Source organism: Paenibacillus sp. Marseille-P2973, assembly GCF_018101095.1.
Classification (GTDB): Bacteria; Bacillota; Bacilli; order Paenibacillales; family Paenibacillaceae; genus Fontibacillus; species Fontibacillus vini.
Map to the genome: position 1 here is coordinate 1 of NZ_JAGQEH010000005.1, position 115343 is coordinate 115343.

The window sequence follows — 115343 nt, forward strand, 5'->3', positions numbered from 1 at the left end:
ATATTACAACCATCACAGGTATCAATGGGGATTAAAAAAGATGACCCCTGTTCAGTACAGGAATCATCTATTGTCTGTTGCCTAAGCCTTCTCTTTTTTAAGTGTCCTTGACAAGGGTACCAGTTTACATCGGCAAGGTCTCTTTTTCATCTATCCATGATGGCTAACGGACATAGGAGCCGTTATTCGCCTCATTTTCGGCCATTTCGGATTTTAACGGTCACAGCGGCTCTTATCCGGTATAGAAACCAGCCATTCATATCGTTTCCGGCTGGATAAGGTCCATGGTGTCCGTTACATTTGGAAATGGCGTATTTTCGCCTAGATAACGGCGCTGGTGTCCGTTACGACGTTACGACAGCTTTTCATGCTCCATGAAGAGTTATCCTTTTCTTCTGACCGGGATCCAGACCTCGCTCTTGGAATCCACTTGCCGTTTGTCCAGCCAATAATATTTTTCGATGCACGGTCCTTCTACCTGCTCAAAATTAGCTGAAGGGAACCATTCGGCATAAATGCGACGCCATACTTCCTGAATTCCTGTTCCGATTTCGATATCTTCGGTAATCGCCTCGTAACCCTCAAATACAACATACGTTTGCTGCGGCGGAAGCTCCAATACAGTCAGATCGGAAGGAGCTTCGCGATCACCGGGCAACTCACAGCCCATCATATAACGTTTGCTTCCGTCCTCGGCGAAATCATAATGGTAGCCAAAAAGCAGCGAACCCGCTTCCCTGCCGGCAGCCTCATTGATCGCGTCATGCGTGCCGTCCTTCCAGATTTGCTCCACAAACCTCGGCACCTCGTCATTAGGATCGCTTTGGACGATAACCTCCTTGCCGATGACGGTATAACCCTTTTCCTCCACAATACGATAGTTCATTTCCGTTACCCCTCTAATTTGAATTTGAAAAGAGAGCGGCGGAAACGACTTCAGCTTCACGTCTTTCTTTCGGGCCGTGGAAGGCGATACGCCATGCAGCCGGATAAATGCCTTGGTAAACGCCTCCGGGCTGTCATAACCATACTTCAACGCGGTATCGATCACCTTACAGTAACCTCCGGCCAACTCCTCCGCAGCCAGCGTCAGCCGCCGGTTCCGGATGTACTCGGTTACGGTAAAGCCCGTCAGGGCATGAAACATGCGCTGAAAATGAAACTTCGAAGACAACGCCGCCTTAGCCACATCGTCGATCACGATTTCCGTTTGCAAATGCGCCTCGATATAATCGATGGCGTCGCGTAACAACCTCAGCGTTTCCATTCGCCTCATCTCCTTTCAAACCCAGTGTACCGGGGAATAAACATTTCTACCTGTCCGTTAATGCGCCATGTTGTCCGAAACCAATGGCATCGTGATCCCGGCGCGCAGTGCTTGGTCACACGGATCAAAATTGTGTACTGTGCTCTCTCCCTATCAGCGGTGCCCAGATCTGCCTAACTCCTGTTGCAAAAATGAATAGACCTTGGCGACCGCCAGGGTCAAAGGTGCTTCCGGCCCCCTGCTTAATAGGCCGAGGCTCATATCGATCGGCACATTCAAGGGTCGCGTCACGGTTCCGGCAGGTATCGGATTTAGCCCGATTTCCGGGACGAGCGCGATGCCGAGACCGGCTTCAACATAATGTTGAAGCGCCGTCATACCGCCGATTTCCATCGTATCCAGCGGAGTAGCTCCCGCTTCCTTAAGCACCATCTCCAGCTTTCTGCGGTACGGGCAAGTGGCCGATGTGATAAGCAAGCGATGACCCTGAAAATCGGCCGGAGCCAAGGTTGACCGGTTGGTCAGAACATGGTTCTCGGGCAGAAGGACAACGAACTTTTCGTGAAACAGCGGCTCGAAATATAGACCGGTTGTCAGATCCGGGGCCGAACAAAGGGCGAATTCCAATTCCCCTTTACGAATCTGCTCGCTCATATTCAGACTGCTGCCAATATCAACGGACAGCTTAATTTTCGGATACATGGCTTGGAATCGGCCTAACAATCTGGGCAAACGGTAGCTGGCCGTCGGCTCTGTTACGCCGAGGCGGACATGCCCCGCTTCTCCTGACTGAATATCCGCCAGATTACTTTGCAATTGCTCCAGCCTGTTCTTGATTTGCAGGCTCTGCTCGTAAAACAGTCGCCCCGCCTCCGTTAGCACGATGGTTTTGCCTCGTTCGAGCAGTTCCACGCCCAGTTCGGATTCAAGCCTCTGCATCTGCATCGTTACCGTAGATTGCGCATAATTCATTTCTTCGGCGGCCCGTATAAAGCTTCCGTATTTTACGATCAAGTGAAATGTCTTCAGATTTTTCATATCCATGGTTTGCTCACCGAATTTCCAATTCAATATTTTTGAACTTTCCAATCATTTAATTCAATTATACAAATAACTGAAGCGGAGATAAAATACGTTGTATCACATCAATCACGGGGAGGCTTAACCATGAACCTGAACAATAAAATAGCGCTCGTCACCGGGGGCGGAACGGGCATCGGCCGGGCGATTAGTTTGGCGTTAGCAGAACGAGGTGCGATCGTAGGGATCAATTATTCCCGCTCAAAGGACGAGGCGGAAGCCACGGTTCAGGAAATTACTAGCCTGGGAGGCCGCGCTGTCGCCATCCAGGCTAATGTTGCGAGCGAGGCGGAAGTCCGGAAGATGGCAGATCAATTGGCCGCACAATTCGGCTCGATCGATTTGCTGGTGAATAACGCCGGAATTACGAAGCATATCCCGCTGGACGATCTGGAAGCGGCCAATGAAGCCGTATGGGACGAACTGTACGCGGTGAATGTAAAAGGGATGTTTTTCTGTGCACGTGCGGTGTCTCCCTGGATGAAGAAAAACAAGGCCGGAGCCATCGTCAACCTTGGGAGCATAGCAGGCCAAACGGGATCAGGCTCCTCGCTTCCCTATGCCGTTTCCAAAGCCGCAGTTCACGGCTTGACCAAATCGCTGGCCCGGGCATTGGCCCCGGATATCACGGTCAACTGCATCGTGCCCGGTGCGGTGGCCACCCGATGGTGGGAGGGCAAAGAGGAACAAATGCGTCAGCTTGCCCCGAATCTGCTTCTTCAGCGCATCGCTGAGCCCGAGGATATCGCCCGCATGGTATGCGCTGCCCTGGAGCAAGAGGCGATGACCGGCCAAATCATCACCGTGGATAGCGGACAAACGTTGTAAACGTTGGGCGGTGATGATCGCTGAGCTTGCCACTTTCCTGCATCTTTCCGAAATAAGCTAAAAAACCTCCAGCTATTCAAACGATTTTAGGCACATAAGTCCTCTAATCCCTGAATTAACTGGAGGTTTTCCAAGCGTCACATCATATTTACAGTGTTCTTCTTCTACGTATTCATGCTGATGTCATTCCAGGCTTCATCCCGGTGGCCGATCATCCAGAATAAGGCCCGGCGGCGCTCAAGCACGACGCTTTCGATCAAGCCGGCCGGGGCTTCTTCGCCCTTAATCCGCGCGTTGACGCAGGCCCAGTGGAGACGGTAGATTTTATCCGCTTCATCCAACATTTCCTCCGGGCGCCGGATAGACGTTTTATTCAAAAACTCGTCGAAAGAATCGCAGCTGGACACCACATTAATCGCATAATCGCAATCACAAGTTTCATCCGGGAAATCCAGCTCTTCCAACAGGCCAAGCCCCCATAACAAGCCCCAGTAGGCTTCATATTGCCAGACCAGATTGATGGCATCCTGCCGATCCGGCTCCGATTGCTCCAGCAGATCCCGTTCAAATTCAGTCAGCTCTTCAGTAACTCCGAATTTGTCCAGCATATTCTTCACGAACGCCTTCGATTCACTCAAGTCCTCATCCTGATTCACATCGCAGGCATATTGTATGACGATCAGCAGGGCAACGGCTCTTCGGGCGATTTGCTCCCGCGACTTCACGGCAAGCTCCTCCAGAGGAGGAAGCTCCGGTAAAGTTTCCAGATACGGAACTCCGTGCTCCTTCAGGTACTCGATACTTCTCTGTTTTCTTTCCCCGCCCTCCGCAGAGGATTTGTCTTCTCCCCGGATCTTTCTCGTGCAGGCAAAGGGTCTGAAATCGGAAGGACCGGATTTGCCGTCACCCGTTACGATCACCTTACCCTCCCCGTCCAACAGCATGCCGTCCGGAAGAAAACCGATGCCATTCAATTTTCCGGCCAGATCAGCAAATAATTTCAGATAGTCCTGGCCGTATTCCTTCTCGGTCTCGATCGCCAGCATCGTATTGATGACGGAAATCTGCGTCAAAACCCGGTATTGCAGGTCTTCGTCCTCGAACGGAATGCGTTGATAGAATCCCATCATCCCCGGGATATTGTTCTCAAAATAATCCGGATCGCTATCCTCGGAGGCTACCCGGATCGTGATTTTGTTTTTGTTAAACCAGCCTTTCGGTTGAATGACCCATTCAGGCGATGATCCTCCCACCTTGAACACGCCGCTAAAAGTCTCATGAATAAGTGCATCGATATCCCTGGTATCGTTTCGCGATGCAAAGATCGTGAAGTATGGCATGCATTTTCCTCCTAGATATAAAGTAGATATAATTTCATCTCATCAATCATTTACGCGCTAAAATAAAAAAGCGATGCTCCCGGCTAGCTACATATCCATTTTGATTCAAACTTTTCTGCAGCTTGCAGAGCTGTCCGTAACAACGGTCCACCGAAAATCCGGGGAACTCCCATTCGATGATTTTGGCAAAGTACACCAATGCACCGATATCCAAAAACCGCACCTCAGGAAAAGCCTCCCGTTGTTCCAACACCGTAAAACCGGCTTGTTTCAACTCTCGAACACTATGATCCAAATCGAATTCCGCATCGGTGATCATCACATCCCCGCCCAGCAACAACTGCGACAGCTCGCGATTGTTCATTCCGCCTACTTGCTGGGTTATAAATATTCCACCCGGCTTCAAAATCCGGTAAACTTCCTCTACGTTGAACGCCTCATGCCGATTGATTACGAGGTCAAACATACCGCTCTCCAACGGCAAATCCGCATCATCCTCCACCAGTCTAACCTCTATGCCGTAAGAGGGCAGCTTGGCACAACACAGCTCATAGTTGGGGAGGTAAGCTTCCGTCGCATACGTCCTGCCGGACGGTGACGACAGGGATAACAGAAATTCACCGCCACCGGTGCCCATATCGAGCATAACGGTATGTTCACTCATGTATTTTGATACAGTTTCTTTATAGTCCCAAGGCAATGGCTCCTCCGCCATGCGGCCGTTCAAATGGGAAAAATCCCAACCCTCGAAGCCCTTCGCCTCTTCCGATTTCCAATAAGCTTTCAATTTCTTTTCATTCATAGACCGGTACCCCTCTTCTTTTTTTGTTTGCAAAAGATAGAGCAGGTGCAGCCGCCTGATAACGCCAATCTTCAGCCCGGTACATTCGGTTATCAGCAAAATTGCAGCTGCACCGGGCAGTTACCGTATTGAATCACCTGTAACTTTAAAATCATCATGATCTCATCCCCCCATGCTTTCGAAAAGTTCTTTGATTTTCAGCTTTAACTCCTCATTGTGTATGTAATAATGACCGTTCGTGCTGCTTGGAGTAAATGACAGCTTCGCTTCCTCATGCTCGTATAAAGTGACCGCATACAAGTAACCCACTCGGTCCTCCTGATTAGGATCAGGGATAAACTCAAAGTGACGTACTTCGCTTACCCAATCTCTGATCACTGCTTGATCTTTGATTCTCACCAGCTCTCCGGTTGAACCGTCACGAATTTCGATATAGTCAACGTTGTCGATATCGCCAGGATATAATTCATGAAGCTCTTGGGTCGTCAGCTCCGGCTCCGGCTCGCGTTTGCCGCATCCGTTTAGAATGACCAACAACGAGAGGAGCAGAATCGCCACAACTACCAACACCGGTATTCCCTTTTTCCGTGATGATTTTCGGTTCATTTTACCCGCCCTCCCGTTATTCTTGCTCTTCTTGCTCTTCTTGCCTTACTATTCCAACAGCTCTCGCAGCATTTTGTCGCGGTGGTTCATGAATTCTTTCATGATTATGAAATGATCTGTCTCCTCCAAATTTACCGTGCGGACCCCCTCGGGCGACAGTTGGTAAATCACGCTGTCCGGGTAAGCCATCAAAATGGGGGAGTGCGTCGATATGATGAATTGGGAATGTTGACCCACCAGTTCATGAATGCGCGCCAGCATCGCCATTTGCCGGAACGGGGATAGCGCCGCCTCCGGTTCGTCCAGAATGTACAACCCTTTTCCGCCGAAACGGTTCATGAATGTGGCAAAAAAAGATTCCCCGTGCGACATCATATGCAAGGATTTCCCGCCGTAGGAGTTGATGATCGGCGGCCCGAAGCTGGGCTGCCGATCCAGTTCATCGATCTCCGTAGCCAGATTATAGTAGCTCTCCGCCCGAAAGAAGAATCCGTCCCTGGGCTTCTGGAGCCCCCGGATCGGCCGGAGATAACGGTAAAGCTCCGAATGCGTAGCCGCCGTGGAAAAGGTGAAGTTCAGCGTACCTCCCTCCGGATTAAACCCGAGGGCCACGGCGACCGCCTCCAGCAGCGTCGATTTGCCCATCCCATTTTCGCCGACAATATATGTTACCTTGGGATGGAAATCGAGCCGATCCATCGAAGCGACGGCAGGCAGCTCAAACGGATAACTTGCAAATGAGGGAACCTCTTCCCGCTGCAAAACCATGCTTCGTAAATAAGCCTGTTTTTCGAACAAGTCCATTGCGCTTACCCTCCGTTCCCAGGTTCCGCTTCAGCTTCAGGGTCTTCGATTTGACCATTATGCAATTGGCTGTAAAAGCCTCCTTGCCGTAGCAGCGATTCATGGGTCCCTTGCTCGATCAGCCGGCCTTCCTTGAGCACCAGAATTTTATCGGCCTGGCGGACCGTGCCCAGCCGATGGGCGATGACGAAGCTGGTTCGGCCTTGCATCAGGCGCTGCAGCCCGTCCTGAATTTTAATCTCCGTTACGGTATCGATGCTGCTCGTCGCTTCATCCAGAACAAGAATAGAGGGATCGGCCAAAATCGCCCGCGCTATCGCCAGCAGTTGCTTCTGGCCCTGGCTGATCCCTTCCCCGCCCACGCCAAGCATTTTATCGTAACCGCCCTCCAAGCGGACGATAAAGGAGTGGGCATTCGCCAGCTTGGCCGCCTCCTCCACTTCGGCATCACTCGCGGACAGTCTGCCGAAGCGGATATTTTCCCGGATCGTCCCTTGGAACAGGAATGAATCCTGCAGTACAAACGCCATATGGCTGCGCAGACTATCCCGGGTAATCCCGGTAATATCGCGGCCATCCAGCGTAATCGTCCCTTTGTCCGGATCATAGAACCTAGACAGAAGCTGGATGAGCGTTGTTTTCCCCGCCCCGGTCGGCCCGACAAGGGCAATCATGTCCCCGGGCTCGGCCGTGAAGCTGATCCCCTCCAGCGTGTCCGCTTCCCCTTCATCTTCTTTTCCATATGAAAAGGTAACTCCCTTGAAGGATACGGCTCCCTTAACCTCTTTCAAAGTCGCCGCCTCCCGCTCATCCCGGGATTCCTCTTCCTCGTCCAGCACTTCAAACACGCGTTCCGCCCCGGCCATTGCCGAGAGCAGCGTGTTCCACTGGTTCGCGAGATCATTGAGCGGCCGCGTAAATTGTCTGGCGTACTCGACGAATACGATAATAACCCCGACCGTCACCGTTCCCCGGATGGCCAGAATGCCGCCAACCCCGGCGACGAGAGCAAAGCTGAGGTTGTTGAGCGCATTCATCAGCTTCGGGATGAAGCCCGAGATCGTTTGCGCCCAGAAACCGGACTGGCGGATCGCCTTGTTTCGCTCCCGGAATTCCCGGATCACTCGCTCCTCCTGAGAAAATGCCTTGATAATCCGCTGCCCGGACAGCGTCTCTTCGATATAGCCGTTCAAGTTGCCAAGATCGCGCTGCCGCTGTTTGTACAACGGCCCCGTCCGCCGGGTAATCCAGCGCATGCCAATCGCCATCAAAGGCACGATAAGAAAAGTCAGCAGAGTTAACAGCGGGCTAAGCAGCAGCATCACGGTTACCGTTCCCACCAGCGTCAGGACACTGGAAAAGATCTGGATCGCCGAGCTGTTCAGCGTCGAGCTGACATTCTCGATGTCATTGGTAACCCGGCTCATGATTTCGCCCTGCTGCCTTTTGCCGTAATAAGGAATCGGCAGGCGATGAAGCTTGGCAAACAGTTCGCTTCGCATGCGGTACACCGTCTCTTGAGCGACTTCGATCATCCATATATTTTGCAGCCAGCCGATCAGCGAGGAGCCCGCATAAACAAGCCCGAGCCCGGTCAAAAATAGCGCCCAAGGCCGTCCGCCACTTCCTTCGAGATAATTGTCGACGGCTACGCCCAGCAGATAAGGACCCAGCAGCGATAGTCCCGAGCTGAACACAACCATCAGCAGCACCAGCATAAGCTTGCCTTTTCGCCGCGCTAGATAATGCCAGAGCCGGCCCAGCGTGCCGGACCAGTTCTTGGCTTTCGCCTTTGGCTTCCGTCCCGCGCTTCCTCCCTGCTTGATCAACGACTCGGGAAACTCATGCCGGAACGGCTCAACGAATGCCTTGAACATGTTTATCCCCCTCCTCTTGCTGCGACTCCACAATCCGCCGGTATAACGGGGAATCCGCCAGGAGTCTCTCATGCTTGCCGCTGCCGATAAGGCGCCCGTCGTCGAGCAGCAGAATCAGATCCGCGGAAGCGGCCCCCCGGATCTTCTGCGTAATCAAGAACGTCGTGCAGGACAGAGTGTCCAGCTCTTTAAGCAGCGCGGCCTCGGTCCGCGTATCCAGCGCGCTCGTGCTGTCATCCAGGATCAGGATCGACGGCCTCCGGACAAGAGCCCGGGCGATCGAGAGCCGCTGCTTCTGGCCTCCCGACAGATTGACGCCGCGCTGACCCAGCATCGTTTCGTAGCCGTGCGGCAGCGACTCGATCGTATCGTGAATCTGCGCTTGCCGCGCCGCTTCCTGAATTTCCGCCAGCGTTGCATCCTCCCGTCCCCAGGCGATATTTTCCCGTACCGTACCCGAGAACAGGATGACTTCCTGCGGCACATAGCCGATCGATTCCAGCAGCAGAGTGCTGTCCATCTCACGGATATTCCTGCCGTCCATATACACGGCTCCATCCGTCGGCTCCTGTAAACGGAGAATCAACTGAACGAGCGAAGATTTCCCGGACCCGGTCGATCCCAAAATCGCTACCCGTTGCCCCGGCTGAACCGTGAAGCTAATATCCTCCAGAACGGCTAATTCGCTGCCCGGATACCGGAAACCGACTTTGTTAAATTCGACCTTGCCCGTTACGGATCCCTCATTACGGCGCACATCCAGTCCGCTTTGTTCCGTATCCGTATTGCGATCCTCTGTGTTCAGCACCTCACTAACCCGCTGACCCGAAGCCGCGGCCCGGGAGTAGGAAGTCATGATCCAGGACAACGCCGATAAGGCGTGGATGATCCGCAAAGAATAGTTGGCTACCGCCACCACCGCACCAACCGTTGCTCCTCCGGAGGCGATGTCGATCCGTCCGAACCACAAGATGGCCAAAATGCCCGCATTCATAATGAACAACGCAAACGGCATTGTCGTTTCCGCTAACCGGAGTGCCGACACCGTCCCGTCCATCAATTCCTTGCTCTGCCGCTCGAAACGGGCATTCTCATGATCCCGGCGCACAAACACCCGGATCAGCCGCATGCCGACCAGATTCTCTTGAACGACTCCGTTCACGCTGTCCAGCCGTTGTTGAACCTTTCGGAACCAGACCGATGTCCGCTTGATCATCCAGAACACAAAAGCCAACAAGAGCGGAACCAACACCGTCAGCATCAGTCCCAGCTTCACGTTCACGATCATACCCATAATCATGCTGCCGAGCAGAACCAGCGGCACGCGCGTTGCAAACCGCAGACTCATAAACACCATATCCTGAAGCTGGGTTACATCCCCCGTCAATCGCGTAATCAACGAGGAGGACGCAAACCTGCTAAACACGGGATACGAGAATTTCTCCACTTTTTCATACAGCTTGTCCCGCAGGTCGTAGCCGAACCCCTGACTTGCATGGGAAGCAAAAAACGAACTGGAAATTCCGGCCGCAAATGCTACCGCCGCACTGACCAGCAGTACGCCTCCCCACAGCCACACTACCGAAAGCTGATGCTTGCTGATGCCGTCGTCGATGATTTTGGAAATGAGCAGCGGTTGAGTCAGTTCCACCGCGAGCTCGATCAGCATCATACAGAACGCTGACATGGCGGCAACCCGGTACTTTTTTAGAAATGAAAAAATAAAAGCCATGAGTATCCCTCCTGTTGCGCAAGCACGGTCCCCTTCGCCCCAAATCCGCGATCCGAGCCGCTTGTTCATCAATGGCAAAGCCATGACTGCCCTGTAAACGTTTGGTAAACCACATTATTTTATTATAGAACAGATAGACTGCGATTTGTATGCCTTTACATAAAGGAGATGACTTTCGAATTTAAACTTGAGCGGCGTCAAGGTAATAGGAAGAATCGCGCTCTATACTTTAACCAGAAACATCAACCATCCATCAAACAAGGAGGAACTAAAAATGAAGAAGCTCGTATTTGGCCTTGAACCGTTGTCCTGTCCTTCATGTATTAAGAAGATTGAGACCGCGTTGAATCATACATCCGGTGTGGAGGATGCCAAGGTCTTGTTCCATTCCGGCAAAGTGCGAATTCAATTTGATGAAGCCATCGTTCAGCCTGAAGCTCTGAAACAAATCATTACCCGGCTTGGCTATCCTGTGATCTCGGAAAAATCATCCTGAAGCGAGGTGGCGACATGAATGCCAGACAGACATCTTTCCTTACCCTGATTTCCGGGTTATTGCTCTTGAGTGCCGCATTACTGCATGGGGCCGGCTGGCCTGAAGGGCAGCAAATCTCGCTGCTGATTGCCACGGCTGTCGCAGGAGCTCCTATTGCATTCAAGGCATACAGGGCGATTCTCGGAAAAGCGTTCAGCATTGAACTGCTCGTCACGATCGCTGTGATCGGAGCTCTGTATCTCGGAGAATATGTGGAGTCGGCAGCGGTCACCTTTCTATTTTTGTTTGGAGCCTTTCTGGAATCCCGAACACTGGAGAAGACCCGCTCTTCCCTAAAATCCTTGATCGACATGTCCCCGCTCGAAGCCATCATTCTTCGCAAAGGGGTGGAGACACGGGTGCCGGTTGAGGAATTGGCCGAAGGAGATCACGTGGTGATCCGCTCCGGGGAGCGTGTTGCAGTAGACGGAACCGTAATGAAGGGCCGTGCTGCCGTGAATGAATCTCCTCTAACCGGTGAAGCCGTCCCAGTCAATAAGACGATAGGCGACTCCCTTTTTAGCGGTACAATGATAGATAATGGATACGTTGAGGTTCTGGCGAAAAAAGTCGGAGAAGACACGGTCTTTGCCCGGATGATCGAATTGGTCGAGGAAGCCCAGGAGTCGAAATCGAAAACCCAGAAATTCCTGGACCGCTTTGCCCGGATTTACACCCCTTCCGCCGTGTTATTATCCATTCTCGTATTTCTGGTGACCGGAAAGCTGGACATGGCGATCACTTTTCTGGTCATTGCCTGTCCGGGCGCCCTGGTTATCGGAGCACCGGTATCCATCGTGTCGGGAATAGGAAACGGGGCAAGGCATGGAGTATTAATCAAGGGCGGGGAAGTTATGGAGAACCTTTCCCGTGTGGATACCGTCGTCTTTGACAAGACGGGGACGCTTACGCTCGGCCGGCCTGCCTTGAGGGAAATCTCTTCATTCAACATGGATAGCAATGAATTGTTACGCCTGGCCGCTGAGGCGGAGACGGTCTCGGAGCATCATCTGGGGCTTACCATCGTCAAAGAGGCGGCGCGAAGAAATCTGCCGCTTTCCGGCAAACCGGATCAGGCAGAAATCATAAAAGGCAGCGGAATCCGGGTGGCTACCGGCGGAATATCGGTTGCTGTCGGAAACCGCAGCCTGATGGAATCGGAAGGGATTGCCGTGAGCACCTCAGCGGAGGAGGATGCATCCCGCCTCGAAAAACTCGGAAACACCGTAGTGTTCGTGGCGGTTGATGGAAAACTGGAAGGTCTGCTCGCGATTGCCGATGAAATCCGGCCGGAAGCCGGGCAAGCGATACGAAAGCTGCGTGAAGCCGGTGTGAACAGGTTCATTATGCTTACTGGCGATAATCGCCATACGGCGGAGCTTGTCGGCCGCAAGCTGGGGATAGATGAAGTGCACGCCGGGATGCTGCCCGATGGAAAAGCCGACTTCATCGGCAAGCTAAAGGAACAAGGATACCGGGTTGCCATGGCCGGAGATGGAATCAATGATGCTCCCGCGATCGCGACGGCCGACATCGGTTTGGCTATGGGCGAAGGCGGGACCGACATTGCCATGGAAACCGCGGATGTCGTGCTGATGGCCGATCGCCTGGATCAATTTGCCCACGCCTACTCGCTTGCCAAGACCACGGTACGGAACATGAAACAAAACACCTTTTTCGCGGTCGGAACCGTTGCTCTCCTATTATTCGGCGTGCTGACCGGGCAAGTATTCCTTGCTTCCGGTATGTTCATTCATGAATTAAGCGTCCTACTCGTCATCCTGAATGCCGTCCGGCTCGGACGATTTAATGCGAAATCATTAGCAAAGAAAGGCGTTGATGAAAACCATGTCAGAGGAAATAAGCAGCTGCAATCATAAAGACCATGACAAGAACAGCTATTGCGTTTCGATCGTTCCTATCTTCAATCATTTGGAGGCTGCCGAATTGAAGGAAATCGTCTCGACCGCCCGATCGGTATCCCATCCCCGCGGCCAAATGATCTACCGCCCCGGGGAGCCTTCCGAAGGCATTTATATCGTGCATAAAGGAAGTATGAGGATCTTTCGCGAATCAAGCGGAGGAAAGGAACAGCTCGTTCGAATACTTGGACCCGGGGAATTCAGCGGGGAATTGGCGCTGTTCAACGAATCGGTGCATGACGCCTACGCCGAAGCCCTGGAGCCATTGGAAATATGCATGATAAGTCGGGAAAGCTTACAGACCTTTTTGCTGAAATACCCGCAGATTGCACTAAAGATGCTGGCCGAGTTCTCCTCGCGTCTGGCAACCAGCGAAGAACAGGCGGCACGAATCGCCATGGAAACCGTAGAAACCCGGATTGCCATGTATCTCGCCGGCCAGGTGGAAGCGTGGAAGAACGCCCGCATCAAGCTGCCGATGCGCCGCAAGGATCTCGCCTCCCACCTCGGTACCACGCCGGAAACGATCAGCCGCAAGCTGGCTGACTTTGAAGCTGCCGGCTGGATTCGTCAGACCGGGCAACGCGACATTGAAGTCATTGATTTGGAGGCGCTATTGCTTGTTTAATGGACTAGGGCTAGCGCATGGGGCGATCGCTGCTGCTTGCGTTCCATGCAAAAAAACCGCTGGAGCCATGCTCCAGCGGTTGAATTTCAATTCAGGCTCAATTCGCCGTCATTTCACCGAGATTATCCTCTGGCCAAGGATTGCTGACTGATTGCCCGGTTCCTTCCTATTCCCCGGCAACGAACCGATACACGTTCTCCGCCTTTTCTTCCGTCAGCTCACCGCTATTGTCGAACACGTACACAGAAGATTCGGGGATATCCCAGTTGATTTCCGGTACGAACTGGACGCGGTGCTTGAAGTCATCCCAATGCTCCAATTTCCAGGTGTCACGCTCGGTTTGTCTGTCGATGATGCGCTCTTTTTGCGTCTCCATATCCTTCAGGGCGACCACCACTACCTTAACGTCGACATCCTGTTTGGATTTTCCGGCCGCTGCCAGCACTTCTTCGATCCATGCCTTGTTTTTTAATTCCGCTGTAAAGGGCGAAATCATAAACACGTTTTGGCCGGCCGCCAGGTTCTCGATGCAAATATCCTTCGTGGTGTCGTATTCCAGATCCCGCAGATGCTTCTTATAAAAATCGGAGTCGCGGTCGTTGACATCCAGGCCGTTCATTTCCAGAATCTTCTCCACAAAGCGTCCGCCGACCGTATCCCGGTCCAGAAAGGCAGCTTGCATGCGTTCCGCCAATTTACGGGCCACCGTGGTTTTGCCGGTCCCGGCCACTCCTACAAAGAACACTAATTTTTGCATATCTCTCGTGAATCCCCCTTTAATTTAACTTTCAGCTTTCTTCATTGTACTACCCGCATCGCTTCATTCCAACCGTCTGTACAATAATCCGTGCCACAGCCAGATCTTGTTGCCGTTTCAGGAAACGGCGTAATAAAAAGGCAGGCTATTCAGGACGCATAATCCCGAACAGCCCGCCTAGCCTAGCGTCATGGTCAGCTTATTTATTTGGCCAAATCCGCGGAAGCGATCCGCCGGCGAGTTTCCTCGGCCAGTTCCTTGATGTTCTCTTCCAGTCTCCCTTTCAACTCTTCCGCGATATCGAATCCGCCTTGCTCTGTCCGGGCTACCTGAGAATCGACCGTATATACCCCTCCTAGAATATGGCGTGCGCCAAGCGCTGCCAACACCGGCTTCAATGAATAGTCAATCGACAGTAGATGCGCAAGACTTCCTCCGATAAATAACGGCAGGATGATTTTTCCGGCCAATCCTTTTTGCGGGATCAGATCCAAAAAGGTTTTGAGCACGCCCGTGTAGGAAGCCTTGTATACCGGGCTGGCTACAATTACAGCGTCCGCTTCGGCAACCAGTGCATTGGCTTTGACGATGTCTTCACTCTCAAATTTCGTATGTATCAGATCCTCGGGAGGCAGCTCGCCTACATTCACATGCTGCACTTCAAAACCTTCCTTGGCGAGCAGATCCTCCGCTAGGGAAACTATCGCGGTCAGCCGGGATCCCGGCGTCGGCGTTCCGTTGATGATCGTTACTTTTGCCATGCGGGTAACACTCCCTTATCTCAAATTCAATTCCGATTAAATCAGTATACTTTAAAATGATGCTATCAATATTTTTACAAAAAGTCAATCGAGGCATAACGGGGATACAAGCTGCTTGGTGACCGCTGCGGTCACCTTTCTCTGGGCGAACGCATAGAATGATTCATAACGATAGCCAGTGGACATTGTCCAGGGAGGAGCTTGAAAAATCATATGATTCCCGTATACCCTTATGTCGGTAAGGAAACGGTATGCCGCGAGCAGCCCATCGCCTTTCCGCCGCAGCATCAGCCGGTACAGCCCGGTCTTGAGAGCCTGATGAACCCCAGACCGATTTCCGAAAATCCGGAGTACCGCGGCAGCGGCAAACTAAAAGGCAAGGTGGCGATTATTACCGGAGGTGACAGCGGCATCGGCCGGGCGGCGGCGATTGCTTTTGCCAAGGAGGGCGCTGACCTCGTCATTCCGTATTTGTGGGAAACCACGGACGCGATGGACACCAAACGGCGGATCGAGGAACTGGGGCAGCGCTGCCTGCCGATCAAAATAGATCTCCGCCACAAATGCAACTGCGAGTTTGTCGTTCAGGAAACCATCCGCTGCTTCGGGCAGCTTGATGTCCTCGTAAACAACCATGGCGTCCAGTATCCGCAAAAAAGCATCGCCGATATTTCAGAAGCCCAGTTATATCAAACTTTCCAAACGAACATCTTTCCTTTTTTCTATATGGTCCAGGCGGCGCTTCCTCATCTGAAATGCGGCAGCTCGATCATTAACACCGCCTCCATCACCGCATACCAAGGCCACAAAACGCTGATCGACTACTCGTCGACCAAAGGAGCGATCGTCTCCTTCACGCGTTCGCTTGCGCTCTCGCTGATCGACTGCGGCATCCGCGTCAATGCCGTCGCTCCGGGCTCCATCTGGACTCCGCTGATCCCGTCCAGCTTCTCTGCGGAGGAAGTGGCCGTTTTCGGCACGGACGCCCCGATCAAACGCGCAGGCCAGCCGTTCGAGCTTGCTCCCGCCTACGTCTATCTCGCAAGCAGCGACTCTTCCTTCGCCACCGGCGAAGTGGTGCACGTAAACGGCGGTGCTATGGTCACGACGTAGTCGGGGCAGGTAGGTTTGAGGGGGCGGGTTATGGATAGCCTAGATGCTGGCCCGAGGGGCAACGAGATCCCCTCATTGGAATAAATCCAACCATTTAATACCATGGGTTAAAAATGAGCCTCCTCATTGGATAATATCCAATCATTTCCCGCCAAATGGACTCCTTTCGCTCAAAAACCGTCTCTTCATTGGATTTTATCCAACCACCTGGCTCTTAAAGTAACTATGATGGTCTTTTCGTTGGAAATTTTCCAATCCACGATAGGCGGGTGTGGGCTTCTGCCGGTTTCTTGCGGGATTCTGCTCGCTCTTACGGTATCTGCCCGCTCTTACGGTATCTGCCCGCTCTCACGATAATTACACTCATTCTTACGTTAATTCTGCTCACTTCTACGACGTGCTTAGACATCACTGCAAGCTCCGCAACCCGGTGGCGCACAACATATTACTATTACCTTCCCTAACTGCAACTTATGCGATTTAATCCGCCTTAATGTTGGAAAGCTGCATCCTCAATGTGTTATGAATTCAATAAAGAACCCGGACGTGTAGTCCGGGTTCTTTATTTTGCTATGCAACTCTTAGATCAACTTGGTTCCTTTTACCCGGATAATTACAGCGCCTCGATGATGTCACCGGCCAGCAGAGAGGCGGGGTTGGCGCGGCGGGCGGCGGCCTGTTCCCCTGCCAGGCCGTGCAGATACACGCCGAGCGCGGCCGCCTGGACCGCGTCCAAGTCCTGGGCCAGCAGCCCGGCGATCAGACCGGTCAGGACGTCGCCGGAGCCGCCCGTCGCCATGCCGGGATGGCCGGTGACGTTCACGAAGACGCGGCCGTCCGGGGCCGCGATCACGGTGCGCGAGCCCTTCAGGACGAGCGTCACCTCGTGTTTGGCGGCGAACTCGCGGGCGACGCCGACCCGGTCCCGCTGGACCTCGGCCGTCTGCAGGCCGGTCAAGCGGGCCATTTCGCCGGGATGCGGCGTAAGCACGGTCGGCGCATCCCGGCGCGGCCACGCCGCAAGGCCTCCGGCCGCGGCGAGGATGTTCAGGGCGTCCGCGTCCACGATCAAGGGACGCGAAGCGCCCTCCCACAAGGCGCGCATAAATGCCGCCTCGCCCGGGAACCGGCCCAGCCCCGGGCCGACGGCGAGCACATCGCGCGCCTCCAGCAGCCGCAGCACTTCGTCCGCTGCGGCTTCATTCCATGCGCCGGCCCCGCCGTCCTCGGCCGGCGTCAGCATCAGCTCGGGCACCGCTCCGAGCATCCGCGGCAGCAGCGCTGCCGGCAGCGCCCACGTGGCCAGCCCGCAGCCCGCGCGAAGCGCGGCTTTGGCGGCCAACAGGCCGGCGCCGCTCATGGGCAAGCTGCCTGCGGCGAGCAGCACGTGCCCGTAAGTGCCCTTGTGCCCGTCCGCTTCACGCGGCCGGCCAGGGTCGACGCCGAGCTCCGCCCGCAGCGTCTCCTCCGTCAACACCGCGCCCGCCGCCGCCATTCCTGGCGGCAAAGCGCGGGGAATGCCGATATAGCGCACGACCACTTCCCCTGCCGCTCCGGCTCCCGGATACTGCGTCAGCCCCGCCTTCAGGAAGGCGAGACTGACCGTAATCCGAGCCTGGATGCAGGGGTCGTGAAGAGCGCCCGTATCGGCGTCCAAACCGCTGGGGATGTCTGCCGCAACAATCGGCAGACCGCTTGCGTTCGCTTCCCGGATGAGGGAAGCGTAAACCCCGCGCGGCGCCCCCTTCGTCCCGGTGCCGAGCAGCGCGTCAACGAGGCCGGTCGCCTGCCGGCCCCGTGCCTCATCGCTTCCCCGCAGTCCGGGGATCCCCCCGGTTTCGGGGTCGTACACCATTCCCGGCAGCCCGAGCGCCTTCGCGATCTCGTACTGGGCCGCCGCCTCGCCGCGCAACAGGTCCGGCGACTCCGCGTAAACCAGGCTCACCGCCATGCCCGCATCCGCCAAATGGCGGGCGCAGATCAGACCGTCGCCCCCGTTATTTCCCTTGCCGACGAGAATAATCCAATGTTCGGCGGACATTCCATCCGATTGCGGATTCGATACCAGTTCTAACAATCCCGGAGATCTGTTCCCTGTCTCAGAACTGCGGGAACGGCAAAACCGCAGCACTTCCTCGGCAATCGCTCGTCCCGCATTTTCCATAAGCGACATCGCGGGGATGCCCAGCTCTTCTATCGTATATCGGTCCACTTCCCTCATTTGCTCCGATGTCACGAATTTCATTTTACATCCCCCCATGGCACCCTATCTGCAGCTTTCTTGAGTTTCCGCTTAATAGGCTACCGTAAACCGGGCCTGTACGAACTGTGGATCCTCTGCTTCATCCAGTAGTGCTACAGCGTAGTCCTCTATCGAAATCCGGCTTTGATCCCGCTCATCGGTAACGAGCTGGTTCATCCCGATCCGGAACTGACCTGTCCGTTTTCCAGGCTCAATTATCGCAGCAGGACTCAGTACCGTCCAAACGATGTCAGAATCTTTGTAAATGTTGAACGCATCCTCGTGAGCTCGCGCCAACGGCCGTAATTCCTCAGGAAACTCCGGCGAGTCCAGCAATCGGACACCCGGTGCCACTTCAAGACCTCCTGCCCCGCCAACGGCAATCAATCGGCGTGCTCCACCGCTCCGAGCACCCTCGATCAAGGATCGGGTTGCCTCGGACAGCTCGTTCTCCGCGCCAAACTGTGGACCGTATGCGCTGATTATCAGATCGGAGCCTTCCACTACACCGGCTACCGAATCCGGCATCAAAATATCCCCGGTCACCACATGCAAGTTTTCTCTTCCCGCCTGGCCGCTTAACTTATTAATATCCCGGACTACGGCCGTAACTTCGTGCCCCCTCCGCAACGCTTCCTCCAAAATGGCCTTGCCGATCATTCCCGTACTACCGAAAATTGCGATTTTCATAGTTTTGTCCCCTTTCTTCCGATTCCAAGTCGAAATCTATCCAAGTAGTATGCACCAATGGTGCGCTAAATTTCCTCTTTCACTTTATTACCCTATTCCGCAAACACATTCCTCCGCAAGGAGCTGGATTGACTTCTCCTTCATCTAATAACGCGGCTCCCGAAAAGAGCTATTCTTATATTTCAAAATGTATAACCCATCCCCTTGCTTCCATTCCGCATAGGCGACATCCTTCGGATCTTTGCAGCCCTGCTGCGTCAACTCCTCGCGAAGCCAGGTCTCTTTTTTGCCGATCAGATTTAAATGCTCTTGGTTTATCTCTCCATCCTCAATCAGACTGTAGGACAAATGCGCGGATTTGGTCTCAAGACCGAGATCCTGACGCGTTACCGTTTCTTCATCCGGTTTCTTCATGACACTGAGCGAACCGTTAGCTTCAAATATAGCATAAGCAACCTCCCGAATGAAAAATACGTCGTGCTGTCTAAGCAGCATTCGCAGCTGATCGAAATCAAGGCTGTTCTTCTTCAACTCATTCAGATCGACTTCCCCGTCCCGGATCAGAATAGAGGGTTTCCCGTCCAATACCCCTCGCGCCCGCTTCGCATACTGGGTCACTTTTTCAAACAAATAGGATAACACACCCCACAAGAGTAGCGAGAAAAGCAAATGGCTAAACTTAACGTCCTCCTGATACACCGTGTTCCCGACCAGTTCGCTTAACATGAGGGAAGACACAAAATCAAAGGGAGTCAGTTGGGAAATCTCCTTTTTGCCTAGAAAGCGGGTAAGCAGCCACAGCCCAACAAAACCGACGATCAGCTTGAACGCAATTTGTTCGAAATCCATAGCTATTCCTCCTGCAGTGTAATGCCATCTATATACCCACTTTTGCTAGGGCGTGAAAAAAGAACCGTTTTAGCGGGAAGCGCTTGAAATGCGCCATGAACGTGTGCAATAGTGGAGAGAGGAATATCGAAAGGGTGATGGTCGTTGTCACTGTCGGAATGGATAACCTGGCTTCAGCAGCACAATTCCGCCTCCTTGGTCGCCTTTTTAGCGCTTATACTTTTCCTGAGCCTATACGGAGCAACCGAGTGGAGAACTGCGCGTAACATAAACTCCCGGCTTCGGCGGTTCGACTCCAGCTTGCAGCTTTATGCCGCTGCGGAGAGTCCGCTGATTCAAGCGGCCGGGCGCCCAGAGCTTTCAAGCGAGGAAGAACTGCTGGTTGCTGAGCGGCTGCTGGCCTGCCGGGCGGCGCCTTACATCACCGCAGATGTGCTTGCACAAATTTCCGCCTATGCAGGCGATCGGGACACAGCCCGACTGCCGTTGCTTATTAAGACTCTGGAGCGGGAGAGCGAGCGTCTATGCGCGGAAAGGGACAAGCTTCTCCGCCAATCGGAAAGCCCTGGCTGGGGTTATGCACTATGGAAACAAATACGATCGGCTTTGCCTTTTCTGTTCGCAGCCGCATTGTTATATCTGATCGTTTGGCTAGTTCGAATGCTAAGCGGGGAAATCCCTATGGATGGACATCGTTTTGAGGAATATTTGAACCATTGGGCTTGGTTCGCTTCGGCGATATTCTCTCTTCTGCTTCTTTATCCGGCGCTTATGGGAGGGAACCGTCCCAACGCAGGAGCCGTGCTGCTGCGGATTTGGTCGGTGTTCATTGCGGGATTGTATTTGCTTCACCTGCTCGGTCCGACTTTTGCTCCATACATACTGACCGTCCAAATTATGTTGTTCATTGCCGGTTTTCGCTTCACCGGAAACAAGCCCCGGAAATCCCGTCCGTTTGTCGGACATTACAGCGACGAGGAGGAACTTGAACCGGTTGAGACCGCAGAGGGGGCTTCGGGAGCCCAGGAAGTCAGCTACGGACAGCCACAGTCACAGATCCAGCCCCAGCAGCCGCAAAACAATCCAGATGAAAAATAAAAAGCTCTGCAAATAAAGACGCCTCCATCTCCGCTTTTTAGCGGGTTGGAGGCGTCTTTTTCATCTAACGGGATTCGGTTTTTCGCAGAGGCTTGGCTGCATGGCGGGGAGCGCCAGCCGATTTCACCGGTGAAGCGGCGCCTAGTTCATACCGTTTTCGTTCCGTCCGTTCCACTTGGACGATCTGTCCTTCATGAACAACAATGTTTAACGAGCCGAACTCCATTTCATTCAATAGCCCTGCGATTCGTTCCAACCAGACACCATCTACCTTTAACGGTTTTGCCATATGCAGCCCTCCTGTTCTTAATCCTTCTTCCTCATATCTCCAAGTTATCTCTTTAAGCCATCCTATTGTTGATGTTGGCTCTTTCTCGTAAACCAGCTCTTGAGCAGCAATGTAACCAGCGCAAGCAATAGAAGCAAGGATGCCACGGCAAACGAGGCGGAAAATTGATACTCGTTATACAAAATTTCAACGTGCAGCGGCAGCGTATTCGTTTCCCCCCGGATATGCCCGGATACGACGGATACCGCACCGAACTCTCCCATCGCTCTCGCATTACACAAAATAATTCCGTACAACAGACCCCATTTGATATTGGGCAGCGTTACTTTCCAGAAAATCCGGAATCCGCGGGCTCCCAGCGTTACCGCCGCTTCTTCCTCCTGCTGTCCCTGGTCCTCCATCAACGGGATCAACTCCCTCGCGACGAAAGGAAATGTAACGAACAAAGTAGCCAATACTATTCCCGGTAAAGCGAAAATCACTTTCAGGTCATGCTCCTGCAGCCAAGGGCCGAACCAACCGTGAGCCCCGTATACAAGCACATAGATAAGTCCCCCGATGACCGGCGATACGGCAAACGGTAAATCAATCAGCGTTACCAAAACCTGCTTGCCGCGGAACTTAAATTTGGTGATGGCCCAGGCCGCCGCTACACCGAATATGGTATTCAGCGGCACCGTGACGGCTGCCACGAGCAAAGTCAGCTTCAAGGCGGACATAGCGTCGGGATCGCGGATCGCGTCCACGTAGACGCCTAGCCCTTTCTTCAAAGATTCAATAATGACAACGGCCAGCGGCAAAACGATTAGCCAAAGCAGCACAAGCACTGCCGCGCCGATCAAAACCCATTTTGCGACTCCGGACGAACGCGTCGTCCGATTTCTGGCCGTTGGAGTTTTAGCGGATGCTAAAGGAACGGAACCTGCCATTTGCTCTACCCCTCTCTCCGGTATTCTTTCCGGTTCTGAATTCGCGCAAGATTATCCCTACACTAACGCGCTGTTTTACGAACCCTGCGCTGCAGCGAATTTATGAGCAGCATCAGAACGAACGATATCAGCAACAGCAGCAACGCGACCGCCGTCGCACCGGCGTAATCGAACTGCTCCAGTTTCGACATAATGAGAAGCGGAGCGATCTCTGTCTTCATCGGCATATTGCCGGAAATAAAGACGACCGATCCGTACTCTCCGATGCCGCGGGAAAAAGCAAGCGCAAAACCGGTCAACAGAGGCGGCAGCAATTCCGGAAGGACCACCTTGCGGAAGGTGCGGAATCGGCTCGCTCCCAGCGTAGCCGCCGCTTCCTCTACCTCCGCATCCAGATCCTGCAGCACCGGCTGCACCGTTCTGACTACAAAAGGAATACCGATAAACATTAGGGCAAGCGTAATGCCGATGGGTGAGAATGCCAGGCGGATGCCGAGCGGTTCAAACAGTGAGCCGATCCAGCCGTTTTGGGAGTAGATCGCCGTCAGCGACACCCCGGCTACCGCAGTAGGAAGCGCGAACGGAAGATCGATCATCGCATCGAACAATCTTTTTCCGGGAAAATCATATCTGACCAGAACCCAGGCCAGCAGCAGTCCCAGAACGGTATCGATGAGTCCGGCCGCCGCCGCGGTCAAAAAGCTGATTTTGTAGGAAGCCAATACCCGCGGATCGGTGGCTACATCCCAGAACTTCGCCCAGGTTAGTCCAGTCGAATTCAGCAGCAGCGCCGATAACGGAATCAACACTACAAGACTGAGATAAAGCACACTATAGCCCATGGTGAGCCCAAAGCCGGGCAGCACCCCGCGCTTGGAAGCGCTAGTTTGCATGAACCTTCATCCTTTCTTCCCGCGTCCCGCCACGGACAAACCTAACTGTAGCGGAACGCGCCTCCGTTGGTTACGGTCGGTCATTTAGGCGTGTAAATCTGGCTGAATATTCCTCCGTCATTAAAATGCTTCGGCTGTGCTTCATCCCAGCCTCCGAATACTTCATCGATTGTAAATAGCTTGATTTCCGGGAATTGATCGGCGAATTTCGTCTTCACGCTATCCAACGTAGGACGGTAATAGTTCTCCGCCGCGATCGTCTGCCCTTCCTCGGAGTACAAATATTCCAAGTAGGCCTCCGCCACTTCACGGGTACCGTGTTTGTCGACGTTTTTATCGACTACGGCTACCGGTGGCTCCGCCAAAATACTTTCGGACGGATAGACGATATCGAATTTATCCGGGCCAAGCTCTTTTACGGACAACCAGGCTTCGTTTTCCCAAGCGAGCAGTACGTCACCGAGTCCGCGTTCTACAAATGTCGTTGTCGCTCCGCGGGCCCCGCTATCCAATACAGGAACATGCTGGAACAACTCTTTGACAAACTCTTGTGCCTTGGCTTCATCGTTGTTGTTTTGATGCAGGGCATAACCCCAGGCCGCCAGGTAATTCCACCGGGCACCGCCGGACGTTTGCGGATTCGGCGTAATCACTTCCACGCCGTCTTTGATCAGATCGTCCCAGTCCTGGATCCCTTTCGGATTTCCTTTCCGCACCAGGAACACAATCGTCGAAGTGTATGGCGAGCTGTTCAATTCATATTTTTTCTGCCAATCCTCCGCGATCAGTCCGCTATCTTTAATGGCATCGATGTCGTATCCCAGCGCCAGCGTGACCACATCGGCTTCCAGTCCGTCGATGACCGCCCGCCCTTGCTTGCCTGAGCCGCCATGGGATTGCTTGATCGTCACCTTTTGTCCTTTTTCTTGTTCCCAGTAAGCTGCAAACGCCTTATTATAATTCTCGTATAATTCCCGTGTCGGATCGTAGGATACGTTCAGCAGTTCTACACTTTTCTTGCCCCCGTCATTCTTAGCACCGTTCTTTGCATCGGTTTCCGATCCGCAGGCCGCGAGCACCGCCACCATGGTCAGAGCCAACCCGATTAGAACCCCTTTTTTCATTCTTTTGCTCATCCGTATCACTCCTATCTCTTCTTGTTTTTTGTCATGCCGAGCAGGATTTTCTCTCCTTCGCCAAACCGTTAAAAAAACGGAGAAACGCTCCTGCCCGATCGGTCAGACCGAGCTGCTACCCGTGTCTGCCATGGCAAGTAGAGCGTTCCTCCGTCCGTACGGCTAGAACCATTTAAGATTATTCCTACCTGTTTAGTATGTTATGTAGTTATTCTAAATGCCCGGGTGTTGGTTGTCAAACCTTTTTTTGAAAAAATGTCCTTTTAACACTACACTTTGAGCATCATTCCATTCCATAAAGTCAATTCCCATCGTTTTCATTGGAAATATCCACTTAAACAAGCGAAAAGATGCGACCTACGGGCTTTCCATTGGATAATTCCAATGGAAAGACGGCAAACTTCCTCTTTTGGGGTCAATCGGGTACATTCCATTGGAAATATCCAGTGACTTAATCGGAATTAAACTAATCTCGGGAAACTCATTGGATAAATCCAATGAAGGGATCGTTATGCGCTCCTTCCTGCATACCACTCTGACTATTATCGAAACGCGCTACTTTTACCACTCGATATCCGGGCAATCCAACGCCCTTCCATGCTCCTTCATACTCTTTTTTTCTCTTCCGCACCCCTATATCCTCCGCGCTCCCCAGCGATCTCCCTCCTCTACACTCTTCCTTTTTACTCTCCGATCCCTCCATCCCCTTCGTACTCCACCATGCACACTTGGACTTCTACATACGCTGCTTTTACTCTTCCGTAACCCCTATGCCCTCCCTGCTCCCCATCGTCCTCCCTCCTCCACACTCCTCCTCACCTGCTCTCTTATGCCTCTCATTGGATAAAATCCAACGAAACACTCATACTGAGGCTGTTTTTGGTATTTCATTGGATAAAATCCAATGAAACAAACGTGATTCGCCGAAGTCGGCTAATTACTTGGATTTTGATTGGATGTTATCCAATCAAAACCGAAGTCCGGCTTAAATAACGGTGTTTGGTTGGAAAATTTCCAACGAGCGATTATTCGATTATCCCAACCAGTAGCGATTACCCCTTCAACGAGTTAGTTAGTTCAAACAATTAGAACAAGCCACATACGCATAAGTGAAAATCAGCAGCAAAAAACCGCGGAGCCCCAGGCCCCGCGGTCATTCACATCCAAGTTTACTTAAACTTATCATTTCCTACTTCCAATTCACCAGCTTACTTTACACTTACCTTCATCTACTTCCAATCCACCAGTTTACTTCTCACCACTATCGCTTACTTCCCGTTCCCTTAGGCTTACTTAGCTTACCCAGCTTACTTCGTACTCCGAACCGGCTCTACGCAGGACGGCTGCTTGATGGCCAGCTCCATACCGGTCTCCGTCAGGCTTCCGGTGGCCGGGTCCCTACGGAACAGGACCACATTGTCGGTGAACTGGTTCGCAACGATTGCGAAGTCTTCCAATACGGCGAAGTTGCGCGGCCATTTGCCTCCGGTTCCGGTCCATTCCGGTTGGCTGAGGGTTCCGGCGGCCGGATCGACGGCAAACCGGACGATGCTGTCATGCCCCCGATTGGAGCCGTACAAGTACCGGCCATCGGCGCTAAGATGCACGTCAGCGGGATAGCTTTCACCCGCGAAATCTTCCGGAATTGTTGCAATATGCTGCAAAATCTCCAAATGTCCCTGAACCGGATTATACGCATAGACGGTAATCGTGTTGTTCAATTCATTGATTCCATAGGCATGCTGCCCGTTGGGATGAATCACAAAGTGACGCGGCCCGGCGCCCGGAGGAAGCTTCACTTCTCCCTGCGTCGTCAGCTTGCCGTCCTCCACCCGATAGTACACGATCTGATCGAGTCCGAGATCCGACACATACACAAATTTCCCGTCTTCACCCGGCACTACGCTATGCGCATGAGCCGCTTCCTGCCGGTCCTGGCGGAACCCTTGCCCAATATGCTGCACAAGCGCGGTCGTATCACTCAAAGCACCTTGCTCATCAAGCGCAAAGCGGCCCACATGTCCACTGGAGTAGTTGGCTGCCAGGAGGCTGCCGTCCGATGACAAGGAGAGATGGCAAGGATCCGCTCCCTGGGTCGGCAATGAATTCAATTGCTTCAATTTCCCACTCTCTGGTTCCACTTCATAACTGACAACCGCTCCTTCCGACTGCTCGCTAGCGGCATACAGTCTGGAAGCATCCTGATTCAGCACCAGGAAGGAAGGGTTTTTGATTCCTGACGTTCCGTGGATCAGACGCAGCGTTCCCGTCTTCGGATCCAATCCGCAAAGCCGGATTCCCTCGTCCTCCTCCGACGCATAAGTTCCTACATAAAACAACAGTTCCTCATTCCCGATCGATGCACTCATTTTATACCCCTCTCCCTTTCCGTACCCCGTCTTCCGTATCGCATTTTTTCAGCAGACGGTGGTTATCGGATAGCTTAATTTCATCAAAATAGGCAACAAGCCTGGGCTATTCATTTACTTTCCCCTTTAAGCGGCATTTTTGAAACAGCTCATGATACAGCAGGCTTAAGATTTTTTGCGCCGCAAGGATATGGTATAATGTTCTCGCTCGTCTATTAAAAGAATACAGCGTGAAAGGATCATCCGATTATGAATTTGATAGATACTTCTTATATGAAATGGATCGTTACGATCGGAGCCGCTTTGATGGCGATATCCGTGCTGATCGTCCGGCTGAAAGCCAGCCGTAGACCCGTGACGGTCAAAAAGATCATCATCCCGCCGCTCGGCATGGCAACGGGATTCGCCATGTTCATCGCGCCTGAGATGCACATTCCGCTTCTCTGGGCACTGATTGCCTTTGTCGTAGGATGGCTGCTATTCTCTTACCCGCTGATCAAGACTACGCATTTCGAAATCGTCGGCGAAGAGGTGTTTGCCAAGCGCTCTCCCGGCTTCGCCTTCATCCTCATCGGACTTCTGGTGCTCCGGCTCGCGCTGCATGAAGTGGTTGAGCAATATATCTCCGTGTTGCAGACAGGCTCCGTATTTTTCCTGCTGGCCTTTGGGATGATCTTACGCTGGAGACTGTTCATGCTGAAAGAATATCGGGCCATCACCGGCCTCACTAATCCGCCAGCCGGGGCTTAACCCCGGCTGTTTCGGGCTCTTTAACCCATCCCGTAACGACGCAGCGATTACGCCCCCCGTTCTTCGCTTCATATAAGCAATGGTCCGCCAAAGAAATGAACTCGTCCTCATCGATTCTTTGAAATGGCGGCAAACAGTATCCTCCGACACTAACCGTCACTTCCCGGGAAGCAGTAGAACCGACATGTTCGATCCCAAGGCCGGCTATCGTCAGCCTGATCCCTTCCGCCACTTCGTATGTACCGCGGGCATCCAGCCCGGACAAAAGGATGGCAAACTCCTCTCCTCCATATCTGGCAGCAAAACCGAAAAACGGCTTTACCTCACGAGAAATGCTCTGAGCGATCGTCTTCAGTACATAATCACCGCCCAAGTGCCCGTAATGGTCGTTATACGCTTTGAAACAGTCCACATCCAGAATCAATAACGAAAGCGGCGTGTGTCTCTCTTCGGGAGCTACGAGTTCCCAAGATATGATCTCATCCAATCGCCTTCGGTTTGAAATCTCCGTCAGCCCGTCGAGACTGGATAAACGCACAAGCTCCTCATTCGCCCTCTCCAATTGCTTCCCGGATTCCAACAGCTGTTTATGCTGGTCGGACAACCGGATAAATAGCCGGTTCACTTCGTTGACTACCGAGCACAGCACCACTGTTGCGGCGATGACCGAATTAATTCTGGCCAGATACCATCCCAAGCTGTAGCGCGTTCCCGCAAACAACGTCAGAAGAATGTCAAACAGAAGAGCCAGTAAGGCCACGGAAATCCAAAGATGCAGAACGCCGCGAGCCCGAAAACGAACCATGACCATAACAAGAGCCATTAAATTAACCACACCCACAGCAGGACCGACGCCGGTTTCAAGCACCCTCCAGTACCCTCTAGGTTCGATTAATGATGGGAACAGATGATTCCAACCCGTAGACAACTTGAACAATAAATAAACAACGGCAATAGTAAGAATAAGTCCTATCCCCGCATACATCGATATTTCGCTTTTCGAGGTCAGGGGTTTTGGATGTCGTTTCCCTACAAATAAATATAACAAAATCCCGGCCGGAAAGCCTCCGTGCCAATAAATCCACAGCCAGGCAGCCGTCTGACTGTCTGCGCCGAGCATGCCTTCCGCCGAAAAAATTCCCGGGAAGGTCAGAATGTGCAATGCAGTAATTAATCCCGTAAATAAATAAGTGCAAGACATAACGAGAAGGGACGGGACCCCGGAAGCCCTGTATTGGTTAAAAAGGATAAAGGCCGTAAGCAGATCGCCGAAAATAAACCAGGATATGAAGATCGGCAGAAAGGGCCCGAAGGCGGGAAGGTTTTTCATTCCGAATGGGAGCGCTGCCAGAGATATGACGATTATAAGCAGGGCAAGCAGCAGAGCGAATCTTCTCTGCCCCCGGTTGGAAGGAATGTCGAGAATCTGGGATCCCACCTTAAAATTACTATGCACGGGGATATCCCTCCTCTTGGTTGCAGTAGCATCGTTGTCCATATTAGTTCCAAGATATTAGATTTCACCCCTTGTTGCAATCCTTTTCTCCAAGTTAAATTCATACATTCTTTATTCAAAAAAAACAAAAAGGCTATCCGCCGACCCTTAAGCCTGCAGATAACCTTAAATTCAATACCTATACGGGAAAAAAATCAACTCACCTGAGTCTCGGCAGGCCGGAGAATCGACGAACCGATCGCCAGTAGAATTAATGCCATTAATCCCAGAATGGCCAGCGGCAGCGTCACACTGCCCATCCCCCCGCCAGCCGAGAGCTTCTCTACGGCTTCAATCGTCCATTTTTGCGGAACGAAGTTCGCGGCCTTCTGCATAAATTCGGGCATAAACGAAACCGGCCAGAAACAGCCCCCAAGCATACAGGTCGGCGTAATGATGAGACTGTTAAGCATGCCTGCATTTTGCGGATTCCGGATCAGACCCGCGACCGCGCTTGCGAGGCCCATTGCCACGAGCATAAAGGCACCCAGCACGATAAAATGCTGCAGTAACGGCACATCGTAATCATAACGCAGGACATAACCGCTGAATAATAGAACCAGCAAAATTTGCGTAATTCCTACGGCAAAGCTCCCGAGGAAATTGCCCAGCGTAATCTCCCAGGCCCGAACCGGGGCGCTGAATACCCGGGCCATCGTTCTGCGCCGGCGGTCCTCCAGTATTTTGCTTACCGAGCTGTTGACGAGCCCCATCAAGAACATAAGCGTAAAACCGGTCACGATATTCAATCCCGGTTTGGGATAAATCTGCATATCGTGCTTGACCGAGCTTACGGCATGCTTTCTCGTCTGCTCCAGCATCGTACCGAAAACCGCTTTGTCCCCGGCCAGCCCTGCGGTTGAAGCCATCCCCTGGGACAACTGCTGGAGCGTCAACCGGAGCGTGATCGACGCTTCGCTCATTTTCAGCTCATACATGCGTACAACCTTGGAGTTGCCGGACAAGATGCCATCCGTAAACCCGGACGGGATCACAAAACCGGCTTCGCCTTTGCTCCCGGTAATCTCCTTTTTCATAGCCTCTTCGGTTTCTATCTCTTTCAGCATGTAGTCCGGCTTCGCCCTCAATTCATCCAGCAAATGCGTGCTTGCTGTCCCGCCATCCTCATTCACGTATAGAATCCGTGCTTTACTGGACTCTTGCTGCCCCATCAAGGCAACCGCCAGGGTGATTACCACGCAAGGGAGCAGAATATGAAGGAGTGCCCCCTTTTTCGTGCCGGCGATCTGCCGGATCATATTCCAGGCAATCGTCAAACTATTCATATTGATATCCCGCCTTCCGGTACGAAATCATGCCAATCAGCAGTAGTACGCCACCGACGATGCTCAGCATCAGAATATGGTGTAAAATTTCTGACGGAGCCGCGTCCAGCATAATGCGCAATATCCCCTGCAGCGCCCAGTGATTTACGGTTCCTTCGCTCAGCTTCTGAATCAGATCTACCGGAATCGGCTGGAAGCCTCCGCTTAGGAAAGTCATCAGAATGATAATAAACTGCACGATCGCGTTCGCCGTGGTCTGAGACTTGCTTAAAAGAGAGACGGTAACGGCAAGCATCATAGAGCACAATACGACCAATACGCAAATCGCAAGCAGATACCCCGGATGGGCTCCCCATTTAACCCCGTACAACCAGGAGGTCCCAAAAATAATGACCGCGGCCTGCAGAAGCGTAACGATGCTGTTTCCGAATATTTTCCCTACAAAAATCTGCAGTGGACTAATCGGCATCGAACCCAACCGATATAACGTCTTTCCTTCGATTTCGCTGTTCAGGCTCTCGTTGACCATCAACCCGGAATAAAGCAGGAACATGATCAGCATGGAAGCCGCGTAATATTGAAAAGCCGAATACGAATCGCCCTTTTCGTTCAATGAAGCATTCTCGACATATGAAAAGGCTGCGTTGTTCTCCGCATCCGCCTGAGCCGGGATCGCCTTTTCCGGTCCTAATACGATAGCCGATGCCTGTATCCGGTTCACTTCGTCCAGGTAAGCGTCGAAAGTCATGGTGGCAACATGGTTTTTCAGATGGTCTTTCCCTAATATATATTCCCAGTGGGCAGGCTGCCCCATGTTGACATTGGCTTCGAAGCCTTCAGGGATTACTACGGCAAAGTCGATTTTTCCCGAGCGCAGGTCAGCTTCCGCTTGTTCCCGGCTAACCCCGCTGCGGGCTTCAATCGAAGATTTGATCTCCGGGCTATCTAGGAATTCCTGCAATCCGAAATCTCCAGCCGCTTCCCCCGCCGGCTTCACCAAGGTGACCACGGATTTATCCAGCTTGATATCCTCTCCGGAGTCAAACACGGCGGATAAGGCATTCCCCAAGATAAAGATTAGCAGGAGCGGGAGTAAAAACAGATTTAGCAACACTACCCTCGCCCGGATTAGCTTGCGGATTTCAAACCACAAAATCGTCCATAATTTCATCGTACCGTCCCCCTAATCCCGCAGCGTGCGCCCGGTCAGATTCAAGAAGAGCGTTTCCAGCGTAGGCTGCTCGCACACGACGGAATGGATGATGGCGTCATGCTTGGCGCAGATGTAGAGAATGTCCTGCAGATCGTTTTGGGACGAAGGCGTATACAGCTCCACATCGTTGCCCTCCTGCATAACCCGAGAGATCCGCGGATGCATCCGCAGTTCACCGATAACCTGATCGTTAATCCCAGTAGCCTTGATTTTGATTTTCTCCTCGTCGGCCACGCGTTCCCGCAGCTCTCCTTGGGTTCCGCACGCGATCACATGCCCCTGATCGACGATCGCCACCCGGTCGCAAATGGCGGACACTTCCTCCATATAATGACTTGTATAAATCACGGTGGACCCCAACCGGTTCAATTCCCGGACCGACTCCAGGATGTGATTACGGGACTGCGGGTCAATGCCAACAGTCGGTTCGTCCATAATGATCAGCTTGGGACGATGCATAATCGCGCAAGCGATATTCAGCCTTCGCTTCATGCCGCCGGAGAATGTCTTTGGCAATTCCTTTCCCCGATCCGCCAAGCCGACGAAGGCCAGCGATTCAGCGACGCGTTCCTTTAACTGCCGGCCTCGCAAGCCGTACAGCTTCCCGAAAAAGGCAACATTGTCGGCCACCGGCATTCCTTCGTATAACGCCAGATCCTGCGGCACAAGTCCGATTCTCCGCTTGACCTCGAGCACCTGCTCTTTAACGGAAATGCCGTCAACCCGAATTTCTCCCTGATCCATCCGCAGCAGCCCGACGATCATGTTGATCGCGGTGCTTTTGCCGGCCCCGTTCGGACCGAGCAGCCCGAAGATCTCCCCTTCTTCAATGGACAGATTCAAATGATCCACGGACAGTTTATCCCCATAACGTTTAATCACATCTTTCATCTCTACAAGAGCCATCGTTCTTCCCCGCCTTCCGTCTTCTTTTCCCAATTCCTGTATTCATTCTATCAAGATCCCTCCGCTTCCGAAGGTAGAGATGGTCATAACTTGCGGGTGACCATAGTCACCTCTTCTTGAAGAAAGGACTTTTACCGAAACGGTGTTGTGCTATAATGAATCCAGCTTTGCAGTACATAAGAAAAAAGGTTGGGGAATATGCCTAAACGAACCCTGCTGTCGCTGGCTTACGGAATCGCCCTGATTACCTGCTTCCTTCAGATTTACGAGCTCTCGCAACCCGGATACGGGCTGTATTTAATTCGGGTCTTATGCCTGTTGGGCCTCCTTGTGGCGGGCCAGATTTTTGTATTCGAAGCTCCGCTTGCGGTCCTTTCGGTCGTACAAATCATGTATATGGCCTGGTTCTGCAAGACTTATGGCGAATTGACCGATTTCGCTGCCGTCACTCCGGTGTTTCTATATATGCGGCTGCCGCACCCCTATTCCCGCTGGGTCTTATTCGGCTTTCACGTTGCCGCGCTTAACTATGCCGTTTACGGTCAGCCTCTCCCGTGGATTGCGGCCAGCAATCTTTTCCTTTTGATCACAGGGCTCCTTCTCGCTCTTCTCCGGAACTTCGCCACAAATAAACAATCGGCCGATACCCGGTACGACGATCTCCGCAAAAAGCATTACGAGCTGGATGAAACGAGAAACCGGCTGCTGCTTTTCACCAAGCAAGTGGAAGGAGCAGCGCAGGCGGAGGAACGAAACCGTATCTCCCGCCAGCTCCACGATGATGTAGGTCACCGTCTGATCCGGGCTAAAATGATGATGGAAGCGGCGCTTCAGATTATCCCGAAGGATCAGGACAAGGGAATGACTATGCTGCTGCAAATTCGCGATCAATTGACTTCCGGGCTGGACGAGATGAGAGCGGCGGTTCGGCGCATGAAGCTTCCCGAGGAAGTTTCGGGAATTCACGCCCTGGGACGCATGCTGGAAGAGGTCGGTCGGGAGACCGGGCTGCGGACCAATTTGACGGTGGAGGGAAATCCTTATGCCCTGTATCCGAGCCAGGAACTGATCCTGTACAAAAACGCCCGGGAAGCTGTCACCAATGCGCTGAAGCACGGACATCCCGAGTCCGTGAACATCGTCATCTCCTACAAAGATCGTGAAGTCTGCATGGCGGTTAGCAATGACGGCGCCCTGCCGGAGACGATGCCATCCGAGACGAAAGGCCTCGGGCTGACAGGTATGAAAGAGCGTTGCGCTTTGGCGGGCGGTCAGTTGGATATCTCTCTGAGCCCGTTCTTTACGATAACAACAAGACTGCCGGTTGTGCGGCATGAAGAGATAATATAATTCTCAATGGGGAGATCGGAGTGAAACGCCTTATGACGACAACGAATCTGACGGTTTTTATTGTGGACGACGACCCTTTCATCCGGGAGAGCCTGACCTTGTTGATCGGTCTGGATCCTGAAATCGAGGTGGCCGGTTCGGCCTCCAACGGAGCTGAGGCTGCTGAGATCATCGGGCGCGGGCCTTATCCGGATGTGGTGCTGATGGATATCCGCATGCCCGTCTGCGACGGGGTTGAAGGAACGAAGAAGATCAAAGCGTTGTCTGACGGCATTTCAGTACTGATACTGACGACCTTTGACGATGATGAATTTATTATTGAAGCGTTGCGGAATGGGGCCAGCGGATATTTACTCAAAAACATCCCTCCCGACCGGATCATTCAAGGTATCAAAACGGTACATAGCGGAAGCATGCTCATTCACCCGGATGTGGCGCGGAAATTGACGGGACTGTTGCGCCCCGCTCCTCCAGCTCCATCCGATGTCAAGCTGACCGAGGCGGGATTAACGACTGCGGAGCAAAATGTGGTTAGGCTGATTGCCGACGGCATGTCCAACAAGGAGATCGCCGGACAGTTGTTTTTAAGCGAGGGAACGGTCAAAAATTACGTCACCGATATTCTCGGCAAGCTCGGCGTCCGCGACCGGACGCAACTGGCCATCCTGTACTGGAAAACCAAGAGCGGGTCTTGATATTAGCGCTTAAAATTACATAAGAGTTCTATAAATTCAAAAAAGCTGCCCCCCTGTATTCCCCGGAGGCAGCTTTATTATGATTCATAGGCAAATCCGGACCGGTTTAACGGTCCACTTTCATGGAGTTGGTGTTGATAAGTTGCGGAAGCATCTTCGTTCCCTTCACCATTTCAGAGGAACACAGCGGACATACCGGAACATAGTCAAACGCAAAGTTATCCCTCATCCATCCGTTGCAATCCTCGCTCATGCAAGACCATACCGGCGTGTTCTCTTCAGGAATTTCTTCAATCGTTTTTTTACGGTAGTTCATGATTACCTCCTATAAAGTTCTTTTGCCCAAGCACCTCTATGAGTAACTAACCCCGGAAACCATCAACCGTATGCTTAAAAAAAACAAAAACTGCCCTTAACGCACGCGTTAAGAGCAGTTATGCCTGCATTACAGTTTTACGACGTTCTCGGCTTGCGGTCCGCGGTTGCCTTGAACAACGTTAAATTGTACACGTTGGCCTTCATCAAGCGTTTTGAAGCCTTCGCCTGTGATAGCGCTGAAATGAACGAATACGTCATTTCCGCCTTCAACTTCGATAAAGCCGAAGCCTTTCTCAGCGTTGAACCATTTTACTGTTCCTGTTTCCATGAAAGATTACCTCCTGTTTAAAGATTAACATGATCCTTTTTTACATAAAAAAATTCACATATTGAAAAAAGTTCATTTTAAAAATTGACACTCTTTTCAATATCTGAATATCACTTCTTAAAACTTCAATTGTTTTCATTATACTCTGCCGGAATGTAAAAAGCAAATCAAAACCAAGTTTGCTGGACAGAAAGTTGATGCCGGACTATAATGACTAGTGTAATCCGCAGTTTATAGTTCAGGGGAGCTGGAAATTGGCCGGCTGAGATTGTGTCCTCAAGACACTGACCCTTTAACCTGATCTGGGTAATGCCAGCGTAGGAAGAATGTTTAGCATGGAGCTTGTTTTTTCGTAGCCATGAACCTACGCGTCCCGATCCGGGGCGCTTTTTTTGTATCCGGATCCCAGAGGACGCTGCCGCCAACAGAGTGTTTTCAGGAATGCATTGAACGAGAAACTGCGGAAATTCCACATCCGAAAAGGAGAGAATTTCTGTGAAGCAAACAAAATGGACGCTGCTGATGCTGTGCGGACTTCTGATCGCGGCCTTGACGGCCTGCGGCCAAAGCGACGGCAAGGCAAACAAAGCGGCCGGAAACGAAGCAGCCTCATCCGGCAAGGAACCATCCAAATCCATGCAGGACGTTAAGATCGTCCTCGACTGGAGTCCCAACACGAACCACACCGGTCTTTATGTAGCCAAAGAACAGGGCTTTTATGAAGAAGAAGGACTGAACGTCGATATTCTCTTGCCAGGATCCGGCGGCGCAGACGCCATGGTAGCTTCCGGCGAAGTTCCCTTCGGCATCAGCTACCAGGAGGGCGTGACCCAGGGCCGCACTCAAGGCGTTCCGCTCGTTTCGATCGCCGCAGTCATTCAGCATAATACCTCGGGCTTTGCGGCTCCGGTAGACCGGGGCATCAAAACTCCTAAAGATTATGAAGGCAAAACCTATGGCGGCTGGGGCTCCCCTGTCGAGGAAGCGATCTTGAAATCGATTATGGACCAGACCGGGGCCGATGTCGGCAAAGTAAAATTCGTCAATATGGGCGAAGCCGATTATTTTACGGCGGTAAAACGGGATATCGATTTTGCCTGGATCTTTTATGCGTGGACGGGAATTGAAGCCGAATTGCGCGGCGAGCCGCTGGACATGCAATATGTTAAGGATTATACGGATAAACTGGATTATTATACCCCGGTTATCGTAACGAATGAAAAAACGGCCGCAAACGACCCTGAGCTGGTGAAGGCCTTTATGCGGGCCACTTCCAAGGGCTATGAGTACGCGATCGAGCATCCGGAGGAAGCCGCGGACATTCTGCTTAAGGCGGTTCCGGATTTGGACAAGGAACTGGTCCTGGCAAGCCAAAAATGGCTGAGCCCGAAATACCAGGATGACGCGGCCCGTTGGGGAGAACAGAAACGCGAAGTATGGCAGAACTACTCCGATTGGATGCATGAGCGGGGCTTGATCGAGAAAGAACTGGATACCGACAAGGCTTTTACCAACGAATTTCTGCCTGAGTAATATAAGAGGTTACTTTGAACTCGCACTATAAATGCCCTATTTTAAATAAAAGTCTGGAGGATGAACAATTATGCCAAACGCACTTCTCAGCATTCAAATCATTCCTAAAACACCGAACGGTGAAGACGTAATCCCTTATGTCGACCGCGCTATCGAGGTTATTCAAGCATCCGGCGTCAAGTATCAGGTCAATCCGCTGGAAACGACAATGGAAGGCGATCTGGAAGAACTTCTGGCCATCGTCAAGCAAATGAATGAAGCGGTAACGGAATTCGGCAGCAAGGGGATCATCTCGCAAATTAAAATCTCTTACAATCCGCAAGGCGTCAGCATGGACAAGCTGACCGAGAAATATCGTCCATGAAGCTCCGCCGACTCTGGAACAGCATATGGCCGCCCTTAGTGGCGGTCATCTTGCTTTTGGCCGTTTGGCAGGCGGCAACCTCCATTTTTCAAATTGAAAAATGGATCCTCCCCAGCCCCTCCGATATCGTCAGGGAGGCCACGGGCGGCGCGGCCGGCCTCTGGAAGCATACGATGGCTACGCTGCGGCTTATGCTGTTAGGCTTCGCCATCGGTACCGGAACCGGGCTTCTGGTAGCTTTTTCGCTTCATTATATTCCGTTCCTGAAATCGTCGCTTTATCCGTTGATCATCCTTAGTCAGAATATACCTACGATCGCGCTCGCTCCTCTGCTCATGATCTGGTTCGGATTCGGCATTCTTCCGAAGATTATCGTGATCACCCTGGTCTGCTTTTTTCCGGTGGCCGTCGCGGCCATGGACGGGCTGACCCGTACCGACCGCGTCATGCTGGATTATATGAGAATGGCGGGCGCGTCCAAAGGCCAGATATTCCGTAAACTTGAGGTGCCCCATGCTCTCCCTTCCATCCTATCCGGCGTCAAAATTGCAGCCACATACAGTGTCATGGGGGCCGTGATCGCCGAATGGATCGGAGCGGATAAAGGCATCGGATATTACATGATGCTGCAGAAATCATCTTTTCGCACGGACAAAATATTCGTGGCCATCACCATCATAGTAACCATCAGCCTTGCCATGTTTGCGCTGATCGCCCTGTTGGAAAAATGGCTGGTCCGTTATAAACCTCTGAAGGAAGACAAATAAAAAGGGGGCTTTCGCCAATGATGAATACCGAAAAATCCGCCTCCGTCTCGGGTACCGATACCGCCGCGCTGGAGATTCAGGGAATCAGCCTTGCTTTTCGTAAACGGCGCCAGCAGCTGCCGGTGCTGAACGACATTTCTTTGACCGTGCCAGTTGGAAAATTCGTTTCTATCATCGGTCCCTCCGGCTGCGGAAAGAGCACGCTATTCCATGTGATCGGGGGCCTGCTGGAGCCGGACCAAGGGGTCGTGCGCATGGGCGGGCGGGAAGTAACGGGTCAGCGCGGGCTTATCAGCTATGTACCGCAAAAACCGGCCCTGTTCCCTTGGCGGAATACGCTGGACAATGTACTGCTCGCCCGGGAAATTTCGGGTGACGCCAACGAAGCGGCCCGTGCGGAAGCCCGGGAGTGGCTGGTCCGGGCTGGTCTCGGCGGCTTCGAGAAGTCCTACCCGCACATGCTGTCGGGCGGCATGCAGCAGCGGGCTTCCTTCCTGCGCGGACTGCTCGCTCCGCAGGAAGTGATATGCCTCGACGAGCCGTTCAGCTCCCTGGACGAGCTGACGCGCAGCGATATGCAGCGCTGGCTGCTCGATCTGTGGGAAACAAGCCGGCGGTCCGTGCTTCTGATCACGCACAGTGTAGATGAAGCGCTGTTGCTATCCGATACGATCTATTTATTCTCCGGCCGTCCGGCTTCCGTGCTCCACCGGGTGGATGTGCCATTTGCCCGGCCCCGGAGTGAAGGCGTTATGGAGGACCCCGGATTCCTGGAGCTTAAACGCGAAATAAGCGCGCGAATGAAGGAAGAACAAAGTAACAAGCCAATCTGAGAGACGGTTTCCTCCGCCTCTTCGGATTGGCTTGTTACTTAAGCGTTCTCATTTTTACAAGGAGTAAATCTCCAACGTTTCTTCGGATAAGCCCATCATCGCATGAACGACATCCGGATCAAACTGGGTGCCTGCATGCCGGATTAGTTCCAGCCTGGCTTCGCTCAGCTTAAGTCTCCGGCGGTAGAGCTGGTTCGACGTCATCGAATCGAACGCGTCAATGACAGCACAGATACGTGCTCCCAGCGGAATTTCCTCTCCGGCAAGCCCGTCAGGATACCCTCTTCCGTCCCAGCGTTCATGGTGGTGCTTTACGATTTGCACAATTTCCGGACCGAATCCCGGATTGCTCTCCGCCATCGCTGCACCGATCACAGGATGCTGCTTAAGCGCTTCCCATTGAGCATGAGTCAACGGCTCACGCTGGGTAATCACTTCCCTCGGAATGAAGGTCTTCCCGATGTCGTGCAGGAAGCAACCTCTGACCAACTGCCCGGTCTCCCGTTCCGGCAATTTCAGCGGTACCGCTATCTTCTCAGCCAACATGGCGACTCTTGTCGAGTGGTAATAAATTTCCGGATGTTTGTCCAGCAGCGCCTTTAGCCATTTTCCGGCGTCCGGGTCCTGGTCCAATTTCAGTTGTTCTATGTATATAGTTGAAGCAGCCACCGGTCCTACCCCCTAATGCCCAAGTCTGACTTGTTTAGCTCTGTAATTCCAAAAATGTGGTAGTTTTGTAATGGAACTCTTTAACATTATAGGCCAAAAGTTAGAATTATGCATAGGTAAAAGTGACGAATTTTGATGAAAAAAGTAAAATAACCGAACTATCATCTTCCAGCATAGGAGTGAAATTAATTAATGGATTCTTTATTTTACGCCGCATCGGGGCCCCGCTCCGATGATCGCTTCCCTTTTATCGACGCTCATATCCATCTTGACCTTTACGAGGAGGCTGTCCAACATCGGCTTATTAAAGAAGCAGCCGAACTGGGAGCTGCGGCTTTGATAGGCGTGTCCATGGATCTGGCCTCTTCCCGGAAAAACCTCGAGCTCTCCGAACAATATCCGGGGCTTGTGATCCCCGCCTTCGGCTATCATCCGGAACAACCGGTCCCGTCGCCTACTGAAACGGAGGCTTTGTTGTCATGGATCGAGGAGAACGCCTCAAGCATGGCTGCCGTAGGTGAAATCGGCTTGCCTTATTACTCGCGATTGGAAGCGGAGGAACGGGGCGAAGCATTTGACCTTTCCCCGTATATCGAGTTACTCGAGCAGCTTCTACAGCTTGCGGGCAGACTTGGCAAACCCGTTGTGCTTCATGCCGTCTACGACGATGCGGACCTGGTGTGCGATCTACTGGATCGCCATGGGATTGAGAAGGCACACTTTCATTGGTTCAAGGGCCCGGAACATACAGTGCGCCGCATGGCTGAGCGCGGATATTTCGTCTCGTTCACGCCGGATTTGCTGTACGAGCCGGAGATCATGGATTTGGCGCGATATTACCCCGCCGAGCTCGTCATGGCGGAGACCGACGGTCCCTGGCCGTTCGAAGGACCGTTTACCGGTCAGCCTACGCACCCCGGCATGGTTCGTGAGGTGGCCGCGGCATGGGCTCGTCTGCATGGGATAACGGAGGCAGAGGGATCCCGTATCCTGTTTAATAACACACGGCGATTCTACGGGATATAGTGGCAGCTACGCTGCCGCAGTTTGTTGAAGGTTTAAAAAAGTGGGGGTTGGCCATTCTTGGGAATCGCTTCTTCTTCGGGGCCCTTAGTTTGTTTTAACGGACACAGCGGACCTTAACAGCTAAAAATCGGGGATTTTGATCGGCTAACGGACATGAGAGACGCTATTCTCCTTATTTAGGCTGCAATGTGCCAGATTTGGCCTAATTAAGGTCTCTGGTGTCCGTTAGAATTAAAATTAATGAAATTATGGCCAATTAAGGTCCCTCATGTCCGTTAGAGTTCGGCGGCTTAGCACACTTGGGGCACTTGGAGCACTTGGAGCACTTGGAGCACTTGGGGCACTTGGGGCACACAGCACACTTAGCTCACTGGGCTTACTTACCGCACTTACCGCACTCACCTCACTTACCTCACTTACCTCACTTACCTCACTTACCACACTTACCGCACTTACTGCTCTTACCACACTTACCACACTTACCACACTTACCGCACTTACCATACTTACCACATTTACCACACTTACCACATTTACCGCTCTTACCTCACTTACCTCACTTATCTCACTTGCCACGAATAGCCCACTTCGATCAAACTCTCGATTAAGCACCGCCATGCCGGAAATGGCAACCTTCCTATCAACAAATTAGCGTTCCCCTTCCCCCGACAGATCCTATTGACAACGAACTTCGCTCATGAAATAATTTGGTAACCATCTAATTAGTCTGTTATCAAATTTCAATATAAGGAGGGACCTCCCCATGCAGCTTGATAAAATCGTCCAGTTTCATAAAACAATCGGCGACGTCACCCGCATCCGGATCATCGCTTTGCTCAAGAACGGCCCGCTTCACGGCCAAGCGCTGGCCGGGAAACTGGGCGTCTCGCCTCCAACGATCACCCACCACATGGCGAAACTGCGCGAGACCGACCTGATTTACGAACGCCGGGACAAAAACACGATCTACTTTTATCTGAATGAAAAGAGTCTTGCCCTGCAAGCTCAAGCCATATTGAACATCGGAGTTAACAACGAGTCGGAGCCCGGTAATGATAATCTTGCGGCGAGTGAGAAAGCCTTGGAGAAAATGACGGTCATCCGTAACTTTTTCACCAAGGACGGCATGCTGAAGCACTTGCCTGCACAGCTCAAGAAAAAACGGTTTGTCCTCGAGCATCTAGTGCAAGGTTTGGAGCCGCATAAGAAATACACCGAGAAGGAAATCAACGAGTACATTAAAAAATACCACGAGGATTTTGCCACGATCCGCCGCGAATTCATTATGCATCATTATATGTACCGGGAAAACGGGATCTATGAATTAAATCCGCCGGAGCTGTGGGGCCGGTCCTGATCGCCCGTGAGTGCTGAGGCAACGGAAACAGGGTGTCCGTCATTATTTACGACGAAAAGGATCACAGAGCGGAGTAGCAAGCTCTTCGTGATCCTCCTCCTAATGTATTTTTCTATAACTTAGTGTACCTCGTAATTATGACCGTAGTTATTATCCCTATACGTTTGCCCGCCAGTTGTATAGGAAATTGCATATTTAACATTCCAAGCTCCCGGAACGTCGAAACTATATTTCCAGCCTTCCACACTATTCAAATTATTCAAGCGGCCGACATATGTGGCGTAGCCTTCATGAATCGTTGCCCAGTTATCCGTGGTATAAACAATCTTTACTGTTTTCGCCGGATTCAGGTTTTTCACATAGATATTGCCGCTGAATGTTCCATTATTCAGATTACTATCGGCGTTAAGCACATTTGGTTTCCCCAAAATGATGGATGTTAGAGGGTATGAATTATTCACTTCATTGTAATAATTCTCTGACCCGTTGTTATCCCAATAGGTCTGGTTATTCACTTCATATTTAATAGCGAATTTTATGAATTTCAGATTCTTCAACTCGGAATGATCTGCAGTAGAACCATTTGTGGAAATGCTGAAATGCCATTTCTCATGGCTTGCATCCGTCGGCCCGACATAATAAGCACTCGCATCATACCAGGTTGTGTTATCTGTTGTGTAGTGGACAGTCACTGTCTTTACGGGTCCCAGATTCGCCACCTCGATATTGCCGCTGAATCCGACATATCCAGGTTTATAAATAACACTGATGTCCGAATCGATAAGCTTGACCTCATCACTGCCGGCAAATGCCGATTCTGCAAAAGATACACCAAAAATCAGAGTAAACATCATTAATCCAGCAAATAGTTTCTTCATTGCTTTCACAGTTTTCTCTCCTCTAATTTAGTTTTTTGCACCGCGGTCAAACGATATACAAACATAGATAGATAAATCCTATGCTTTATTTTTCTCCTATCCTCCCTTCCTTGAACTCTTTCGGAAAATAAATGTAATTTCACGTATGTAAATTATTTCCTTATAATACAATAAACCCCTCGTCCATCCGGATAAATAGTTAAGAAGTAGCATTTATTAATTTTGGTTAAGCGGTTTACAGGTAGGGGTCTTATCGCTTCCCCTGTTCGGCCTAGCCGGTGGATTGCCGCTACTTAATGGGAATGGAATTCACTGCTTGTTATCCTGCAACCAACTTCAAGACGCGGGGTTGCGAAGAATACCCGGCAGCACCACAAAAAAAGGCTACCGTATAGGCAGCCTTCCTTTGTTCTTAACCTTGATCTTGACAGCAACTAAATTATTTCAATCCGAACCCGCGCCGCTGCAAAAACTCCCGCATATGAAGCCGGGCCGGCTGGGCTAGCTTCTCCGCCATCAGCACGGACCAAGGCGTATCCTTCGCCCCGCCGGTCCGCTCCCGCAAGTATTTCACCATGGTGTCATCGTATTGCTCCACGCCGCGTTCCGAGCGTTCACGGTCATACTCGTTCCAATGCAGCACCGCTTCCTGCGGCAGCCGCGGCCGTAGGCCCGGCTCCTGATCGGGATAGCCGACGCACATCCCGAACACGGGATACGCCAGTTCAGGGAGGGCGAGCAGTTCGGCGACTTCCTCGCACCGGTTGCGGATCCCGCCAATGTATACGATGCCTAGCCCGAGCGACTCTGCGGCAACCGCCGCATTCTGAGCGGCCAAAGCTGCATCGACTGTAGCGACGATGAAATTCTCCGTCGTATCCTCATAGGTCTCCCGCTCCGGCAAATGCCGTCCGGCTGCGGATTTTAGCCGGGATAAATCCCCGCACCAGACCAGGAATACGGGACATTCCGCGATGTAGCTCTGATGGCCGCACAGCTCCTCCAACTTGTCCTTCCGTGCCTGATCAGTTACCGCGATCACACTGTACGCCTGAACATTGCTTGAGCTGGATGCTGCTTGGGCGGCCCCAACGATGGCTTCTATCTGCTCCCGGGTGACCGGCTGTGCGTTGTATTTTCGGATGGAGCGGTGATTCTTAAGCTGATTAATGACCTCATTCATTCCGACTTCACTCCCAAACCCCATAATTTGCTTGCATCGCTTGTTTAACATAGGTTTCCAAAAAGCCCTTCCGGATATCCCTATACCTCTGACATCCCTACGTTATTCAACGAATCCCTTAATATAAGTAACCTATTATTAGTATGAAACCTTCAACATCGGTACGCAAGGCCGTATGATTACTACAAAGCTAAGGGGTTTAGGCGGTTAGCAAATTCTTATTAGATGGCACTTATGTCATACATTCGGCCGGCAACACTTAATTACGAACTCCAAACGGTTCCTTTAAGCAACATAAATATCGCCATCACCCATACGACAACTGCTGAAACCTGATTCATCCGCCTCAAAAGTACTCCGCTGCGGCTCACTCGGCCAACGATTCTCCCGGCTAGCGAGAGTGCGAAGAACCAAATCCACGATGTGAGGATGACCGCCAGCGTAAATCCCGTCTTGTCATTCCCTTCATAGCTCAAAGAGCTTGCCCCGATTACTCCAATGGTGTCCATAATGGCGTGCGGGTTCAACAAAGAGACCGACATGGCGAACATAACCTGTTTTTTGGCCGTAAGGCCCGCCGTTTCCTCCATGCCTTTCACCGGAGTGCTTTTCCAAATCGACCATCCCATGTAAATCATAAAACCCGCTCCAGCGGTGAAAAGAATCAACTTGAGCCATTCCAACGTGAATACAATGACCGATACACCCAGTACCGCCAGCAGAATAAGAACGGTATCGCATAGAGCCGCCGTAATGACGGCTGGCCAGGCACGGGTCCATTTCCCTCCGGCCGCCCCTTGATTTAAAATAAATATATTTTGTACGCCGAGCGGCAATATTAATCCGAAGGCCAATACCAAGCCGTGAATAAAAGCAATTCCCATCATCTCTTTTTCTCCTCTTTCTCTCATCAATAAAAGTTTTATAGCCTGATCAGAATTCTATTTTAACGTCAAGTTGCAAACTTGGCTCCATCCATTTGGCTGGATATAAAACCAACCAAACAAATCATTTGATATATAATGCTAAGAGACAAGTCTTAACACTTCCCAAGGAGAACTATACCGTGGAAAAACCATTGTGGCGGCCCGACCGCAACTCACCGATACCCTTGCATCTGCAAATCACCGAATACCTCCGGGACAAAATCGCCGGCGGTGAATGGACGGTCGGCACGCGCCTTCCTTCCCAGCGCAGTCTGGCTGAGAGCTTCGGCGTAAACCGAAGCACCGTTGTTGCTGCCCTTGGAGAACTCGCCGCGGCCGGCATGATCGAAGGCGGGCGAGGCGGCGGCACCAAAGTCGTGAATCACACCTGGGGCGTATTGGCCTCCACCCCTCCGCCCGACTGGAACGCTTATGTCAGTGCCGGGATACATTATCCCAATTTGCCGGCCGTCCAGGAAATCAACCGATCCGAGTTCCACCCAGGCTTGCTGCGCCTGGGAACTGGAGAACTTTCTCCGGAGCTGCTTCCCCGGGAGGAAATGAGCCGGCTCCTGCGTCGCATGGCCGACCATGTCCCCGATTTGGGCTACGGGGAACCGAATGGCGACCTCTTCCTGCGCGAATTACTTGCTTCCCGGATGAATAGCCAAGGTATTAAGGCCTCACCGGAATGTATTCTGATCGTGTCCGGCGCGCTTCAGGCGCTCCAACTGATCTCAGTCGGACTGCTGCAGCGGGGATCGACCGTACTCTTGGAACGGCCGTCCTATCTATATTCGGTACCTGTATTTCAATCGGCCGGAATGAAGCTCCAAGGAGTACCGATGGACGAAGAAGGGCTGCGTCCCGAGCTCGTAGGCCCTTATGCCAAGCAATACGGAGGCGCGCTGCTTTACACGATTCCCACCTTTCACAACCCGACCGGTATCGTCATGAGCCAGCAACGCCGTAATCGGCTCCTTGAGGTGTGTCAAAAGGCTGGATTACCTATCCTTGAAGATGACGTTTACCGGGATCTATGGCTTGACGAACCCCCACCCGCTCCTCTGAAGGCAGGGGACTCCAGCGGTGTTGTGCTATACATGAGCAGCCTGTCCAAAACGTTAAGCCCGGGGCTTCGTATCGGCTGGATTACCGGACCGCAGCCCGTCATCGAGCGACTGGCCGACATCAAGATGCAAAGCGATTACGGTTCCAGCGCTTTCTCGCAGCGGTTGGCAGCGGAGTGTCTGTCAAGCGGCATGTACGAGGCCCATATGGAAAGCCTGCGGACAAAGCTGCGACTACGGAGACAAGCTGCGTTGGACTCTCTGCAAAGACATTTCGGCGAGGGTTTGGCCGAATGGAGCATTCCCAATGGGGGGTTCTATATCTGGCTAAAGCTGAATCGGACCGCTGCACCAAGAAAGCTGTTCGATGCCGCACTGAAACAGGGAATCCTGATCAATCCGGGCCATCTATATGACCCGGAAGCAGGCAACCGGATAAGAATTTCTTATGCCTATGCTTCCTTGGATGAATTGGAATCCGGCCTCGCCCGTATGGCGGAGATTGTCGCTTCATTGTAGGATTTGGCGTTAATGCCTGCCATCGGCCGATTTTTCCGGGAATAAAGTCTTATTTTGGGCTCCTTTCGCCCTGGTTTGGCGGCTGCGGGGAAACTTATGCTTTTTCCGTAACGTCTATATGCTTGAAAGGGGGTTATCTCATGAGGGTCAAACCAATCGCGGTAGTTCTGCTAGCTTCATCCCTTCTGCTGATGAGCGCTTGCGGCAGCGATAATGACGGCGGATCCGCCACGCATGCCGAATCCGGAAACACCGCGCTAACAAACGGCCAGGAGATAATCAACAAAGAGAATTTCACCGACGTGTCCGTCAATCCGGACGAGTCTCAAGAGCAGCCGGACGGGACGGCCGGACAGCTGTACAGCCTCGCTTTTCAGGCCATGTTTTCCTTTGATGAAGGTTTGAACGGAAATATGGAATACATCGCTTTGGACTTAAGCGAGCTGACGCAACTCACGGATCAGGACAAGTCGTATATCCTCGATTCCTTTGCGGACTATGAAGTGACGGTGCGGGATGCGACTTTCGAGGAGCTGGCGCAGGAAGAGGAGAACTTCGAGGATAGCATGTCGCTGTCCGGCGTACTCCTTCAGGTCAAAAAGGTCGATGTCGGCGAGGATTCCGCCGTGATCGAAGGCTCAAAGTACCGGTCCGGTAAAGGAGCAGTAGGAACTAAAATTACATTGAAACTGGAAGACGGAACATGGAACGTGACCGATTCAAGTATGACGTGGATCAGTTAAAGCCGATTCAGTAAAGGCATAAAAAAAGGAAGCACGCGGACTTAAGATCATCGGTCTGCCTGCTTCTTTTTTATTTCGTTGTGTTTCGCTGCCGCAATTCATTCAAGTTAGTTTACAATATATTGCAAAAGTGATATCATATAAATATCAAATTAATATTCCTTACGAAGGAGTGCTTAGGCATGATCAAAGAAAAAGAACTTACGTATATGAACGGCTTTGTGGCCCTGCTATTCATTCTGGCGATTACGGGGGCCGGCGTGTACCTCATTACGCTTGAGGACGTCCTCCCGCTTATCGCAGGCATAGCGGCTTGTATTGTAGCCTTCGTGCTGCTCACCGGATTAACGATCGTGCAGCCGAATCAGTCTAATGTCGTTACTTTCTTCGGGCGTTATGTCGGCGTCATCCGCAAGAGCGGGTTCTACCTCGCAGTCCCTTTTTCCACCCGCAGAAGAGTGTCCCTGCGCGTTCGCAACTTCAACAGCGCCAAGCTGAAGGTAAATGATGTCGGCGGGAATCCGATCGAGATCGCTGCTGTCGTTGTTTTCTCGGTGGTCGATTCGGCCAAAGCACTGTTCGAAGTGGATGAGTACGAAACGTTCGTTGAAATTCAAAGCGAGACCGCTTTGCGCCATGTAGCAAGCAAATATCCGTACGATCAACCGGACACCACCGGCTTCTCGCTTCGCGCCAATACGGAAGAGATCGCATTGGAACTGACTGAAGAATTGCAGAAGCGCCTTGAGATTGCAGGCGTCAAAGTTATAGAATCCCGCCTGACCCATTTGGCTTACTCGACCGAAATCGCCAGCGCAATGCTGCAGCGCCAGCAGGCCGAAGCCATCATTGCCGCCCGGGAGAAAATCGTCGACGGCGCGGTTACCATGGTTCAAATGGCGATTGCCCGTCTGCAAAACGACAATGTGCTTGAACTGGATGACGAACGGAAAGCTGCCATGATTAACAACCTGCTCGTTGCCGTCGTATCCGACCGTTCCGCCCAGCCGGTCATTAATACGAGCAGCTTGTATTAAGGGGCCTCATTTATATGGCCGGAAAAAAGAGCTTTCCGCTGCGCCTGGACCCGACCCTTTACGCCGCTTTGGAGCGCTGGGCAGCTGATGAGTTCCGAAGCGTAAACGGTCATATTGAATTTCTGCTCCGGGAAGCTTTACGTAAAGAGGGCCGTCTCCCTTCTCCAAGCAAGATGGCCGTCAAGGAGGATAAGAACGATGCAGACCACTAAGAAGATCCGCAAGCCATGGTGGGTATCGAAATCGACCGCCCTTCTGCAGGAGTTCGCGCATACTTCAAAAGGAGCCTACGCTCCATCGTCATTCAAAGGCTGGAAATACACGGGTCAGCATGTAACAATTCCATTGGCTCAAGGATTGGGAACGATTGTAGTTACTGTTACGGATTCCAACTCTGATTCGTCGGGCCAGTTAGCTGTCAGTATGAAATTCAGCTATTCTCCCCGGCGTAAATTGGAATTCCATTTGCGCAAGGTGAAACGGCCTCTCTTTCTGCCTTTTCATCCGCAACTTCGTCCCGTCACCTTGCCCAATTCGGCCATGAATAAGGCGTTCCATGCCAAAGCCTCCCATCCGAGTCTGCTTCGTTCCCTTCTTAAACAGGATGGATTGTATGAGGCGCTTGAAAGTCAGCCTGGCTCCTATATAAGGCTTCAGCTTAAGGATCATAAAGCGGTTCTACGATTATCCGAAGACAGCAAAAAACTGGACACCCACTCCTTGGAAAGAGGCGTCAAGCTGATGAAGCATTTTATCGCCGGGCTTCACGAACAAGGCTTTATCCGTGAGAAAATATAAAATAAAAAACAGGGGCCGGTTCCATAACCGGCCCCTGTTTCTCTATACATACTAGGGGTATATTTAAGACGACAGAATGCATCTGACTTAGACTACATCATACCCCTGATCTTCGATCGCTTCTTTAATAGCATCCACAGTCAGTTTACTTTCGTCGTAGGACACCTCAACACTTTTTGCCGAAAGATCCACTTTGGCCGATGCGCCAAGTTCCTTCATAGCTCCCTCGATCGAATTAACACAATGATTGCACGACATACCTTCCACTTGCAAAGTCACATTAGACATTCTATATTCCTCCTAATAAATTTATTTATTGGGTAATTTATTTATTTCATTAATTTATTCACCGTGATCAGCAGTTCGTCTACGACTTCCATTTCGCCCGCCTGAATACGTTCAATAACGCAGCTCTTCATATGTCCTTCCAGAAGCAGCTTGCCTACGCTGTTCAATGCCGATTGGACCGCCGCGATCTGATTCAGGACATCATCACAGTAAGTATCCTTCTCAATCATGCCTTTGATTCCGCGAATTTGCCCTTCGATCCGGTTAAGCCGACTTGTCAGATTGCCCTTGACCGCTGCCGAGTGATGACTGTGTCGCCCGTGAGCGTCACTCTCGCAACAGTTGTCCGCAGCATCGTGATTCGTATTCTTAGGCTCAAGTTCAGCAGCCATTCTTCTCCTCCTCTCACCCGCCTGCAATCCACAGACCGGCGTCCATTGGTTTACCTTACAAGTCCATTATATTATACCCCTAAGGGGTATGTAAAGTACTTTTAGAACTTTTTGCTCCAGTCTAGCATTGGCTCTGGTTCCAGGTAATTATTCATCCTATAGGGAGTCATGGCAATCTCTTTAACTTTTAAAGAATCCATAATACAAAAAAGCCGCAGCCTCCTTATAAAGAGACTACGGCTTTAATTATATTCCTACATCCCTTAACGGGCCTTTTCTTACTGGTAACCCCAGATCATCGTGAACAGTGTACCGAATACGGTCACCAGGCCGACGAACAATGCGTAAGCGATATTCGTATACAACGCCTTTTTGGAGCCATCCTCACCGATGTGCATAAACAGGATAAGCTGTACTCCCATTTGGATGACCGCACTTACGAGGAGAATACTCATTCCAGCAGCTACCGACAAATCGAAGAAAACAACGGATAAGGCAACAATGGACAGGATCAATGAGAACAAATATCCCATGACGTGTTTAACAGGGAATAGTTTTTTCATATCACATCAGTCCTTTCAGATAGACGAAGCTGAAGATGAAGATCCAGACTACGTCCAGGAAGTGCCAATACAGCGAGAAAATAAACGACTTGTTCGCCGTGTCGAGCGTGAAGCCTTCACGCCCGATCTGAATCATCAGTCCGATGCCCCACAGCAGACCCAACGTTACGTGGGCACCGTGTGTTCCGAGCAGAACGAACAAGCTGGACAGGAACGCGCTCGTTTGCAGCGTCGCCCCCTCATTTACATAAGTTACAAACTCCATGATTTCGACACCGAGGAACACGGCGCCTAGCAGCAATGTGATGAAAAAGAATACCATCGCCGGCTTTTTCAAGCCCTGCCGCATACTGTTGATAAACAGGCCGATCGTAAAGCTGCTTGTAAGCAGCACGAACGTTTCGATCATAACCGGCCCGATTTCGAAAATCTCATGCCCCGACGGCCCGCTGCCCGTACGATTCCAAAGCGTAAGGTAGACGGCAAACAGGGTCGAGAACAGAACAATCTCGGCTCCGAGGAACAGCCAGAATCCGAAAATACGGTTGCTGTTCTCTTCGGAACGATACTCCAGCGGTAACGTATGATCTAATTTCATGCCTGTTCACCCCCCAATCTTGCTTCCGTCTCCAGAATTTCTTTTACCGGGATATGCCGACCATGGTCACGTTCGAACGAGCGCACCGCCAGCATAACCACTACGCCGATGCCTGCGATAATCGCAGGAACCCACCAGCTGAATACCATGAAGAATCCAAAGAAGAAGAATATAATTCCCAAAATGAACGGCTGTCCACTGTTATTCGGCATATGAATTTCTTCAATCTTGCCTTCGTAAAGCTGATGTCCGCCTTTTTTGGATTCCCAGAACGGATCCAAGCCTTTAACTGTAGGCTCGATCGCAAAGTTGTATTCTGGAACCGGACTGTGCGTGCTCCACTCGAGCGTCCGTGCATTCCATGGGTCGCCCGTCGTATCTCTCGGAGCGTAACGGAAGCTCCAGTAAATATTGTAAACCAACAGAATGAAGCCGATGGCAAGACCGACAGAGCCGATCGAAGCAAGTAAATTCAGCGGGCCAAAGCCCGTACTTTCCGAATAAGTGTACATCCGGCGCGTCATCCCTTTAAGTCCAAGGAAGAACAGCGGGAAGAACGTCACATTAAAGCTGATAATGATCCACCAAAAGGCGCGTTTGCCCTGGCGTTCATCGAGCCGGAACCCGAACAATTTCGGGAACCAGTAGTAGAAGCCGGCGATGACGGCGAACACGGTACCCGGAATAAGCACGTAGTGGAAGTGGGCTACCAGGAACATCGTGTTGTGGTACTGGTAGTCGGCACTCGCCATCGCGAGCATAACGCCGGTTACGCCGCCGATCGTGAAGATCGGAATAAAGGCGAGCGAGTACAGCATCGGTGTAGTGAACTCGATTCGGCCTTTCTGCATCGTAAAGAGCCAGTTGAATATTTTGACCCCGGTCGGTATGGCAATCGCCATCGTCGTCACCGAGAACACGCCATTGACCATCACGCCGTGACCCATTGTATAGAAGTGGTGAGCCCATACAAGGAAGGACAGCAACGAAATGACGACCATACTCCAAACCATGGATTTATAGCCGTACAAGTTTTTCCGCGAGAACGTGGAAATAATTTCACTGTAAATCCCGAACGCAGGCAAGATAACGATATATACCTCAGGATGGCCCCAAACCCAGAACAGGTTGGCCCAGAGCATATCCATCCCGCCATTGGCCATCGTAAAGAACTGTGACCCGAATAAGCGGTCGAACATCATCAGCGCCAGTGCCACAGTCAATACCGGGAAGGCGAACAGGATAATAACGCAAGTAATGAGTACCGACCAGGTAAACATCGGCATCTTCATCAGGGTCATGCCTTTAGCACGCATTTTCAGAATCGTCGCGATAAAGTTGACGCCGGTCATCAGCGTACCGATACCTGCGATCTGAATCGCGATCGAATAATAGTTATTCCCTACCGTCGGGCTGAATTCCAGACTTGCCAGCGGGAAGTATGCCGTCCAGCCAGCATCCGGCGATCCGCCGATGACGAAGGAAATGTTGAACAGCATCGCTCCGGCGAAGAACAGCCAGAAGCTGACCGCATTAAGCCGAGGAAACGCTACGTCGCGCGCCCCGATTTGCAGCGGAACTACGACGTTCATCAAGCCGATAATAAACGGCATCGCCATGAACAAAATCATGATGACCCCGTGGGTCGTAAAAATTTCGTTATAGTGTTGCCCGTCAAGCAGCCCGTTTTCCGGCATTGCCAGCTGGGCACGCATCAAGAGGGCGTCAACGCCGCCGCGGAACAACATCAGCAGCGCGGAGATGATATACATAATCCCGATCCGCTTATGGTCGACGGTAGTCAACCATTCACGCCACAAGTAGCCCCATTTTTTAAAATAAGTCAGGCCGATAAGAATGGCTAACGATGCGACGACGATGCTGACCATCGCGCCATAGATCATCGGTTCGCCAGTGACGAAAAATTCGTCCCATTTCATGTCTAGCTAACTCCCTTCCGTTCTATTAGTTGCCGTGCGAGCTATGATCCGCCGCTCCAGCGTCGTCTGTGCCTGTCGAATCCATATTCATTTCGGAGTGGTCCATTTCTCCGGACTCTGAATTCATATCCATTTCTTCCGAACCACCATGGTTGTGGCCGGCATTTTCACCTTCTGGAGCAGGTCTGAACTCAAGGTGTGTTGAAGAATAAGATTTTCTGCCGACATGACTCTCTTTAAGCAATGAGTCGAATTCCTGCTCCGTCAGTTTCGGAGCCGTTGTTTTGACTTCATCAAGCCATTCTTCATAATCCTTCGACGTCATGGCCAGCGCCTCGAACTCCATGTGCGCGAAGCCTTCACCGGAGAAGTTGGAGTTTTTCCCCATGTAAGATCCGGCGTGCTCAGCTACAAGGTTAAGCTTGTTGACCATGTCGCTCATCGCATACTTCTGTCCGCCAAGCTGCGGGATCCAGAAGCTTGAGATTGGCCCATAGGCATACAATCTGAACTCTACCGGACGATTCGTCGGGAAGTTGACGTAGTTGACCGTCTCAATCCCTTCCTCCGGATAGCTGAAATGCCATTTCCAGTTGGAAGACGCCGCATAAATCACGAGCGGTTTTTGGTCTTCGTAGCCTTCCGGCACCTTCTCTACTGCGGCAGTACTCCGAATTGTAACGACCGACAAAATGGTAACAATAATGACCGGAATCGTAATCCAGGTGATCTCCAACCATTTGTTCCCCTCCATATGAGGCGGCTCATAGTCAGGAGCGGCTTTAGAAGCGCGGTATTTGGTAAGCATGTAAACGTAAAGAATATAAACAACCAGCAGAACTAGCGCCATTACCAGGATCGAGAAGATAATGACATTAGATTGTGTCTTGGCCACCGGACCTTTCGGGTTTAGTACAGCTAAATTGTTGCATCCGGTCAGAAGGACAAGAAACGCTGAAAAGACAGCGAGCAGCAATCCCTTCCTTTTCATAGGATTCCGATACCCCTTTCTAAATTGTGAACCTCATCACGATGAGCGAGATGAATTCTTGATTATCAGTTAAGTTTTATGTTAGGGAAGCCTTGAACTAATGACAATTCATAGAGAAAGGAATAAATGCAATAAATTTACATTTATATCATTAACGGTCCTCTGGTTTGATCACCCCAATTCCGATTACAGACGATTAGAGCTCAAATTCAGCCGTATTCGGCGATTTTGATAATTGTTCACATTGCATTCCAAGGAGTGCCGAGTTCGCAAAATTGTCATAATGATACCCCTGTTAGTGATATTAATCACTTACTTATTCTGGACACTCCAGCAATTGATGCATGAATAACTTTAGGAACAATCAAAAAAAGTTGCCCGGCCATCCGGCCAAGCAACCCTTATTTATCCTTATTATTCCGTTTTTGTTACAGCAGTTCTTTACGAAGCTGCTCCGGCGATTTCGGCGACAACAAACCAAACGGAATGTCGAAGACTGTTTTCGCGCCGGTTTGTCCGGACTGGGACAGCTTGTACACTGCGCGGGCATATGCGACCAACACGCTGGCCGTAAATTCCGGATTGCTGTCCAGCTTCAGGCTGAATTCAATAATTTGCGTATTGTTCTCCCCTGTCCGTCCGCTGCGAAGCACGTTGCCTCCATGCGGCATGGCGGAATGATTTTGCTTCAATTCTTCTTCGCTGATAAAGTTGACGGTCGTCAAATAATCGGAGAAGTAATTCGGCATTTCTTTGATTTCGCGTTCAATCTTCGCCAAATCGGCGCCTTCCTCAGCGACGACATAACACTCGCGAAGGTGCTTTTCTTTCGTCGACAATTCCGGGTTTTCTCCGTTACGCACACGTTCCACGGCGGATTCGATCGGAATGGTGTATTGTACACCGTTTTTCACGCCCGGTACGCGACGGATCGCATCGGAATGCCCCTGGCTTACGCCTTTGCCCCAAAAGGTATACTCTTTCCCTTCCGGCAAAACGGCCTGCGCTAACAAGCGGTTCAAGGAAAACAACCCTGGATCCCAGCCCGTGGAAATTACGCTGACGTTCCCGCCTTTTTGCGCCGCAGCGTTGACTTGCTCAAAATAATCGGGAATTTTCGCATGCGTGTCAAAGCTGTCAACCGTATTAAACAAAGCCGCAAGCTCCGGCCCTTGTTCAGGAAGGTCTGTGGCCGAACCGCCGCAAAGGATAAGAACATCGATCTTGCCTTTATAGTTCTCTACCTCAGAAATATGCACGACGCCGTTTGCCGCCGCAACCTCATTCGGATGTCTTCTTGAAAAAATAGCGCTGAGCTCAATGTCGGGGTTTTGCTTGATCGCTTTTTCGACGCCGCGACCCAAATTACCGTATCCTACGATACCCACCTTGATGTTCGATGCCACTGAGGTTTCCTCCTTTAATAAAAATATGCATACTTATTATTTTAACGCACGCCAGCAGATTTTGAAATCGCCAACATACAAAGAGTGCAAATAAACTGCTTATTCGTACAAACAATAAAAAGTCCAACATTCACACTTTAGACATACCACCGGGCATAATTGGAAAGGTGTGGAAGTTTTGACTATACTCATCCGGTAATAATAGTTGTAAAATAAGATAAATGTGTAACATATGTCATTGCAATTGTAAGGTGGTGCGTTTTGCGTCTGAAAAAATACAAACCGTACGTGATAGTTCTTATTCTAGTTTTAGCATGTTGGGCCGGTGTTATTCCGGAACACGCCTCCGCACATGCTTATGTCGTATCTTCCTCGCCCTCTTCAGGGGAAGTGCTGGAGAAATCACCCGAATCCATATTCATTCAATTTGATGAAGAGATCGAACCCGCCTTTTATTCGTTGCAGGTACTAAGCCCCTCCGGGGAACGCCTTGACAAGAAGGATGCCGCTATCGATCCGAGCCGTCCCGACAGACTTGTCGCCGGGCTAACTCCCGGATTAGAGGACGGAATTTATACGATTAAATGGAAAGTTGTCTCCAGTGACGGTCACCCGGTTTCGGGAACCCTAGCATTTCAAATCGGCAACCAGGGAGCCGGAAGCGGTCCGATCGTAACGTCAGATAATCAGGTTCCTTTCCCGGAATGGAGTCTGCTGTTGATCCGCTGGCTTTGGTATGCTGGGATGACTTTGACCACCGGCACGCTGCTATTCCAACTGTTCTTGCTGCCTCGCAGCGCACGGATTAACGGGATACCGTTCACAACGAAGCGCAGCAAGCTCCTGCTCAATTTAGGCATTGTGCTGGCCGCCGCGGGCATTATCGCAAGCCTGCCGCAGCAAACCGCCAGTAATGCAGGCGTGTCATGGACAAGCGCTTTGAACGCCGACCTAATAAGTGAGACCTTGCAATATACCGGCTTCGGCACGATATGGAAAATACAGCTGGCGCTGCTGGCGTTGCTGGCCTTTGCCTCCCTGCTCTGGATGAGGATCGGAAACATCCGGCATCCGCGCGAAACAGACATCCGCCTTTCTGTGTGGGCAACTTGGGCTGCTATGGCCTTCAGCCAAGGACTTATGCTCTCCAAGGCTTTTATCGGCCATGCGGCCGCCGCGGAGGGCAAGGCGCTTGCTGTTACGGCGGATTATCTGCATTTATCCGCCGCATCGATTTGGCTCGGGGGCCTGCTGGCCATTGTCTTTCTGCTGCCGGAGGCATTTGAGAAGGTGGCTCCCCCTGAGGAGGGTGTCCCAGGGCAACGTCCGCTTGCTTATTGGCAGGCCGTAAGCCGCTTCTCAGCGCTCGCCTCCGCAAGCGTGGCCGTTCTGTTGATATCCGGGATCTACGGTACTGTCATCCATATTCCATCACTGAGTGCACTATTTCAAACCGGTTATGGCCTGGCGCTTCTAGCGAAAATTGCCGTATTCCTGTTCATGCTTGGCCTCGCCTTTACAGGATTCCTGCGCGGACGGCGGCGCTCCCGGCCTCTTGGACGGGGCGTGTGGGTCGAACTGGCCCTTGGATTTATCGTGCTTGCGCTCGCCGCCGTCTTGGCTAACCAGCCGCCGCCATCAACCGCCGCAGGGCTGCCGGACCGGCTGGAGGCGACCGTTCAGGGACACAAAATCACCCTGGAAGTTACGCCCCGAACGATCGGCAAGAATCATTTTGCAATCAAGCTGCAGGATCCGGACGGCAAACCTATGGAACAGGTGGAGCAAGTTACCCTGTCCCTGACATCCTTGGAGATGGACATGGGCGTGATTGAAGTCGTTATGCCCGGCGGTTCTTCAGAGCTCGAGGCTGATGGGATTATTACCATGGGCGGGGACTGGAACGTGCAGGTCCATATTTTGCTCAAATCGCTGGAATCATTGGATCATGACTTTACTCTCCATGTGGACAGCAACTAGTAATATTAATCTTTTGCAAAAAAGAAAGGGGAAACTATGATTAAGAAATTTATTTTCCGTATAACAGCCTTATGCACTTCGGCAGCGGCAGGACTCCTGTTGTTTTCCGGCCTGGCAAGCGCACACGTTACTGTACAACCGGGATTATCTTCTCCTGGCGCCTGGGAAACCTACAGCCTGAAAGTTCCAGTGGAAAAAGACATTCCGACGGTTAAAGTATCGCTTAAAATACCGGACGAGCTCGATTTCAAACAGTATCGCCCCGTACCCGACTGGACGGTGGAGCTCACCAAGAACGAATCCGGCAAGGTGACGGTCGTTACTTGGGCCTCCGAAGCTGACGGAATCGGACCGGGCGAATTCCAGCAATTCGAATTCGTCGGAAAGAACCCCGCCGATGACACTTCCCTGGCTTGGGACGCCTTCCAGTATTACAGCGACGGATCGATCGTCGAGTGGAGCGGCGAGGAAGGCTCGGACAAGCCGCATTCGATCACCACAGTGACCGCGGATGCGGCAGTTGGAGCGGCTGACGGTCACGCCGCTGATCAAGGTCACGACACCGGCGTTGAAGCCGGCGATGCAGCGGACGGGAATGCCGCCGGGGCCGAAGGCGGGAACGCGAACGCAGTAGCGGATAAAACTGCTGGCGACGACACCAACAGCAAGGCTGGCGATGCCGGGGCTGCCAACGCAGCAGCCGGCGCGGCTGCGAGCGACGCGGGGCAAAGCAAGGACGGCGGTGCCTCTGGTGTAGAGATAGCAACGATGGTGGTATCTTCCGCCGCCCTGCTTGTCTCCCTTGCGGCCCTTTGGGCAGCTATCCGCTCCCGGACGAAAACGTCCTAAAGAAGCGTCTGAGTTCGGGGCTACGTCTGGCCGGATCTGTTACCGATTCTGCGACCGCACTAAATATAGCTGGAAAACCTACAGTTATTTTTATCTCAAACTACCGTTTACAGAATTTAGCGGGAAATCCTACAGTTAATTTGCCCTTATGAACAAAAATCAGGCCATATCGGCGAAATTAGATGCAGATTTTCCAGTTAATGCGTCTAAAAGCTGAAATATCATGAAAATAACTGTAGAAAATACAGCTATTTCTGTGATTACCCCATCCAACAAAAAGACCTCCGGGAGCAAGCCGTCTAATGGCCATTCCCGGAGGTTTTGCATGTAACCTAATCCACCATGATCGGCGTGTTGTCCAACGGTCCTTTCCCTGCGGGTCTCTCTTCCGAGGAAGCCCCTAGCAGACAGCCAAGCGCCAGGAGCAGTCCTACAGAGGCGCTGATGAACAATGCCGGATAGCCAAACACGTCGATGACCCAGCCGAGGAGCGGCGGAGACACGATCGCTGCAAGCGAAGACACGAAGTAGTAGATCCCTGTCCGCGTGCCGATGCTCTCTTCCCGTCCGGTCGAAATGACCCAGGGATAGGAGTTGATGTTGATGCAGGCCCAGAAAATACCGCCGACGATCAGCACCAGTCTGAGCAGAAGTACGGAATCTACGAACACAACGGAACCGAACACGAGGAACAGGCCCGCTACGCCGATCATGATGATTTTTTTCTTGCCGAATTTGGCTCCCAGCCAACCGCTCGGCAGGGCGAACAAGAGAAACGCCAACGAGAAGAACGTAAGCGAGAACGAAGCCTCCCCGTCGCTCATTCCGACATGCTTCGTGCCGTATAGCGTGAACAGCGCCTCGACACCTTGATAAGCTACGAACCAGAAGAAAATCGCGCCTAAAATGAACAATGTCGTTCTGTCGAGCTGATCCTTGATCCGCACCGGCGGCCTGCTCGGCTTGGCGTCGGGGTGGCTTTCCAGAAGGATCGGTTCTTTAATTACTCTTTTTAGAATAAACATGGAACCCAGCATCACTATGCCGGCAAACAAAAACGGTACGAATGAGCCGATTCCGTATAAAATCGATCCGATGCCAAATGCCAACACAGAGCCGATCCCGCCCATAAAGTTAATGATGCCGTTGGCTCGTGTCCGGTCCTTTTCCGGAGTGATATCCGGCATTAACGCCACCGTGGGGGCCCGGAACAAGCTCATGGACAAATTCATTAACATCATGAACAATACCAGGGTGATTAGACCCGTATGTAAAGGAATCATCGTGGCAAACACAGCCCCCAGCGGCATCCCGATGAGTAAGTAAGGCATCCGTCTGCCATACTTTGTAGTCGTTTTATCGCTCCGATGACCGATCCATGGCTGCAGGAACATCGCGAAATAGTTATCGATCGTCATCATGAACCCGATCAATGCCGCGCTTTTCAGGTAATCGTCCAAAAATAGCGGTACGAAAGCGTTATACAACGCCCAGGTCAAGCTGATGCTGAAAAAACCGAGTCCCAGCAGCCATGTTTTTTTCATCCGGTCACGCTCCTTGATCGGACAGCAGTTCAGCCAACCGGTCAGGGTAATCGGTAATGATGCCGGCCACCCCCGCCTTGATCAACCCTGCCATCTCGTGTTTTTCATTTACTGTAAAGGGATTATAAACTACTCCCTGCTCGGCGGCAGCGGCAACAAACTCCGGCCGGACTGCGTAATGGAAGGCGTGCAACGCTTCGGCGCCGATGTTCTTCGCATATTCCCACGGCTCATACAATCCTTCCCCATACAAAATGCCGGTCCGGACTTCCGGTGCAATCTTTTTGCAATCCACCAAAGAGTAATGATTGAAGCTCGAAATAATCGTGCGCTCCGCCAATCCATACGCTCTTACCATATCGATGACCTTGCGCTCCAGTTCAGGATACTGCACAAACCCGTTTTTCAGTTCCAGATTAACGATGGTGTCCGTGCCCTTTACGAGCTCCAACAACTCTTCCAGCGTCGGGATCTTTTCCCCTCTATAATCCTCATGGTACCAGGATCCGGCTTCATGGGAGCGAACTTCCTCTAGCGTCAAATCCTTAACCCAGTCCGGCGTTCCCGCCGTCCGTTTCAAAGTTTCGTCATGAATCAGCACCAGGTGCCCGTCTTTAGTCATCTGTACGTCGGTTTCAATACCGGTTGCGCCAAGCTCCAGGGCATAGGCGAATGAGGCAATCGTATTTTCCGGACGGTGTCCGGCCGCTCCGCGGTGCGCAAAGTTAATGAGTTTAGCCAATGGATGGTCCTCCTTGGATGTTAAGTCATTTTTATTCTTCAATTTTAAATATTATCCATCTCCCTATTATAATCCTGCAATATTAATGCAATATAAAAAGATAATAACGAGAACATCCGACATCGGCATCGGCACGAAAAAACCCGAGGCATTCGCCCCGGGTATGTTATCTCAATATCTCAACCGCTCATCATCCCGTGAAATTCTCCCGCCATTTCAGCAGCCGTTTCTCCAGCCACCGGACCAGTGAATCCGATAATTTGCCGACCGCGGCAAAAATGGCAATCCCCACAAACACAATCGTGATGACCGAAAATTGCCTTGCATCCTGAATCAGATAGCCGACCCCGGAGCTAGAGCCCATCATTTCCGCTACGACCAGGCCCAGCCAGGATACGCCCAGTGACAGCCGGACACCGAGCAGCACATTCGGCAACGCCCCCGGCAAAATCACCAGGCGAATTTGCTGCCAGCGGCTGAACTCCAGCACCCGTGCCACTTCGACCAGCTTCCGGTCTACACCCCGGATCCCGAGAAAGGTGTTGACATAGAGCGGAAAAAAAGCGCCCAGCGCGATCAGCAAAATTTTCGAAGTCTCGCCGATCCCGAACCAGAGAATGAACAGAGGCGTGATCGCAAGATGCGGAATGGTCCGCAGCATTTGCAGCATCGGATCAAGCGCCTGCTCGGCCGGCCGAAGAAACCCTACCGCCAGGCCGGACGCAAGGCCGATGGAGCCGCCGACCAGAAATCCCGACGCCGCGCGGGCGACGCTGATCCCCAAATGGTGGAGCAGTTCTCCGGTAACTAGCAGCTCATATCCCTGTACCGCAATGGCATAAGGCGATGGGAGCAATGTCCCGGGAATCCAGCCTGCCGAGCTCGCATATTGCCATATCGCAAGTATTAAAAGTGGCAGAATACTTCCCCTAATCCAGCTGTAACGCCATATTTTTAGCACAAAGCTTCTTATTGGCCGCCGAATTGCCTTAGTACGTTGAACGGAGGATGGGACTTTGACGGTTGCGGTTGATTCTTCGATTAATGACATGATTATCACCTCGTTATGCGGATCACATAATCACTTGCCTTGGAACGCTTCTTCAACAAACCGGTTCTCGACGACCTTACTGACATCAATCTGCTTGCGGATTCCGCCGGTTTCAAATAGAAGGTCCGCCGTCTCCTGCTGCGCCTTTATATAATCCTCGCTAACCGGCTCCACGGAATAACGCGATTTGCTCAGAAGGAGCTGAATCAGATCGGCATCGACCTTTTTCTTTTCGGTAAAAAACTTCGCGGTTTCCTCAGGATGCTCGCTGCTCCAAGTAATGATCCTATCCAGCTCCTTCAGAAATATGGTGACGAGTTCCGGATGCTCCTCGGCGAATTTCCCCCTTGCGATCGCAAAGCTCGGGCTAGCCAGATTCAGCTTCTCCCCATCCGCGATCCCCACGGCTCCCTGGTTGGTAGCCAAAGTAACATAAGGCTCCCAGACGGCCCAAGCGTCGACGGCCTTGGATTGAAAAGCGGGCTGGGCTTCATCCGGCTGGAGTTGAATCAACTCGATGTCGGAAGGTTTTAAGCCCTGCTGTACCGCTGCTCTGTAGACGAAGGCATAAGCGGAGCTTCCTTTGGCTACGGCAACCTTTTTCCCCTTCAAATCGGCTACGTCCTTAATTCCCGAGCCCTCATGAACAAGAATGGTATCCCCCCGCTTGCCGTCGGAGATGACCGCAATTTCCTTGAAATCGATATCCCCGGCCTGACCGGCGATCACCGGACCGTTCCCGACAAGACCGAAATCGAGATGTCCCGCCGCGATGGCCTCAAAGTGAGGCGGACCGCTTGGAAAATCGGTAAACTTGATTTCGGCGCCGGCCGCGGCAAACGCCTCATCGATCCAGCCCTTTTCATGCGAGAGCGACAGCAGGCTGATTCCCTGGGTTCCTATATTGACGACTACGGTTCCTTTGTCCTTGGCCTTCACGTCGGCCGCTGCGGCAGCCTCGTCTCCGGACTGACCCGAATTGTTGCTTGCCTTGGAGGAGCAGCCCGCCAGCACTAAAGCGAGACCGAGCACGGCAACGGCGTTTTTCAACAACAGCTTTCTCATGGTTTCTCCATCTCCCTCTCTTGTCTGTCTATCTATACCGTTTGACCGATACGGGCCTCCCATTTGGCCTTGAATAGCGGAAGCAATTTGTCTCCGGCAATTTGAGCTTCTTCAACATGCGGATATCCGGATAGTACAAACGTGCTGATTCCCGCATCAACAAATTCAAGCAGACGGTCCGATACCTGATCAGGCGTTCCCACAAATGCTACCGCACCGCCCCCGCGAATGCGCGACAAGCCTGCCCAAAGATTGGGGCCAATCACGTAATCGTTATCCTGCGATTTCTTCCACAGTTCGGTCTGACGCTGTTGATTTATAGCATCGGTCTTAGATTGAACCTGATCGACCACATTCAACAATTCCGGATGGGCGAGGCTTGTAATTTCACGGGCGGCCGCCCATGCCTCCTCCTCCGTATCTCTCACAACTAACTGGGCACGTAAGCCGTACCGCAGCGTTCGGTTAATGCCTTTCGTGTTGCGCTGCTCGCTCAAATAAGACTCGACTTCTTCAATCTGTTCCTTGATCTGTTGAATCGTCTCCGCCCAGAGCAGATACACGTCCGCCGTTTCCGCGGCAACCCGTTTTCCGGCAGGTGAGCTTCCACCGAAATAGAGCGGCGGGTGTGGCTTTTGTACGGGAGCCGGTTGCGATACCCCGCCTTCAATCTGATAGTACTCCCCTTCAAAATGTACTCCGGCGCGTCCCCCGCTGCGCAAAAATCCCTCAACGGAAAAATCATGCGATTCGGTCCAAACCTGCTTGACGATGTTCAGAAACTCCCGTGTCCGGTCGTATCTGGCGTCATGATCGTGATACAGCGGATCCCCAGTAACCCGCAAATCATCCGGGTAACCACCGCTAACCACATTAATCAGGGCTCTCCCACCGGAGATCCGGTCCAGAGATGCTCCCATTCTCGCTGCCAGTACCGGAGCGATCAATCCGGGACGCATGGCTACCAGCGGCTTCAGCGTCCTCGTTTGCGCTGCAAGCGCCGAGCCGACGATCCAGGCATCGATGCAGCTGTTGCCCGTAGGGATCAGCGCAAATTCAAATCCCGCTTGTTCCGCGGTTTGCGCCACCTGGATCATATACTCCAGCGTAGATTCCCGCTCGGGCTTCACCCCGATATGCTTGCCATCCCCCGTTGTCGGAATAAACCATCCAAATTCCACTCGATCAACTGCTGCCATGTTCTCCTACCTCCCTGATTAAAATAAAAACCGGAGACCCCCGCAGCCTGAACAGGCCGCAACAAGTCTCCGGTTTGACCGGTAGAATATTATTCTATTCCAATCGGTTAAGTGTGATTTAAATCATATACGGTTATCCAATTACTGTCAACCCCGATTTTTGCAATTCTGCATTAAGCCATTTAGCCTCCTGGATCGCCCGTTTGTCATTCCAAATGTCTCCCGGCTTGCTTGCTTTGGCAATAATATGCCCCTCCAGCGGCATTCCTACGTAATCGAAAGTATATTTTAGTTGCTGTATAAGCGGCATGGCTTTAATCCGGGGATTGTCCCCGCCAACAACTAGGACGTACGCCTTTTTCTGCGCCATCTCCGCTTTGAAATCAAAGCGTGAATCCCGAAGACTTTGGGACCAGCGATCAATAAAATTCTTCATTATTCCAGATACGGTGTACCAGTAGACCGGAGTGGCGAACACGAGCGTATCATGCTGCAGCACTTCTCGAATGACGTAGTCGTAATCATCATCGACCGGATCGAACCCGCCCTCCGTATGCCGCTGATCATGAATCGGCAGAATTTGTTTGTCCCGCAATAAAATTTCCTTATGCTGAACTCCCTCCAACACCAGCCTGCTCAACTGCTCGGTATTTCCTTCGTCTCTTGTGCTTCCCTGCAAAACCAGGATACTCATTCAGGCACTCCCTTTCCATCGTAATCGACTTTTTCCGCAAATTGCGGCTCTTTACTGTTATACTGCGTTCCCGCAGATTTATGCCGTTTCCGCCTCCTGGCGAGGATTCAGCCCGACCAAGGTCCAGTTCAGAAACCGTCTCAAGCCTGTTATGCCGCATTAGGAATCGCGGTAGAATTAAGACATCAACAACGGACTTAAATAATAATCCAATCTGACATAAAAAAGAAAGCGAGTGTTCAATCATGAAAAAATTGTATCGTTCGGCAACCGACAAACAGATCAGCGGCCTTTGCGGCGGTATCGCCCGTTGGTTCGGAATCGACACTACCGTGGTCCGGCTGATCGCCGTGGTAGCGGCGCTGTGCAGTTTCGGCACCGTAGTCGCCCTGTATCTCATCGCCAGCGTGATCGTTCCGAAAGAGCCGATCGGCAACTTCGGATTCGACGACCATTACACACATTATTAATGAAACACGGTAATCCTGTTCGTTTAGCTAAAGTATAAACTACTATCCAACCAAAGGAGAGAATTACAAATGAGTCTATTTAATCGAATTGCTAACATTACTAAAGCTAGCCTGCATGAAGTTTTAAACAAACTGGAAAATCCGGTAGTTATGACGGGGCAGTATTTGCGCAACCTGGAGGACGATATTCGTATTGCCGAAAATATGCTGAAAGAACAGCAGATGAACGCGAACATCCGCCTGCGGAAGAGCGAAGACGCCGCCAAAGCAGCGAAGGAAAGCGAGCTTCGCGCGCTGGCCGCACTTGAAGCTGGAGATGAAGCCGGTGCTAAAGTAGCCGCTACGGCCAAAATCCATTACGAGGAGCAGGCGCAGCAATACGCGGCGGAAGCGAAAGAAGCCCTGGATCGCGTGGCTGAGCTGGAATACCGCTTGAAGGAAGGCAAAGAAGAACATGCCCGCCTGAAAGAAAAGCGCAACGAATTGGCCGCACGGGCCCGCAAAGTGGAAGAGCACGAGCAAATGGAGCGGCCGAACTTCAGCCGCGGCATGGATTACGGCGCAGCCGCACGCGGCTTCGAACGCATGGAAGAAAAAATCCTCGAATGGGAAGCCGGAACCCAGCTTTCCGGTCAATCCTATGCAGGAAGCGGCGGAACTGGTTCGCCAGTGAATGCAACCGAGAATGCTGCCGTTGCCGAAGAACTGCAACGCATGAAGGATCAATTGGCTTCCCGCAAAAATTAATTAGTCAAAAGGTTGGACTTGGAACTATCCTTGTCCAACCTTTTTTTTGTTGGGCCTTCGGTAGTTTTTGTTGTACCTTCGGTAGTCCTGCTCGAAGAAGCCCCCTCATCCTTCTCCCCATTTCCGAATAAATTAACTGTATTTTCTCCAGTTAATTGTTACAGATTGGTGCTTCCACGTAAATTAACTGCAATTTATACAGTTAATTTGGCCAATACGGCCATCTCAGCGCCGAATCCGTCAAATTAGCAGCAGGTTTTCCAGTTAATTATTGATTTTGAGGGGATTTGGACAAATTAACTGTAGGTTTTCCATCTAATTTAATTTTCTCGAACTTGGCAGTAACTTTGAAAACTCCGGCTCATCGAAACCCGCCATGCTATGCTTTATAGTCCCCTTGCTTTACTCTATCCTCACTTTATCCTTACTTATTTTCACTTTATCCGTACTATCTCTTCACTATATCCTTTCCCCATCATCGACGCGCATCTTCACCTGCCTCCATCCGAATCTAAATTCTCTATCTACTCACAAATCTGAAATTCATATCTAGTTACCGCGCAATTCTAACACAACGTTATCGCAAACTGCTATGAGGCCAACATTCTTCCTCGCAGCAAAAAAAGTCCCCGGTAACCAACAAGTACATTGGTTCCGGAGACTTTCTTTAAACTTAACTTTATTTGCCTTCTTTGCCGGCTTTGAAGATTTCGCCCATAGCGCCAAGGCTACCCAACGTTTCGATGGCATTCGAAGGGATAAATATTTTGTTGGCTGGTCCCTTCGCCACTTCCTTGAGAGCTTCGAAGGATTGGTAAGCCAATACTTGTTCGTTGAGTGCGGCGTTACGCAGCATTTCGATCCGGGCTTGCTCGGCCTGAGCAACCGCCTCGATCGCTTTCGCTTCCCCGATAGCTTCCAGCTCCTGCGCCTGGCGCAAGCCTTCTGCTTCGCGGATACGAGCCTCCTTATCACCTTCCGCCTTGAGGATCTTACTTTGCTTATCCCCTTCAGCGCGCAGGATCATATCCTGCTTAGCCGCTTCGGCTTCCAGAACGATCGCCCGTTTGTTCCGCTCGGCTTTCATTTGCTTATCCATTGCTTCTTGAATATCGAGCGGCGGTTTAATGTCAATAACTTCAACGCGCTCAATCCGTACGCCCCATTTTTCGGTTGCTTCGTCAAGCGCAATCCGGATATCCGTCGAAATCTTTTCCCGTCCGGACAAGGTTTCGTCGAGCTCCATCTTACCGATGATTTGACGCATCGTCGCGGTCGAAATATTCCGAACCCCGTATACATAATCGGAGATACCGTACGTAGCCTGTTCAGGACCGACAACTTGATAGAAAATGATCGTATCGATTTGAACCTGAACGTTATCCTTTGTAATAACGGTTTGCGGAGGCACATTAGCCTGTTGGATCCGCAGGTCGTGATAAGTACGAACCTGATCGATCACCGGAATCAGAATATTCAGCCCCGGGTTCATCAACCGGTTGAATCTACCGAGCCGCTCCACAACGCCGACCCGCTGTTGAGGTACGATTTTGACCGTGAGTGAGATAAAAACAACGACTACTACGACAATGACGGCAATAATTGCCCATTCCATTAAATAAATTCCTCCCATCTTTCTACTTCAATAATCGTACTGCTTCGTTTCAGCACCCGTACCAGCTCATCTTTTGCCAGAGTTTGAGCCGACGTGGCGCTCCAGGTGTCTCCTCCGACTTTAACGATGCCATATTGCCCCTCTTCAATCGGTTCGACAACGACTCCCTGTCTCCCTACCAGTTCGGTACCGGTATCTTCAAATCCTTTGGCAGCGCGAAATTTTCTGGAGAGCGGTTTCGTGAAAACCGTCAAAATTAACGCTACCACGCATCCTGCAACGACTTGAAACAGATACGCATCCGGCGCAAACCATGCCACCAGCGCCGCTACCAAGGTTCCAATACATAACCATAGCATGTAAAATGTCAGCGTAAACATTTCAAGAACCAGAATAATTCCTGCGGCTATAAGCCATAGCACCCATGCATCCATCCTGACAGATGCACCACCTTTCCGCATTATAGTTATATATACGGGACTCCGGGCAAAAAGTATCAAGAAAAGTAAGTTTTCGCAAAAATACTGAATAGTTCCCATGTGGCGAGAGACTGCCCCCGCCTATGGGTAACAGTCTCCCGCTATTTTTTCAATATTAAACTAAGGATTGTTCGGAGCCCGATAGAAGGTGGAAATAGAGATCGAGACTGCCTTTTCCAAGCCCTCGTTCCCTTCTCCGAAACTGAAGGACTGGACAACGTAAAGCCGTTCCGCTTGCTGCAAACTTGCAGCAAACTGCTTCGCTTGAGGAAGCGACGCACTGAGCCGGACTTCCGCCCGTACCGGGGACAGCCCGACAGCTAACAAGTTGGCCCGGTCCATCATACCGCTGAGCGCAAGGCTCAAAGCCATCTCAGCCGGTTTACCAGACGCGGCCAAATCCTCGGCAGCACTGGTTCCGGTAGCCGATTCTCCCCCTGCCGCATCCGTACCGAACGAGATCTCCTTGATCATGGCTCCAGACGCTTGACGCGCCGTCTCCAAATCACGTAGGATCCCTTCCTGATCGAGCGATTCCGGCACTACCTTCTTGTTGGCCGTCTCATTGCCGGCCGAATTCTTAACTTCATCGCGCTTATTCTTAACGATCGATTCCGTCGCTTGCAGAAATTTCAGCTTTTCATTGCTCTCTGCAAGCAATGTTTTTGATTCCGATAAAGCAGGACGATACCAAAACATATAGAACAATCCGGTCAACAAGATGATTAGGAACGCGATAGCCAGGACACTTACGAACCTTTTATCGGCAAAACCTTGCTTCATTCGGCATTCCCCGCTTTCATAGGAGTCTGCCCGGGCGTCAGTTGAAACGATCCGATAAATTGAGTCCCTTGCTCTCTAAGAGATTGGATAAAGACGGCTCCCGCCCCTGATCTTTTTTGGATCGCAACGGAGTAGGCTCCCGCCTCGGTCAGACCCGGAAACGAACAGGTCCAGGCTAAACTGCCGTCCTCATTCAGCTTCACTGTTTCTAACGTGCTGCCGGACGACAGGGGCGATTCCAGTTCGGTCAGTAAAGCATCCAGGTCGGGGCGAAGCTTCCTGAGCGCTTCAATCATATCCCCGGCATTTCCATGCAGGCCTTCGCTTTGCCCCAAGGTTTGAAGCTCACTCTGCAGTTCGCTTTGCTTCTGTTCTGTCGCTGCCAGCTGTTGTCGGGACGACTCCGCCGAGTCGAGCGAATCTACATACCCTACAATAAGAAAAGCGGCTAGCCCGAGCCCCACTACGATCAGAGCCAGGGGAACAATCAATAACGAAAGGGTCGAGCGTTCTTTTGGGGGAAGCAGGTTAATTTCGATCATGATTTCCCCACCCCTTTCAGGGCCAAGCCAAGAGCCACTGCATAGCTGTCCCGATTGTCCAATTCCGCATTGGCGAAGTATGGAGACAAATCGACTTCGGACACCCGAATCTGTTCAAAAGATTCGACTAACCTGTTCAATATAACCGGCTTATCCGGCGCATTCCCGGTAATGACGATATCCTGAACCCGCTCGTTGCCTTCATGCAGCGTATTTTCATAAAAGTTGATGATTCTGGCGACCGAAGAGACAATTTCGCTATAACGCCATGTATTCAAACTATCCTCGGACACCGTCTCCAATGGAAAAGTGCGGACGAAGTCCGGAATTCCCCGGTTATATAAATAAACTTCCGCTTCCTTCGGTTTGAAATTAATCGCCATGATGTTGTCTTTTTTCAGCATATCCGAGCGGCTCATCACCCGCATTAACGATAAGGTCTCCAGATCAACGGAGATCACTCGAAGACCCGCCTGCTCAAGTACGGCAACCATATCCGCGATCATCGGACGCGGCACCGCGGCGACAAAAGCCTGCATAGTTCCTTCGGGCTCCTCACCGTCATCCGTCCAATGATAATCAATGATCGGATCGTCGAAGGGAAGTCGAATACTGCTCTCCACTTCCAATTCGGTTACACGGCGAAGCTGCTTGCGCTTCACTTTCGGCACCCGGATTAACCGGATGAAGGATTGTGACGTTGGAGCCGCAAGATGAACCTTGCTGCCGGACAGACCATTTTGTTCTACCCATGGCTTAATCATTTCCGAATAACGGCTCAATTCCGGAACTCCGTCTTCATCGATTACATAATCAAGCGGAAGCATCCCCGCCCCTTCAGCCAAACCCAGCTTCGGGTTATAGCGAACGAATCTGATACCGTCTTCATCGACCGTTATCCCGACAGCTGTCTTGGATGTGCGTCTTTTCATTAATGCTGTATTAGATTTGTCAGATACCAATCGATGATCTCCTTTCCGTACATGTATACGATTAGGGAACCGAAGGCCAGATAGGGCCCGAACGGAATAGTCTTCCTTTTCTTGTTCCCTCCGGACGCTTGTTGAAGCAGCCCTGCCAGCAAACCGATGATACTTCCGAAAAACAAGGCTATCAACACACCTGGGATGCCCAGTACCCACCCTAAAACGGCCAGCAGCTTTACATCCCCCATTCCCATGCCGCGCCCTGAAGTCAGGATCGCCAGCAAAAGGAGAATACCACTACCGGAGACTGCGCCGAGGAGGTGCAGCCACAACGGCTCAGAGCTAGCAAAGGGCACCGCTGCCAGCAGTAAGACGCCGAAAACGAGCAATGCGCCGTTTGGGATAATTCTGGCAGCCAGGTCGGTGATCGTGATGAGGACGCACAGCGCCGTCAGTAATGCGCCTACCGCCCACTCGCCCGAGAAGCCGAAGCGCAGGTGCATAAAGGCGAACAGCGCCGCCGTCAATAAAGCGGCGGCGCTGTCGGCAGCTAGACGCCGGCGGGACGGCCCGGCGTACCAAGCCGGCGCTGCGGCCTTGGCGCCGCCGGCCTCAGGCGGCTCGCCTGCGGACGCTGGCGCGGCTGCGACTTGCGGCGGTGCCAGCAAGCCGCGCCGGGCGAGCAGCACGCGAGCCAAGTAGGCGAGCGCGTAGCCGGCGGCTAGGCCTACAAAGAAAGTGATAAGTGTTGGCATTACTTAATCTTATTTTCCTCCCTCTGTACCTTCAGCAGGAGTTCCGGTACCTGCTTTACCTTTTTTACCTGATTTTAATTGTTCTGTAGTATAAGTTTCTGTTGATTTATCATCAAAAGCCAGAGTTACTACAACAGCATCCTCAACTCCATAATTAGTCAAGTTTACTGTTGTTCCAGATGCCAGCGCTTTCCCATCCTTTGGATCTGTAATGTTACCTTGGAGATAGTTATTACTCGTAAGCGTTAATAGAGTAACCTCACCGGTAACTTCTCCATTGTTATTTGCAATCGAATACAACTTGGCTGCCTCAAGAATCTGATTTGCAGTCGCAGTCCGCGCATTGTCCTTCGTGTTATTAATCAAACCGGTAATCAACGGTACTGCAATTGCAGCAATAACCCCAATAATAACGATAACGGCAAGCAACTCGATCAATGTTAGGCCTTTTTCTTCTTTTCTTAATCTTTGAATAAGTGCAGTCATTTAGATAACCTCCCAATTGTATTTAGCTTATATTTCCATAAAGGGTCAGCATCGGGATCATAATGGAAGCCATGATGAAGCCCACGACGCCTGCCAAAAGGACGATCATAATCGGTTCGATCAACTGTTTGAGCTTGTCCACGCTGTTCTCGACATCGCGTTCGTAGAAGTCGGCGATTTTGCCAAGCATGGTGTCGATGGAACCGGTCTCCTCCCCGACCACGATCATTTGCGTGACCAGCGGAGGAAAAATCCACGATTTGCGAAAAGGCTCGGATAACGGGCGCCCCTGACGCAACGAGTTCTGGGACTCGTGAATAGTCGCCCCTATTACACGATTACCCACGATTTTCTCCACAATCGCAAGCGATTGGAGAACCGGAACGGCGCTGGCATACAGAGAAGACAAAGTGCGCGTCATTTGGGCGATAGCGCTCTTGCGGTTCAGCAAGCCGAACACCGGAACCTTTAGCTTGAAATAGTCCCAGGCATAAGCTCCTTTCTCCCAGCGGAGAAGAAGATAGACGCCCGCCGCGATCGCCATTGCGACCAGAATCCACATATACCAATGCGTTTCCAGGCTTCGGCTCATGGCTAATGTCATTTTCGTAATGGCCGGAAGCTCGCCGCCCAGCTGCGTGAACATCGACTGGAATCGCGGAATGATGAACTTGAGCAAAAATATGACCACCGCCACGGCCATCACAGCCACGATGAGCGGATACGTCATCGCCGACTTTACCTTTTCCCGGGTATAGTGGGCTTTTTCAAAATATACGGCCAGCCGCTCCAGTGTATCCTCCATACTCCCCGACTCTTCCCCCGCCCGAATCATATGGACGAAGATGGACGGGAAAATCCGGGGATAGGCCGAGATCGCCCCCGAAAAGGTACTTCCCTTCCGAAGCTCGGATGTTACCTCGCTGAGCGTCTTCTTCAGAGCCTTGCTCTCGGATTGCTCGGCCAAGACGGCCGTAGCGTCAACGATCGAGATTCCCGCCCGGATCATCGTTGCAAACTGTCGGCAGAAGACGACAAAATGTTCATTTTTGACCGGACTGCCGATATAAAAGTCTTTATTCCAAACGTTCTCCCGCTTCTCCTGAAGCTTGGTTACGATAAATTGCTGCCGCTTCAGTTCCGCAAGGGCGCTTCCACGGTCAGCTGCCTGAATGACGCCCTTTCGGGTCCGCCCCGCGGGATCTCTGCCCTGATATATAAATTGTGCCATATCACATCTGTCCTTCCGACAAATACTCCCTCGCCGCAGATTCATCTACCGTGCCTTGACGAAGCATTTCCCTGATGTCCATTTCCAAGGTGTGCATGCCGAGCTGAACATTTGTCTGCATGACGCTCTTAATTTGATGCACCTTCTCCGTGCGGATCAGATTGCTTACCGCCGGCGTATTCAGCAGTACCTCAGTAGCGACAAGTCTTCCTTTACCCATCCGGGCCGGAAGCAACCGCTGAGACAATACGATAATCAGCACCGACGCGAGCTGTATCCGTATTTGGCCCTGCTGTTCCGGAGGAAATGCGTCGATAATCCGATCGATCGTTTGCGGGGCATCTGCGGTATGAAGCGTTGCAAAAACCAGATGGCCTGTCTCCGCAGCCGTGATGGCGGTCCGAATCGTTTCCGGATCCCGCATCTCCCCCACCATAATGATATCGGGGTCCTGACGCAGCGCCGCCCGTAGTCCATTGCCGAAAGAGTGGGTATCGAGACCGACCTCACGCTGATTGACAATGGACCGCCCGTGGCGGTGCAAATATTCTATCGGATCTTCAAGCGTAACAATGTGCTTGCTCTGCGTCTTGTTGACATAGTCAATCAAAGAAGCAAGCGTTGTTGATTTACCGCTCCCTGTCGGGCCCGTTACAAGGAAAAGGCCCTGCGGCTTCTGCGCAAGTTTAAGCAACACCGGCGGCAGTTTCAGCGTCTCAAAGGGAGGCACCGTGGGAGATATGACTCGGGCAGCGATACACATCGAGCCTCTTTGCCGGTACACATTAATACGGAATCTGGATATGCCGGGAACCCCATAAGAGAAGTCCACCTCGCCGTTATCCAAAAACTTATTGTACTGGAACTCATTCATAATCGCCCGCGCATACTCCTCCAGCATGGCCGGGGATGCTGCATCCCTGTTCATACGATGCAGCACCCCGTCGATCCGCAATACCGGAGGCGAGTTGACGGTCATATGCAAATCCGATGCCCCTGATTCCTGCGCCTCTGTAAGCAATGAGGCAAAATATTGTTCAGCGTCGCTCATTGCCTCACCTCCTCTTCATCACCGGCTTCACGAAGAATTTCCTGCAGGGTGGTGTGCCCTGCGATCATTTTTTCGATGCCGTCTTCGAACAAGGTTCGCATACCCAGCTTCGCTGCATGTTTGCGAAGTTCCGTAATCGGGGTTCCATTCACGATCGAATCGCGCAATTCATCGTCGATCCAAAGAACCTCGTGAATGGCCATCCGCCCCCGGTACCCGCTTTTGCCGCATGTGCCGCAGCCCTTGCCATGGTGCAGCTTGTCCACCGTGATCCCCAAGCGTTCCAGATAGATCCGCTCCTTGACATCCGGAACGTATGCTGCGGCGCAATCCGGACAAATTCGGCGAACGAGGCGCTGGGCAACCACGCCGATCAGCGAAGAAGAAATAAGATAAGGCTCAACCCCCATGTCCCTTAGACGGACAATGGTGCTGACCGCGTCATTCGTATGAAGCGTCGAAAAGACCAAATGCCCCGTAAGGGAGGCCCGGATCGAGATTTCCGCGGTTTCATAGTCACGAATTTCGCCCACCATGATAATATTCGGATCCTGTCTGAGAATGGAGCGAAGCCCTTTGGCAAAAGTCAGGCCGGCTGCGGGATGAACCTGCATCTGGTTCACGCCCTCCAGCATATACTCCACCGGGTCCTCTATCGTAATGATATTGTTCTGTTCCCGGTTCAAGTGCTGCAGCGCGGAGTACAGCGTGGTCGTTTTACCGCTGCCGGTTGGCCCCGTAAGCAGCACGATCCCATGCTGTTTTTCGATCATTCGCCGAAACAATCCCTGGTTGTGCTCGGTCATTCCGAGCTTGTCCAAGGCCTTAACTCCCGTAGCAAGATCGAGCAGCCGCATGACGACCTTCTCTCCGTGTACCGTCGGCAACGAAGAAATCCGGATATCGATCTGCTTGCCGTCGATCATCATCTTGATTCGCCCGTCCTGGGGAAGCCGGCGCTCGGCGATATTCAGATTCCCCAAAATTTTCAGCCGGGCCGTGATAACGCCTTGCATCGTTTTGGGAATCGACCGTTCGCTCCGCAGCATCCCGTCGATCCGGTACCGGATCGCCACTTGGGTATCCATCGGATCAACGTGAATATCACTCGCTCCCAGCCGAACGGCCTGCTCGATCATCTGATGGACAAGCCTTACGACCGGGGACTCCTCGTCCGTAATGACGGACTGCTCCACTTCAATCGGTCCATCTCCGGACCCCAGATCCTTGATCATTTCATTCATGGAGTCCTGCAGACCATACAAACGCGCAATTCCACGCTGCAGCTCGCCGCGAGAGATGATCGCCGGCTCAATCGTAAACCCGGTGCTCATCCGTAAATCATCAATGACGAACAAATCCAAAGGGTCTGCCATAGCAACCATCAACTTCCGGCCATCTACGCGGATCGGCATCACCTGATATCGTTTGGCCATCGTTTCAGGAATAATTTGGCTTAGTTTAGGGTCGATTTGAAACCTTGACAATGTAACATGCGGAATGCCAAGCTGGAATTCCAGCACTTCGATCAATTGATGCTCTGTAAGAACTCCCTGTGACAGCAAAACGTCACCGAGCTTTTTTTTGGTGCTTCGTTGCTCTTCGAGTGCGGTTTGTAATTGCGCTTCCGTAATTATCCCGGATTCAAGAAGAAGTTCACCCAGACGTTTTTTGATCGTGTACATGTTTCACACCCTCTTATTTGAGTAGAAATATCTAGTAATTACAGGCGGAGACTGAATCGTAGTCAGAAATGATTAACAAGATTACGTAGGGTACTATAATTGAGGAAAATAATAGTAAACAGCATTTGTAATGATTATATACCTTTTGACTTATTGATGCTATTATAAAATAGTACATTTTACCTATTTTTCTAACAATTCTCCTTCTGATGAATCAAGTTTCGACACTACATCTATGAACACCGATGAGAGCGAGGAATTGTAATGAATAAGTTACATCTGCGCACAAAAAAATCCCTAGGATCCACGATCGCTAAGGAGGATGGCTTGACGCTGATTGAAGTAGCGATAGCGTTAGTTATAATCTCGATCGTCAGTTTATATTTTCTATCCTATTTTACGAACAGCGAGGCTCAGAGCAAACTGACCAACCAAAAGCTGTCGGCCACCCATCTCGCCAATGCCGAGCTGCACAAAGTCCAGGCAATGCCCTTTAACGATCTGGAGGGGCGACTAACCGCTTCCAACTGTACGCAGCTTCCCGAGCAAACCAGTAATGAAATTTATGTCATTGACACGCAAATATGCCGAAACCATCCTAAATATACCTCAAACCCTGATGTTTTGTACATTACTATTACAACTTCTTGGGCTCCAGATAAAGACCAGCCAGGACAATACAAGCACAAAGTCTCGATCGTCGGCGCAGCCAAAAAGAACTATGCGATTGACGGGGGGAAATAAACTATGAACAGCCGGACCTTTAACTTCCGCAAAGAAGACGGACTCACCCTGGTTGAATTGCTCGCCGCTCTATCCTTGGCGGGGCTGCTTTTGATACTTATCTCTACCATTCTATCAACCTCGCTTCTCGCTTATGGAAGAGTCAATCACGAAACCGAGCTCAGAAACAAGGCTATCACTCTGAGCGCCGCACTACAGGCCAAGCTAAAGAATACTGTCTCCGTCTCATCTCCGGATATGTCATCTATCAATGCTGAGGTCATAACAGATGTGATGAGTGATAGTAGTTCACCAGTGTCCTTAACCTTAAAAGACGGTGGCTTGTATGACAAAAACGGAAAGCTTTTTAGCGATAGTGAGCTTGATTTGACGGGCTCTTATTTTATCAAAGCTAATAAAGAATTACAGATTCATCTATGGTGCCGCCTCGCCGGCGAGAGCAAGATGGAACCCCTTTATTTGTTCGTCTCGATCAAATTAATTTCGTGAGGTGATAGAAATGAAGCTGAAGAGCGGCAAAAACGAACAAGGCTACGCCCTCATATCCGCCCTATTTCTTATCGTCATACTGGTCGTCATCGGCACGCTTGTCATGCGCAACGTAACGAACTCCCAAGGGATGGTCAACGTTTCCTCCGACCTGATGGCTGCACAAGCCGATGCAGAGACCAAGCTTCTTGTGAAACTTGCTGAAGTCCGGGGCGCTGTAATGACCTTGAAAGAAGAAGAGAAAATAACTCTTAAAATGGTTGGAAATAAAGTTCAAGAGGCAGCCTCACCCTATCTGGATGAGCGGACTATTAATTTGGATGAAGAGAAATTGAAATACTCCGCTGTCATCACTATGGAAGGAAGATCGGGAAAAATCACCCAAACCGCAAGTAAAAAGATTGAAATTACGTTGTCTTACGTGCCGAAGGATCCTCCTACAGGCGGTGGAAACGGCGGATATGCCGTAGTGAGCCAAGGGGCGGTGATGCTGAACGGCGGCATTATCGAAGGTAATGTTTATGTGGCTGGAGGGTTTCATAATAATAATTCCACGATCAAAGGGCAGGTCCTTACGTCGACTTCTTCCGTGCAAGGAATTACTCTACCGGAGAGAGTCGAGGTCACTAGCCTTATTGCCAAAGTGGACCAAGAGGCTAGTAAAATTAAAGGTTCTTTACCGGCCCAACCTTCCGAGCCTGATAATGAAGTTAAACAGAGTATGAATTACTCTACTTCAAAGTCATTAAAATCTTTTAAATTGATGCAAAAGACTTCAATAACTGTTGACGGGGATCTGCTTATCACCGGTGAGCTTACGATGGAATCCGGCTCCACGATCACGGCAACCGGCAATATAATTATCGAAGGAAACCTCCTCGTGAACGGAGGAGAAGTTCATCTCAATGCCGGCTCCGGTAAATTTATCAGGGTAAAAGGAACGACCAATTTCAACAGCGATCCGAAGGTGATTATCTCGGGAACTCTGTATACGAATCACATCAATCTGCACGGAACCCTGCTGGCCGGGAATGTTTATGTCGGAGGCTCCACTACAGGTACGTTATCCGGTTATAATCAGTTCGCTTTATATGACGCCGGCGCGCTCGTTATGGGTGGTAAAAACAAAGCCGAGTTAACAGGCCTTCTGTACTCCAACGGTTCGATTACCCTCAACGGAAATAGTGATCTTACTATCCACGGCGGAGGTTCCAGCTCCACTCCGGAACCAAGCGAACCTCAAGAAATATATTTTGACGAAAAAAACATGGTTATTGAATAGGTATCCCAACCAGTATTTCCAACCACATCATCAGGCTTCTCCATCGCAAATAAATAAACAGCCCGGAGCACTCTGCTCCGGGCTGTTTATTATATTTATTAAGCCTGCACGACATCCAGATCCACGTTCCGCTTGAACACGTCCTGATCGTTCTCGCCGAGTACCTTGCCGGTGATGACGCCGGCCGTAATCGAGTCGTTGACGTTGAGCGCCGTACGGCCCATGTCGATCAATGGTTCAACGGAGATCAGCAAGCCTGCAAGAGCTACCGGCAGGTTCATCGTGGACAACACGATCAGCGAGGCGAAGGTTGCGCCGCCGCCCACGCCGGCTACTCCGAAGGAGCTGACTGTGACGACCAGGATCAGCGTCAGGATGAAATCCCAGCTGAGCGGGTCAATGCCGACGGTCGGTGCGATCATGACGGCCAGCATGGCCGGGTAGATACCGGCGCAGCCGTTCTGGCCGATCGTTGCCCCGAACGAGGCTGACAGGTTGGCGATGCCTTCCGGCACGCCCAGACGCTTAGTCTGCGTTTCCACATTCAGTGGAATAGTCGCGGCGCTGGAACGCGATGTAAAGGCAAATACGAGCGTTGGCAGTACTTTTCTCACGTATTGTACCGGATTGTATCCGAACAGTGCCAACAGAATCAAATGAATGATGAACATTACGATCAAGGCGACGTACGAAGCGCCCACGAACTTGATCAGCTTCAGAATTTCTTCCGGATTCGTCGTAGCGACCGTGTTGGTGATCAGCGCCAGAATCCCGTAAGGCGTCAGCCTGAGCACCAGCGTTACGATTCGCATAACGACCGCGTAAACCGCGTCTACTATTTTACGGAAGGTGTCCGCTTGTTCCGGTTTCTTTTTATCCAAGCCCAGAACGGCTACTCCAATAAATGCTGAGAAAATAACGACCGCAAGCGTCGAAGTGCTGCGCGCTCCCGTCATATCCGCGAAAGGATTGGTTGGGATGAAATCCAGTATTTGCTGAGGAATCGTTTTATCGGCTACATCTCCCACGCGTTCCTCAAGCTTCGCTCCACGAGCTTGTTCCTTCTCGCCGGCTTCGATTTCGATCGCTTTCAGATCAAAGCTCAAGCTGGTTACGATACTAACTGTTGCGGCAATTGCCGTCGTTATCAAAAGCACCGCGATGATGAGACCGGTCATTTTACCGAGGTTTTGCTTTCCCTTCAGCTTCATGATCGCCGAGATAATCGATACCATAATCAGAGGTACAACGATCATTTGCAGCAGTCCGACATATCCGCGTCCCACCAGGTTGAACCAGTCCGTAGACTTGGCCAGCACTTCTGAATCCGCCTGGTAGATCAACTGAAGGATAACTCCGAAGACCAAGCCGAGGCCCAGACCGGTAAACACCCGCTTTGTAAAAGATATATGCTTCTTCTGCATCCACAGAAGAACGCCTAGCAGCACGAGCATAACGGCCACGTTAATGATAATTCTCAATGTTTCCATCTTCCGATTCCCCCTATAGAACCTATGAATGTTGATGACTGCAGTATGACTGATCAGTTTCACAGACGTATCATAACACATATACAAGTAATTTTATAGGATTAATTTATTTAGAAAATTTCCTGCTAATTATTACCCATAAATTAGGTGATAAATACATAGCGGTAATCGTTTGGTATACTATCTATATTGGAAAATTCCGATCCGAAATAGGAGAAAAAGTATGAGTATGATCCAAGTTTACGGCGTTAAACTGACTCAGGAGCCTGATCCGCTGCTGGAGCACAAACTCCTTGAGGCGTTGCCAATTGAGAAACAGGAGAAAATCCGCAGGTTCTTTCACCGGGCTGACGCTTTGCGCTGTATGACGGCCGACATTCTGTCCCGGTATATGATATGCCGGACTCTCGCTATTAAAAACAGCGAAATCCAACTACATGTGAACCCTTTCGGTAAACCGCTGTTATCCGGGAACACCGGATGTCATTTCAATCAATCCCATTCGGGGCAATGGATTGTCGGCGCCCTTTCGGCCTCTTCTTGCGGCATCGATGTGGAAGAAATCCGCGAACCGGATATGGACGTGGCGGAGCATTGCTTTGCGGAACAGGAATTTCGCGATTTACAAAAGGTACCCGCCGACCGCAGAGCAGAGTATTTTTTCGACTTGTGGACGCTTAAAGAAAGCTACGTTAAAGCTTCCGGGTTCGGCTTGTCGGTCCCCCTCAATTCCTTTGCCATCCGAAAACAACCTACCGGCATCTCGCTGAATACGGAGCAAGAATTTCGGAATTGCCGCTTCAAGCAATATTCTATAGATCCTGCCTATAAATTATCTGTTTGTGCGGAAGGCGGTAATTTCCCCGAGCATGTGGAACTTATCGGTCAAGAGCAGCTTTATATTGATTTTATGAATTATTTATAGCAAAAATTATTAATAGCATTATTAAAAACAGACTACCCCGGGCATTGACATGCCGAGGTAGTCTGTTTGAGTTAATTGGAACAGTACAATCTAATCTTTCGCATCATACTTCCAACGAATGTCCGGAGGCCACGGAGGAAGGATTATTTCTCACCTGGCTATCCAGCCGGGCTTGCAAAGTATCCCGGTCCTCAATGATCGCATCGGGCACGGCATCCTCCATGTCGTCTTCCATGTTGCGTAGCGGCTTAAAGTTAAAGCCGGCAATCGCCCAGCCCATGACAAGGACGCCGACGCAAATGATTAACAGCCCAATCCCCCGGCCCTGACCTGCGCCAATAATCGGCCCCAACACGCCGGCGAGCGCACCTCCAGGGTTCATCGCCGTGTTGAACACAGAGTCGGCCAACGTACCGGCAAGCAGGTAACCTATCGGCATGCTGGACATCGCGATCATCTGGTTCGTCGCCAGCACCCGGCCCTGAAGCTCCAGTCCCACTTTGGTCTGAATCAGTGACTGCCAGTGCGTGTTTACGAGAGTCACGGAGAACCAGATTCCGAACACTCCTGCGGCGGTGAGGATGACATTGGGACGAAGTCCGGCAAGGATCATGAAGAGCCCCTCCAGAATAACGAAGCCGACCATCCCCGTCGCCATTCGTTTGGTTCCGCCCCAAATACTCATTAATAACCCGCCGGTCATCGCGCCGATGGCACCCAGCGTAGTCACCGCTGCAAGATCCGGCGCCGAGCCGAAGGACAATACCAACGGCTGGATCAGCACGGTAGCCAGGCCGAACAAAATGTTACCTATTAAGAAAAAGGCGATCATATACATCATACCCGGCCGTTTGACAATAAACTTCCATCCCATCAGCACTTCTTTCACGAACGTTTCTTCTCTTTTACGGAAAAGGGTGTTCGGGAATCTTACGATAGCAAGCGTTGCAATCGCCACTACGAAACTCAGAAAATCGAGAATAAAAATGTTGGCCATTCCGATGGTAGAGTACAACGCGACACCGACCAACGGGGCTATCATTTCGCTGCTTGAGCTGGCCAGCTGCACGATACCGTTCGCATGTCCCAGATACTGCTTCGGAATAATCTGCGCGATCGAAGCAACAAAGGCGGGACGGTGGAATGACCGGGCCACGGAACCGACTGCGGAGGTCACGTAGATATGCCAGATTTCAAGCGATCCGGTAGCCATTAGCACCGCCATTACTGCGATAGGGACCGCCATCATAATATCGCTAAACAGCATTACCAGCCGCCGGTCGTAACGGTCAACGATCGCGCCCGCAATCGGCAGAACCAGAATGCCGGGAATGAGCGAAGCGGAGGAAATGGCGGCAAAATCCCCCACGGCTCCGGTCTGGGCGAATACCCATACCCCTAGCGCAATACCTGTGAGTCCGGATCCAAGAACCGAAAACAACTGACCGAAAATAACCAGGAAAAACATATTCAGATTCGGGACTGCCGGTTTCTTTTTGGCAACCGTGCGCTCCGCACCTTTCGCTCTCTGGGGCGAATTTGTCCCTGGAGACGGTTCGTCCTTTTCAAGGACGATATCATGAATCCAGCGGGTCACTTGATCCGCCTGATGCTTGATAAAATAATGTCCGGATTTCGGAATCACGATCAGATCCACCCGGTCGCTGAAATACTCCCATTCTTTGTACCGTTCCTCATACAACTCGGTGGCCCGGTCCTTTTCACCGATGACGCAGGTGACGGGACAACTGAGCTTCGGCCACCCTTTCTCCGCATATGCACCTGTATAATAGTCTTCGCTCTCCCGGGCGTCATGCCGCAGACAGCGGATCATGAAATCCCGCTCCTCAAGGTCCTCCACCTCCGTAAATCCGCCGAGCGCCTTGAGAAAGGCGTGATACGACTTATTTGACATGCTGCGGTCGGACGGGAAGAGCTTGGAATACCAGTCAAAGAACCGGCCGGGAATGCGGGCAATCGGGAAGGTTCCGCCCAGAAATACCCGCAGCAGCGGGTACTGCTCCTCATCAAGCTGTCTTGCGATTTCCATCGTCAGGGCGCCGCCCACACAGTGCCCGTACAGCACAACAGGACCTTTCACCGCATGTTTAATCTCCTCGATGCACTGGCGTGCCACTTCCCGGATAGACAGCAGCGGCTCATCCTTGCGGCTGTAATCGTGACCGGGCAAATCCAGTGCATACAGGTCAATGTTCTCCGGCATTTGCACGGCCAGCGGCTGATACGTAATGGCGCTGCCTCCCGCATAAGGAACGCACACCAGCGAGAAATCGGTCCGGTTCTCCGGGCGATGCTGCGTCAGCTTGTGCAGCAAGTGACGGTCCGAAGGCTTTCCGGCGTCGATATATTCGGCCAAGGTCCGGACGGTCGGATGCTTGAAGAAATCCATGATACCGATCCAGTCGCCCAGCCGTCTTACCGCCTTCAGAGCCTTGAACGATTCGCCGCCCAGTTCGAAAAAGCCGTCGTCTATGCCGAACGTCTCCAGGCCTAGAATGTCCTTCCATACTTCATACACGGCTTTTTCCGTGGCCGTCCGCGGGGCTTCGCCCCCGTTCCCTGCTCCCGCCATGTTTGGAAGCTCCATGGCGTCCAGTTGAGAAACGTCTACTTTACCGTTCGGGTTCAAAGGAAGGGCGTCCAGTTCCACGATCAGAGCAGGAATCATATACTCCGGCAACTTATCCTTAAGCAGCCGTTTGAGCTCGGCAAGCGGCTGCTCAACCTCCGAATCTCGCCTGTAAACCAGATAGGCGACGATCTTTTTCTCTCCGGCAGCAGTCTCCTTAAGCCGGACGGCGGCATCGGTGACAAAAGCAAATGAAGTCAGTACCGCTTCGATTTCCCCCAGCTCGATCCGGTAACCGCGAATTTTAATCTGGCGGTCCATCCGGCCTACGATTTCCACGGCGCCATCAAGCAAATAGCGCACCCGATCGCCTGTCCGGTACAAAGTACCTCCCCCATCATCCGCTACGAACGGATTCGACAGGAAACGTTCCTTCGTCAGCTCCGGCCTGCCGTGATATCCCCGGGCAACCCCGGAGCCGCCGATATACAGCTCCCCGGGCACTCCAACCGGCACCGGCCGGAGCCTGCCGTCGAGGATATAGCGGCGCACATTGCCGAACGGATAGCCGATCGGCACATGGGCAGACCGGTGTTCCGGTACCTCATCCGGAATCCGGTAGGCGAAGGCCGATACAGTCGTCTCCGTCGGACCATAATGATTTTCCAATCTGACATCCGGACGTAACGCTTTGATGGTTCTCACAGTTTCCCAGCTTAAAGCTTCACCCGCTAAAATCAGAATTTTCCGCGGAATGACCTTTTCGGGATTCACAGCCTCAAGCAGCACCTCGAAATGACTCGGTACCACCTTCATCACATCGATCGCATGGTTTCCGAAGTAGCCCGCCACCCCGTCAGGATCGCAGGACAGCTCGTAAGACAGTACATGCAGTGTGCCGCCGGTACATAAAGCGCCGAACACATTACTCATCCCGAGATCCGCCGCGAAGGTCGAAGCCATGGCGAAGCTAAGCGGCTCCGTTAAATCCAGACGGCCGATGAACCCCTGGATGTAGTTGTGGAACTGGGCCAGTTCCACTGCGACCCCTTTCGGAGCCCCGGTCGTTCCGGAGGTGAACACCATATACATCAGATTGGACGCATCCGTTGCCAACACCGGATTATCGTCACCGAAAGATTGCAACGTGCTATTCGAGACCGGTTCGTCCATAACAAAGACGGTGATATCGGATCCCGGCAGTTCGAGGTCCATGGCTACTTTGCTCTGTGTCAGAAGCATCCCCATGCCGGACTGGAGCACCATGGAAGCCAGCCGATCTTTTGGATACGAAGGATCCAATGGCACAAAGGCGCCTCCCGCTTTCAGCACGGCGAGCATAGCGATGACGAAATCTGCGGAGCGCTCCATGTAAATACCTACCGTCACTTCAGGCCCGATCCCCTGATTGCGGAGGTAATGGGCCAGGCGGTTGGCGCGCGAATTCATTTCCCCGTACATGCAGGAAATCCCCTCAAACACCAGGGCCGGATGATTCTCCCTGGCGGCTGCCTGCGCCTCGATTTGCGAAACGACATGAAATCCATCTACATAGTCAGCCGTATCTCCAACCCATTCTTCAAGCAATTGAAGACGCTCTCCACCGGTAAGCAGCTGTATATCGGCAAGTACCTGATCCGGAGATGCGCAGGTACTGTCGAGCAAATGAACATAGTGGTCAAGCATTCTTTGCACGGTCGATTCCAGGAACAGGTCCACACTGTATTCCACCTGCAAATTATGTGCATTAGCCGAAAAGGTGAGGTCGAACTTCGAACTGTTCGTGGGCACCGAACTGCTGAACCGGAGCGGAAACTCCTCCGCCTCCTCCCAACCCACATGCATGTTCTGCAGGACAAACATCACCTGGAACAAGGGGCTGCGGCTTAAATCCCTATCGATCGTCAACAATTCGATCAGCTTGTCCAACGGGAAGTCCTGATGCTCCTGCGCCTCAAGCGCGAGCTGCTTGACCTGCCGCACCGTCTCGCGGAAGGTGGAAGACTCGTCAAGCCGAATTCGAATCGGTAGCGTGTTTACGAAAAACCCGATGTTCGGCTCGATTTGCTCCATACTGCGATTCGCCGTCGGGGAACCGATGATCAGATCGGTTTGCCCGGTATAACCGTACAGAAGCACCGCGTATGCGGCGAGTAACAGCATGTAAGGCGTGACATCTTCGTCTCTGCACCATGCCTGCAACCGGGAATGGAACCCCTCCTGGAGCGGCTTGATGATATGAGCGCCACGGGAAGACTTCACCGGCGGGCGCGGCAGATCGGTCGGAAGCTCCAGCACCGGAAGTTCTCCCTGGAATTGGCGGAGCCAGTATTCCTTATGGTAATCCAGCTCCGGTCCCTCCATGAATTTCCGTTGCCAGACTGCATAATCGGCGTACTGTATAGCCAAAGGCGGTTTCTCCATAGCCGGAGCCAGACTCCGGCCTAACGCCATGTAAGCCTCTTGAATTTCGCTCATGATAATGCCGAGCGACCAACCGTCGCATGCGATATGATGAATATTCAGCAATAAGTAATGATCCTGCTCGCCCAACTTGAATATATAAGCCCGGATGGGCAGCTCACTCTCCAGTTGAAAAGGGATAGCGGACTTCTGTCTAACCATCGCTTCCAACTCAGCACTTCGTTCTCCCCCATCGAGATGATAAACCGGCAAGTCCAACGGTGTGAAGGGCTGAACCACCTGAACCGTCTCTTCTCCCGAGGCTTTATAAGTCGTACGCAAAATTTCATGACGCTCAATAAGCTGGTTTACGGCTTGCTTCAGCCGGTGAATATCGAGTTCCACCGGGATATTGAACAAGCAAGGAATGTTGTATGCCGGGCTGTCCGGCTCCCACTGATACATGAACCAGAGTCGTTCTTGGGAATAAGAAAGCGGAAATTCATGAAAAAAACGGGGGCCAACCCGGGGCAGCGGCTCGATGACCGGTCTGGTCCTCGCCTGTCCCGTTCCCTTGGCTTTGATCTTATCCAGCAATTGCTTCCGCTTGTCCGGCGGCAGCATGCCGATCCGTTCCATCAACTCGCTCAAAGGCTCACCTTCTTTCCTGTAGCATCGCGATCAGACGTTCACGTTTCTCGGACGTGAGAGTTTGAACCCGTTCCAGCACATCGTGCTTACGGCGGTCTTGCCCCTGATTCACGGCCGATAACGATGTAGTCCCGCCTAAGTCTTGCTCTTCCGCCTTATCGATGATTTTTTGGAAGTAAGCTTCGAACGGCTCAATACCTAAAGCGGCATGAAACCGGGTGGCATGTTCATAAGAAGCGGCGGATAGCGCCTCATAATGATCTCGGTCCGTAGTCAAACGGTCCAGAGCTTCCGACCAAGGACCGAGTTCCTGCTCCGGAATGACGGGAATCGGTACGCTGTCCGCAAGCACCTCTTCCTTGACATACTGCCGTATCGGTCTGACCGGCAAAATGTAATCCAATTGCTGCTTCGCTTCCGGCAATCCGCCGACATGACTGGCGAGGACGGGGATACCGCGCAGCATCGCCTCGACGACGACCTGCCCGAACGACTCCCCCCACAGCGAAGGCATCAGAAACACCTTGGTCTGTTTGTAAATCTCGTTAATATTATCAGCCGGCTTCAAAATCGTAATGTTAGGAAGGGATCTCATTTCCTCCAGCTCGTCTTCCTTCGTCGCCCAGGTCGGAACTGCCGCAAATTGAAGATGAGGCATCATCCGCGCCAATCCGATAAAGATCGAAAACCCTTTAATCGCCGAGGGATTGATTACGGTAATATACTTGCTGTCGAAACTCGCCAAGAAAGGGAATGGCCCCGGACCGTACGAAGGAAAATAAATGACCTCGGAATCGACGCCGGCGTAGTCCGCAAAATAGTCTTTTAAATAACGGCTAACCGAAATGACGCCGTCCAATCTCTTGTACAGGCCGATTTTCGGCAGGTCCTCCTGAAAGCACTCCGGCCCGAATGGCAGCGTGGCTTGGCTATGCGATAGATAAATCGTGCGCGTACCGGTTTCCAGTACCGTTTCCAGCAGCAGATGGGTATTGTCCTCCGATACGACCGTGACGTCCGGAGAAAATTGTTCGATCATACTCCTGATGAACGGGAACACCTTGAATTTTTCTTTTATCGTGTAAGAGATGACGCCGTTTTTTAAAATGACCAGCTTCTCACCGGGATGATTCTCCAGTACTTCAATTGCGCCGGAACGCAGCTGTGCTGCCAAAAGCTCTTCGAATCCGTTGATGGACACCGCGGGAGAAATCACGCGGCATTCATGCCCCTTCGCTGCAAGTCCTTCCATCAGTATACGGTTGGCTTTATGCGCCCCGCCGTACGGATACAGGTACTCCATCGACTGAACCAGCAGTATTTTCATGATCTCCCTCCTAGGCCTGATTTTCCAGCTCGGCAAGCAACAGCTCTAACTCGGCAGGATCAAGCTGCTCCAACTGATATTGCTCCAGCGTTGCAGCCATTTGCTCAATAGTCGGCTGGGTCCCGAAAATAATATGCAGCGGAACATCTCCTCCGATAAGTGAGCGGATGCGTGATACGATTTGCGTAGCCATTAACGACTGTCCGCCAAGTTCGAAAAAGTTGTCGTGTACGCCAACCTTATCGAGCTTCAACACTTCGCTCCAGATCGCGGCAAGCTCTTTCTCCAGGTAACTGTTTGGAGCGACGTAAGGAACACCGAGATCCGGCCGGGCATCTTCCATGGACGGAAGATGATGACGATCGATTTTGCCGCTGGTCAACAGAGGGAATTGCTCCAAAAACAAATAGCGGGTAGGAATCATGTAACTCGGGAACTTCGACAGCAGGTAACTGCGAAGCTCGCTGATATTCGGCTTGACGCCGTTTGCCGCTTTTAAATAAGCGCCCACGTAATTTTTGTCGGCGTTATAAACTACCACCGCCTCTTCGATCCCGCCATATTCCCTCAAACTATGCTCCAATTCCCCAAGCTCGACTCGAATCCCCGACACCTTCACCTGATGATCGGCTCGTCCTACCCATTCCAATGCTCCATCCGGCCTTCTCACGCACAGATCGCCCGTACGATACAACCGGTCGCTGTAACCGTCTACAAAAGGGTTATCCAGAAACGCCTTGTCCGTCAGCTCCTGTGCATTCAAATATCCGCGAGCCAGACCGAGGCTGGAAATGTACAATTCCCCGGTTTCGCCGGATTCCACCGGCTCCATACGGGCGTTCAGCAGATAGACCGCACTGCCGGTCAGCGCCTCCCCGAGGGAAACCGAAATATCGTCGGTCTTGCAATGATGAATCGTGGCGCAAACCGTCGTCTCTGTAGGCCCGTAGGCATTAAGAAAACGGACTCTCGGCGCCCAGTACTGAATCAGCTTCCTCGTGCAGGCCTCACCTGCGGTAATCAAAGTTTTAAGATGGGGTAGTTCTTCCTGCGGCAGACCGTTCAACAGAGACGGCACCAAGGTAACCACGGAAATCCGCTGCTCATTCAAGATCCGGTGCAGGTCATCCCCTGCATAAGTCCCTTCCTCCGGCAGAAGCACGAGCGTGGCTCCGGCGATCAGCGTCGTAAAGATCTCGGAGACGGAAGCGTCAAAAGAAAGAGAGGCATATTGCAGCACTCTGTCCTGGTTGTCCAGATGAAACTGCTCGATTTGCGCAAGCACAAGGTTAGGGATGCCGCGATGCTCAATCTGGACCCCTTTCGGTCGTCCGGTCGAACCGGAGGTATAAATGACGTAAGCCAAATCGGAAGGAGCGCTATTTACTCCAAGATTTTCTCCGGACAGCTTGCAAAATTCATCGTATTCTTGATCCAACAGCACCACGTCAGGCGTAACGCTTGCCACAGCTTGCCGAACCGCATTTATTTTTGATTCCAAGCGAGTAGTTAAAAGGATAGTCTTGATGTCCGCTTCGGCTACCATATGCGCAATCCGTTCTTCCGGAAGGGTCGTGTTGATCGGTACATAGGCGGCCCCGGACTTCATTACGGCAAGGATTGAAACAATCAGATCGGGCGAACGCTCCAAGAAAATTCCGATCAATTGCTCCGGTCCTGCGCCCTTCTCTTTCAAATAGCGGGCAAGCCGATTCGCTCTTTCGTTGACTTCCCTGTAACTTAACCGAGTTTTGCCGAGTTCCAGACAGCAATGATCGGGATACCGGCTTACAACGTCTTCAAACATCTTGTAAATCGCGGAAAAATGTTGGTCCATGCTTGTCCCCCTTTGGATTTTCTGCCGATCTTTCCGGCTCTTATTCTTTCAGGCTTTCCTACGCAGACTTACCGGCCTAAGCACTTGTGCAAACGTTAGCACCAATGACAATATCTTAACAATTCAAGTTAAAGTTCAGTTAAAGTCCAGCCAGGAAAATACATAAAATTTAATTCGGTTTCAAAGGATGAAGAAATGATTACCTCATTGTGCGGCTTTTCCGTTAAATTTGTAGCCGGCTCCCCTGACAGTGTGAATATAGAACGGATTGCTGGGATTTAATTCGATTTTTTGCCGCAGATTGTAGATATGCACCATGACCGTCCGGAGATCGCCAAGCTTGTTGTCGCTCCAAATCAAGTCATACAAGGATTCGATGTGAAAAATACGATTGGGGTGTTTGGCGAGGAGCACGAGAAGTTGAAATTCTTTGGCGGATAACAGGGTTTCCTGGCCGTGAGAAGTGACCGACTGAGCCGACAGGTCGATTTCTAAGCCCGGAAAATGCAGCAAATGCCGCTGATTTACCGGAAAAGTGCCCTTATATCTACGAATCAGCGCCTGGACCTGTGCAAGCAGCAGTTCAAGGTTCAGCGGTGTTCGGATGTAATCGTCTCCGCCTGCGCTTAACCCGGAGATGGTCAATGCCTCATCGGAACCGGTGCACAGCAGAAGAATCGGGCTGTCGCTGAACCGCCGGATTTCAGTGCATAAATCAATGCCCACCTTAGCGGAGATCGTCATATCGACCATAATCAAGGTTGGTGCGTGGGCACGAACCAGAGTGACGACGGCCGACTGGTCCGCCGGGCTGCAGAAGACATCGAACCCGTGCTCAGACAGAAATCGAAACAGAAAGTGGCATAAACTATTATTGTCACAGACAACAATCATTTTTTCACGACTCAATCTCCGTATCCCTCCTAATGATTTTGTGCAAGCGTTATCACTTATTTATATCATTTACAAAACCGTGCTCCTCGTCAACGATCAATTGGTACTTTATGTAATAATGGTTCTAAAGCTCTACTTTTTATTAAAGATAATTTAAATAAACCCATTTAATTCCTGTATTGCGAACAGTATTCACTGATCAGCGTACAATCCTTACCGTGTAAACAGTGATAAAAGCATAGTAATTCATTGTAAACTAGAGAAAGTGTGTATTATCTCCAACCTAATCGCCCACAATCATCCCGTATGGCTGTTTTAGGCAGATTTTTCGAGTGCAAACGTTTTAACAAAATGTTAATCTCAGGTATGATGAAGACATTAGCAAGTATGTGATAGGGGGAATGAAAATCCATGACTAAGCAACATCCCAAGCTTTTACGTCAATCCGTAAATTGGATTGGAAGCGCTGCCTTAACGGCTGTTCTCCTAGCGGGCTGCGCCTCAGGCTCCGGCAATAATGCTTCTGACGCCGCTAAGAACAACGGGGCGAACGCGAACACTTCAAATGCTGCGAATCAGCAGAATGCCGGAAATACCGGTAAAACTTCTCTCAAACCAGTCGCTATAGACACACAGCCATCGACGGTTTATTACGAGGTGTTTGTCCGTTCTTTTTATGATTCCGACGGAGACGGAATCGGTGATTTCAAGGGATTGACGGAAAAGCTCGATTACCTGAACGACGGGAATCCCGACACGGACGAGGATCTGGGAATCGGCGGAATCTGGCTGATGCCGATCAACCCTTCGCCGAGTTATCACGGGTATGACGTATCCGATTACCGGGATATTAACCCGGATTATGGCACCCTGGAGGATTTCAAAACCTTTTTGGACGAAGCCCACAAGCGGGGAATTAAAGTCATCATGGATCTTGTCGTCAATCATTCCAGCAAAGAGCATCCCTGGTTCCTCGATGCGGCCAAGAATAAGGACAGTAAATACCGCGATTGGTACATTTGGGCTGAGGACCAAAACTTGAAGACTGGCGGAACCAGCGCGGCCGGCAGCGGAAGTCCTTGGCATTCGGCGGGCGGCAGCCATTACAAGGGCATCTTCTGGGAAGGTATGCCTGATCTCAACTTCGACAATCCGGAGGTCCGCCAAGAAATGAAAGATACCGGCCTTTTCTGGCTGGAACAAGGCGTCGACGGCTTCCGGCTGGATGCGGCAAAGCATATTTACGAGGATATCCTGACCGACAAAGGGCAGGAAACGACCGATAAAAACGTGAAATGGTGGCAGGAATTCCGCGAGAGCCTTGTTGGAAAATATCCGGATACTTATCTCGTCGGTGAAATCTGGGATCCGTCACCTGCTTTGATTGCAAATTATCTGGATAATGCGCTTGAATCCGGTTTTAACTTTGCCCTGTCGGAAACGATCATCAGTGCCGCCAAAAGAGAAAAAGACAACAATATCGGGTTTCCCCTGAAAAAGGCTTACATCTTGTATAGTGAAAAATCCGGTGGCAAGTTTGTGGACGCTACATTCCTGAGCAATCACGATATTAACCGGGTCATGACGCAGCTTGAGGGGAATACCGACCATGCCAAAATGGCTGCTGGATTGCTCCTGACTCTGCCGGGCAACCCGTTCCTTTATTATGGCGAAGAAATCGGCATGCTCGGCGCCAAACCGGACGAAAGCATCCGCGAACCGATGCAATGGTATGCAGGGGGTAAAGGAGAAGGGCAAACCACCTGGGAGCCTGTAAACTTCAATACCGGCGAGAAAGGCTCCAGCGTTGAAGAGCAGCTCTCTGATCCGGACTCCCTCCAGTCCCATTACCGCAAACTGATCGCCATCAGAAACAGCGTGCCTGCGTTGCAAGACGGTACGATCAGAGATATGGATTCCGGCAATGACTCTGTCACCGCTTTTCTCCGTCTAAACGAGCAGCAGACCGTGCTGGTAGCGCATAATCTTACGGGGACCGAGCAAAGTATCGATCTGTCTAAAGCCGGAGATGACTACAGCTTCAAGTCCATCCTGAAGGCAACCCGTGAAGGGGCAACCTTGGAGGGCAGCAAGCTGACGATTCCGGGGTACACGACCTTGGTTATTGAATAATAAAAGCGGCCTGCGGTTGCCAAGTTCCCTCTCGGGTTCTGGCAACTGCAGGCCGCTTTTGTTTCTCTCGATACACTATTCGTTTAATAGGTAAACTCGTGCTTCATAGGGTTTTAGTGTAAGCTCCGAAATAGTTTGCTTCCGGTCCACTTCAACATTACTGAGAAGCAATTCCGAAGAAGCGTAGTTGATGCCCTGAGGAAGCTTAATCTCAGCCTCTTCCGCAAAAAGATTGCATATTACCAGCAGCTTCTCCCGTCCGAGCGTCCGGGTATACGCGTATACGCGAGCATGCTCAGGCAGGATCAAGTCATACGTTCCATATACTGCAACCGGATGAGCTTTCCGCAAAGCGATCAGTTTTTTGTAATACTGATAGATTGAGTCCGGGTCTTCCATCGCCTTTTGCGCGTTAATCTCCCTGTAATTCGGGTTCACACCGAACCATGGCTTCCCTGTGGTGAAGCCCGCGTTATCCGAATCATCCCACTGCATCGGCGTCCGGGAATTGTCGCGTCCGTTCTTCCAGATCACCGGCATGATTTCCTCATGACTCTTTCCATTCGCCTTCTCGATGTTATACCAGTTCCTCATCGATACATCGTTATAGTCTTCAATCGTAGGAAATTGTACGTTGGTCATTCCGATTTCCTGGCCCTGATAAATAAACGGCGTTCCTTGCATCAGAAAATACATCGTCGCCAACGCTTTGGCCGACGTATCCCAATACTCCCCGTCATTCCCCCAAGTGGACACCGAGCGGGGCTGGTCGTGGTTCTCCAGGAACAGCGCGTTCCAGCCTTTGCCTTCCAGACCCTTCTGCCATCCCGACAGGATTTCTTTCAGCTTCAGCAGATCGAGCCCGTTGTCCAGGCTCTTCTGCCACAAGCCTAAATGCTCGAACTGAAAGATCATATCGAATTTTCCGTCTTCTTCGCCTACCCATAGATCCGCCTCGGATACACTGACCCCGCTGGCTTCGCCGACGGTCATAATGTCATACTTGTCGAACGTTTCCCGTTTGAGTTCTGACAAAAGCTCATGGATGCCTTCGCGATTCATATGTCCAGCTTCTGACGGCAAATACCTCAGGTTGTTCGGATTCGGCATATCCGGGAATCCCGCCGTCTTCTTAATGTGAGAGATGGCATCCACCCGGAAGCCGTCGATCCCCTTGTCAAGCCACCAGTTGACCATGTCGTAAATCTCGCTTCGCATCTGCGGATTCTCCCAGTTCAGATCCGGCTGTCTCCGCGAAAAAACGTGCATAAAATATTGCCCGGTCTCCTCTTCGTACTCCCAAATCGAGCCGCCAAACAAGCTGGCCCAGTTGTTCGGCTCCATCCCGTCCTTGGGATCGGCCCAGATATAATAATCCCGTTTCGGATTGTCCAACGAGGATCTGGACTCGACGAACCAAGGGTGCTCATCCGAGGTGTGGTTAATCACCAGGTCCATGATCAGCTTCATACCCCGCTCATGCACTTTCCGCAGAAGTTCGTCAAAATCCTCCATCGTCCCGAACTCAGCCATAATATCCCGGTAATCCGAAACATCGTATCCGTTGTCATCGTTCGGCGATTTGTAGATCGGGCATATCCAGATGACATCAATCCCCAATTCCTCTAAATAATCCAGCTTGGATATCACGCCTTGCAAATCTCCGATGCCGTCTCTGTTGCTGTCCATAAAGCTTCGCGGATAAATCTGATAGGCTACGGCCTCTTTCCACCATACGTTGTTCATTTTGAAACTCCATTTCTATAATTATGTCGATTCCAGATGCAAATCTGCTATTGCTTCCCATCCGCCGATTCTATCTGAAACACGCTCAATGATTGTTTCAGCGATTCCGACAGTTCCTCCAGACGGTTGGATAAGCGTACGAGCTCTTCGCTTACCTTATACTGCTCGGATGACATGGAGGCCACTTCCTCGGTGGAAGCGTTCGTCTGCTGAACGACCGAGCTGACGCTCGTAATAAAATCACGCAACGCGTTTTGGGAAACCATCAATTCCTTTACGGAAGCCGAAGAAGCCTGGATTTCCCCGGTAAAGCTCTCCATCTCCCGGCTAACATTTTGGAATATCTCGGAGGCTTCCCTTACTGAGGCAAGCTGCTCATCGAACATCGGCGTTACGCTCAGCAGGACGTTGACCGTATCTTCGATCGCAGCCTGGATTTCCTCGGTCATGGCCGATACATTCTGGATCGAGTCATTCGATTGGGCCGACAATTTGCGGATTTCTTCCGCAATTACCATAAAGCCCTTGCCTGCATTTCCTGCACGTGAAGCCTCAATCGAAGCATTCAACGACAGAATGTTCGTCTGCTTCGTCATTTCAATCATCGGTGCCAAAATACTCCGGATCGAATAAGTGCTTCTGCTTAGTTTGCCGGAGTTTTCTTCAATCATAGCGGTCATTCGGGATACCGCTTCTGTCTTGTCCACTAATTGCTCCATATAATCCCGGCCCTGGCGGCTCACCTCGATGACACGCCCTGCCGACTCATCCATGGCGTCATTCAAATCGGCCACCCGATTCATTCTGACGCCTATTTCTTCCGCCAGATCCGTCCCCTTGTCCGCCTCTTCGGCCAAGCTCGACGCACCCTGTGCGATTTCGCCCGTAGCAGCTGCAATCTCGCCTGCCGTCTGGGAAGTATCCCGCGAGGCTTTGGTTAAATTCTCGGCCGTAACCAACAGTTCCTGAGTAGAGCCGTTAGTCCGGTCAACCAGCAGCGAAATCTGCCCCAACATGTTATTGAAGCTCTGTCCAAGACGCCCGATCTCATCCCTGCTCTTAAAATTCGTGCGAACTTTCAGATTCCCGCGCTCGCCTTCCTCCATCAATCGGGACAGCTTCTGCAGCGGTTTGCCTACCATTCTGAACAAATAGTACCCGATTGCCGAGGCAACCAGGATCGCGAATAGCAGAACAAACAAAGTAACATAAATCAGCCTATCAGCCGCACTCAAAAAGTCGCTTTCGGGCGCATAACCGATGAGCCGCCAATTCACGGTTTGCAGCTGTCTATAGACAACAAGCTGTTTGATTCCTTTTTCATCGGTGGTGGTAAAGGAAGCTTCGCCGCTTTTCAGTTGATCTTCATTCAAGCCAATGAACGATTTAGATTCAATCAACTCTTTATCCGCCGAATGGACAATGACATTGTCCGGCGTAATGATGCGAACCTCTCCGGATTTACCGATTTTCAAGTTAGATAGCGTGCTTAATATTGCCTTATCTTTTATTTCGATCAACAGGATGAACTCGGCCTCCGGGCGCTTCAAATTTTGCAGTACCCGCCCCATCGTGATCGTAGGTTCATTTAAACTTTCAAAGAAGCCTTTCTTCAACCCGGGAATCCATACGGGCTTGCCTGCCCCATCGATCATGCTTTGTATTCTAGCCTTTACATTTTCATTATCCTTCTGGGCTCCGCTTGCCCCGGACGAGGCATAAATGCTGGAGAGGTCTTTACTCACCAAGCGAATCCCCAGCAAACGGGCATCCGAGCCTTTCATCGCGTCCAGCTTGTTCTTGATTCTTGTTTCCGCATCCGTCTTTTTAATGATCCCGACATCCGGTGTGGTCACCGTTTCTAAATCCACCTTCAAGACCTGATCGACAGCCATTTGCCGGGATATCGACTCGTATTCCGTAAAGAGAAAGTCCAGCTTGTCCGCTGCTTGTTCAATAGCTTGCGAAGAGGCTGTGCCAACCTGTCCCCGGATAATTTCCTTGGACATCATATAAGAACTTATCCCGAGAATTGCTGACATAAGTACAACGGTAACGAACAAAATCATAAACAGCTTCATACCAACCGACTTAAATTGAATCAGACCTCTAAGCTTCAACTTCTGTCTCCCCCTTTGACGGACAAGCCTATGTATTGAAAATAAGGGTATAGTCTCAGATAACTTCGGTTTCTGAGATTATACCCTTGGCAAAAACTCGTTACCCTTTGCTCGCTCCGGACGTCAATCCTTCAACCAGCAAGCGCTGCATGAAGATAAAGAGAATTGTAATCGGAACCGAGATCAGTACCGCACCTGCGGCAAACACGGTAAAGTTGGTATTCTGACTGTTAGCAACCATGTCCCACATTCCTACTGCAACCGTCCATTTATGCTTAGAACGTAGAATCAATCTTGCGAAGATAAAGTCTACCCATGGTCCAACAAATTGTAATAATGCAAGATAAGTCAGAATTGGTCTAGACAAAGGCAAGATAATGGATCCAAATATTCTGAAATTACTTGCTCCATCAATACGAGCCGCCTCATCAAGTGATCGTGGTATCGTATCAAAGAAGCCTTTGGTAATTAGGGTTAGTCCTAAAGGAGCCCCAGCAGCATACACCATAATAAGTGCGAGGTGAGTATCTATAAGGCCCCATTCTTTAAATAGAAGAAAAATAGCGATCATACTCATAAACCCAGGGAACATCCCCAGTATTAACAGTACTGACAATGCATTTTGACGGCCGCTAAAACGAAATCTTGAAAGGGCATAGCTAGTCAGCAAGGTAAGCAATACGCCTAAAATCATCGAAGCTAGAGATACCTTTAACGTGTTCATATACCATTGCGGAAACATGACTTGGTTTGAAGTAAATAACTCACTAAAATGTTCCAGCGTAAATTTCTCTGGGAACAATGTTTTACTATACAGCGATTTTCCTGGGCGAAAAGCTCCAAGTATGATCCAAAGCGCAGGGTAAATCGCGGCAATAGCCAATATAATCAATACGATATAACTCGAAGTTAAACGGATACCATTCCGTACTTTTAGCCGGCTCATTGGATCATATCCTCCTCTTTAAATGACTTGGTTCTGCGATAGTTGTAAATCGAGAACGAGGCAATGATCAAAAAGATAATAATACCTATTGCTGAAGCCATGTTGTATCGATTACTGGTCAATGTAAGTTTATACAACCATGTTACCAGCAAGTCTGTTGCTCCTGCGTTTTGATATGACCCTTTGACCGGATCGCCTCCGGTTAGGAGGAAAATAACGTTGAAGTTATTTATATTTCCTGCAAACTGTGTAATTAAGGTTGGTGCAGTAGTAAACAGGATCATTGGTAATGTAACGATTCTAAATTTCTGATATCCCGTAGCACCATCCACCTCGGCAGCCTCGTACATATCTTTCGGAATAGTCGTCAATACCCCCATAATTAACAGCATAGATACAGGCACGCCTACCCACATATTAACTAGGATAACCATTGCTCTAGCCCATGTTTCATGTGTCAGCCATGGCGCTCCCGGTATTCCAAAGTAGTTCAAATACTGATTAATCGGGCCGAATTGGCCATTAAACATATTTCTCATAACAAGAAGTGAAATGATTTGTGGTATTGCGTAAGGAATAATTAATATTGTTCTCCAAAAGCCTTTAAATTTAATTCCCTTTTGGTTAATAAGCAATGCCACAAACATACCGCCGAAGTACGTAGTTACTGTAGATAATACCGCCCAGATGATCGTCCAAGTAAGAACTCCGTAGAAGGTTTTACTCCAGCTTTTTAGAGCCAATAAATTTTTAAAAGTGTCAAATCCCACCCAGTCTACCAACATGGTAGGCGGGATATGTTTTGGAGCCGAGTAGTTTGTAAATGCCAGCATAATCATGAATATAATGGGCATTACTGTAAAAAACAAAATACCAATCGCCGGCAGAGTTAAAAACGTAACTGCAAATTTATAATCCAAAACGTAGCGAACGGATTGTTTGAAGTTATTGGGCTTTATGCCACGGTCTCTTTCTTCACCAATTTTCCTAGCATCTCGAATATTTAAATAGTAAGCAATCAAGAATAACACAAGATAGATCAACGTAATCAAGCTTTGAATCATTATAAATATCGAATGGTCGTAATCATTAAGATTATTTGGGGTTCTCGGTGTCTCACCTAATGTAACTATCCCCCAAACAGCATATCTTAAGTTAAGAATGAAGTAGCCGACACTAAATATTCCAAATGCTAGAAAAATTAATCCCTTGATAATTTGGCGGTTATATATTTGTCCCAAGCCCATGAACAGTACTGACAGTATCGTTGCTTTGTTCCGATGCTGACCCATTTCCCTACCTTCTCCTCTCCCTCGGAAATCAAGGTTACCCGCCGCTATTGGCGGCGGGTAATAAATTTATTAGGGTGATCGGGTTTACTCCGCAGCTACCCCGTTGTTCAAATCAGTAATTTGTTTAACTGCATTTTCAAGAGTTGCTTTTGGATCTACATCTTTGTTCCAAATGTCAGCAAAAGCTGCATTCGCCGCACCCCAAACATTATTCATTTCAGGAATCGAAGGCATTGGCTGCGAATTCTTAGCTTGCTCTGCAAACCCGGAAATAAATGGATCGTTCTTGATTTGATCCGTTTCCAAAGCTTCCAGGTTAGTAGGAATTGAACCGATCAATTCACTGAGAAGCAATTGTCCATCTTTGTTTGTTGCAAAATCAGCATACAATTTGGCGGCATTTGGATACTTAGTAAATGAACTTACATCATAAGTTTTGATACCGGAGAACGTAATAGCTGTTTTACCAAGAACCGTAGGAACTGGAGCCAGACCTAAATTGTCTCCGAGAGCTTCTTTATATGCTGCAAGTTCCCATGGACCGTTGATATCCATTGCAACATCTCCTGCAGTGAACAAGCCACGTTTAATGTCGCCGTTGATATCACCGCTTGGTACAGGAAGAATTTGTTTAAGATCTTGGAAAACTTTCATGCCTGCAAGGGCTTCAGGGGTTGCAAGACCGATATCGTCTTTGTTCGTCCCGTTATCACCGAAGAGATATCCACCATTACTTGCGATGAATGGGTAGTTAAAATACAAGTTCCCGGATTCCCACATGAGAGCGTATTTTTTCTTGGTTTTATCGGTGAATGTTTTACCGAAATCAATTAGCTCTTCAAATGTTTTTGGAGCCTCAGGGATCAGAGACTTATTGTAATAGAGAGCTGTCGTTTCAGCCGCTCTTGGATATCCATACAACTTGCCGTCAAAGGAAGCACCCACAATAGACGCCTCTGTATTTCTTGATTTCGTTTCCTCTGCAAATACGTCATTCTCCAAGATCAAACCGGTAGTTACTGCATTACCGATGTGGTCGGAAGGGATTACGATGATGTCTGCTCCAAGACCCGACGGACCGTCAGTAGTCAATCTACCGATTTGATCCGGAACCGGCACTTCTTCAACACGGACCTTTACACCATATTTTTCTTCAAACTTCTGAGCGATTTGCTCGGTAAATGCAATTTCTTCTCTACTTTCCCAAACGAGAAGCTCTGCGCCGTCTTCAGGCTTGATCTCTCCCGTCGTTGCGTCATTGCTGCCGGTATTCTGATTCTCTGCTGCCGTGTTGGACGGCGCAGGTGTGTTCGCCGCGTTGTTGGTTTTGTTGCCGTTGCCTCCGCATGCTGTAATGGATGCAGCCAGTGACAGCGTAGCGAGTAAAACTAATGTTCTCTTGAATTTCATAAAGCTAACCCCTCCCAAATTTTATACAAAGCAAGAGTTACAGAATTTTGCGCAAACGATTTCAGAGATGAATGATAAATTCCTAGTTTTTTTTGTTTCTTCAGGGAATTCCTCATCTTTCCCGAATAGAAAGCGCTTTATAACTGAAATAATCATACAACATAGCAAGGGCATTGTAAAAACGTTTGCACATATCGTTTTTGGGTATAATCGCTTTATTTTATTCGTAATGCTCCCTAATGCTCTTGTTTTCGCAAAATAGCTTATTTTTATCGTCTTATTTTTAAGCTCTATTCCTCCTAGTTCGGCCTGCTATCAAGGCTTTCGGCGGAAACCGGATTCTATTCGCGAAAAGAAAAATCCTCCTATTCTTTCAGTCTTGTGCAACGGTTTGAACAATGCTATAATCCTGAACCATAAACGGTTCCATCCGCTATGGATCCCGTCTTTGTTCCCAATGCACAATTTGAAGGCACTGTTATCTTCAAGGTACATCCTCGGCTACTATTCTTGCCGCGGTGTGCCTTTTTTATTATGAACCAACCAGGATAGGGTACCGTTAAACGGTTACTATATCTTAAGGGCAACCCTCGTGCCGTGCATCGCATCGACAGCTCCGCCAGATGGAATTAACTTAATACAGACCAAGGAGGAAATGAATCATGCAGCTTGAAGCGGTCTATCACCGTCCGAAACTGAACTGGTCCTATGCCTATGATCTTGAAACCGTCCATCTTCGCCTGCGCGCAAAAAGGGACGACTTGACCGAGGTTTTCGCTTTTGCCGGCGACAAATACATATGGGATCAAAGCAAGGAATTGATCCCCATGTCCAAGCTTACTTCGGATGAACTGTTCGATTACTGGGAATGCGCCGTCAAACCGAAGTATCGCAGATTAAAATATGGTTTTCTGCTAAAGTCGGGGGATGAGGAAATCTGGATGACGGAGAATGACTTCTCCAAGGAACGTCCTCCGGTCCCGGACCGCTTGTTCGAATACCCGTTCATCAATCCCGCCGACGTGTTTACCGTTCCGGCTTGGGTCAAGGATACGATATTTTATCAAATATTCCCCGAACGGTTTGCTAACGGGAATCCGGACAATGATCCTGAAGGCGTGCTCCCTTGGGGCGGCAAACCGGAGAGAGAGAATTTCTTCGGCGGAGACCTTCAAGGAGTCATCGATCATCTTGATCATCTTAGCGAGCTTGGCATCACAGGGATCTACTTCACTCCCGTTTTCGAGGCAACGACAAACCACAAATACGATACTGCCGATTACATGAAGATCGATCCTCATTTCGGCGATATCGAAACGGTGAAGAAGCTTGTTAAAGCGTGCCATGACCGCGGCATCCGTGTTCTGTTCGACGCGGTGTTCAACCATTCCGGCAAAACGTTTGCCCCATTCGTCGATGTGATGGAAAAGGGCGAAAAATCCCAATATAAAGACTGGTTCTCCGTCCGCCAATATCCGCTTGAGGTAAAGGATGGCGTGCCGACATACGATACGTTCTCCTTCGAGCCGCTCATGCCGAAGCTGAACACGGACAACCCTGAAGTTAAACAATACTTACTGAAAGTCGCTGAGTTTTGGATTAAAGAGGTCGGAATCGACGGCTGGCGGCTGGATGTCGCCGACGAAGTCGACCACCAGTTCTGGCGGGATTTCCGCAAAACGGTCAAGGCCGCTAACCCCGATGCTTATATTCTCGGAGAGATTTGGCATGAATCGTCCCCTTGGCTGCAAGGCGACCAATTCGATGCGGTCATGAATTATCCGTTTACGGATGCGGTGCTTGATTATGTAGTGCGCGGCACACTGGATGCCAAAGGCTTTGCCAACGCTATCGGCAGACAGCTGTCCCGCTACCCGCAGCAAGCCAGCGAAGTAGCTTTCAACCTGCTGGATAGCCATGACACGCCGCGCCTTCTGACGCTCTGCAAGGGCGATAAAAACAAGATGAAACTCGCCGCTCTGTTTCAATTTACTTACGGCGGCACACCATGCATTTACTATGGCGATGAGATCGGGCTCGATGGTGAACAGGATCCCGACTGCCGCAAATGCATGGAATGGGACCCGGAGAAACAGGACCATGATCTGTTTGCGTTCTACCGCAAGCTGATCGCAGTCCGCAAGGACCTTGCCGCGCTGAGATCCGGCTCCATCCATTTCCTGATTGCCGAACAAGGCGGCAGCAAGCTGGCTTATGAACGCCGGCTCGGCAAAGAATCGGTACTCGTGCTGCTTAACAACTACGATGCGGCGCAAACCTTGGAAGTGCCGGCCAAAGATCTAATCTGGCGGGATGCCATGAACGGCAGCACTCATGAGACTTCGGACGGCAAACTGGCCGTGAAGCTTCCGGCATATGGATATGCAGTATTGACGCAAGCATAGCAACTTGCCAAAACATGAAATGGCGGTGCGGGGAACATCTCCCCGGCACCGCCATTCTTTATACGGATATAACTTTTAATTTTTACAATCCCGCTTTCTCCATAAAGAGAATAAGCACGGCAGCTACTTGCTCACGAGTCGAGGTTGCGGCAGGTTCAAATTTATTCTGCCCCATTCCGTTCATAATACCAAGTGCTTTTGCCGCTTTAATGCTGTCTACGGCGTAAGCGGATGCCTTGCCCAGGTCGGAGAATGCTTCCTCTGCCCCAGCAGCCTCATTCGCCGGTTGCCCGGTCACCTGAGCATAAGCCTTCATCAGCAAGGTCGCCATCTGCTCTCTGGTCATCGTCTGGCTCGGACGGAAGGTTCCATCCTCGTAGCCCGATACGATGCCCAGCTCGCTCAAGGCAGCGACATAACCGGCATAGTAGCTGTTCTCGGCTACATCGCTCATGCCGGAAGAAAGCCCTGCCACATCAAGCCCCATTGCACGGCCCAGGAATGCGGCAAATTCACCTCGAGTGACCTCTCCCTTCGGATTAAACCGCTCTGCATCTACACCGGATGCAATATGTTTTGCAGCCAGAATCTCGATATAATTTTTGGCCCAGCCGCCCATCACATCACTGAACGTTTTGTTGTACTCCATAACGATATATTGGGCAAACCGGTCTGTCGAGAAGGTGATGCGGTTACCATCCCACTTACCGCCTACGTAAACAACAGATCCGTCTTCATTGACCGCATAGACTCCTGCCTTGTTCTTGTCCCCAATTCCTTTCAAGGCGGTCTCCTCAAGGGTCAGCGTCACTTTTACTTTGGCAGCCAACTGGATTGCGCTGGCTTTCTTGCCTGCATCTACACTTGAGAATTTAAAGTTATAAGTCCCCCCAACCGGGCGGTAAGCCCCATCTACAGTAGGGGTGCTGCCTGCTTCTTTACTGAATACAACCGTTCCATCTTTCTGAATCGCTGAAGCCGGAATACTTCCTGCTGGGAACTCAACCGTGGCATCAGGGAATACGAGTTGAAGAGCAGTCTTTTGCTCCAAAGCCTTCCCAACTGCACTTCCCGGAATCACGAGCTCCGCCGCTTCTCCCGCAGCTACTCCAGAAATTTGAATGGTTACTGGTTTATTACCGTTCACGGCAGCCGCAATGGCTTTCTCCAGATCGGCTGCACTCACTTCGGCTACCTTGCGTCCGTTCTCACCGGCTTTAGCCGTTACGATCACAGACTCGGGTACTGCCGGTGTTGGATTACCGGCGCCTGGAGCTGAGGATCCTGTTGATCCGGAACCAGGATTCGATGTTCCCGGAGGAGTTACCGTACTCGAAGCCGCAGCCAATACGATCGTTCCTCCGTCCAGACTGGACGGCAGCGTTAATGTCACTTTGCCGTCACTATCGGCCTGCACCGTTTGATTGCTGTACTGTTCAACCCATTTCGTATTTTTGTAGCCAGGTACAGTAAATGTAATTTGTTGTGCAGTAGTCTTAGTATTTATACCTACAACTACGCTCTTGCCTTGATACGTCCGGGTAAACACATCATATCCGTCCTGGTCGGAGCCGCCGATTTGCGCACGGGTTCCTTTGGAGAAAATTTTCGAATAGTTGTCGCGGATATGCAGCATTTTCTTATAGTGTTCGTAAATATGGCTGTAAGTCGGATCGTTCAACCCTTCCCAGTTGAAATCGTACCGGTTTTCGCTAAACAGGCCTTTGGACATATCTCCGGCGTTCATTCCGGACTGTCCTACTTCTTCGCCATAATAAATAACAGGTTGGCCCTTGGCCGTAATTTGCAAGGAAGCTGCGATCTTATGTTGCGCCTGCAAGTTCCTCAATACTTCTGCGTCCAGAGTTCCGTCCTTGAATTTTTGGCGATCGGCTTCATCCGTAAGCAAACTTACCATGAACCCGTTCTCGTCATGGCTGCTCAGGAACTGGCCGAGCATGGCCGCATTGTCGATCTTACCGTTGCGGTCCTGAAGCCTCCGTTCGACAGAATCGATTTTTCCTTGGACAAAATCGTTGGCAATTCCTTTAAAACCGAAATCGAGTTCGGAATCCATCGTACCCGTACGCAGATAGCCTCCATCGTTATCCACGCTCGCCCCGTAGTTCTCCCCGATCATTTTGAAGGCAGGATTGATTTCGGTCATCCGGTTTTTGAATGCCATCCAGGTCGTGTCCTCTACATGCTTGATCGTATCGACACGGAAATAGTCGATCGTGTTGCCGCTGGCCGTCTTGGATTTCTCAATCCAGTCGGACTGCCATTTGATAATTTGCTCGCGCACGGCAGGATCTTCCGTTTTGAAGTCGGGAAGACCGGCTACTTTGTTCTTGATAACGGGATCTTCGTCGGAATCCCGCAGCATTCCGGCGAATACCTCGCGTTCAGTCTCCGTAGGAAGGTTACTTAAACCGCTCCAATTTGGACTCAACTGATCCATGCCGTAGCCGGTATGGTTCAAGACAACGTCAAGCATGACTTTAATGCCTTGGGCATGAGCCGCATCCAACAGATTTTGAAAATCTTTCAAGTCTCCAAGATGCTCATCGATTTCAGTAAAGTCTTTAGCCCAGTAGCCGTGGTAAGCATACTGATTGCTGTTGAAATCAACGCCCTTGTTAAAGTCGATGTTATCAACAATCGGTGTAATCCAGATCGTATTGATACCGAGATCCTTCAGATATCCGATCTTCTCGGTAACGCCCTTGAAGTCCCCGCCGTGATAAGTTTCCGCATGACTGAGGTCGTAATTCTCCCCATTTGGATCGTCATTGGTGGTATCTCCGTTCAAGAATCGGTCCGTCAGCATGAAATAGATCCGGGCCTCATCCCAGTCAAAATCGTCTTTTCCGACCGTTTGCCGTGATTTGACCGTAACGATGGCATTTTGAGTATGTTGGTTACCATATATGTCCAGAATGGTTATCGGTATTTTTTTCTGTCCCGCGGTAACAGAGTCCTTCACTGCAATCGTTAACGCCTTAAGATCTTTGTCAATCGTTGTTTCTGGTTTTCCGCCAAGGACTGTTAAATCTGCATAAATACGGTCAATCTCACTCTCCTCAATGTCTGAGATAGCAAGACTAAGAACCGCGTTCTCGTTAGATGAAAAACTCTTCGGATATACATTTGACTGCATAATCGGATTCGTTTTCTTTAAAACGATAACGGACTCACCGTTTTTAGAATTCTTTGGATCCTGCACTTCGCTCTCAGAACCATCTTTCTTTGTTACGACAAATGTATATGGGTAAGTACCTTCACCGATTTCGTCGAGATTAAAAGTGAACCGTTCGTCCTCTGCAGAGTAATTCATTTCATATAATTTACCGTCAATTTTCAAATGAACGGCTTCGATAAGATCCATCTGGTCTGATTCATACAAAGCCTGATCCCGATAGGTAAATGAGGCACTCCATGTATCTCCCTGTTTCACTAACACAGGCGCAAAAGTGCCCGGCAAGGTTCGCAATTCTATTTGGCCAGCAGTAACAATGACCTTCGTCAATTCTTCCGATCCGGTATGAATATACCGATCAATATTTTGATCCACAATCGCAGTTGTCCAATCGGTCCCTTTACGTATTTTAAAACCAACTTTGTTTACTGTTTCTCCAATTTGGATTATTGCAGTTGCCTTATTACCTTCAAATTTCGTGAAATTAATTTGGTCATTGACTTTTCCTGTGTCCCAAACCCAAAGGTTCCATTTCTTCAATTCATCCAGACTTGATTCATTGGACAAATAAGTGAATTTAACGGATCTTTTTATTGGTTTAAGTGCTTCTAAATCTGGTTTAGAATAGTAAACCTCTGATCTTCCTTCTACTAACCAGACCTCTACTGAATCTTTGCCAACTGGGATATTGATTTTAACGGTTGCTTCTTGACTAACCCATTTGTTTCCATCCATGAGTTTTACGATTGCGTTTAGTGAAGACTCAGAGAATTTATAAGTTCCTGTCGCCATACCGTTGGATTCGCTTTCAAAGGGATAGTGGTCCCCAAGCTTTCCGTCTGGATAGAGCCATAAATCCCAATCTTTCACTGTGTTGTCATAGCGGTAATAGTTAATGGTGAACGAATTCATTTTTTCAATGATTTTAATAGTCTTGGTAGTTTCCAAGCCATTGTAAGAAGCTTTGACTTCTACGCTTCCCTTGGCTGCGTTAGGAGCGACAGTCAACAAACCGGCATCCGAGATTGAAACGCCAGTAGGATGAGTCACTAACTCCCAATCCGCTTGTTGGGAAACCGGCGTATCTTTTCCTGCTTGATACTCTTCAGCCTTCAGTTGCAGGGAGCCTCCGATCTCCACTTCTTCGCCTGATTTAATTGTGAGTCCTGGAACGATAGCCAGGGAATTATCTCCTGCACTAAGCGGATTCAGCGGATCGACAAAACTGCCGGCCCATTTCCCCAAATTCGGAATGAATTTGTATTGGTAAGCCCCTGGAGCAAGATCGCGAGTGACGCTAAAAATTCCGTTCTCCAGCTCCATAGGAATAGCTTCGTTCACATTCCAGTCATTCAAGCTGCCGACCAAGTATAGGGAGGTCAACTCGCCTTGGGCTACATTGAAGGTGATTTTTCCATCGCTTATAACCGGACTTTGCAGTGCCTTATCCGTGATTCGTATCGTTTTCGTGACTTTCCACTGATCGTAAGCGATATCAAGCTCAATATTACCTTGATCCGCATCAGCGGCCACACTTATCTCATTGGTTTTATCGTCAAACTCAACGCCTTTTAAGCCTGTTTTCAAGGTAACAACTGCCGGGACGGTGTCCCCTTGGTTGCCTGTGTAATAAACAGCGTCAATAACTGAGGATGTATTAAGCAATATTTCTGAAGGTACTTTGACCGCTAACCCCGGAACAGAGAGGCCAGGGTTGTTACCCTTTTTAACGAGATTCCATGGATCTCCGATCCATTCCCCGTTCGGGTCCTCGGAGGGATACCATGCCATGCCATACTCGTACCAACCGGCAGGGATATCCAGTGTTCCGGACCACAGGTTAGTAGAATCTTTGCTTAGGTCCGTGTTATTCCAACCGTTAAACTCTCCCTTAACAATTACTTTGTCCTCTTGCCCTTCCCCTTCATAATTAAACGTCACTTTTGCTCCGGTATCGCTTCTTTCCCCGATGACCGGACTGGCTATAACGGTGCTGGAGCTGCCCTCGACCGGTTCCTCCGCTCTCGCTTGAGTAAGGAAGCTGCCGAACGAACCGACAACCAATACAAAAATGAGCAGGCGGGAAATCCAGCCTTTCCATGACTTATGCATTTTGTTAAGACCTCCTAAGTAGTATTCACTGACTTAAATCATAAGAAATACTGAAATAAACGACTTGTGGCAGGCGTGTATGTATCCTCCTTTCAACCCATAAATTGCGCAAACGTTTGAATAAAATTTAATACTTTTCTGTTATGTCTAAGGAGTACATTAAGCGTGGAAAGCGCTTTTATGTTTCTAATCATATTATATTAAGCGCTTCCAAATGTTAAAACGTTTGCACAGTTGATTTTTAGAGGATTTTATCCCTATTCCTTCTGTTTCCTTATTCATTCTCTTTCAATCTTCGAATTACTTATTATTTAATTAATAAAGTAAAAATCTCACAATCATGCCCATCTCTAGGGGAAAATGCTCATAATATGACACCTATTCCCCGCTTTCTCTATTTACTTTCCGCTATGTTTCGATTAATATTACAATGTAAAGCAAACGGTTCCACAGAGGAGGTTTTTTATGGCTGTTACCATAAAAGATGTTGCCAAAAAGGCCGGAGTATCACCCTCTACCGTGTCCCGGGTGCTGTCCAATCATCCAAGAATTAGCGCCGAAACTTCGAGAAAAGTAAAGGACATTATGGATCAGCTTGGATACCATCCGAATATCATGGCTAAGAGCCTGGTATCCAAAACAACCAACAGTATTTGCATCATGTTGCCGAAGTCTGCCGAGGAGTTATTCTCCAACTTTTTCTTCATGGAATTGATCCGCGGGATTGTCACGCAAGCCAGCCGTTTAGGCTACGACGTGCTGATTAGCTCGGGGGCCAATGAAAAAGAAGAAATTGAAGGCGTATCCAGACTGATTAACGGACGCCGGGTAGATGGAGTGATTTTACTTTATTCGAGGAAAGATGACCCTGTTATCGATTTCCTGCATGAGAACGGTCACCATTTCGTTCTGATTGGACGAAGCGAGCAATATCCCGATATTTTATCGGTGGATAACGATAACGTCCAGGCTTCATATGATGCCACGAAGCATTTGATCTCGCTCGGACATGAACGGATCGGGTTCGTCAGCGGACCTCCCGACCTGGTCGTTTCCAAGGACCGGCTAAAGGGGTATCTGGATGCGTTGCATGATTCGGGACTGGAAATGCGCCCTGAATGGATTGTGGAAGGAGAATTCTTGCAAGACAGCGGCTATCGTGCGATGTCGTTCTTCATGAATTTACCGGATCGTCCTACGGGGATCGTCCTAATCGACGACGTGGTATCCTTCGGCGTGTTGCGTGGCCTGCATGAGCTCAAGTACAAAGTCCCCGAAGATTTATGTTTGGTCAGTTTCAACAACATTCCCTTGTCTGAATTGTCGACACCACCGCTCAGCAGCATAGATATCGGAATTTACAATTTGGGATACACCGCTTCCCAGGTTCTGATCCAGTCGATCCAAAACAACAACGACAAGAACTATCAGAAGCGGCAAATCATTCCACATCGTTTGATGGTTCGTGAATCTTCCATGTATTCGATATCGAAAAAATAAGGCGCGGGACACAAAAAATAATCGAAGCGACGGCTTCTTTTATTTTTTGCAATTTGTTCAAACGTTTGCGCTATAGGAGGAGGAGAGGTTATGACCTCAATTAAAGCATGTTTATTCGATCTGGACGGTGTGCTTGTCGATACCGCCAAATATCACTATCTTGCCTGGAAACGCTTGGCCGACGAATTGGGCTTTGAGTTTACCGAGCAGGACAACGAACGATTAAAGGGTGTCAGCCGAATGGCTTCGCTCGATATTTTGCTTAGCGTCGGCGGAGTCGAACTGGATGAAGCGGCCAAGCTGGAGCTCGCCGAGCGCAAGAACAATTGGTATTTCGATATGATCTCCAAAATGGATGATTCCGAAATTCTGCCGGGAGCGCTTGAATTTCTGAAGGATTGCCGGGAGAATGGCTTAAAAGTCGCCCTGGGTTCAGCCAGCAAAAATGCCATGACTATTTTGAACAACACCGGGCTCACGCCATATTTCGACGCCATTATCGACGGGACCCGGACTACCAGCGCCAAGCCCGATCCCGAAGTATTTACGCTGGGGGCTACTGAACTGGGCGTCTCCCCGGATGAATGCGTCGTCTTCGAAGACGCGGAAGCCGGTATTGAAGCGGCTCAGCGGGCCGGGATGCGCAGCGTTGGCATCGGATCGCCATGCACGCTCGGCAAAGCCAATCTCGTCATCGCATCACTTGGAGATATTACGGTCGATCGGCTGTTGAGTATTGCCGCCGTCTAGAACTGCCATTCTTTTTTTATAACCCTATTCATATAAACAAAACACTTGATAACTTAAAGAAGGAGCCGGTAAATCGTGAGACAATATTTAAAACTGGATGAGTGGTCCATTATTGAGGAATCTTTTGACCCTTCTACGCATGAAATTTCCGAGAGCATCTTCAGCATCGGTAACGGGTTCATGGGTCAACGTGCAAATTTTGAGGAGCAATACAGCGGAAAGTCCCTCCAAGGCAGCTACATGGCCGGCGTATATTATCCCGATAAAACGCGGGTCGGCTGGTGGAAAAACGGGTATCCCGAATATTTTGCGAAAGTGTTGAACAGCACCAACTGGATCGGTATCAACGTGCTCATCAACGGCGAGTCGCTGGACCTTGCCAAATGCGAGGTTAAAGACTTCGTACGCGAGTTGAACATGAAAGAAGGCTACTTGTCCCGCCGTTTCGTAGCAGTGATGGAGAGCGGCAAAGAAGTTCGTGTGGAATCGATCCGCTTCGTTAGCATGAAACGTCAGGAAATCGGAGCGATTCGCTATTCGATTACCCCGCTTAATTTCTCCGGAAGTATCCGGATTGTGCCTTATTTGGACGGAGACGTTCAGAACAAGGATTCCAACTATGACGAGAAATTCTGGCTCGAAGTGGAAAAGGCAGCGGCTCCGGATCTCTCTTACCTGACTTTGAAAACGAAAAAGCTGGATTTCCATGTTACGTCGGTCATGGCTTTTGATGTTTACAAGAACGGACAAAAGCTGGAGTTTGAAGCCTCCGTATCCGAGCGCGAAAAATTCGTTTCCGCGGAAGCCGCTTTTGAAGTTGAACAAGATGCAACACTGACTGTATACAAATATGTCGCCAACGTGACTTCCCGCAATCACGGATTAGGCCAGCTTGTGGAAGTGGGCAAAAACCTCTTGCTTGAAGCACATGCGGCCGGATTCGATACCCTGCGTCAGGAACAAGCCGATGCCTGGGCTGATAAGTGGAAAGGCAGCGACATCATTATTGAAGGTGACGTCTCGGCTCAGCAAGGGATCCGCTTTAATATTTTCCAATTGAATCAAACGTACACCGGGGAAGACGATCGTCTGAACATCGGACCGAAGGGCTTTACAGGGGAAAAATACGGCGGCAGCACCTACTGGGATACCGAGGCTTACTGCGTACCGTTCTATCTGAGTACTGCGGATTCGAACATTTCCCGCAACTTGCTGATCTATCGCTACAAGCACTTGGAGAAGGCAAAGGAAAACGCCAAGAAGCTCGGCTTCACTAAAGGCGCGCTCTACCCGATGGTTACCATGAACGGCGAAGAGTGCCATAACGAATGGGAGATCACGTTTGAAGAGATTCACCGGAACGGCGCGATCGCTTACGCAATCTACAACTATGTGAATTACACCGGAGATAAATCCTATCTGAGTCAGTACGGCTTGGAAGTGCTCGCGGAAATTTCCCGGTTCTGGGAAGAACGCGTCAACTTCTCCAACACCAAAGGAAAATACGTAATGCTCGGCGTTACCGGTCCAAACGAATACGAGAACAACGTCAACAACAACTGGTATACAAACCGGATTGCTTGCTGGACGATGGAGTATACGCTGGAAGTGCTCGATTATTTGAAAAAGAACGAGAACGCCCGCTATCTCGAGCTGATCGACAAGTTGAAGCTGACGAACGAAGAAACCGCCAAGTGGCAGCATATCATCGACAATATGTACTATCCGGTCGACGAAGAGCGCGGAGTTTTCCTGCAACAAGACGGCTTCCTCGACAAGGAACTGGTTCCGGTCAAAGACCTGGCTCCGGAAAACCTGCCGATCAACCAGAACTGGTCCTGGGACCGGATCCTGCGTTCCTGCTACATTAAGCAAGCGGACGTGTTGCAAGGCCTGTTCTTCCTGAGCGACAGATACGATCTCGAAACGAAAAAACGGAACTTCGATTTCTATGAACCGTTGACCGTTCACGAGTCCTCCCTGTCCCCTTGCGTGCACTCCATTATGGCCTGCGAGCTCGGCTATCAGGACAAAGCGTACGAAATGTACCTGCGCACTGCGCGTCTGGATCTGGACAACTACAATAACGATACTGAAGACGGCTGCCACACCACAAGTATGGCAGGAACCTGGATGGCTGTTATCCAAGGGTTCGCCGGACTCCGCGTTAAGAACGACGAGCTGGTGCTCCAGCCGTTCATTCCTTCGCACTGGAAGTCCTTCTCGTTCAACGTAATGTTCCGCGGCGCTACGTTGAAGGTCAACGTCGGCGAAGACGTCATCACCGTGACGAACGAGACCGATACACCGGCCGCGATCCGGATCTATGACCGCAGCTATACGGTCAGCGCACACGGAGAAATCCAGGCGCAAAGATCTTCCGTTACGATCTAAGTTATAGTATGAATACAAAAAGGCAGGCCCTGCGATATTATGCAGGGCCTGCTTTTTTCATGGCTACTTAGTCAACATGTTCAGAACAAATTGCGCCGCGTCGGCACTTATTGCCGCTTGATCCGGAGCAAACAGGCTCCTTACAAGGCTTATGCCGCGATATCGCCTACCAGGTTCTTGATCCACTTACGCGACCGGATTCGGGCCAAGCCGATGCCGAGCCGGACAACCTCCTCTAAGGACAGCACAAGATACACCAGGTAAACCGGTTGTTTGAAGACAAACGACAGGAGCAGCCCGGACGGAACCCCGATCAGCCACGTTGCCGCCGATTCCATCGCAAATACGAATTTGCTGTCCCCGCCGCTGTTCAAAATGCCCCCGGCCATAATCATGTTTCCGACCTTGACCCATAAGAAAGCGGCAAATACCCAAACCAGGTAAATTCCCAAGCGGTGGGCTTCCCCCGAAATATTAAAGAAGGATACATACCAAGGGGAAGCTGCCGCAATCACCAGGCCGACGGCAAGGGAAACGGATATTCCCAATGCAATGAACCGTTTGGCGTACTGCATGGCCGTCTCTTCTTCCCCGGCTCCGAGCTTGTTGCCGACCATGACTCCGCCCGCGCTGGCCAATCCCGAGAGCAATCCGATACAGATGCCCTGCAGCGGAAAGGTAATCGTCATCGCCGTCATCTCGGAGGTTCCCATCCGGCTGTAGATCATGGCATAAGCCGTCTCGCCCATGACCCAGATGAATTCGGTCAGGATGATGGGATAAGTTGTTTGAATGAACTTTTTCAGGAGCGGTCTTGGAATTACGAACAGGTTGCCGAAATCGACCGAACCCGGAAGCCTGAACTTATAGACAGCTCCAATAATTAATATGCACTCCACAATTCTGGCAATTAACGTTGCGATAGCCGATCCTTTTAACCCCAATTCCGGAAAACCCCAATTCCCGAAGATCAGCAAATAATTCAGTAGAATATTCAGAACTACCGTGAACAAGCTGACGAACATCGGCAATTTAACATGCGTCGTGCTTCTTAGAATGGCGGAATACATCATCGTAAGCATCGTCGGCACATAACTTAGCGAGATGAGCTGCAGATAAATGTACCCCTCTCCCAAGATCCGCTCATCCGTCGTAAACAAGGACAAACAAAGCTGGGGCTGAAAGAAGACGAGCAGTGTGAATAGAAACGATAATGCAAACCCGGCCATGAGGCCGATACCGAGCAATTGAGAGATGCTTTTGCGGTCCTGTTTTCCCCAGAACTGGGCCGCGTAAATCGACACGCCGGCAGAAAGACCGGCGAGCACTACGGAAATGACTCCGTATATTTTCGTTGCCATTCCGACGGAAGCGATGGCCACATCGCCCAGCTGTCCCACCATCAACTGATCCGTGAGCGTGAGCAAAGACATAATCAGGCTTTGAAACGTTACCGGAAGCGCAATTTTATATACGTTCTTATAAAAATCTCTTTTTAACTCATCGCTCATTTAACCTGATCCCCCATATTCAAACCGCTTTTAAATACCGCAGCAAGGTGTAATTATCCTTCGGCTCCACTTCGACCACCTTAAACTTTTTGGTAAAATCGAGCTCTGTGTAGCCTTCCCCATCAACCAGCGTAATGTTGGAGGCTCCGCCGATGATGATCGGAAGCTGCATCAGTATGATCTCGTCAACCAGATCCTGGTTGAAAACATGCCAGTTCAGAAAGCCTCCGCCCTCCACCATCAAGCTGTTGATGCCGTACTTTTCCTCCAGCAAGTTAAACATTTGCCCGAAATCCACTTTGTCTTGCCCGCAAATCAGGCACTCCTTGCCCCGTTCCCGGAGCTGTTCAATCTTGCGTTCATCCTTGCCGTTCTCCGTCGTAACAATGAGGGTTTGTCCCTCATCCGTCAGCACATTGCTATCCATCGGAATATCCATGGTTCTAGTGGGGATAATCCGCACCGGATTCTTGTTCTCTTCATAACGGTTCGTCAAAAAGGGATTGTCCGTGGTGATGGTATTTTTTCCGACCATAATGCCGTCAACCTTGCCCCGAAATTTGTGAATATACTCCATATCCCGGCCATCAAAGAGACTGAACAAGGGCTTGCTGGACTGCCCCGGACCCAATGTCAGCTTACCGTCGATAGAAATCTGGCTAAATACGCTCGTTTTCATGGATCATCCCTCATTCCTTGTTTTTTGTTTACAGGACACCGGCAGACTGCTTAAAATGTTGATCCATCGCACTCCAGGCAGACGCTTCGCCTTCTTTCTCCAAGACTAGCAGACCCGCTCGGATCGCCTCCCAAACCGAAGCCATGGCCGGTTCAATCGGCATGGACCGACTCTCTTCCAACAGTGCCGCAAGCGTCCCTCTATTAACACCGGTTAAGTTTTTCAATCTACCGCGTGCCTCCGAATGAACGGGAATCCGCTGAACCTCCGTTCCCCATTTCATTTGGCTCTCCGCACTTAGCATGAAGGCCGCAAAGGAAATAACCTCTTCCCGAAACTCCGACTCCAGCGAATAGCCCGGGAAAACCAGTCCGATCGCCGATGACATGGATATGGATGGGCGGCCCTGTATGGAAGGCAGCCTTGCAACGCCTAGCTTTGATGTCATATGCCGATCCAGGTGATTATATATCCACTCCCCGCAAATAATTGCGCCGACTTCCCCGGCGATGAATCCCTCCAATAGTTCGACCGATCCGTTCAAACTGGCCAGTAGACCGCTGTTCATCCGGGTCCGAACATATTGCAGCGCCCGCTTCATCTCGCTCTGCGGGAGACAAGGCGTGCCTTCCGCCATGGGCCAACCTCCGAATGCCGTCAAAAATGGCATGAACCAGTAGGGCTCCCGTAAGTCGGCGGCAACGGGAATAATGCCCTTCTCCAACAATCCGTCACCCAGATCTTCGATTTCCTCCCAAGATGCCGGGGGCTCCGGGTAAATTTCACGATTGTAATACAGCACCAGATGGTTACCCGTAAGAACAGGCAAGCCATAGGGTATTCCTTCAGACCGCATGGATTCGAGAAAGCCGGAACCATGCGGGGCTACTAGCGACAGCAGTTCATCCGGTACCCTGGAATACTTCGCCTTCTGACCGAATCCAGCCATATCCGCGGGAACCAGAGCCATTTGGGGGGCCTCGCCTCCCTCGCCTACTGCGTTCAAGCGAATGACCAGCTCCGAAATATTCATCACTTCGGGAATAACCTGAATGTCATTTTGCCGGGAATATTCATGGCATAAACGTTCCAAAAGTTCAATGGAGGTATCCCCCGGTCCATCGAATTCATGCCAAATCACCAGCTTCTTTGGATGTGATCCCATCTTTGCACCTGCCTCCGTGTTTTTAAATTTTGATTTGAGGATGATAAAAAATCATGCCCTGATAAGGCTGAAGCAACCACTCGCCCTGCCGGTCTACTGCTGAATGAAGCTGCGCCGGCTCGGATTCGGAATCGGCCCGGCTGTCGATCAGGACAGTCCATCCCTTCGATACGGGATATACGGCATTCAGGCTTACGGTTTGCGGTTCATCCGGACTTAAATTAAAACAGCCTACAAGCAGCTCACCGCCATATAAATAGGCGTACATCAATACCTCACCCTGGGGATTTGGTATAAAAAAGTTATGCGGCTGCACCAGATAATCCAGCTGGTTCTTGCAAGAGTACAAGCGGTTCAACAGGGGGATCATGGGCAGCGGATGCGTCCAGTTAATGGATAACCGGTTGAAAAATGCCCGCGGGATGTCCGCGCCTCCCGTATTGTCTCCAAGGCCGCAGTTGAGCGGCTGCTCTTCGTTCACTTCCATTCCCGTAGTCAGAAACGGAACGGCGTTTGGCAAAAAGCTGTTGAAGACGCTCATCATACGAGCCAGCGGAATTCCGCCGCGACTTGTAATTCTAGGCGTGTCCGCCGTTTCGGAACAGGCAAAGACATGAATGGCCAGTTCCGGAAGTTCTTTTAGATAAGCCTGAAGTGTCTCTACGGAAATATCCGTCATGATATTC

At 50.8% G+C, this 115343-nt stretch carries 100 protein-coding genes and 1 riboswitch (1 of these 101 running past the window's edge); of the genes, 34 read left to right on the plus strand and 66 right to left on the minus strand.

The window, feature by feature from the left end; genetic code table 11:
- The coding region (locus KB559_RS12090) for an IS3 family transposase (protein WP_211020181.1) at positions 1–85 on the plus strand (85 nt) is incomplete at its 5' end.
- A gap of 297 nt (positions 86–382) precedes the next feature.
- Here the strand turns inward: KB559_RS12090 and KB559_RS12095 are convergent.
- The gene (locus KB559_RS12095) at positions 383–1267 is read right to left on the minus strand and encodes an AraC family transcriptional regulator (protein ID WP_211022197.1); all 885 of its coding nucleotides are present in this window, start codon (positions 1265–1267) and stop codon (positions 383–385) included.
- Positions 1268–1420: 153 nt separating this feature from the next.
- Positions 1421–2311 (minus strand): LysR family transcriptional regulator, encoded by an 891-nt coding sequence (locus tag KB559_RS12100; protein ID WP_211022198.1) that lies wholly within the window; start codon positions 2309–2311, stop codon positions 1421–1423.
- A gap of 123 nt (positions 2312–2434) precedes the next feature.
- On the opposite strand from KB559_RS12100, the gene KB559_RS12105 reads away from it, so the two are divergent.
- Positions 2435–3175 carry an SDR family NAD(P)-dependent oxidoreductase gene (locus KB559_RS12105; RefSeq protein WP_211022199.1) on the plus strand — a complete coding sequence of 247 codons (741 nt, stop codon included), beginning with the start codon at positions 2435–2437 and terminating at the stop codon, positions 3173–3175.
- A gap of 164 nt (positions 3176–3339) precedes the next feature.
- Here KB559_RS12105 and KB559_RS12110 read toward each other — a convergent pair whose 3' ends face one another.
- From KB559_RS12110 to KB559_RS12135, 6 genes are all read right to left on the minus strand, one after another.
- Positions 3340–4515, minus strand: coding sequence for a DUF4272 domain-containing protein (locus KB559_RS12110; RefSeq protein WP_211022200.1), 1176 nt, complete (start codon positions 4513–4515; stop codon positions 3340–3342).
- Positions 4516–4561: 46 nt separating this feature from the next.
- Positions 4562–5317: a class I SAM-dependent methyltransferase gene (locus KB559_RS12115; protein ID WP_211022201.1), complete on the minus strand. Its 756-nt coding sequence runs from the start codon at positions 5315–5317 to the stop codon at positions 4562–4564.
- Positions 5318–5479: 162 nt separating this feature from the next.
- Positions 5480–5923 (minus strand): hypothetical protein, encoded by a 444-nt coding sequence (locus KB559_RS12120; RefSeq protein WP_211022202.1) that lies wholly within the window; start codon positions 5921–5923, stop codon positions 5480–5482.
- A 48-nt stretch (positions 5924–5971) separates the two neighbouring features.
- Positions 5972–6727, minus strand: a complete 756-nt coding sequence (locus KB559_RS12125) for an AAA family ATPase (protein WP_211022203.1) — start codon at positions 6725–6727, stop codon at positions 5972–5974.
- A 5-nt stretch (positions 6728–6732) separates the two neighbouring features.
- Complete coding sequence (locus KB559_RS12130) at positions 6733–8604, minus strand: ABC transporter ATP-binding protein (RefSeq protein WP_211022204.1); 1872 nt, start codon at positions 8602–8604, stop codon at positions 6733–6735.
- Entirely contained in the window at positions 8585–10336 is a 1752-nt protein-coding gene (locus KB559_RS12135) for an ABC transporter ATP-binding protein (protein WP_211022205.1), read from the minus strand. Before KB559_RS12135 ends, KB559_RS12130 begins: the two co-directional genes overlap by 20 nt.
- Positions 10337–10610: 274 nt before the next feature.
- Between KB559_RS12135 and KB559_RS12140 the strand changes: the two genes are divergently transcribed.
- The 3 genes from KB559_RS12140 to KB559_RS12150 are packed head-to-tail and all read left to right on the plus strand — an operon-like array spanning position 10611 to position 13421.
- The gene (locus KB559_RS12140) at positions 10611–10832 is read left to right on the plus strand and encodes a heavy-metal-associated domain-containing protein (protein WP_211022206.1); all 222 of its coding nucleotides are present in this window, start codon (positions 10611–10613) and stop codon (positions 10830–10832) included.
- A 14-nt stretch (positions 10833–10846) separates the two neighbouring features.
- The gene (locus tag KB559_RS12145) at positions 10847–12751 is read left to right on the plus strand and encodes a heavy metal translocating P-type ATPase (RefSeq protein WP_211022207.1); all 1905 of its coding nucleotides are present in this window, start codon (positions 10847–10849) and stop codon (positions 12749–12751) included.
- The gene (locus KB559_RS12150) at positions 12720–13421 is read left to right on the plus strand and encodes a Crp/Fnr family transcriptional regulator (RefSeq protein ID WP_211022208.1); all 702 of its coding nucleotides are present in this window, start codon (positions 12720–12722) and stop codon (positions 13419–13421) included. The genes KB559_RS12145 and KB559_RS12150 overlap by 32 nt, the downstream gene beginning before the upstream one ends.
- Before the next feature lie 166 nt (positions 13422–13587).
- On the opposite strand, the gene KB559_RS12155 is transcribed toward KB559_RS12150, so the two are convergent.
- Positions 13588–14178, minus strand: coding sequence for a P-loop nucleotide/nucleoside kinase family protein (locus KB559_RS12155; RefSeq protein WP_211022209.1), 591 nt, complete (start codon positions 14176–14178; stop codon positions 13588–13590).
- A 203-nt stretch (positions 14179–14381) separates the two neighbouring features.
- Positions 14382–14939 carry an NADPH-dependent FMN reductase gene (gene ssuE / locus KB559_RS12160; RefSeq protein ID WP_211022210.1) on the minus strand — a complete coding sequence of 186 codons (558 nt, stop codon included), beginning with the start codon at positions 14937–14939 and terminating at the stop codon, positions 14382–14384.
- Positions 14940–15152: 213 nt separating this feature from the next.
- On the opposite strand from ssuE, the gene KB559_RS12165 reads away from it, so the two are divergent.
- Positions 15153–16052, plus strand: a complete 900-nt coding sequence (locus KB559_RS12165) for an SDR family oxidoreductase (RefSeq protein ID WP_211022211.1) — start codon at positions 15153–15155, stop codon at positions 16050–16052.
- 613 nt (positions 16053–16665) lie between these two features.
- Here the strand turns inward: KB559_RS12165 and KB559_RS12170 are convergent.
- The 3 genes from KB559_RS12170 to KB559_RS12180 form a co-directional block, all read right to left on the minus strand.
- The gene (locus KB559_RS12170) at positions 16666–18297 is read right to left on the minus strand and encodes an NAD(P)H-hydrate dehydratase (RefSeq protein ID WP_211022212.1); all 1632 of its coding nucleotides are present in this window, start codon (positions 18295–18297) and stop codon (positions 16666–16668) included.
- Positions 18298–18345: 48 nt separating this feature from the next.
- The gene (locus tag KB559_RS12175; protein WP_211022213.1) at positions 18346–18984 is read right to left on the minus strand and encodes an NAD(P)-dependent oxidoreductase; all 639 of its coding nucleotides are present in this window, start codon (positions 18982–18984) and stop codon (positions 18346–18348) included.
- A 144-nt stretch (positions 18985–19128) separates the two neighbouring features.
- Positions 19129–19833, minus strand: coding sequence for a DUF421 domain-containing protein (locus KB559_RS12180; protein WP_211022214.1), 705 nt, complete (start codon positions 19831–19833; stop codon positions 19129–19131).
- A gap of 144 nt (positions 19834–19977) precedes the next feature.
- Between KB559_RS12180 and KB559_RS12185 the strand changes: the two genes are divergently transcribed.
- Complete coding sequence (locus tag KB559_RS12185) at positions 19978–20931, plus strand: hypothetical protein (RefSeq protein WP_211022215.1); 954 nt, start codon at positions 19978–19980, stop codon at positions 20929–20931.
- A gap of 64 nt (positions 20932–20995) precedes the next feature.
- On the opposite strand, the gene KB559_RS12190 is transcribed toward KB559_RS12185, so the two are convergent.
- The 5 genes from KB559_RS12190 to KB559_RS12210 form a co-directional block, all read right to left on the minus strand.
- Positions 20996–21220 (minus strand): YezD family protein, encoded by a 225-nt coding sequence (locus KB559_RS12190; RefSeq protein ID WP_211022216.1) that lies wholly within the window; start codon positions 21218–21220, stop codon positions 20996–20998.
- 62 nt (positions 21221–21282) lie between these two features.
- The gene (cysW, locus tag KB559_RS12195) at positions 21283–22149 is read right to left on the minus strand and encodes a sulfate ABC transporter permease subunit CysW (protein ID WP_211022217.1); all 867 of its coding nucleotides are present in this window, start codon (positions 22147–22149) and stop codon (positions 21283–21285) included.
- A 62-nt stretch (positions 22150–22211) separates the two neighbouring features.
- Positions 22212–23042 carry a sulfate ABC transporter permease subunit CysT gene (gene cysT / locus KB559_RS12200; RefSeq protein ID WP_211022218.1) on the minus strand — a complete coding sequence of 277 codons (831 nt, stop codon included), beginning with the start codon at positions 23040–23042 and terminating at the stop codon, positions 22212–22214.
- 80 nt (positions 23043–23122) lie between these two features.
- Positions 23123–24178 (minus strand): sulfate ABC transporter substrate-binding protein, encoded by a 1056-nt coding sequence (locus tag KB559_RS12205; RefSeq protein ID WP_211022219.1) that lies wholly within the window; start codon positions 24176–24178, stop codon positions 23123–23125.
- Between the two features lie 1307 nt (positions 24179–25485).
- Positions 25486–26547 (minus strand): lactonase family protein, encoded by a 1062-nt coding sequence (locus tag KB559_RS12210; protein WP_211022220.1) that lies wholly within the window; start codon positions 26545–26547, stop codon positions 25486–25488.
- A gap of 249 nt (positions 26548–26796) precedes the next feature.
- On the opposite strand from KB559_RS12210, the gene KB559_RS12215 reads away from it, so the two are divergent.
- Complete coding sequence (locus KB559_RS12215) at positions 26797–27297, plus strand: CcdC family protein (RefSeq protein ID WP_211022221.1); 501 nt, start codon at positions 26797–26799, stop codon at positions 27295–27297.
- Here the strand turns inward: KB559_RS12215 and KB559_RS12220 are convergent.
- From KB559_RS12220 to KB559_RS12235, 4 genes are all read right to left on the minus strand, one after another.
- Positions 27275–28753, minus strand: coding sequence for a sensor domain-containing diguanylate cyclase (locus KB559_RS12220; RefSeq protein ID WP_211022222.1), 1479 nt, complete (start codon positions 28751–28753; stop codon positions 27275–27277). The genes KB559_RS12215 and KB559_RS12220 overlap by 23 nt on opposite strands.
- Before the next feature lie 194 nt (positions 28754–28947).
- Entirely contained in the window at positions 28948–30078 is a 1131-nt protein-coding gene (locus KB559_RS12225) for an ABC transporter permease (protein WP_211022223.1), read from the minus strand.
- Positions 30071–31249 carry an ABC transporter permease gene (locus KB559_RS12230; protein ID WP_211022224.1) on the minus strand — a complete coding sequence of 393 codons (1179 nt, stop codon included), beginning with the start codon at positions 31247–31249 and terminating at the stop codon, positions 30071–30073. The genes KB559_RS12225 and KB559_RS12230 overlap by 8 nt, the downstream gene beginning before the upstream one ends.
- Positions 31250–31261: 12 nt before the next feature.
- Positions 31262–32197, minus strand: coding sequence for an ABC transporter ATP-binding protein (locus tag KB559_RS12235; RefSeq protein WP_211022225.1), 936 nt, complete (start codon positions 32195–32197; stop codon positions 31262–31264).
- Between the two features lie 198 nt (positions 32198–32395).
- On the opposite strand from KB559_RS12235, the gene KB559_RS12240 reads away from it, so the two are divergent.
- Both KB559_RS12240 and KB559_RS12245 read left to right on the plus strand, forming a co-directional pair.
- Positions 32396–33547 carry a sensor histidine kinase gene (locus KB559_RS12240; protein ID WP_211022226.1) on the plus strand — a complete coding sequence of 384 codons (1152 nt, stop codon included), beginning with the start codon at positions 32396–32398 and terminating at the stop codon, positions 33545–33547.
- 32 nt (positions 33548–33579) lie between these two features.
- Positions 33580–34242: a response regulator gene (locus KB559_RS12245; RefSeq protein WP_211022227.1), complete on the plus strand. Its 663-nt coding sequence runs from the start codon at positions 33580–33582 to the stop codon at positions 34240–34242.
- 106 nt (positions 34243–34348) lie between these two features.
- Here the strand turns inward: KB559_RS12245 and KB559_RS12250 are convergent, their stop codons facing one another.
- Both KB559_RS12250 and KB559_RS12255 read right to left on the minus strand, forming a co-directional pair.
- Entirely contained in the window at positions 34349–34558 is a 210-nt protein-coding gene (locus tag KB559_RS12250; RefSeq protein ID WP_211022228.1) for a cold-shock protein, read from the minus strand.
- A 129-nt stretch (positions 34559–34687) separates the two neighbouring features.
- Positions 34688–34888 carry a cold-shock protein gene (locus KB559_RS12255; RefSeq protein ID WP_009223993.1) on the minus strand — a complete coding sequence of 67 codons (201 nt, stop codon included), beginning with the start codon at positions 34886–34888 and terminating at the stop codon, positions 34688–34690.
- A 230-nt stretch (positions 34889–35118) separates the two neighbouring features.
- Positions 35119–35229: riboswitch (TPP riboswitch) on the plus strand.
- A 181-nt stretch (positions 35230–35410) separates the two neighbouring features.
- Here KB559_RS12255 and KB559_RS12260 point away from each other — a divergent pair.
- From KB559_RS12260 to KB559_RS12275, 4 genes are all read left to right on the plus strand, one after another.
- Positions 35411–36421, plus strand: a complete 1011-nt coding sequence (locus KB559_RS12260; protein WP_211022523.1) for an ABC transporter substrate-binding protein — start codon at positions 35411–35413, stop codon at positions 36419–36421.
- A 70-nt stretch (positions 36422–36491) separates the two neighbouring features.
- A complete protein-coding gene (locus KB559_RS12265; protein ID WP_211022229.1) occupies positions 36492–36785 on the plus strand; it encodes a thiamine-binding protein in 294 nt (97 codons plus the stop codon).
- Positions 36782–37552: an ABC transporter permease gene (locus KB559_RS12270; protein ID WP_211022230.1), complete on the plus strand. Its 771-nt coding sequence runs from the start codon at positions 36782–36784 to the stop codon at positions 37550–37552. The genes KB559_RS12265 and KB559_RS12270 overlap by 4 nt, the downstream gene beginning before the upstream one ends.
- Positions 37553–37569: 17 nt before the next feature.
- On the plus strand, positions 37570–38385 hold the full coding sequence (locus KB559_RS12275) for an ABC transporter ATP-binding protein (protein WP_211022231.1): 816 nt from the start codon (positions 37570–37572) through the stop codon (positions 38383–38385).
- 54 nt (positions 38386–38439) lie between these two features.
- Here KB559_RS12275 and KB559_RS12280 read toward each other — a convergent pair whose 3' ends face one another.
- The gene (locus tag KB559_RS12280) at positions 38440–39054 is read right to left on the minus strand and encodes an HD-GYP domain-containing protein (protein ID WP_211022232.1); all 615 of its coding nucleotides are present in this window, start codon (positions 39052–39054) and stop codon (positions 38440–38442) included.
- Positions 39055–39246: 192 nt separating this feature from the next.
- Here KB559_RS12280 and KB559_RS12285 point away from each other — a divergent pair, with 192 nt between their 5' ends.
- Positions 39247–40080 (plus strand): TatD family hydrolase, encoded by an 834-nt coding sequence (locus tag KB559_RS12285; protein WP_211022233.1) that lies wholly within the window; start codon positions 39247–39249, stop codon positions 40078–40080.
- A gap of 763 nt (positions 40081–40843) precedes the next feature.
- Positions 40844–41437, plus strand: a complete 594-nt coding sequence (locus tag KB559_RS12290) for a DUF2087 domain-containing protein (RefSeq protein WP_211022234.1) — start codon at positions 40844–40846, stop codon at positions 41435–41437.
- 119 nt (positions 41438–41556) lie between these two features.
- Here the strand turns inward: KB559_RS12290 and KB559_RS12295 are convergent, their stop codons facing one another.
- From KB559_RS12295 to KB559_RS12305, 3 genes are all read right to left on the minus strand, one after another.
- A complete protein-coding gene (locus KB559_RS12295) occupies positions 41557–42315 on the minus strand; it encodes a carbohydrate-binding protein (protein WP_247681799.1) in 759 nt (252 codons plus the stop codon).
- Positions 42316–42754: 439 nt separating this feature from the next.
- Positions 42755–43498 carry an oxygen-insensitive NADPH nitroreductase gene (gene nfsA / locus KB559_RS12300; protein WP_211022236.1) on the minus strand — a complete coding sequence of 248 codons (744 nt, stop codon included), beginning with the start codon at positions 43496–43498 and terminating at the stop codon, positions 42755–42757.
- Positions 43499–43761: 263 nt separating this feature from the next.
- Complete coding sequence (locus KB559_RS12305) at positions 43762–44382, minus strand: LysE/ArgO family amino acid transporter (RefSeq protein ID WP_211022524.1); 621 nt, start codon at positions 44380–44382, stop codon at positions 43762–43764.
- A gap of 182 nt (positions 44383–44564) precedes the next feature.
- Here KB559_RS12305 and KB559_RS12310 point away from each other — a divergent pair, with 182 nt between their 5' ends.
- The 5 genes from KB559_RS12310 to KB559_RS12330 all read left to right on the plus strand — a co-directional run bounded on the left by KB559_RS12310 (position 44565) and on the right by KB559_RS12330 (position 48591).
- Positions 44565–46013, plus strand: a complete 1449-nt coding sequence (locus KB559_RS12310) for an aminotransferase-like domain-containing protein (protein ID WP_211022237.1) — start codon at positions 44565–44567, stop codon at positions 46011–46013.
- Between the two features lie 140 nt (positions 46014–46153).
- Positions 46154–46756 carry a hypothetical protein gene (locus tag KB559_RS12315; RefSeq protein ID WP_211022238.1) on the plus strand — a complete coding sequence of 201 codons (603 nt, stop codon included), beginning with the start codon at positions 46154–46156 and terminating at the stop codon, positions 46754–46756.
- 182 nt (positions 46757–46938) lie between these two features.
- Complete coding sequence (locus tag KB559_RS12320; RefSeq protein ID WP_247681779.1) at positions 46939–47793, plus strand: SPFH domain-containing protein; 855 nt, start codon at positions 46939–46941, stop codon at positions 47791–47793.
- Between the two features lie 14 nt (positions 47794–47807).
- Positions 47808–48005, plus strand: coding sequence for a type II toxin-antitoxin system antitoxin (locus KB559_RS12325; RefSeq protein WP_211022239.1), 198 nt, complete (start codon positions 47808–47810; stop codon positions 48003–48005).
- Positions 47992–48591: a hypothetical protein gene (locus tag KB559_RS12330; protein WP_211022240.1), complete on the plus strand. Its 600-nt coding sequence runs from the start codon at positions 47992–47994 to the stop codon at positions 48589–48591. The genes KB559_RS12325 and KB559_RS12330 overlap by 14 nt, the downstream gene beginning before the upstream one ends.
- A gap of 87 nt (positions 48592–48678) precedes the next feature.
- On the opposite strand, the gene copZ is transcribed toward KB559_RS12330, so the two are convergent.
- From copZ to KB559_RS12365, 7 genes are all read right to left on the minus strand, one after another.
- Positions 48679–48879, minus strand: coding sequence for a copper chaperone CopZ (gene copZ / locus KB559_RS12335; protein WP_211022241.1), 201 nt, complete (start codon positions 48877–48879; stop codon positions 48679–48681).
- Positions 48880–48920: 41 nt separating this feature from the next.
- On the minus strand, positions 48921–49271 hold the full coding sequence (locus tag KB559_RS12340; RefSeq protein WP_244861460.1) for a metal-sensitive transcriptional regulator: 351 nt from the start codon (positions 49269–49271) through the stop codon (positions 48921–48923).
- A gap of 278 nt (positions 49272–49549) precedes the next feature.
- Positions 49550–49834: a cytochrome aa3 quinol oxidase subunit IV gene (qoxD, locus tag KB559_RS12345; RefSeq protein WP_211022242.1), complete on the minus strand. Its 285-nt coding sequence runs from the start codon at positions 49832–49834 to the stop codon at positions 49550–49552.
- Between the two features lies 1 nt (position 49835).
- Positions 49836–50432, minus strand: coding sequence for a cytochrome aa3 quinol oxidase subunit III (gene qoxC / locus KB559_RS12350; protein ID WP_211022243.1), 597 nt, complete (start codon positions 50430–50432; stop codon positions 49836–49838).
- A complete protein-coding gene (gene qoxB, locus KB559_RS12355) occupies positions 50429–52372 on the minus strand; it encodes a cytochrome aa3 quinol oxidase subunit I (RefSeq protein ID WP_211022244.1) in 1944 nt (647 codons plus the stop codon). The genes qoxC and qoxB overlap by 4 nt, the downstream gene beginning before the upstream one ends.
- A 25-nt stretch (positions 52373–52397) precedes the next feature.
- Entirely contained in the window at positions 52398–53363 is a 966-nt protein-coding gene (gene qoxA, locus KB559_RS12360) for a cytochrome aa3 quinol oxidase subunit II (RefSeq protein ID WP_211022245.1), read from the minus strand.
- 428 nt (positions 53364–53791) lie between these two features.
- Positions 53792–54769, minus strand: a complete 978-nt coding sequence (locus tag KB559_RS12365) for a diaminopimelate dehydrogenase (protein WP_211022246.1) — start codon at positions 54767–54769, stop codon at positions 53792–53794.
- A 261-nt stretch (positions 54770–55030) separates the two neighbouring features.
- Here KB559_RS12365 and KB559_RS12370 point away from each other — a divergent pair, with 261 nt between their 5' ends.
- Positions 55031–56749: a copper resistance protein CopC gene (locus KB559_RS12370; RefSeq protein ID WP_211022247.1), complete on the plus strand. Its 1719-nt coding sequence runs from the start codon at positions 55031–55033 to the stop codon at positions 56747–56749.
- A gap of 36 nt (positions 56750–56785) precedes the next feature.
- Positions 56786–57598: a YcnI family copper-binding membrane protein gene (locus tag KB559_RS12375; protein ID WP_211022248.1), complete on the plus strand. Its 813-nt coding sequence runs from the start codon at positions 56786–56788 to the stop codon at positions 57596–57598.
- A gap of 332 nt (positions 57599–57930) precedes the next feature.
- Here KB559_RS12375 and KB559_RS12380 read toward each other — a convergent pair whose 3' ends face one another.
- The 6 genes from KB559_RS12380 to KB559_RS12405 form a co-directional block, all read right to left on the minus strand.
- Positions 57931–59142, minus strand: a complete 1212-nt coding sequence (locus tag KB559_RS12380) for an SLC45 family MFS transporter (protein ID WP_211022249.1) — start codon at positions 59140–59142, stop codon at positions 57931–57933.
- A 4-nt stretch (positions 59143–59146) separates the two neighbouring features.
- Complete coding sequence (locus KB559_RS12385) at positions 59147–59884, minus strand: glycerophosphodiester phosphodiesterase (protein WP_211022250.1); 738 nt, start codon at positions 59882–59884, stop codon at positions 59147–59149.
- A gap of 190 nt (positions 59885–60074) precedes the next feature.
- Entirely contained in the window at positions 60075–60935 is an 861-nt protein-coding gene (locus KB559_RS12390; RefSeq protein ID WP_211022251.1) for an ABC transporter permease, read from the minus strand.
- Positions 60936–60965: 30 nt separating this feature from the next.
- Positions 60966–62000, minus strand: coding sequence for an aliphatic sulfonate ABC transporter substrate-binding protein (locus KB559_RS12395; RefSeq protein WP_211022252.1), 1035 nt, complete (start codon positions 61998–62000; stop codon positions 60966–60968).
- A 32-nt stretch (positions 62001–62032) separates the two neighbouring features.
- Positions 62033–63199, minus strand: a complete 1167-nt coding sequence (locus KB559_RS12400) for an LLM class flavin-dependent oxidoreductase (protein WP_211022253.1) — start codon at positions 63197–63199, stop codon at positions 62033–62035.
- Positions 63200–63332: 133 nt separating this feature from the next.
- Positions 63333–63893 carry a flavodoxin family protein gene (locus KB559_RS12405; RefSeq protein WP_211022254.1) on the minus strand — a complete coding sequence of 187 codons (561 nt, stop codon included), beginning with the start codon at positions 63891–63893 and terminating at the stop codon, positions 63333–63335.
- Between the two features lie 245 nt (positions 63894–64138).
- Between KB559_RS12405 and KB559_RS12410 the strand changes: the two genes are divergently transcribed.
- Together KB559_RS12410 and KB559_RS12415 are read left to right on the plus strand one after the other, a co-directional pair.
- Positions 64139–64363 (plus strand): PspC domain-containing protein, encoded by a 225-nt coding sequence (locus tag KB559_RS12410; RefSeq protein WP_211022255.1) that lies wholly within the window; start codon positions 64139–64141, stop codon positions 64361–64363.
- A gap of 69 nt (positions 64364–64432) precedes the next feature.
- Positions 64433–65110, plus strand: a complete 678-nt coding sequence (locus KB559_RS12415) for a PspA/IM30 family protein (RefSeq protein WP_211022256.1) — start codon at positions 64433–64435, stop codon at positions 65108–65110.
- A gap of 679 nt (positions 65111–65789) precedes the next feature.
- Here the strand turns inward: KB559_RS12415 and KB559_RS12420 are convergent.
- The 10 genes from KB559_RS12420 to KB559_RS12465 form a co-directional block, all read right to left on the minus strand.
- A complete protein-coding gene (locus KB559_RS12420; RefSeq protein WP_211022257.1) occupies positions 65790–66725 on the minus strand; it encodes an SPFH domain-containing protein in 936 nt (311 codons plus the stop codon).
- Positions 66725–67159 carry an NfeD family protein gene (locus KB559_RS12425; protein ID WP_211022258.1) on the minus strand — a complete coding sequence of 145 codons (435 nt, stop codon included), beginning with the start codon at positions 67157–67159 and terminating at the stop codon, positions 66725–66727. Before KB559_RS12425 ends, KB559_RS12420 begins: the two co-directional genes overlap by 1 nt.
- Positions 67160–67324: 165 nt before the next feature.
- Complete coding sequence (locus KB559_RS12430) at positions 67325–67987, minus strand: hypothetical protein (RefSeq protein WP_211022259.1); 663 nt, start codon at positions 67985–67987, stop codon at positions 67325–67327.
- Positions 67984–68529: a hypothetical protein gene (locus KB559_RS12435; protein ID WP_211022260.1), complete on the minus strand. Its 546-nt coding sequence runs from the start codon at positions 68527–68529 to the stop codon at positions 67984–67986. The genes KB559_RS12430 and KB559_RS12435 overlap by 4 nt, the downstream gene beginning before the upstream one ends.
- Complete coding sequence (gene pilM, locus KB559_RS12440) at positions 68526–69461, minus strand: type IV pilus biogenesis protein PilM (RefSeq protein ID WP_211022261.1); 936 nt, start codon at positions 69459–69461, stop codon at positions 68526–68528. The genes KB559_RS12435 and pilM overlap by 4 nt, the downstream gene beginning before the upstream one ends.
- Positions 69461–70210, minus strand: a complete 750-nt coding sequence (locus KB559_RS12445; RefSeq protein ID WP_211022262.1) for a prepilin peptidase — start codon at positions 70208–70210, stop codon at positions 69461–69463. Before KB559_RS12445 ends, pilM begins: the two co-directional genes overlap by 1 nt.
- A gap of 9 nt (positions 70211–70219) precedes the next feature.
- Entirely contained in the window at positions 70220–70696 is a 477-nt protein-coding gene (locus KB559_RS12450) for a prepilin-type N-terminal cleavage/methylation domain-containing protein (RefSeq protein ID WP_211022263.1), read from the minus strand.
- Between the two features lie 22 nt (positions 70697–70718).
- Complete coding sequence (locus KB559_RS12455) at positions 70719–71927, minus strand: type II secretion system F family protein (protein WP_211022264.1); 1209 nt, start codon at positions 71925–71927, stop codon at positions 70719–70721.
- Between the two features lies 1 nt (position 71928).
- Positions 71929–72978 carry a type IV pilus twitching motility protein PilT gene (locus KB559_RS12460; RefSeq protein ID WP_211022265.1) on the minus strand — a complete coding sequence of 350 codons (1050 nt, stop codon included), beginning with the start codon at positions 72976–72978 and terminating at the stop codon, positions 71929–71931.
- Complete coding sequence (locus KB559_RS12465) at positions 72975–74663, minus strand: GspE/PulE family protein (protein ID WP_211022266.1); 1689 nt, start codon at positions 74661–74663, stop codon at positions 72975–72977. Before KB559_RS12465 ends, KB559_RS12460 begins: the two co-directional genes overlap by 4 nt.
- Positions 74664–74927: 264 nt before the next feature.
- On the opposite strand from KB559_RS12465, the gene KB559_RS12470 reads away from it, so the two are divergent.
- The 3 genes from KB559_RS12470 to KB559_RS12480 are packed head-to-tail and all read left to right on the plus strand — an operon-like array spanning position 74928 to position 77178.
- Entirely contained in the window at positions 74928–75407 is a 480-nt protein-coding gene (locus tag KB559_RS12470; RefSeq protein WP_211022267.1) for a type IV pilus modification PilV family protein, read from the plus strand.
- 3 nt (positions 75408–75410) lie between these two features.
- The gene (locus tag KB559_RS12475; RefSeq protein ID WP_211022268.1) at positions 75411–75896 is read left to right on the plus strand and encodes a hypothetical protein; all 486 of its coding nucleotides are present in this window, start codon (positions 75411–75413) and stop codon (positions 75894–75896) included.
- A 10-nt stretch (positions 75897–75906) separates the two neighbouring features.
- Positions 75907–77178 carry a hypothetical protein gene (locus KB559_RS12480; protein WP_211022269.1) on the plus strand — a complete coding sequence of 424 codons (1272 nt, stop codon included), beginning with the start codon at positions 75907–75909 and terminating at the stop codon, positions 77176–77178.
- A gap of 98 nt (positions 77179–77276) precedes the next feature.
- Here the strand turns inward: KB559_RS12480 and KB559_RS12485 are convergent, their stop codons facing one another.
- Positions 77277–78668 (minus strand): L-cystine transporter, encoded by a 1392-nt coding sequence (locus KB559_RS12485; RefSeq protein ID WP_211022270.1) that lies wholly within the window; start codon positions 78666–78668, stop codon positions 77277–77279.
- A gap of 223 nt (positions 78669–78891) precedes the next feature.
- On the opposite strand from KB559_RS12485, the gene KB559_RS12490 reads away from it, so the two are divergent.
- Positions 78892–79593, plus strand: a complete 702-nt coding sequence (locus tag KB559_RS12490; protein WP_247681780.1) for a 4'-phosphopantetheinyl transferase family protein — start codon at positions 78892–78894, stop codon at positions 79591–79593.
- A 103-nt stretch (positions 79594–79696) separates the two neighbouring features.
- Here KB559_RS12490 and KB559_RS12495 read toward each other — a convergent pair whose 3' ends face one another.
- From KB559_RS12495 to KB559_RS12510, 4 genes are all read right to left on the minus strand, one after another.
- Positions 79697–85237 carry a non-ribosomal peptide synthetase/MFS transporter gene (locus tag KB559_RS12495; protein ID WP_211022271.1) on the minus strand — a complete coding sequence of 1847 codons (5541 nt, stop codon included), beginning with the start codon at positions 85235–85237 and terminating at the stop codon, positions 79697–79699.
- A 4-nt stretch (positions 85238–85241) separates the two neighbouring features.
- Entirely contained in the window at positions 85242–86564 is a 1323-nt protein-coding gene (locus KB559_RS12500) for a glycosyltransferase family 4 protein (RefSeq protein WP_211022272.1), read from the minus strand.
- Positions 86565–86574: 10 nt separating this feature from the next.
- Complete coding sequence (locus KB559_RS12505; RefSeq protein ID WP_211022273.1) at positions 86575–88401, minus strand: non-ribosomal peptide synthetase; 1827 nt, start codon at positions 88399–88401, stop codon at positions 86575–86577.
- A 204-nt stretch (positions 88402–88605) separates the two neighbouring features.
- Complete coding sequence (locus tag KB559_RS12510; RefSeq protein WP_211022274.1) at positions 88606–89310, minus strand: response regulator transcription factor; 705 nt, start codon at positions 89308–89310, stop codon at positions 88606–88608.
- A 396-nt stretch (positions 89311–89706) separates the two neighbouring features.
- Here KB559_RS12510 and KB559_RS12515 point away from each other — a divergent pair, with 396 nt between their 5' ends.
- Positions 89707–91428 (plus strand): alpha-amylase family glycosyl hydrolase, encoded by a 1722-nt coding sequence (locus KB559_RS12515; RefSeq protein WP_211022275.1) that lies wholly within the window; start codon positions 89707–89709, stop codon positions 91426–91428.
- Positions 91429–91503: 75 nt separating this feature from the next.
- Here the strand turns inward: KB559_RS12515 and KB559_RS12520 are convergent, their stop codons facing one another.
- The 5 genes from KB559_RS12520 to KB559_RS12540 all read right to left on the minus strand — a co-directional run bounded on the left by KB559_RS12520 (position 91504) and on the right by KB559_RS12540 (position 98942).
- On the minus strand, positions 91504–93174 hold the full coding sequence (locus tag KB559_RS12520) for a glycoside hydrolase family 13 protein (protein WP_211022276.1): 1671 nt from the start codon (positions 93172–93174) through the stop codon (positions 91504–91506).
- A 47-nt stretch (positions 93175–93221) separates the two neighbouring features.
- Positions 93222–95294, minus strand: a complete 2073-nt coding sequence (locus tag KB559_RS12525) for a methyl-accepting chemotaxis protein (RefSeq protein ID WP_247681781.1) — start codon at positions 95292–95294, stop codon at positions 93222–93224.
- 100 nt (positions 95295–95394) lie between these two features.
- Entirely contained in the window at positions 95395–96240 is an 846-nt protein-coding gene (locus KB559_RS12530) for a sugar ABC transporter permease (RefSeq protein WP_211022277.1), read from the minus strand.
- Complete coding sequence (locus tag KB559_RS12535) at positions 96237–97532, minus strand: sugar ABC transporter permease (protein ID WP_211022278.1); 1296 nt, start codon at positions 97530–97532, stop codon at positions 96237–96239. Before KB559_RS12535 ends, KB559_RS12530 begins: the two co-directional genes overlap by 4 nt.
- 84 nt (positions 97533–97616) lie before the next feature.
- A complete protein-coding gene (locus KB559_RS12540) occupies positions 97617–98942 on the minus strand; it encodes a sugar ABC transporter substrate-binding protein (protein ID WP_211022279.1) in 1326 nt (441 codons plus the stop codon).
- Positions 98943–99604: 662 nt separating this feature from the next.
- On the opposite strand from KB559_RS12540, the gene KB559_RS12545 reads away from it, so the two are divergent.
- Complete coding sequence (locus KB559_RS12545) at positions 99605–101347, plus strand: alpha-glycosidase (RefSeq protein ID WP_211022280.1); 1743 nt, start codon at positions 99605–99607, stop codon at positions 101345–101347.
- An 82-nt stretch (positions 101348–101429) separates the two neighbouring features.
- Here the strand turns inward: KB559_RS12545 and KB559_RS12550 are convergent, their stop codons facing one another.
- On the minus strand, positions 101430–106658 hold the full coding sequence (locus KB559_RS12550) for an alpha-amylase family glycosyl hydrolase (RefSeq protein WP_211022281.1): 5229 nt from the start codon (positions 106656–106658) through the stop codon (positions 101430–101432).
- Between the two features lie 465 nt (positions 106659–107123).
- Between KB559_RS12550 and KB559_RS12555 the strand changes: the two genes are divergently transcribed.
- The 3 genes from KB559_RS12555 to KB559_RS12565 all read left to right on the plus strand — a co-directional run bounded on the left by KB559_RS12555 (position 107124) and on the right by KB559_RS12565 (position 111302).
- Entirely contained in the window at positions 107124–108158 is a 1035-nt protein-coding gene (locus tag KB559_RS12555) for a LacI family DNA-binding transcriptional regulator (protein WP_211022282.1), read from the plus strand.
- Between the two features lie 90 nt (positions 108159–108248).
- Positions 108249–108908, plus strand: coding sequence for a beta-phosphoglucomutase (gene pgmB / locus KB559_RS12560; protein WP_211022283.1), 660 nt, complete (start codon positions 108249–108251; stop codon positions 108906–108908).
- A gap of 75 nt (positions 108909–108983) precedes the next feature.
- Entirely contained in the window at positions 108984–111302 is a 2319-nt protein-coding gene (locus KB559_RS12565; protein ID WP_211022284.1) for a glycoside hydrolase family 65 protein, read from the plus strand.
- 149 nt (positions 111303–111451) lie between these two features.
- Here KB559_RS12565 and KB559_RS12570 read toward each other — a convergent pair whose 3' ends face one another.
- The 4 genes in view from KB559_RS12570 to KB559_RS12585 are tightly spaced (at most 28 nt apart) and all read right to left on the minus strand, a layout consistent with a single transcriptional unit that may run on beyond the window.
- On the minus strand, positions 111452–112813 hold the full coding sequence (locus tag KB559_RS12570) for an MATE family efflux transporter (protein ID WP_211022285.1): 1362 nt from the start codon (positions 112811–112813) through the stop codon (positions 111452–111454).
- A gap of 19 nt (positions 112814–112832) precedes the next feature.
- Positions 112833–113492 carry a dihydrofolate reductase family protein gene (locus KB559_RS12575; protein WP_211022286.1) on the minus strand — a complete coding sequence of 220 codons (660 nt, stop codon included), beginning with the start codon at positions 113490–113492 and terminating at the stop codon, positions 112833–112835.
- Positions 113493–113520: 28 nt separating this feature from the next.
- A complete protein-coding gene (locus tag KB559_RS12580) occupies positions 113521–114657 on the minus strand; it encodes a sugar ABC transporter substrate-binding protein (RefSeq protein ID WP_211022287.1) in 1137 nt (378 codons plus the stop codon).
- 22 nt (positions 114658–114679) lie between these two features.
- On the minus strand, positions 114680–115343 hold the final stretch of the coding sequence (locus KB559_RS12585) for an alpha-amylase family protein (RefSeq protein ID WP_211022288.1). It continues 1295 nt past the right edge of the window; the window shows 664 of its 1959 coding nt (coding positions 1296–1959); the start codon falls outside the window, past its right edge; its stop codon occupies positions 114680–114682.

Coding starts and splice junctions, on each gene's coding strand:
- KB559_RS12095 (WP_211022197.1), bottom strand. CDS start 1,267: ATGGAAACGCTGAGGTTGTTACGCGACGCCATCGATTATATCGAGGCG.
- KB559_RS12100 (WP_211022198.1), bottom strand. CDS start 2,311: ATGGATATGAAAAATCTGAAGACATTTCACTTGATCGTAAAATACGGA.
- KB559_RS12105 (WP_211022199.1), top strand. CDS start 2,435: ATGAACCTGAACAATAAAATAGCGCTCGTCACCGGGGGCGGAACGGGC.
- KB559_RS12110 (WP_211022200.1), bottom strand. CDS start 4,515: ATGCCATACTTCACGATCTTTGCATCGCGAAACGATACCAGGGATATC.
- KB559_RS12115 (WP_211022201.1), bottom strand. CDS start 5,317: ATGAATGAAAAGAAATTGAAAGCTTATTGGAAATCGGAAGAGGCGAAG.
- KB559_RS12120 (WP_211022202.1), bottom strand. CDS start 5,923: ATGAACCGAAAATCATCACGGAAAAAGGGAATACCGGTGTTGGTAGTT.
- KB559_RS12125 (WP_211022203.1), bottom strand. CDS start 6,727: ATGGACTTGTTCGAAAAACAGGCTTATTTACGAAGCATGGTTTTGCAG.
- KB559_RS12130 (WP_211022204.1), bottom strand. CDS start 8,604: ATGTTCAAGGCATTCGTTGAGCCGTTCCGGCATGAGTTTCCCGAGTCG.
- KB559_RS12135 (WP_211022205.1), bottom strand. CDS start 10,336: ATGGCTTTTATTTTTTCATTTCTAAAAAAGTACCGGGTTGCCGCCATG.
- KB559_RS12140 (WP_211022206.1), top strand. CDS start 10,611: ATGAAGAAGCTCGTATTTGGCCTTGAACCGTTGTCCTGTCCTTCATGT.
- KB559_RS12145 (WP_211022207.1), top strand. CDS start 10,847: ATGAATGCCAGACAGACATCTTTCCTTACCCTGATTTCCGGGTTATTG.
- KB559_RS12150 (WP_211022208.1), top strand. CDS start 12,720: ATGTCAGAGGAAATAAGCAGCTGCAATCATAAAGACCATGACAAGAAC.
- KB559_RS12155 (WP_211022209.1), bottom strand. CDS start 14,178: ATGCAAAAATTAGTGTTCTTTGTAGGAGTGGCCGGGACCGGCAAAACC.
- ssuE (WP_211022210.1), bottom strand. CDS start 14,939: ATGGCAAAAGTAACGATCATCAACGGAACGCCGACGCCGGGATCCCGG.
- KB559_RS12165 (WP_211022211.1), top strand. CDS start 15,153: ATGATTCCCGTATACCCTTATGTCGGTAAGGAAACGGTATGCCGCGAG.
- KB559_RS12170 (WP_211022212.1), bottom strand. CDS start 18,297: ATGAAATTCGTGACATCGGAGCAAATGAGGGAAGTGGACCGATATACG.
- KB559_RS12175 (WP_211022213.1), bottom strand. CDS start 18,984: ATGAAAATCGCAATTTTCGGTAGTACGGGAATGATCGGCAAGGCCATT.
- KB559_RS12180 (WP_211022214.1), bottom strand. CDS start 19,833: ATGGATTTCGAACAAATTGCGTTCAAGCTGATCGTCGGTTTTGTTGGG.
- KB559_RS12190 (WP_211022216.1), bottom strand. CDS start 21,220: ATGGCAAAACCGTTAAAGGTAGATGGTGTCTGGTTGGAACGAATCGCA.
- cysW (WP_211022217.1), bottom strand. CDS start 22,149: ATGGCAGGTTCCGTTCCTTTAGCATCCGCTAAAACTCCAACGGCCAGA.
- cysT (WP_211022218.1), bottom strand. CDS start 23,042: ATGCAAACTAGCGCTTCCAAGCGCGGGGTGCTGCCCGGCTTTGGGCTC.
- KB559_RS12205 (WP_211022219.1), bottom strand. CDS start 24,178: ATGAGCAAAAGAATGAAAAAAGGGGTTCTAATCGGGTTGGCTCTGACC.
- KB559_RS12210 (WP_211022220.1), bottom strand. CDS start 26,547: ATGAGTGCATCGATCGGGAATGAGGAACTGTTGTTTTATGTAGGAACT.
- KB559_RS12215 (WP_211022221.1), top strand. CDS start 26,797: ATGAATTTGATAGATACTTCTTATATGAAATGGATCGTTACGATCGGA.
- KB559_RS12225 (WP_211022223.1), bottom strand. CDS start 30,078: ATGAATAGTTTGACGATTGCCTGGAATATGATCCGGCAGATCGCCGGC.
- KB559_RS12230 (WP_211022224.1), bottom strand. CDS start 31,249: ATGAAATTATGGACGATTTTGTGGTTTGAAATCCGCAAGCTAATCCGG.
- KB559_RS12235 (WP_211022225.1), bottom strand. CDS start 32,197: ATGGCTCTTGTAGAGATGAAAGATGTGATTAAACGTTATGGGGATAAA.
- KB559_RS12240 (WP_211022226.1), top strand. CDS start 32,396: ATGCCTAAACGAACCCTGCTGTCGCTGGCTTACGGAATCGCCCTGATT.
- KB559_RS12245 (WP_211022227.1), top strand. CDS start 33,580: ATGACGACAACGAATCTGACGGTTTTTATTGTGGACGACGACCCTTTC.
- KB559_RS12250 (WP_211022228.1), bottom strand. CDS start 34,558: ATGAACTACCGTAAAAAAACGATTGAAGAAATTCCTGAAGAGAACACG.
- KB559_RS12255 (WP_009223993.1), bottom strand. CDS start 34,888: ATGGAAACAGGAACAGTAAAATGGTTCAACGCTGAGAAAGGCTTCGGC.
- KB559_RS12260 (WP_211022523.1), top strand. CDS start 35,411: ATGCTGTGCGGACTTCTGATCGCGGCCTTGACGGCCTGCGGCCAAAGC.
- KB559_RS12265 (WP_211022229.1), top strand. CDS start 36,492: ATGCCAAACGCACTTCTCAGCATTCAAATCATTCCTAAAACACCGAAC.
- KB559_RS12270 (WP_211022230.1), top strand. CDS start 36,782: ATGAAGCTCCGCCGACTCTGGAACAGCATATGGCCGCCCTTAGTGGCG.
- KB559_RS12275 (WP_211022231.1), top strand. CDS start 37,570: ATGATGAATACCGAAAAATCCGCCTCCGTCTCGGGTACCGATACCGCC.
- KB559_RS12285 (WP_211022233.1), top strand. CDS start 39,247: ATGGATTCTTTATTTTACGCCGCATCGGGGCCCCGCTCCGATGATCGC.
- KB559_RS12290 (WP_211022234.1), top strand. CDS start 40,844: ATGCAGCTTGATAAAATCGTCCAGTTTCATAAAACAATCGGCGACGTC.
- KB559_RS12295 (WP_247681799.1), bottom strand. CDS start 42,315: ATGAAGAAACTATTTGCTGGATTAATGATGTTTACTCTGATTTTTGGT.
- nfsA (WP_211022236.1), bottom strand. CDS start 43,498: ATGAATGAGGTCATTAATCAGCTTAAGAATCACCGCTCCATCCGAAAA.
- KB559_RS12305 (WP_211022524.1), bottom strand. CDS start 44,382: ATGGGAATTGCTTTTATTCACGGCTTGGTATTGGCCTTCGGATTAATA.
- KB559_RS12315 (WP_211022238.1), top strand. CDS start 46,154: ATGAGGGTCAAACCAATCGCGGTAGTTCTGCTAGCTTCATCCCTTCTG.
- KB559_RS12320 (WP_247681779.1), top strand. CDS start 46,939: ATGATCAAAGAAAAAGAACTTACGTATATGAACGGCTTTGTGGCCCTG.
- KB559_RS12325 (WP_211022239.1), top strand. CDS start 47,808: ATGGCCGGAAAAAAGAGCTTTCCGCTGCGCCTGGACCCGACCCTTTAC.
- KB559_RS12330 (WP_211022240.1), top strand. CDS start 47,992: ATGCAGACCACTAAGAAGATCCGCAAGCCATGGTGGGTATCGAAATCG.
- copZ (WP_211022241.1), bottom strand. CDS start 48,879: ATGTCTAATGTGACTTTGCAAGTGGAAGGTATGTCGTGCAATCATTGT.
- KB559_RS12340 (WP_244861460.1), bottom strand. CDS start 49,271: ATGGCTGCTGAACTTGAGCCTAAGAATACGAATCACGATGCTGCGGAC.
- qoxD (WP_211022242.1), bottom strand. CDS start 49,834: ATGAAAAAACTATTCCCTGTTAAACACGTCATGGGATATTTGTTCTCA.
- qoxC (WP_211022243.1), bottom strand. CDS start 50,432: ATGAAATTAGATCATACGTTACCGCTGGAGTATCGTTCCGAAGAGAAC.
- qoxB (WP_211022244.1), bottom strand. CDS start 52,372: ATGAAATGGGACGAATTTTTCGTCACTGGCGAACCGATGATCTATGGC.
- qoxA (WP_211022245.1), bottom strand. CDS start 53,363: ATGAAAAGGAAGGGATTGCTGCTCGCTGTCTTTTCAGCGTTTCTTGTC.
- KB559_RS12375 (WP_211022248.1), top strand. CDS start 56,786: ATGATTAAGAAATTTATTTTCCGTATAACAGCCTTATGCACTTCGGCA.
- KB559_RS12380 (WP_211022249.1), bottom strand. CDS start 59,142: ATGAAAAAAACATGGCTGCTGGGACTCGGTTTTTTCAGCATCAGCTTG.
- KB559_RS12390 (WP_211022251.1), bottom strand. CDS start 60,935: ATGTCATTAATCGAAGAATCAACCGCAACCGTCAAAGTCCCATCCTCC.
- KB559_RS12395 (WP_211022252.1), bottom strand. CDS start 62,000: ATGAGAAAGCTGTTGTTGAAAAACGCCGTTGCCGTGCTCGGTCTCGCT.
- KB559_RS12400 (WP_211022253.1), bottom strand. CDS start 63,199: ATGGCAGCAGTTGATCGAGTGGAATTTGGATGGTTTATTCCGACAACG.
- KB559_RS12405 (WP_211022254.1), bottom strand. CDS start 63,893: ATGAGTATCCTGGTTTTGCAGGGAAGCACAAGAGACGAAGGAAATACC.
- KB559_RS12410 (WP_211022255.1), top strand. CDS start 64,139: ATGAAAAAATTGTATCGTTCGGCAACCGACAAACAGATCAGCGGCCTT.
- KB559_RS12415 (WP_211022256.1), top strand. CDS start 64,433: ATGAGTCTATTTAATCGAATTGCTAACATTACTAAAGCTAGCCTGCAT.
- KB559_RS12420 (WP_211022257.1), bottom strand. CDS start 66,725: ATGGAATGGGCAATTATTGCCGTCATTGTCGTAGTAGTCGTTGTTTTT.
- KB559_RS12425 (WP_211022258.1), bottom strand. CDS start 67,159: ATGGATGCATGGGTGCTATGGCTTATAGCCGCAGGAATTATTCTGGTT.
- KB559_RS12430 (WP_211022259.1), bottom strand. CDS start 67,987: ATGAAGCAAGGTTTTGCCGATAAAAGGTTCGTAAGTGTCCTGGCTATC.
- KB559_RS12435 (WP_211022260.1), bottom strand. CDS start 68,529: ATGATCGAAATTAACCTGCTTCCCCCAAAAGAACGCTCGACCCTTTCG.
- pilM (WP_211022261.1), bottom strand. CDS start 69,461: ATGAAAAGACGCACATCCAAGACAGCTGTCGGGATAACGGTCGATGAA.
- KB559_RS12445 (WP_211022262.1), bottom strand. CDS start 70,210: ATGCCAACACTTATCACTTTCTTTGTAGGCCTAGCCGCCGGCTACGCG.
- KB559_RS12450 (WP_211022263.1), bottom strand. CDS start 70,696: ATGACTGCACTTATTCAAAGATTAAGAAAAGAAGAAAAAGGCCTAACA.
- KB559_RS12455 (WP_211022264.1), bottom strand. CDS start 71,927: ATGGCACAATTTATATATCAGGGCAGAGATCCCGCGGGGCGGACCCGA.
- KB559_RS12460 (WP_211022265.1), bottom strand. CDS start 72,978: ATGAGCGACGCTGAACAATATTTTGCCTCATTGCTTACAGAGGCGCAG.
- KB559_RS12465 (WP_211022266.1), bottom strand. CDS start 74,663: ATGTACACGATCAAAAAACGTCTGGGTGAACTTCTTCTTGAATCCGGG.
- KB559_RS12470 (WP_211022267.1), top strand. CDS start 74,928: ATGAATAAGTTACATCTGCGCACAAAAAAATCCCTAGGATCCACGATC.
- KB559_RS12475 (WP_211022268.1), top strand. CDS start 75,411: ATGAACAGCCGGACCTTTAACTTCCGCAAAGAAGACGGACTCACCCTG.
- KB559_RS12480 (WP_211022269.1), top strand. CDS start 75,907: ATGAAGCTGAAGAGCGGCAAAAACGAACAAGGCTACGCCCTCATATCC.
- KB559_RS12485 (WP_211022270.1), bottom strand. CDS start 78,668: ATGGAAACATTGAGAATTATCATTAACGTGGCCGTTATGCTCGTGCTG.
- KB559_RS12490 (WP_247681780.1), top strand. CDS start 78,892: ATGAGTATGATCCAAGTTTACGGCGTTAAACTGACTCAGGAGCCTGAT.
- KB559_RS12500 (WP_211022272.1), bottom strand. CDS start 86,564: ATGAAAATACTGCTGGTTCAGTCGATGGAGTACCTGTATCCGTACGGC.
- KB559_RS12505 (WP_211022273.1), bottom strand. CDS start 88,401: ATGGACCAACATTTTTCCGCGATTTACAAGATGTTTGAAGACGTTGTA.
- KB559_RS12515 (WP_211022275.1), top strand. CDS start 89,707: ATGACTAAGCAACATCCCAAGCTTTTACGTCAATCCGTAAATTGGATT.
- KB559_RS12520 (WP_211022276.1), bottom strand. CDS start 93,174: ATGAACAACGTATGGTGGAAAGAGGCCGTAGCCTATCAGATTTATCCG.
- KB559_RS12530 (WP_211022277.1), bottom strand. CDS start 96,240: ATGAGCCGGCTAAAAGTACGGAATGGTATCCGTTTAACTTCGAGTTAT.
- KB559_RS12535 (WP_211022278.1), bottom strand. CDS start 97,532: ATGGGTCAGCATCGGAACAAAGCAACGATACTGTCAGTACTGTTCATG.
- KB559_RS12540 (WP_211022279.1), bottom strand. CDS start 98,942: ATGAAATTCAAGAGAACATTAGTTTTACTCGCTACGCTGTCACTGGCT.
- KB559_RS12545 (WP_211022280.1), top strand. CDS start 99,605: ATGCAGCTTGAAGCGGTCTATCACCGTCCGAAACTGAACTGGTCCTAT.
- KB559_RS12550 (WP_211022281.1), bottom strand. CDS start 106,658: ATGCATAAGTCATGGAAAGGCTGGATTTCCCGCCTGCTCATTTTTGTA.
- KB559_RS12555 (WP_211022282.1), top strand. CDS start 107,124: ATGGCTGTTACCATAAAAGATGTTGCCAAAAAGGCCGGAGTATCACCC.
- pgmB (WP_211022283.1), top strand. CDS start 108,249: ATGACCTCAATTAAAGCATGTTTATTCGATCTGGACGGTGTGCTTGTC.
- KB559_RS12570 (WP_211022285.1), bottom strand. CDS start 112,813: ATGAGCGATGAGTTAAAAAGAGATTTTTATAAGAACGTATATAAAATT.
- KB559_RS12575 (WP_211022286.1), bottom strand. CDS start 113,492: ATGAAAACGAGCGTATTTAGCCAGATTTCTATCGACGGTAAGCTGACA.
- KB559_RS12580 (WP_211022287.1), bottom strand. CDS start 114,657: ATGGGATCACATCCAAAGAAGCTGGTGATTTGGCATGAATTCGATGGA.